This window comes from Peribacillus sp. NPDC097284 (assembly GCF_044761765.1).
Classification (GTDB): Bacteria; Bacillota; Bacilli; order Bacillales; family DSM-1321; genus Peribacillus.
This window is the reverse complement of the sequence record NZ_JBIWCZ010000007.1, coordinates 1-111,633: the sequence shown is the minus strand read 5'-3', so window position 1 is coordinate 111,633 and position 111,633 is coordinate 1. Positions and strand designations below refer to the sequence as shown.

Genomic DNA, 111,633 nt, shown 5'->3' with positions numbered 1-111,633 from the left:
CTAGGGCATTCGGCTTACCTTCTTCAATTAATTGATCGATCTTCGTGCTCCTCACTTTAACAATCGCAAACTCCGAAGCTACAAAAAATGCTGTTAAAGCAATTAAAATGGCAATAAGTACCAAGTTTATTATGTCCAAAAAGTCTCCCTTACATCGCCTATGAGACGAATAAGGAGTCCACCTCCTACATTTTTAAAATATACAAGTATATTTTTTTTGTCGTGCTAAATAGCTAAAACGTACTGGAGTCGTGCATGAAGGCTGCAAGTTTACACTCCGTTTTTAAATGAATAGAGTACTAGTATATGTGTATTAGCGATACGTAGACGGGAAATAGAAGAATTTTGCAAGGAAAATGCAAGCAAGATTATTTAATACCGTGCACTTTTTCGCCAGGCAAAGCAGCGTCCGTCCGTCACAACGAACGTTCTTTAATGTCCCATCCAATCACCTCAGTTTAATTGATTTAAATACTTTCATTATAGAAAGAGTTAGTCATCCAGTCAAATTGCCTAATACTCGCAAAATGGTGGAAATGGCTTGTAAAAGGTTCATTTGTTTCACTATTTGACGGTTTTTGACCAATTCCTTTCCTATAACCATTATATAATGGAATATTCAGAAAATTAAAGGTCTATGCCTATAAAAAATAAAAAAGGCCTTTTATTAATTTTTAGCTTCTCTGTACATAGGATATAGGATTGGGACAAGATTATCCATTATAAAGGATGTGGAAGTCATGATGATCATCGAAAAGATGGCAGCCATAATGGCCGGAAGTTTGCTTGTGGGCGTAGGAATTAATTTTTTTCTCATCCCTTATCACTTGTTGGATGGTGGCATGATTGGGATTGGTTTAATCATTCATTATTTTCTAGGGCTTCCAACTGGGTTAGGCGTTATTCTGAGCAGTATTCCCCTATATATATATGCTTGGTATTACGAAAAAAAACTATTCCTCAACAGTTTGCATGGCCTACTTTTCTCTTCGTTATGTATCGATATTTTTTCCGAGGCTGTCATCGATTGGAATCTTCCCATCTATATAAGTGCCATAATCGGAGGGGGATTAATCGGGCTGGGAATCGGGCTCATGCTCCGGTATGGTACATCAACAGGCGGGACCGACATGCTTGCACAGATCATTTCCAGGAAAAGCGGGCTTAATGCCGGCATGTTAATTTTCTTCATAGATGGATGTGTCCTCATTGTGGGCCTGAGCGTGGTGGACCTGACTGTGTTTTTCTATTCATTTTTGACCATCATCGCGGTGGCGATGCTGACTTCGGTAACCGTGATGCGGACCGCAACTTAATAGAATGTATATATTTCAGTTATCTGGGAAGGATGGTGTATAAAACGACCGTCTTATCGGTTAATTATGAAAAAGAAGGAAGTTTTCGATGAAGAAATTTTATTTGTCAGCCATATTATTGTTTGCGTTAGCAGGATGTCAGGAAACCGAAAAGCCAGAAGATAAAGAAGTGAGCAATGCCATACCTGAAACCATGGAGGCCACTATATCCGTTAAAGGGACATTAGTATCCGGAAAAGAGGTCATCCTTGAAACCACAGTGAAGGAAGGAAGCCAACTTGTAAATGAAGCTGGTGAGGTTCTTTTTGAAGTGAGGAAATCCGGGCAGGATAAACGGGAAATGTTAGATGCAAAGAATACGGGAAGCGGGACATATCAAGTGATGCACACCTTCAAGGAACAAGGGAAGTATCATGTAATTGCCCATGTAACAGCTAAAGATCAACATGTGATGCCGGAAAAAGAAGTGGTTATTACTGATAATGAAAGTGAAAACACCTCGGTACACCCAAGGTCGAATGTCTTGATCGAGTTTCATAACAATCCTGTGACGGCGGGGAACAGTTCCACCTTTGAAGCCAATGTGCATTTGGATGGGAAGCCTTTGACTGATGCAGATGTAAATTTTGAGGTGTGGAAAGAAGGCAGTGAAGAAAGTTATTTCACCAAGGCGAAAGAAGAGGGAAAAGGGACTTATCTAAATAAAGTGTCCTTTGACGAGGCGGGAACTTATAAGATTCAGGTGCATGTGGAAAAAGAAGAAGTGCATGAACATCAGTTACAAACGATACAGGTTAATTGATGAGAATATCTACCCTTTTTGGCGAGTATTTATCCAGATAGGTTTTAGCCTTACTTTTAATGGGAACGTAAAGGATAACGAATACAGCAGGAAGGGAGGGTAAGCATGAAAAATGAAATAATCAACAAGTACAAAAATCTCGGGGTCCATATTCAAAAAACGAAATCACGTCAGGAGATTTTCACGAATATTTCTCACACTGATTCATCCTTACTCACCTTAGAGTTCGCAACTGCTTTTTCAAACGATGTACAAAAACAGGAAATAAAAGAATATTAATCACAAGGAGACCGGGAAAGACAAGCTGGTCTTTTTTTTGTTATCTAAAATCATATCCCAATCTGACTGTTCCTTTTTTCAGGAAAATGAATAGAACGGATTTTTCCGCAATAGGATAGAAGGACAACCAAGTCAAAATTAGCGGAAAAGGGAGTCATTACATGATGTCAGAGCTGATAATGAAGATACTGAATTGGTTTGCGGAGATGGGATATATCGGTATTTTATTGGGGTTGATGGTGGAAATCATCCCCAGTGAGCTCGTACTTGGATACGGTGGCTATTTGATCGGAATGGGTAAGATGAACTTTTTGGGTGCCGTTATCGCAGGGGTGATGGGAGGTACGATTGCCCAATTATTCCTTTATTGGGCTGGTTATTATGGAGGACGGACATTCCTTTTAAAGTATGGAAAATATATATTCATTAAAGAAGCTCATATGATAATGGCCGAAGAATGGTTCCAACGGTATGGGGTGGGGGTGGTGTTCACAGCTCGCTTCATTCCTGTCGTACGACATGCCATTTCCATACCAGCTGGGATTGCCCGGATGTCCGCCTGGACATTCACTTTTTATACAGTGGCAGCCGTCATTCCTTGGACGATATTGTTCTTGTCATTGGGTCGGATTTTGGGGGAGAATTGGCAACAAATTAGAGAAATCACTGCACCTTATTTGATTCCTGTAGCAGGTTTTTCATTCGTCTTGATCATGTTGTATATCATTTGGAAGAAAAAGAGCCCGCCGCCAATCGTGACGGTCAAAAAGGTTGGGTCTGATAAAAGAATATAAAAAAATGGCCCCGGTAAGAATACGAGGGCCATTTTTCTTATTCTTAATCTTGTGGAAGGTTCTCCTCAAGTGTCAGCTGTTCTACTTTTTTTGTCACTTCAATAAAACGGATGGCGTGTTCATCCATCTCAATGACTTTGAAACAGAAACCATCTTTTTCCATGATGTCGCCAACTAGTACATCATAATTTTCCGTTAAGATCCAGCCACCGATTGTATCTACATCCTCTTCATCCAGGTGAATGCCAAGTAAGTCATTCACGTCTTTTACTAGAAGTTTGGAATCCAAGATATAGTGTCCATCCTTGATCTTACGAATGGAAGGAACTTCATCGATATCGAATTCATCACGAATTTCCCCGACGATTTCCTCAAGGATATCTTCAACGGTGACGAGACCGGAAGTACCACCATATTCATCCATCAAGATGGCCATGTGAATCCGCTCTTTTTGCATCTTTAGCAGTAATGTGTGAATGGGTATATTCTCCATGACCCGAATGATCGGGCGGGTATATTGTTCAATGGTTTTGGACTGGATATCCCGGTCCTTAATTAGGTCAGAAAAAACTTCTTTCAGATTGACCAAGCCAATCACATGATCCTTATCACCTTCGACAACGGGGTAACGCGTGTATTTTTCCGTTTTGGCAACATCGACGAAACCTTGTACGGTTTCATCTTTGGAAATGGTAAGGATTTCTGTTCTTGGAACCATGATTTCCTTGGCTACCCGGTCATCAAAATCAAATATATTGCTTACATATTTGAATTCAGATTGATTGATTTCCCCGCTTTTATAGCTGTCCGAAAGGATGAAACGCAATTCTTCCTCCGTGTGAGCAAGCTCGCTTTCCGAAGCGGATTTGAAGCCGAATAATCCAACGACAAACCGAGAGGAATGATTCAATAACCAGATGAACGGGAACGCGATCTTATGGAAAAGGATCAGAGGTTTGGCGATGGCCAAGGCCACCTCTTCCGCTTTTTGGATGGCAACCGTTTTAGGTGCGAGTTCACCTACGACGACATTCAAGAAGGTCATTAGGGAAAATGCAATGATAAAGGACAGAATACCTGCCACGTTGTTCGGAATATGTAATAGTTCGAATAAAGGTTCTATCAATTTATAGATTGTCGGTTGCCCAAGCCACCCAAGTCCAAGGGCGGTCACGGTAATGCCGAGCTGCGTTGCCGATAGGTACTCATCGAGATCTGATGTCACCTTTTTTGCAGCTAAGGCTTTCCTGTTTCCTTCTTCTATCAATTGGTCGATTCGCGAGCTTCGTACCCTAATGATTGAAAACTCGGAAGCAACAAAAAAGGCGGTTAAAGCGATTAAGATAATGACTAAGGCTAAACTAAATATGTCCAATAGTGAGGGATGTAATTAAACCGTTTACTTGCACCAAACGGGTGAATTATCCCAGTCACCTCCCAAAAACAAAAATGAATAAAATGTATAATGACTGTAAAAAAAGTAGATGGAATGATCTTGAAATGAATGTCTTCGAGCTTTTCTTTACGAATCTGTAGATTTATTCATCACGATTATACAAGTCACCTAATTATAGTATAAGGAACTATCAGGGAATCAGTCAAAAATTACACACTACTTCCCCGTGATTTGGTGACTTTTACTTATGATTTTGTTTTTACGCGTATGGAGAATGTAGTTAAGAAGTCCGTTGAATGACAAGTCAAGGTCCCTTGATGCTTGAGGATGATTTCCTTGCAAACGAATAGTCCCAACCCTGTGCCCCTTTTTTTCGTTGTGATGAAGGGTTCAAAGATGCTAGGAAGCACCTCGGAAGGTATCTTTGGACCGTTATTAGAAATATTCAAGGTTAGGAAACCTGATGCTACCGAACCGGAAATGTCTATGGATGGATTTGGCGTTTCCGTAACTACATCCAGGGCATTCAATATGATATTGAGTAACACTTGCCTGAATTCCTCCTTGGAGCCGGCCAACTGGGCTTCGCCCTCAATATTACAGGAGACGGAAGCATTTACTTCCAAGATGCTAGGGTATAGGAATTCAATCACTTCATCTACCAGGGGGGCGATTGGAAATATTTCAATTTGTGTAGTATCCGTTTCCCTCTTTGAAAGGTTAAGAAATTGTGTAATCCGATAATTAAGCTGATCCAATTCCTTTGAAATGATGTCCAGATACTTAATCTCTGGCTGTTCGGCTTGTAATAATTGAATGAAACCCATGATGGAAGTAAGGGGATTCCGGAACTCATGGACAAAACTTGATGTCATCTGGCCTAAAAGGGTCAAACGGTCTTTATGATTTGGATTGATCAGCTGATATTGCTCCGCAACCTGCTTCGTCTTTAAATCGGTATAACTGGATAAAGCGAAATAAATGAGTTTATCGAAGTACGCATTTATTTGGTGGATAACCGCAGATAGTTCTCCTTTGATGGCTTCGTAAGAGAGAAATTGATCAATGATGATCGATCTTCCGGTAGAGGTTATGGAAAAGAACATATCCATATTCAAATGCTGTTTAACCCGGCCGGCTGAAATCTTTTCCCCTAAATCCTTCAGCATATCATCTATGTTAGTATCTGTATTTTTCAGTTGTTTCATCAGTGAATTTAGAATTTTTTCTATTTCTTCTTCAAAATATTCTATATAGCCATCTGACAAATGCTTTAATCGCTCTTTCCATTCGGTAAGGATAGTAGTTTTATGAGAAGATAGGAAGTGAAGAGTCATTTCTCGATTCAATACCATTTTGCCCTCCATGTGTAGGAAAATGAATTTATCTTACTTAATTATGAATGAATTAGAATATAATTCCAAAATGTAATATATGGTTTTAATAATAACAGATTGAAAGCGTTCTTTAAATACTCATTCATGCGGTAAATGATCGGTAAAAGGGGAAAGGCTTTGTTTATATTAGGTAAACATTGTATTAATAGGGGGTTTACACATATAAAAAAGGCACCGTTCATTATTGACGGGTACCTTTTTTTTGAAATGTATAGGGTTCGATATGGACAATGACATGTTTGATGTCATGTTCCTTTAATAAGTTTTCTTCAACCTTCACTGTAATGTCATGACTTTGGATGACGGTCAAGAGCGGATTGACATGCACGGTTGTTTCAACCAGAATTTCATTCCCATGCATCCGAGCTTTAATTTCACTCATGTCTTTCACCCCATCCGTCAACAGGATGGTTTGACCTATTTGTTGGAGATGCTGTTCATCGAAACCGTCGGTCAAGGAAAGTGAAGCGTCGTGGAAAATATCCCAAGCCGTTTTGCAGATCATCAGACCTACCACTAAAGCCGCAACCGCATCCAACCAGTCTATGCCGATTGTGGTACCGATAATACCTACGAAAGCACCGATACTGACAAGAGCATCAGAACGGTTGTCCTGTGCGACAGCATGGATGGAGGCGCTGTTTATTTTTTTGCTTAAAGCCAAGTTGTAACGATAAACCCCGTACATGAAGATGGCGGAGAATAAAGCGACATAAGCTGTGAACATATTCGGTACAACTGTCGCATCCTGCGAAAAGAATGATTCGATGGCGCTGTATATGACCTGTAATCCGACGGTGATCATAATGAAGGCGGCAACCAGAGACGCTACGGTTTCAGCTCTCAGATGACCGTATGAATGATTATTATCAGGTGGTCGCCTTGATATTTTTAAGCCTATTAATACAGCGACAGAGGCAATGATATCGGTCGTGTTGTTTAAACCATCTGCCCAAAGTCCTTTCGAGTCTCCAAAGTAACCAAACGTTAATTTGAGGGCCGACAAGAATATGTATGCGGCTATACTGATATAGGCGCCCTTTTCAGCAGAAATTGAATGTTTATCCATGTCTTTTCCCCCTCGTGCAAAATAACCTTTATAAAGATATCAAATTGAACCCTAGTGAGTCTATAGAAAAATTGTCGTCTTTATCCATCTAACTTGGCATATGGCATGTGTATTGAGGCCATGTAAAGAAGTTGGCTGGATGAAAAAATATAACCAGTAATAGGGAAAAACGCTCGTGGATATAATCGTGTTATTTACTTGTCAATTAGAGAAACTAGTAGTATATTCTAACCGAGGAACAAAAATTAAATACTTCCACAAGGGGAGCCAAGATGGCTGAGAGTGAACGGTTGAGTTCAGACCCTATGAACCTGTTAGTTAGTACTAGCGTAGGGATGTGGTTTTGGATAGCAATACTGGGCATCCATTACCGCCCTGGTGTTGCTTTTTTGCATGCCGAAAAAGCGACACGGGACTCATGGGCACTTTTGCACGTGGAGAAGGGTGAGAGATGATGAAACATAAAACATTATTCATGACAGAGGTCGCGATTTTTTCTGCATTGGCATTACTGCTGGATATAGTCTCCGGTTTTGTCTTTGCAAGGATATGGCCACAGGGGGGATCGATTTCCATTGCCATGGTACCGATATTCTTAATGGCCTATCGTTGGGGAATCAAGGGCGGAATGGCCACCGGTTTACTATTGGGGCTTTTGCAGATTGCCACTGGTTTGGCATTTCTGGCAACGCCGCTTCAAGGATTTATCGAATATTTCCTTGCTTTTACCGCCGTGGGATTATCCGGGTTGTTCATGAATAAATTTGTGAATAACCGTAAAGGGGGAAAACGGTTAAGAGGGGATATATATGCGGTTTGTGGCATGTTTGTGGGGAGCTTCCTGAGGTTTCTTTGCCATTTTACAGCAGGTATCGTTTTCTTTGGGGAATATGCGCCAGACGGGCAACCAGTCGTCCTCTATTCCTTGATTTACAATGGGACATATATGCTGTTTAGTTTTATTTTATCAGCAATCGTGGTAATGGTGCTCTATTCGGCTGCTTCGAATGTCTTGTTGAAGAAAGCCATCTAAAGACAGACCTTTTAAAAGGGCCGGCTCGATTATGAGCCGGTCCTTTTCTCCATTATTTTGCAATAAATACCGAGCATGGTGCCTGCTTGGCTATGGAACTGCTGGTGCTTCCGAGGAAGAACTTTTCCAGGCCGCTTTTTGCACTGTTGCCGACGATGATTAAATCGGCGTTCGTCCGCTTTGCATAGTCACATATGCTATCCGTGGCATTTCCCTCTAAAATCTCGATATTTCCATTAACCTGGCATTCACTGAGCAACCTCATCATATTGCTTTCAGCCATCCTCACATTGTTTTCATGAACGGTGGGAGTATCGTTCATGTGCATTTGACTTTGTTGTTCTACTTCTGTTACGGGATGCGTTTGTGAAGGGTCGACATAAAATCCTGCTGCCGGTACGAACCCAGGAGCGGATGCACTCTCGAGGATACGGCTTTCACCTTTTGGATTCAGAACTTGAACAATGGTCAATTCAGCTTCCGGAAAGGCCTTTTTTAATGAAGCTCCATATTCCACGGCGCGGTTGCTCTCTTCATTTCCATCATAAGCGGCGACGATACGTTTTAATTGTTTCATCTAAGATCATCTCTCCCCATAATTTGTCATTATAGGTTATATACCCGTTTTTATTGGTTTCATGCCTTTTTCAGGTGTATATTGATTTATAAATGTGGGTAAAGGGTATGGAAAAAGAAAAGACTAGGCATGAAAGGGAGAAATATTGTAGGCACTTTGTATGGAAAAGGATAATGGGAAAAATGTTGTGGAATTTGTTTTCCCTTTTAGCCATTGCAAGAGTTTTCTTTCATAAAAAGGGCAAAATATTTTTAATGGAGCATGTCGCATCTGGGAAAATGGGGGTACAAATGAGAGCGTTATTGAAAATAGGTCTTATAATTATATCAATCATTGTCGTAGTGGGAGCCGGTTTGTTCATATATTTTAAACAAACTGTGGATATAAGCAATCTCCAGGATCAACTTCAGCAACCGACCAAGATTTATGACGAGGATGGGAACTTAGCCAGTACCGTCACGGCTAATAAATCGGAAGGCGTCGCGATAGAGGAGATCCCGGAACATCTCATTCAAGCGGTCGTATCCATTGAGGATCACCGTTTTTATGAACATCATGGCATAGATTATCAAGCGATCATGCGTGCGATGGTGAAAAATGTCAAGGCGAAAAGCGTTGTTGAAGGCGGGAGCACACTTACCCAACAACTTGTAAAAATCACCATGCTTGAATCAGATCGGACCTTGAAAAGAAAGATAGAAGAGTTTTTCATCGCTCAAGAATTGGAACGTACGTATACAAAGGATGAAATTTTAGAAATGTATGTGAATCAAGTTTATTTTGGACATGGAGCATGGGGACTCAAAAAGGCAGCGAACATATATTTTTCAAAAGATGTTTCTGAGTTAACCGTCGCCGAAGGGGCTTTGCTTGCTGGGGTCATTAACTTGCCTTCCAAGCTTGATCCGTACAAAAATCCAGAAGGGGCGGTTAAACGACGGGATTTGGTACTGTCTAGAATGACCGAACACGGATATTTGACCGAAGAGGAAGCGGCTTCTGCCAAAAAGGATGAAGTATCACTACAGTTAGGTGAAGATACAGATCCTTTAAAAGGGAAGTATCCTTATTATATAGACCATGTCCTATCTGAAGCCTCCACCATGTATGGATTGGAGCTCCAGCAATTACTCACTAGGGGCTATAGAATATATACCACATTAGATCAACCGATGCAGCAGGCTGCCGAATCAGTCTATAGCCAGGATGCCAATTTCCCTTCTGGGACAAGCAATGACATATTGGTGCAAAGTGGGACGGTCCTTCTTCATCCTAAAACAGGCGGCATTAAGGCACTTGTTGGGGGGAGGGGCGAGCATCAATTCATGGGATATAATCGGGCGACGCAACTGAAAAGATCTCCTGGTTCGTCGATTAAACCGCTCGCTGTTTATACACCGGCAATTGAAGAAGGATATGAAATGACCGACTCTTTAAAAGACGAGAAGATGGAGTTCGGGAATTATGAACCATCGAATTTGAGCGGCACTTATAAAGGGGAGGTCCCAATGTATGAAGCCGTGATGAATTCCTTGAATGTGCCAACCGTTTGGCTCCTGAATGAAATTGGAATCGACAAGGGGCTGGATGCGCTCAAACGGTTTGGGATTCCTTATGACAAAAAAAATGACCGAAATCTATCGATAGCCTTAGGCGGGATGGATAAAGGGGTGTCCCCACTCCAAATGGCAGGAGCTTATGCGGCGTTTGCAAATGAAGGAAAGCGAAACGAAGCGCATGCCATTATAAAAATAGAAGACACGGATGGGAAAGAAATAGCAGCCTGGAAGGAAAAGAAGACAAAGGTGGCTTCGAAGGATGTCGTCGATAAGATGAATGCGATGCTTCTTGGGACAGTTAACTATGGAACGGCTAAAAATGCCGCGGTCTCTGGCTATGAAATCGCAGGAAAGACAGGATCCACACAGGTCCCGATCGAAGGAATATCAGGTGTGAAGGATCAATGGTTCGTGGGATACACCCCTTCTTTAGTAGGAGCTGTATGGGCTGGCTACGATAAAACGGATAAAGAACATTATTTAACCACTAACAGCAGCCAGGGAAGTACACTCATCTTTCAAAAGATCATGGCTCAGGCCTTACAGAACGAAACGGCTGAATCATTTCATGCAGAAGACATCGGACCATTGATAGCGGAACAGCAGGAAAAGGAAGAAGAAGAGGAAAGGAAGCAATATTGGATTGATAAGGGGAATGAAATCAAGGAGGGGCTTGGTAAGTGGAAAACATGGGATTTTCCTTGGTGATGATTGGGGATATATCCATATTCCCAGTAAATGAAAAAAAGCTGTCATTATTGACAGCTTTTTTTCCCTCATTAAAAGATGAAATTTACAACTAAACCGATTACGACGATAGCCCCGATAATCATTAAAATGGTTCTCATATCTATACACCTCATTTATATGTAATTTTTTTTCGTATATTAAATCCCAACGGTTTGGTTGGAGTGAAATCCTATTTTTTCATCATTTTCTTTACAAATGGCCTGAACCTTTTCCAGCATTGCATGTACATTTTGTCCTTCTAGGATCACTTTCATATCCACACACTCTTGTAGAATGAGAACGAATGATACAAATGTTGAAAGTTTTGTGGCATCGACCATTTTATGATTGCAGATAAAGTAGATGTTTCCTTTGAATTCTTTTGTCACTTGGTATAAGTTCATGATTTGACGCATGGATAATCGTGTATTTGTTTTAATATCAGCAGAAATTACTTTGTTCATGGTTGTTTACTCCTTTAATTTTTATATAATTAAATGCTTGTGCCGTAATACTTATAAGATAGAAAAACTAAGTTAAGTTCTTTTGAATTCATGTAATTGGGTTATGGTGTATATTTACCCGCGTATATCGTTTTGAAACCTATTAGAATATTTAAACTTGGAGGGAGTTTGGCCCTATGCTGACACTGATAAAGAATGGTGAGGTTTATACGCCGGAATACATAGGTAAGAAAGACGTTTTGTTGGTCGGAAAACAAATTGGCTTCATTGAGGATAAAATCGACGTCCCTGCCAATTTCGTTGAAATGCAAGTGATTGACGCGAACGGTCGAATCATTGTACCAGGTTTTATCGATGCACATGTTCATATCATCGGTGGCGGCGGTGAAGGGGGATTCAAAACAAGAACGCCCGAAATTCAGTTGACCGATGCGACGCTAGCCGGTATCACGACATTAGTCGGGGTCATTGGCACGGATGGAACGACAAGGACGATGCCGGACTTGCTTGCTAAAGCGAGGGCCCTAGAAGAAGAAGGGATTAGTTGCTTCGTTCAAACAGGTTCGTACCAAGTCCCGGTGAAGACCCTAATGGACAAGATTGAAGATGATTTAATCTTAGTGGATAAAATCATTGGAGTTGGTGAAATTGCCATTGCCGATCACCGTTCTTCACAGCCAACCGTGGCAGAGCTTGCAAAACTTGCGTCGCAGGCCAGGAATGGAGGACTTTTGTCCGGGAAAGCCGGTATCGTTAATATACATGTCGGGGATAGCTTGGATCATGTACAGGTAATCGAGGAAGTCGTCAGGACGACGGAAATTCCGATTACACAGTTCTACCCTACACATATGAACCGGAACCCGCATTTGTTTGAGGCCGGGATACAATTTGCCAAAAAAGGCGGGTACATCGATTTCACGACAAGTACCATTCAAAAATTCCTGGATGAAGGGGAAGTAAAAGCAAGCACGGCAATAAGGAGAGCCCTCGACGAAGGTGTTGATATCCGCAACATCACGCTTACATCAGATGGACAGGCTAGCCTTCCGGAATTTGATGGCAACGGAAATATATCCGGACTGAGTATGGGGACCTGCATGTCGCTGTATGAATCGGTTGTCGATGCGATTATCGATGATGGAGTTTCGATAGAGGATTCCATCCGTGTGGTCACGGAAAATCCCGCGAATATTTTGAAGCTAACTAATAAAGGACGGGTGGAAACGGAAAGGGACGCAGATATACTGATTTTGAAAAAAGAGACCTTTGAAATAGATACCGTCATCGCAATGGGTCAGATTATGGTCAGTGAGGGCAAAGCGATGGTGAAGGGCACATTTGAAAAATAATTCATTGATTTCTCTTTCTTGAATTGGAATTTTTGGGTAAAATTAACCAGAAAGTCGGATGAAGGGGGATAGAAAGAGATCATAAAACTTTTTAATAATCGAAATTATACGAAATTATTTTTAGCGAACGTAACATCACAAATGGGCGGGACCATCGGCATGACTGCATTTATGTTTTATTTACTGGACCGCTTCACCAATCAGCCGATTTATGCGACGGTTACGGAATTAATGTATTCTTTGCCTACCCTTGCTGTTTTCTTACTGGTGGGGGTTTTTGCTGATAGATTGGACAGGCAAAAGATTGCTTTGTATTGTGATTGGATTTGCGCAGGGTTGTCTGTTTTATTCTTGCTTTCGTTAGAGCTACATCTTCTCATGGTATCGTTTGCTGTCATTTTTCTGAGAAGTGCCGTCAGGAATTTCTTTGTGCCAGCGGAGTCAGCGTTGATTCAAGGCATTTTGCCTAAAGAGGATTATACGATGGCGGCTGGTTTAAATCAGATGGTATCGAGTCTGTTCATGCTTTTCGGAAACGGAATCGGCATTTTTATCTATTGGTCAGTCGGCATCGAGGGAGCCATTATCTTCGATGTGATCGGATTTATAATCAGTGGTTTCTTGATCCGTTCCTGTCGGATTTCAAAAGAAGTCAGACAGCCGAATGGAGTTTACAATTTGAAGGAACTGAGTGTAACAGGCGTTTGGGCAGATTTTAAAATTGGCTGGCAATATATATGGCAGTATAAGCTATTGTTCACGTTAATCAGCGGTTTTCTAGTATTTGGGATTGTGAATGGTGGATTTTCCGTGATGCAGGTTTTTATCTTGAAGTACAAACTTGAACCTGTTGATTATGAAAAGTATGCCGTCATCTTTGGTGTCATTTTTGGGACAGGAGTATTGCTGGGAAGCATCTTAGCTTCGGTACTGGCCAAAAAAATGAAGCTTCATCATATGATGGTCGTAGGCTTGCTGATATCGGGAGTGGGCACGGTGGCCAGTGGCCTTGTCGAAACAACCCTGCAATATATGATTGGGTTAGCCATCGTGGCTCTATCGCTTCCCATACTTAATGTGTCCCTTGGCGGGTGGCTGCCAAGCCTCGTTGCTCCCGAAATGATGGGGAGGGTCCAAGGATGGATCAACCCCTTGGTGATGTTATCGCAATCAATCACGTTATTCTTGATAGCCGTTGGCTTCCCCACCTACATAGCAGTAGAAACGTTATATTGGGTAGTGGGAGGGTGTCTGATCTTCGTAGGCTTTCTATATATGGCCATCATACCGAAGTTCATCCATGAAAAGGCGCCCGAAGCTACTGTGATGATGAAGGATCAAGCGAAGTAATTAAGCAAGTAAGGAATGGAACAAGGAACTTCTTGTTCCATTTACCTTTTCTAAACGGTACAGGTTCAGCCTCAATCCGAGAAAATGTCTTGCTAACAATCAGGGTTTATATATAGAGCGCAAGGTTATGGGGGGGAGACCATGAAATCGAAGCTAAGCATCATACGAGGGAACTCTGGCAGTGGAAAAACAACGATAGCAAAGAGCCTTCAAAATCAGTTAGGAATAGGTACCCTATTGGTTTCTCAGGATACAGTTCGCCGGGACATGTTGAATGCTCATGATAGAGAAGGCAACCTTTCAATTGATTTGATCCGACAAATTACGGAATACGGAAAAGGAAAATGTGAATATGTCATTTTGGAAGGAATCTTACATAAAGATCTTTATGGTGATATGCTACATCACTTAATACGGTTCTATAACGAAAAGGTTTTAATTTGTTATTTTGATTTATCCTTTGAAGAAACCGTCAAACGTCACAACTCTCGTTCAAAAAAGATGGAGTTTGGAGAAGAGTCTTTACGTGCTTGGTGGAAGCTGAATGATTATCTAGGTATCAAAAATGAAATGATATGGACTAACGAAACGTCACAGGATGATGTATTGAATCAGGTTTTTGATCATTTAGAAGATTGATTGATATAACGAGAATGAGTATAAAAGCAGAGTGAATCCACTCTGCTTTAATATTTGTATAGAGAAGCGGTGTTTACCTTCTTACACTATATTCATCACATGTACGAATCCACTGCAAGTCCTAGAAATTGTAACTGAATGCAAACGTTATTTTAGTCCCATCATGGCCCCGAAGTATTGTTGTGCAGTGGAAAAACAAATGAAGGCTATTAATTCTGATATTTCTTCGTCGCTGAATACTTCCTTTAATACTACAAAAAAACGTTCTTCTGTTTTCTCGCGTTGCACTAAAAATACCTCTGCAAAGGCGATTGCGTAGCTTTCTTTTATATCGGCCGGTTCCATTGGAATGCCTTTGGCCTGACAGTACGCACAGCCATTTCCATAGGCTAGAATTCTTCTGACATTTTCCTTCAATTGCTTTGTAAGCACTCCATCAGCAGAAATGGTTTCTGAGAGGTCATTCCAATTATGCGCAATTCCTTCGTTATGAAACAATTGCTGAAATGGACTTGTTCCAAATTGTGAACTTTTAATTCTTGGCATCGATATCTCCCCTTTGAGATAATCATAATCTAGAAGAAATGAAAAATTAATCGCATATGAAAAGTAATAGGAACAAAAAAATACTAGATGAATGGAAAATAAGGAGAATAGTATTCATATGAAATTAGACGATAAAGACCGCAGCATTTTAGCCGTACTGAAGAATGATAGCAGGGTTTCCATGAGAGAATTGGCAAAGAAAGTGGAGATGTCAGCACCCGCCGTTACAGAACGTGTCCGGCAAATGGAGTCTTTTGGTATCATCAAGGGTTATGGAGCCGAGATTGATTATAAAAAAATGGGCTTTCCGATAGAATGCATGATTGAAGCGACGGTGAAAAATGGGGAATATGACCGATTCAGAAAGTTTATCTTGGGTCAAGAAAATGTGGAATTTTGCTATCGGATCGCGGGAAAGGCTTGTTTCATGATCAAAATTCGCTGTGAAAGCCTTCAAAGAGTGGAAGAATTCATTAATCTCGCCATTCCTTTTGCATCGACGGTGACGCATGTAATTCTTTCTGAAGTAGAGAGACTTTCTGAATGAAAAATTTTTTTACAAGTCAGTGAACGAATTCATTTCCTTAACCGTCATATAAGTAACAAGCTAAGGATCAGGGAGCAGGTGATGATAGATGGAAGAACTGGAGCTGATTAAAGCGGCGAAAAAGGGGGATGATCAGGCGTTAGCCTCACTATTTCAAAACACGTATCCTTTTCTGCTAAAATACTTGCTTAAATTGACTTATGATTTACAAACTTCAGAAGATGTAGCTCAGGAAACCTTTTCTAAGGCCATCGAGAATCTTTCAAGGTACAAAGGGACTTCCAAGTTTTCCACATGGCTGATTTCCATTGCGACTCGGGTTTACTTGGATCAGAAGCGGAAGGAGAAGCGGGAAGAGTCCTGGTTAAGGCAAGAGCAATCGGTCAGAAAGCTCAAATGGGAGACGCAGGCCAACAATCAAGCATGGGATGATGTAATGGAAGCATTGGGGAATGTAGAGGATGATCTGCGAATTCCAATCATCTTGAAGCATTATTACGGATTTTCTTACGAAGAGATTGCGAAAATCATCAAGATACCAGAAGGTACCGTGAAGTCACGTGTCCATATTGGATTAAAGAAGATTAGAAAGGAGTTGGTCAGTAACGATGAAAAAGAACCATCCGGTTTATCAAAACCACTCAGACAAGAGTGATCAAGAGACGGTTAGTCAAATCAAGAAAAGCTTGGAGGAATTTGACGATACGATTTCCATCGATGTCCCACAAGTATCTTTTTTTGAGCAAACCATTAAACGAAAGCGTCAAAAAGCCAGAAGGGAATGGCGGAAAGAAGTGCTTATGTTTCTAGTGACGGCTGCTCTCATTCTCTGCTTCTTGTTTCTATCTTTATTTCATCAACCTGAAGTATTTCTCACATTACAAGTGTTGAGCGTGATTTTCATCGGCATATATACGTTTTATGTAAAAAGGAAGGTGGAAAGCAGTCATGGATAGAATGCAGATGTATGTATTGATTATGTGTGGGCTTATCTTGTTGGCCCAAAGCATATATTTATTCACCGATGCAAAGAAGAATGGTTTCAATCATTGGTTATGGGGCATTCTTGGTTTGATTCAAGCACCGGTTCCGCTAATTTTTTATTTAATCGTAAAAAAAATAAGAAAACGGGAAGAGGATGAGCTCAATGATTATCGTGACTACTAATGAAGTGCCGGGTAAAGAAATAAAGGAACTGAAGGGACTCGTTAAAGGGAACTCGGTCCAATCAAAGCATATCGGGAAAGATATTATGGCGGGTTTGCGGACCATTGTCGGTGGGGAAATTTCTGAGTATACGGAAATGATGAAGGAAGCTAGGCAAAAGGCCATTGGCAGAATGGTGGATGAGGCGAAGGAAAAAGGAGCGAATGCCATCGTTGCGATGCGCCTTGAAACATCCGCTATCATGCAGAACGCTTGTGAAATCATTGCCTATGGAACTGCCGTATATGTTGAATGAAGGTTTTTGCAAGCAATTAGTCATAGGTATTTAAGCTTATTTCTTTTGTTCCTTCTATTCCTATCGTATAATTCTAGATAGAAATATAAGGGGGAATGAAGAGTGGGGATTTATGAATTTTCTGCAGAGCGAATCAATGGACAGGAAGTTTCTTTAGAGAAGTATAAAGGTGAGGTCCTTATCGTCGTCAATACGGCAAGTAAATGTGGGTTTACCCCGCAATACGAGGATTTACAAAAGCTTTATGACCGATATAAAGATAAAGGATTGAACATTCTTGGTTTTCCTTGTAACCAGTTTGGAGAACAGGAACCAGGCCAAAACCAAGAAGTGGAAACATTTTGTCAGTTGAATTACGGCGTGAATTTCCCACTATTCAGTAAAGTGGATGTCAGGGGAAGTCAGGCACATCCATTATTTCACTATTTAACAATGAATGCGCCATTTACCGGTCTTGTCGACAAGCCAGGCGGAAGAATGCTGCATGCAAAATTGCAAGCGGAGCATCCAGAGTTTTTGATAGATGATTCAATTAAGTGGAACTTCACGAAGTTCCTTATCGACCGCGAAGGAAATGTCGTGAAGCGTTTTGAATCGGTAGAAGCCCCATTTGATATGGAACAGGATATTGAAGCCCTTTTATAAAACCCTAATGGAAAAACGGCAGCGCTTGGATTCTTTCAGGCGTTTTTGTCGTTTTCACGTTAAAAATATCTGCATATGGAAATAAAGAGAAGGACGATGTGTTATCCTGCGTTTTATATGGAATAGACAATCGAGATTGAGGGTACTGGTAAAAGATAACTTTAGCGGAAAGAAGGGTGATGAACGTGGAAAATGAAAAGGCAAAACCCGAATTAGCTAATCAGGCGGTGGATGCCATTGAAAAAGTCGTGGGTACGTTTCCGGGTAATCGTCGAGCTCATGCGAGGGGGAATTACTATGAGGGCGTGTTTACCCCAAATGGTCAAGCCGCATTGTTAACTGACGCACCACATCTTCAGAATCAGGCAGTTAAGGCCACCATCCGATTCTCCAATAGTTCCCCGAACCCCAATCATACGGATGCCCATTCTCCCGTAAAAGGGATGGCTGTCAAGTTCCATTTGCCTGATGGGGAGGAAACAGATCTTATTGCCGTGACGATTCCTTTGTTCTTCGCGAAAAAACCAGAAGCGTTTGTTGAGATTCTTGAGTTTGTCAAATCGGCCAAAGATGGTTTCCCGAATTTGAAAGAACTCGCAACGATTGCGATGAAATACCCTGAAAGCAAAGCGGGTCTACAGATGATTAAAGAAATGCGTTCCCCTGCCAGTTATACAATGGCACGATACTTTTCCATACACGCCTATTATTTCGTGAATGAAAATGGGAAGCGCCAGGCCATCAAATATCAGTGGGAGCCGGATGCCGGGTTAAGTATGCTGGAAAAGGATGAATTGGCCAAGCTTCCACCAGATTTCTTGACTGGAGACATGGAGGAAAGGCTGAAACGAGGACCAGCCAGCTTTAATTTAAACATACAAATCGGTAAGGAAAATGCCCCGACTGATGATCCTACCGTCGTGTGGCCGGAAGATAGTCAAATCATTACGGTTGGGAAGTTATCCATCACAGGTAAATTGGACTCGCAGAATGAGGCAATCCGGTTCGATCCAACGAATGTGACGGATGGGATTGAGTGTTCGGAAGATCCCATCTTGAATTTCCGTCATAGCGCCTATGCCGTTTCTTATGACCGACGCACACATAACCAGTGATTGGGCAGGCGAATTTGTGAATGTCCATGAAAAAAAGAGAAAATGCCAAGAAGGGATTTTCTCTTTTTTCATGATGAAACTACATTCTCCCCGATCTAAAGATGGTATAGATCATCAATAAGAACATGAGGGTTGCGACGACAAACCCGATTTCGATGGCCGGTATATTCCAAAGGATGTTTGCTTGGCCGGCAATGGCAGAGCCGACGATTAGACCGACCATGATGATGCTAAAGGCCAACAGGATTATACTGAAGGACAGCCGATTCGAGATTTGATCAAGTTTATGTAAGAAAACCTGGAGTTCGGGGATGTTGATGTCCAACCGTAACTTTCCTTTTTTGATGATATCTGAAACGTCCCTTATATCCTTAGGAAGCTCGGAAATTGCTTCTGCGGATTCAATAAATTGATTCCATGTTTTCTTTGCCAGGTTCTTAGGATGGAAACGCTCTTTCAATAGCCTTTCACCAAAAGGTTCTGCGGCTTTCATGATACTGAAGTTCGGGTCCAATTCTTCGACGATGGCTTCCATGGTGAGCAAAGCCTTACCAAGCATCGTGAATTCGGGTGGAATCATGACCTTGTGTTCATTGGCCACGGAAAACAGATCATTGACTGCACCACCCAAGCTTATCTGGCTCAAGGGGATGTCATAATATTTATTCCGCAATTCATCAATATCATATCGTAACGAAGACATATCCGTTTCGTCCGTGAGAAGTCCCATATTGGAAAGGGTATTGATCAATCCAGTGGTGCTTCCTCGCTTTAGATTTATGACAAGGGAAGCAAACTGATACTTCATCTCTTCCTCAAGACGGCCGACCATACCGAAATCCATCAGAGACACTACATTCCCAGGTAAGATGACGATATTCCCTGGATGAGGGTCACCGTGATAAAAACCATCAATCAAAATCTGCTGAAGAATGGAATTGGCTAATCTATCCGCGATTATCCTGCGATCATATCCTTCTTCATCAAGCTGTTTGTAATGATTGATCTTGATGCCTTTGATGAAGTCCATCGTCAGGACCTTTTTGGTTGAATAATCCCAGTGGATCTTCGGTATCTTGATACCTTGATTGTCGATGAATTGCTTGGCTATCCTTTCTCCGTTCCGCCCTTCTGAATTATAATCGAGTTCAGCTCGCAGGGACTTAGCGAACTCATCAATCATTTTTCTGATTTGATATCGCCTTGCCCAAGGTATCCGGGCTTCCATAAGCCTGGTCAAATCATCGAGGATCTCCAAATCCGTTTCCACGTTTGGCAAAATGTCGGGTCGTTGGACCTTGATGGCGACCACTTCCTGTGAGTGAAGCCGAGCAACGTGGACCTGACCGATTGAAGCGGTCGCAAGAGGGGTTTCTTGAAATTCAAGAAAAAGGCTTTCCAACGAATCCCCCAATTCAGCTTCAATAATCTGGCGTGCTTTTTCAAAAGGGAAAGGTGTGACCTGATCCTGGAGCTTCTCTAGCTCGCGGACAATTTCTTCCGGTACAATGTCACGTCTGGTACTGGCAATCTGACCAAGCTTGATGAAAGTCGGGCCTAAACTTTGTAATATCTTATGTAGCCGTTCCCCGATCGACCGCAGGTTCAGGTTTTCTTCGGGTGCGACTTTCGATGTGGATTTTCCATCAGATAATCCCAATCGATAGATGAAATAACCCATGCCGTTTTTTAAAAAGGCATTCGTGATTTCCTGATACCGATGTGCATGTTTCAATCGCTTGCCAAACATTCATTTTCCTCCAGATCAAGGTTGTATGGATTGGTTTTTTTGTTCTAAAGCAGCTATCCGGCGCTCTAATGCCTGAACTTCTTCTCTTGTGGCCAAATTGAGGCCATTCAAAGCCTGGTTGACTTTCACTTTGACTGAATCATCGATTTGCTTTTGGGCCTGTTCTCCTTTTTCTACCCACTGTTTAATAAGGTCCTTTGATTCTTCTTTACTGATATCGCCTTTTTTTACCAGGGTATCCACCGTTTTCTCAATCTGCTCTTTCGTTGCTGCAGCAGCACCTATGCCTAAGGAAAATATGTTTTTTATTAAGTCCATGTTTACATTCCTCCAATATAAAGTTTTTTACACCTTAAACTCCAAGAGTAAACCATGCTTTTCTTCTATCATACATGAATCATGAACACTACTAAAATATTATGGGTCAGAGTATTCGAAATGATGGGAAGAATGTGGCTACAAGGTGAAAGGTGAACATGCACTAAAGATTTGTTAGAAACCGACTTGATACGGAGAACCATGCAATATGAAAGCCACTGACAAGATAAGTAGAATGAATGTCATTTTTTACGGTAGAGGTATTGCCATTCGGTTCCGAGCTCCCGGTTAAGCAGTCGTTCCATTTGTTCGAGTTCGTTTCTGCCAACAGGCTCATCGGCAGGTGTCCACTGAATGGTGTAAACAAAATAGTACTCTCTTATTTTTCTGAAGATGACGGGGGAGTTGGGGTATTGGTCAAAAATCGCTTTGATATTGTATCGTCTCATGTAGGACCATTTAACAAGCTGCATGTCGATTCCACCCTTTTCTGCTAGATGATATCTGTGGCCGAAAAGCCTGCCGGCCACAGACTGCATCAATTATTTATCGTTGAATAAGCCGAACAAGCCTTTTGCTATGCTTCCTTCATCGGATGACCCGCCATTTTGTGGCATCGCAGCAAACACACGGCTGGCCAGACGGCTGAACGGAAGGGATTGAATCCAGACGGTTCCAGGACCCTTCAATGTCGCAAAGAAAAGACCTTCTCCGCCGAATAGCGCAGTTTTTACACCTTTGACGAATTCGATGTTATAATCCACCCCGCTGGTCATGGCGACTAGACAGCCGGTATCCACACGGAGTACCTCACCTGGAGCCAATTCCTTTTGGTGGATCGTACCCCCTGCATGGACAAAAGTCATTCCGTCTCCTTCGAGTTTTTGCATGATGAACCCTTCACCACCGAAAAAGCCTGTCCCAATTTTCCTCTGAAATTCGATTCCAACCGATACACCTTTCGCTGCGGCTAAAAAAGCATCTTTTTGACAAATGATTTTTCCGCCGAGCTCACTCAAGTCCATAGGGATGATCTTACCTGGATAAGGGGAGGCGAAAGAAACATGCCTTTTTTCATGACTTTCATTGGTAAAGGTGGTCATGAATAAGCTTTCGCCCGTAAGCAGCCTTTTACCGGCACCAAAAAGTTTTCCCATCATCCCATCACTGCTAGATGACCCATCGCCAAAGATCGTTTCCATTTTGATTTGATCTTCCATCATCATTAAACTGCCTGCTTCGGCAATCACCGTTTCTTTGGGATCCAATTCGACCTCGACAAACTGCATGTCATCCCCGTGTAATTTGTAATCTATTTCATGATTATTCATTGTTTATCCTCCATTCTTATCTTATTTTCATTGTAAAAGAAATTCATCCAATCTTCCAATATTATTCAATGATTTGTTTTACGGAAAAAGAGGGGGCTGATTATCCAATAAGAGGGTGGGGCAGATGAAAGTAGAAAAATTGACAAAGAATGCACAAGTACCAATGTTTTTTAATGGTATGATTAAATGGAAAGTAAGTGAAAATATAGATATTGGAAATGGAACATCAACTTAATAAAAGGGGTGGTTGGATGTTAGTCAAGGATTATATGATCAAAGAGGTATATGTGGCTCGCCCGAATTTTACATTAAAGGAAATCATGGGGCTCTTTATAGAAAATAAGGTTGGTGGGGTTCCTGTGGTCGATGATCAGGATAAGCTTCTAGGGATGGTATCGGATGGAGATATTTTACGCTACCTGGCACCCGCGGAAGAATCCGTCAAGGGATATTACACGTACATCACGATTTTGCCTGGCGAAAACCTGGATGAAAAGGTCGCCTCTAAAATGAATGATAAAGTCTCGCAAATTATTAAGAATAAGAAAATCACGAAGTTATCCCCGGAAGATCCATTGTCTGATTTGATAAAGGTCATATCTAAACATCACTTCAAGAAAATCCCGGTGGTGGATGAACATAATAAGGTTGTCGGGATAATTAGCAGGGGAGATGCGCTACGGGCCCTTTATAAAGAGTTCGTCCAAAAGCTATAGTATTAAGTATGAAAATGAAATGGCCTGCTCGGATGAGCAGGCCATTTTTGTCGATTCACCCGATTTGGGTCACTCGGGATTTGAATCAACCGCCTTGTCTTTCTCTGTATCTCCTTTTAATCTTTTTTCCTTTAATTTGAAATAAGCATCCATCGCCCTTTCACCAATCCGCTTGTTGATATCATCTGCGGCGGAACCTTGGTAAACCCATGGTGCTACGACGGAAAACGCCACTTCTGGTTTATTGTGTGGGGCGTAGCCTACAAGCGTTAGATTGATAGTTGGTTCGGGTTCGCTATATTCATTTCTTCGAGGCCCGTCATAAAAGGCCTGGGCCGTCCCTGTTTTCGCAGCCGGGCGGTATGACTTGCCGGCAAAAGCACTATATGCCGTTCCACCAGGTTCCTGTGCAACCTGTCTAAAGCCTTCTTGGACACGTTGAATCCAAATTTCTTCCCCGCCCAGATCGTTTAAAACTTTCGGACTCACCGATTGAAATACAGATCCCAATTCCCCATGCTTATCGGAAGGGTTCCTGATTTCCTTAACAACATGAGGCTCAAGTCTTTGTCCACCATTAGCAATCGTCGATACGTACTGTGCCAATTGCATCGGTGTATAGGTATCATACTGTCCAATGGATAAATCGAGTAGCAATCCATCTGTCGAAGTATCGACCCCTTTAAATCCCGCCGATTCATTGGGAAGGTCGATGCCCGTACGAACGCCTAAACCAAATTGGGCATAATGGTTTCTTAGTGTGGTAAAGGACCCACTCTTAAGACCTAACTTTTGATGTGGACTATAATGACCCCCGCCAATCTTGATTGCCGTTAGGAACATATAAACGTTCGATGATTTTTTTAATGCAGTTACATCTGATAGATACCCCAAGTTGCTATATGACTTTTTGGGTTTAGCCCCAGCCAGATAAAGTGGCTGGTCATACAAGGTTGTCCCGGGAGAGATGACCCCTGTTTGAAAACCTGTGTAAACCGTCGCCCCTTTTACAGAGGAACCCATCGTATAAGATGTGGTAATTGTTCCAAGGGCAAAATCGTTAATCTCGGTCGCACCGGTTTTAGCGTTGTGCCCGTATTGTTTCCCGGACATTGCCAGGACTTCGCCAGTATTAGGATCCATTAAAACGACGAAGGCACGATCTAACAAATATGTATTACCCTTTGCTTTCGTTCTTCTTAACTCCGTTTCAATGATTTCGTCTACTATTTGCTGCAGCTCCATATCGATGGTCAGGACCAGGTCCTTTCCACTTTCTCCGTCAGTCACGGGAATCGTGTCAACCACTTCGCCTTTACTTAAGATGTTTTCCACTTTCGCCTTTTTCCCACGGAGGACATCTTCATATTGTTTCTCAATATAACTTTTTCCGACTCGATCATTCCGGGTATAGTCACGGGCTAGATAATAGTCTAGATTTTCGCTAGGAAGCCCTTCTTCGGAAGAGGACACTTTTCCGAGTACCGACCGCAACGTTTCATCATATTTATAGGTCCTATCCCAATCCGTCGTAACATCGACACCAGGAAGGTCGGATAAATGCTCACTGACCCTGGCGAATTCTTTTTTGGTCACGCCTTTATTCTTAACGATGGATGGGGTAAGTGCGTATCCACTATTAAACTCTCGAAAAATTGCGAGAACTTCCAATTCATCCTTGGTGAATTCTTTGATGTTTTCTTCGGTTATTCGCTCTAATTGAAGTTCATATAACTTTTTTTCTTTCCACTTATTTTCTTCGACTTTCTTCCGTTCCGCTTTTGTAATCAAAGCCTCCGCTTTTTTAGGATTTTTTAAGATCCAGAAATCCTTCCTATCCCGCTCCGTAATTTTTTTCGTATCCTTTTTTATCAAGGTAGCGAGGATTTCGGCTGTTTCTAGCATTTCTGCTGTCTTTGTATTTGGATATTTCGTATAGGTGATCGCATTAAGAGGATCATTATCGACGACTGGGTTCAAGTACCGATCGTACATTTTACCACGGGGAACGGGGCTGTTGACCACATCATTTTCGGTTCGATCCACCTCGCGTAAATAATTATCTCCATAAACAATTTGAACGATACCTAGCCTTATAACCAGGGCGGAAAATAATATGAATATGAAAAAGAACATAAAGTTCAGTCGGAAAGGAATTGGATTCTTTTTTTTCTTTTCTTTCTTCATTTAGGTCATTCCCTTCTTAATCAAAAGTAAAAAATTCCTAAATCTAATGATATATAAAAACAGCCTATATATCTATGGTTATTCCATAAAATTATTTAATTAGAAAAAATAGGTCAGAAGAATAAGAGAATAACCAGGAGAATTCGGGAGGACGAGAAGAAAGAAGCAGAGGATGAGGGGGAGTATGTACCCTTTTAGATGGGGGCTGGAACGCCGCCAAATTAACTGCGAATTTCCCTTCTTAAGGAATTATAAGGAATATACGGAATGCCAGCAATGCCTAATTGGCTTCTTTTCCCTTTGGTGTTAGCGAATAACTCATACGGTCGGATACGCTGATTACTTCATTGAAATATCCGCAAAGTTCAAGCCACTTTTCAGGATAAATCGTGATAAAACGTTCCATTGTTTCGATTGAATGCAGGACAAGGCAATCAATTCGCTTTACTTGTTTATTCTGCAGGTTAAAGAGAAGTACATGAGGGATGGTGTAATACGGATAGAGCTGATATGGGTTCAGTATGACCGGGGAAATATTCTTTTCTTCTATATACTTGTCCGTCATGATTTTTTGGATTGCAAAACTCTCACTCGGATGTAAGTCTCCTATGGCGTGATTCGGATTCATCAGTACAATGCCTCTCATTTGGTTTCTCCCCTTCTTTTTGGTACTCATTGTTTCCAAATGATGGGGGTTGTATTCGTAATGAGAGGCATGGATTCAAATGAAAGATTTCAGTTCATTGATGGTCTTTAAGTGTTGGACATTTTCTAACACCTTGCTTGTCAGGTCCACCTTTTGAACAAACGGCAAGTCTTGTAAATCATAAATGAAGGCTTCTTTCGTAAACCAATCAGTCCGGGGCAAAGGGAAAACCGGACGATCACTCCAGGCGGTGGGGAGGGTTGGGCTGTATACCTTCGATTCCACTCCGGAAATGGATGTAGAGGTATACACATCATCCCAATAGTCTGCCCGGGAAGCGGTGTGGGGATGATTGGTTGCGAATTGCTCGACACCTTGGAGGATCATGGGGTGCTGAAAGAGAAGCTGGTATAGGGTCTTGCCGGTCTTGATTCGTTGAAGGGGATCAGCAAATCGCGAAACGGTCAGGCCGGTTAATGAATAGCGCTTTTTCTGGTATGCATAAGGAAAGAGCACCGTCGTAAAGCCTAAAAGTTCCTGTAGCCGGAAATCGAGCCTCCGGAGGATTTCACCATGACGGGAGCGTTTCAATACGCGTTCTTCCATCATCCTTTGTTCATTGATAATGAGGGCGTTTGTTAAAAGTGGAGAATGGGGCTCATGGATAAAGGATTCCCATATGGGGGCCATGAAGTTGGAGATATGGAAGATCCGCAAATATTTCCTTAAGGGAATATTTTTTTGCTTGGCCTTTTCATATAAAAGGAGCTGTGGAAAGGCATCGGCAAAAATGGCCGAATTTGCCCGTTCTAGGAAAAGGAAGAATTTTTGCCGATCCTCGCTGTTGAGAAGATGGGTCATGGAAGAACTGGCCAAGTCCGTCATATGATAGCCACCGTTCCTAGAAACCATATGAGCTAAAAAAGACCAATGCACCTCGGGGTTTCGCTTGTAATAGGAAAGGTAAGCTTGAGTCCTGGTCACGTTATTCCGGTTCTGGGCCGCAGTCTCGGCCCGGATGTTTTTTATAAGGGAGGATTCTTCAGGAAAGAAAATGATGGATTCTTCCGCAGGCTGCTTAAGCTCGAGTTCCAATCTGGATTTCAATGCATCGAAATTCCCGGCATCCAAGACGGGTTGAATCTTTTGTGGAGCTCCACAAAACAGCTTCTGCACATATTGCGAGAACATACAATCACCACGAATGTTTTTCGGTTAGTATATGCAGAGCAGTCAAGAAAGGGGCGTTGCTCCTGCAGAGCCATCGTACTAGATCAACGGTTCTTTTTCTTCTTATTCAAATACATGATGATATAGTAGACGACCCAGAAAAGCCCAACTGGAATGAAAGCTAACGGACTGTATTTTTCGGGAACGACAAATGCAATGAAAATGGATAGTAATAAAAATGGAACAGCCAGTAGTATATAGCTTCTCCAATTCATAGAATGAACCTCCTTTAGGGTTACGTTATCCCTATAGGATAAATGATTATTCAACAATAATCTAGAAAAGTCACAATTGACAAAAATATACACCCGTAGTAATCTTTAAAAACAAGTTAATTATTTCCAATGTATCTTTGAAAGGAGGAGGACGTCATGACGAAATTCGATAAGCAAAAAGAAGCAATGATCGTATATTTTCATACGTCAGCCTGGCCCGAAACATTGTCTATATAAGTAATAGACTTATATGTTTCTTTGGATAGCATGTGCGCAGGTTGTGGATATTCGCGGCCTGCTTTTTGATGCGTTTTCTTACGCATATTGAAAGCTTCTGCTAAATGATGCGGGAGCTTTTCCTGTTTAGAGAGCATTGTGGGCAGGCCAGTATCCTTTCCGTATACACGTGTAAGAGGAGGAAGGTCAAGGGGGGCAAAGCTTTGGGATATCTGCTTCGAGCGGGAGAGCCAAATAGTGGCCAATCAACCTTGGTGGTGACTACATAAGGAGGAGGAATTCATGTTTGCGATATTCAAGAAGCTGAGCTGGTTCTTTAAAGAGCAGTGGCGGCGGTATACCTTGGCTATTATCTTTTTATGTTTGGTAAATGTAATGGAAGTCATCCCCCCACGGCTCATTGGGAATGCCATCGATGATATGAACAATGGCAATATGACCCAAGATGCCTTGGTGCGGTATGTTACTTATTTGCTTGTTCTTATGTGTGTCAGCTATTTATTTGGATACTTATGGAGTTACCTTTTATTTGGTGGCGGGAATTTGGTCGAAAGGAAGATCAGGTCTGGATTCATGGGGCATTTATTGAAGATGACACCGACCTTTTACGAGAAAAACCGTACTGGTGATCTGATGGCAAGGGCGACCAATGATTTAAAAGCCATCTCGCAAACGGCTGGTTTCGGAATATTGACACTGGTCGACTCGGTCGTCTTCACATTCATGGTCGTCATCATGATGGGCGTGACCGTCAGTTGGCAGCTGACGATCGCGGCTATACTGCCCCTACCCATCATGGCCCTCATGATGCAGATTTATGTGAAGAAAATTTATAAGCGATTTACGGATGCACAATCAGCATTTGGTGAGCTGAATGACAAAGTGTTGGAGTCCATTTCCGGCGTGCGTGTCATACGTGCATACGTCCAGGAAAGGGAAGATGAAAAGAGATTTGATGAGATGACGGAGAATGTTTATCGCAAAAACCTGGCAGTGGCAAAGATCGATGCCCTTTTCGATCCGACGATCACCATCATCATCGGCATTAGTTACTTAATCGGCCTTGGATACGGAGCGTACCTTGTTTTTCAACAAGCCATCACGCTTGGAGGCCTTGTATCATTCAACGTATACCTAGGCATGTTGATTTGGCCAATGATTGCCGTAGGCGAATTAATCAATGTCATGCAAAGGGGGAATGCATCTTTAGACCGTGTTCAAGATACCCTTTCCTATGAAGCCGATGTGAAAAATCCATTGAAGCCCGGGCAATCTTTGAACGGGGATGATATCGCGTTTCACCAAGTGAGTTTTACCTACCCTTCTTCAAAAGTGGTGAATCTGTCTGATATATCGGTTCAACTGGAACAAGGCCGCACTTTAGGGATTGTCGGTAAAACAGGAAGCGGGAAAACGACGTTCGTGAAGCAATTGCTGAGGGAATACCCACTGGGAAGCGGGGAAGTCGTATTTGCGGGAATGCCGATTGAACAGCTTGAACTCGGGGATGTCCGCGGCAAAATCGGGTATGTCCCACAGGATCACTTTTTATTTTCAAGGTCCGTGAAAGATAATATCCTCTTCGGAAAACTGGATGCCTCGGAAGAAGAGCTTGCAGAAGCAATCCGACTTGCAGATTTCGAGAAGGATGTAACGATGCTACCTAACCGGCTTGAAACGCTCGTCGGTGAAAAGGGGGTCGCTCTATCAGGAGGACAGAAACAGCGGATATCGATAGCAAGAGCCTTGATTAAAAATCCGGAAGTCCTGATTCTGGATGATTCCCTTTCAGCCGTGGATGCTAAAACGGAAACGACGATCATCAAAAATATCCAAAATGAACGGTCGGGGAAAACGACAATCATCACGACCCACCGCTTATCGGCCGTTCAACATGCGGACCATATCATCGTCCTCGACAATGGGACGATTATCGAAGAGGGAACACATGCAAGTTTACTCAAGCAAGAAGGCTGGTATAAGGAGCAATATGAGCGGCAACAAGTTAATGAAGGAACGGAGGTCGGGGCATGAAGGTTGTAAAAAAACTCGTTCAATATGCTTCCCTTTACAAAAAGATAATCATCGGAGCACTGATCATGCTGGCCCTTTCCGTTGCCGCCGATTTAAGCGGTCCATTCGTCGCTAAAAAAATCATCGATTCTCATATAATGGGAATCGAATCATCTTGGCATGAAACGGAAAAAGGGCAAGATGCCGTGGAATACGAAAATCACTGGTACAAAAGGGATGCCTATTTTTCAAAAGGGGAAGAGAAAGGGAAAGAGGTCCGGGTGCTACAGGTTGGTAGCCAATTCGTCTTCGTCGATAAAGCGGTCCCGGTGGATGGGCGCCGCAGTTTAGATGGAAATACATTAGTCATTGAAAAAGGCGGAAAAGAAACGAGGACGGCATTTGAACCCTTATCAACCCAGGAATTGATGGGGTTTTATCAACCGGAAATTCCAAGGATATTGGGACTCGTCGCTTTTTATTTCGGTCTAGTCCTCATTTCCTCCGTCTTTCAATACGGACAGAGCTTTTATTTACAGAAAGCCGCCAACCGGATTATCCAGCGGATGAGAAATGATATTTTCACCCACATTTCCCGTTTGCCAATCCGCTATTTTGACAATATGCCTGCTGGTAAGGTCGTTGCCAGGGTCACAAATGATACAGAGGCCATCCGCGAATTATATGTAACCGTCCTGGCCAATTTCTTTTCGAGTACGATCAACATCATCGGTGTACTCATTGCCTTATACATTTTGGATGCACGTGCGGGTCTCATGGGTCTCCTACTTGTTCCCATCATTATTATCTGGACGAAGGTATATCGTAAATTCGCCTCGAAATATAATCATATCATTCGGGAACGAGTCAGTGATATCAATGGGATGATCAATGAATCGATTTCAGGAATGAATATCATTCAAGCATTCGGACGTGAAAAGGAAACGAAACAGTCATTTGAAACCTTGAACCGAGATCATTACTTTTATCAAAACAAGATGCTTCATTTGAATTCCTTGACGGGGGGAAACTTGATTGGAGTCATCAAGGTTATCGCACTCATCGCATTTGTATGGTATTTTGGCGGGATGTCTCTTACAGCGACCTCAGCCGTTTCACTCGGGATGATGTATGCCATCGTCGACTTGATCAGCCGACTGCTTCATCCGTTACATGGAATCGTCAATCAGTTCGCGAACCTAGAACAGGCATTGGTTGCGGGGGAGAGGGCTTTCAGTCTGTTGGATGAGCCGGGCATTCAAGTCAGCGATCGAAACAATCCCAGATATAAAGGCAATGTGGCATTCGAACATGTATCGTTTGGCTATAAGGAAAATGAATATGTCTTAAAGGATATATCCTTTTCAGCTAGTCAGGGAGAAACGGTCGCATTGGTGGGCCATACTGGTTCAGGGAAAAGTTCCATCATGAATTTACTGTTCCGTTTTTATGACAGCAATGAGGGATCCATTAAGATTGATGGAAAGGATATTTTGGATATTCCCCATCAAACCTTAAGGGAACATATGGGAATCGTCCTTCAGGATCCTTACTTATTCACGGGAACGATTGCTTCCAATATCAGTCTAGGCCAGGAAAGGATCACAAGGGCCACCATAGAAAAAGCGTTAAAGGATGTTGGTGGAGATAAAGTGTTGCGGCATTTGCCATTAGGGCTTGATGAACCGGTGATTGAAAAAGGTGGGACATTGTCCTCGGGACAACGACAGCTGATTTCCTTTGCTCGCGCCCTGGCATTCGATCCGGCGATTTTGATCTTGGACGAAGCAACGGCGAGCATCGATACGGAAACAGAGGCCATCATCCAAGAAGGCATGGAAGTGTTGAAAAAAGGAAGAACGACTTTCATCATCGCGCATCGATTATCTACGATCAAGAATGCCGACCAGATTCTCGTATTGGATAAAGGGCGGATAGTGGAACAGGGGACACACGAAGGGTTGATGGAACAAAAGGGGAAATACTATCAAATGTATGAACTGCAGGCTGGACCTAATAAGGGGATGGCTGGATAGATTCATAATATGTAGGATGAGAAAGAAGAGGGGCATTTGCTCCTCTTCTTTCTCATTTGCTCATATAGATTACATTTCCTTGTAAACAAATTCTCGGTATTTTACAAACTCATTCTTCTTATCCTCGTTATTTAACCAATAGCTCAGTGCTCAATCCGATTATTTAGTAGAAACGGCCTGTCTTTCTGCACTTTTCTTAAGGGCTAAATCAAAGTCCCTGATCAAATCATCAGGATTTTCCAAACCGACGGACAAGCGAAGCAAGCTGTTCGTGATGCCGCGTTTTTCCCTTTCTTCTGCAGGCATGGCCGCATGGGACATTTTAGCCGGGTAAGATAGAATCGATTCGACGGCCCCGAGGCTTACAGCAAACACGGGTAACTCGACATGGTTTACGAACGAGCGGAAAATTTCTTCGCTTTCCAATTCGAATGATAGAACAGCTCCCGCTCCCCTGGCTTGATTTCCCTGGATGCCGTGTTGTGGGTGGTCGGAAAGACCAGGGTAATACACGTTTTTCACTAACGGTTGCTGTTTTAAATATTCCGCAATTCTTTCAGCACCTTTTTGAGAGTGCTCCATCCGGACGGATAGGGTTTTCAGACCTCTCATCACAAGCCAGGCATCCTGAACACCGAGCACCGCTCCAAAAGAGTTTTGGAGGGAACCAACTCTATCGGCAAGGTCCGGGTCTTTTACGACGGCAAGGCCTGCTACGACATCACTATGTCCAGACAAAAATTTCGTTGCACTGTGCAGGACAATATCGGCCCCGAGGTTTAACGGCTTTTGGAGGGCAGGCGTCAGGAATGTATTGTCTACAAAGCTTAATGCGCCAATGCTTTTGGCGATATCACATACCGCTTTAATATCGGTTACTTTAAGCAAGGGATTGGAAGGCGTTTCAATATAGATTGCTCGCGTATTTGGCTGGATGGCCGCTTTTACACTCTCAAGATCCGTCATATCCACGAAGGTATGTTCGATGTTAAAACGGGACAGCACGGTTGTTACCATTCGGAATGTGCCTCCGTATACATCTTCAGAGATGACGATATGGTCACCGGCAGAAAGCAGGAGGAAAGCCGTTGAAATGGCAGCCATCCCGGATGAAAAAGCGAATCCGCGCGTGCCTTCTTCCAGTTCCGCAATGATATCTTCCAGTGCTTCTCGCGTCGGATTCCCGCTCCGGCTGTAATCGTATTTGCCAAATTGATCAATGTCGGTTTGATGGAAGGTGGAAGCATGCTGGATCGGAACACTCACCCCACCTGTTGTTGGATCGAATTTATGTTGATTGTGTAGTAATTTGGTTTCAAAACTGAATTCTTGGTTTGTCATCGTATTGCCTCCTTTTTTACTTGAGCAAATGCCTGCTGCAGGTCTTCGATTAAATCTCCGCTGTCCTCGATGCCGACAGAGAATCGAAGGAGTCGATTGCAAACTCCATTTGCCGTTCTAACTTCAAGAGGCATATCGGCATGTGTCTGTGTCGCCGGATACGTGATGAAGCTTTCGACGCCACCAAGGCTTTCGGCAAATGAAATCAATGAAAGGGACTGTAGAAATGGGTTGACCACCGTTTCATCATTGACCCGGAATGAAATCATGCCGCCACGACCAGGATAGAGAACATCCGTTACACTTTCATGTTCCGTCAAATAATCAACGATAACCTTGGCGTTCTTTTCATGACGCTCCATTCTCAGTGCCAAGGTTTTCATCCCGCGCATCAACAGCCACGAATCAAATGGGCTCAATACCGCACCCATACCATTATGGTGGAAAGCAAGGGACTCACATAACTCGGCGCCTTTTGCCACAATCAAGCCGGCCAACACGTCATTATGGCCACCTAGATATTTCGTTGCACTGTGAATCACGATGTCAGCACCAAGTAAGAGGGGCTGTTGGATGATCGGCGTGTAAAAAGTATTGTCAACAATCAATAGTAAATTGTATTGTTTGGCAAGAGCGGCGACGGCTGGAATGTCCGTTTGCTGCATAAGAGGGTTTGTGGGAGTTTCAATAAAGATGGCCTTTGTTTGAGGGGTGATTGCTTTTTCAATATCCTCCAGGCAACATGTATTGACATATTCGCATTGTAGCCCCCATTTTTTAAAGCCATGCTCTAATAAACGATATGTACCGCCATATAAATCTTCGCTACTGATCCATGCATCCCCTGATTTGAATAAGGAAAGGATGGTGGCAATGGCAGCCATTCCCGAGCTACATGCATATCCTTGATCGCCATGTTCTAGTTTGGCGATCGATTGCTCCAATAGCTGGCGTGTAGGGTTTCCTGTTCGTGTATAGTCGAATCCTGTTGATTGACCAATTCCTTCGTGACGGAAAGCCGTCGAGAAGTAAACGGGCGGATTGACCGTTCCTGTCGCCGTTTCACTGCGGTTTCCAAGCTGAGCAAGATAGGTTTCTGTTTTGTACATAATTTTTCACTGCTCCTTTTAGTTAAATAAAATAAAAAAAGTCTTCTTTAAGAAGAAGACTTGAATAAGTAGGATAGAGTCATTCTTCTTATCTTCCAAGTTACACAAACTTGTGGAATTAGCACCTTTTCATTGGTTTGAAACAAATGAAGGTTGCTGAGGTGTCATAGGGCCATTCCCTCTACCTCTCTCGATAAGAGTTTTGATTATTCAATTTCTTTTGAATTTACTATAAATATAGGATTCTGTCAAGGACATTCCTAATAGACGGTTATTTGGGACTAGCTATTATGGAACATGTATCAGATTTATCATTATAAAATTACGAATTCAACAGAGTAATAGAACCGGATTCAGATTAAACGGACTTTTCTGAAGGAAAAGGTCATTTGTGTTCCGTTTTTTTTGCTTTACAATAATAATGTTTGTACAATATATAGGGGATCATATAAAACGTCATTATTCATTACATATACATATTGTTTCTCAGTGGATAGTGCGAATATAGGAGGAGAACACATGGAATTTAGAATCGAACGAGATACAATGGGGGAAGTAAAAGTTCCTGCTGATAAGTACTGGGGTGCACAAACGGAAAGAAGCCGTAATAACTTCAAAATCGGTTATGAAAAAATGCCGATTGAATTAGTCCATGCATTTGCTTACGTAAAACAAGCGGCAGCAAAAGTGAACTTTGAACTTGGCGATCTTTCAGAAGTGAAGAAGGATGCCATCGTTAAAATTTGTGGTGAAATCCTTGAAGGTACGCTTGACGAACATTTCCCACTTGTCGTCTGGCAAACTGGTAGCGGCACACAAAGTAATATGAACGTGAATGAAGTGGTCGCAAACAAAGGGAATAAATGGTTAGAGGAAAAAGGCGAAACTGAGATGCTTCACCCGAATGATGATGTTAACAAAGCGCAAAGCTCTAACGATACATTCCCGACAGCCATGCATATCGCAGCTTATATGGAAGTTGCCGAAAAATTGGTACCGGCCATTAAAGTGCTTCGTGACACATTCGAAGCCAAAGAAAAAGAATTCTGGGATGTCGTGAAAATTGGACGGACCCATCTTCAAGATGCGACACCACTAACTCTTGGCCAAGAAATCTCCGGTTGGAAAGCAATGCTTGATAAAGATTTGGCGATGATCGAAGAAAGTAGCCAAAAATTATTGAACCTTGCATTGGGCGGTACGGCTGTTGGGACTGGAATCAATACGAAAAAAGAATTCCCGGCACTTTCTGCTAAACAAATCGCAGCGGATACAGGACATTCATTTGTCACATCGGATAATAAGTTCCATGCTTTAACAAGCCATAACGAAATTGTTTATGCACACGGTGCTCTTAAAGCGTTGGCTGCTGATTTAATGAAGATTGCCAATGATGTTAGATGGCTGGCAAGTGGCCCAAGAAGCGGAATCGGTGAAATCGCCATTCCTGAAAATGAGCCAGGCAGCTCCATCATGCCAGGTAAAGTGAATCCGACCCAATGTGAAGCAATGACAATGATTGCGACACAAGTTGTCGGAAATGATGCTACAATCGGTTTTGCAGCAAGCCAAGGGAACTTTGAATTGAACGTTTTCAAACCGGTCATCATTTACAACTTCCTGCAAACCGTTAAATTATTGACAGATGGCATTCATTCCTTCAATGATAACTGTGCGGTAGGAATTACAGCGAATGAAGATAAGATAAAAGAAAATGTTGATCGTTCTCTTATGCTCGTAACGGCATTGAACCCACATATCGGGTATGAAAAAGCGGCTAAAATTGCGAAAACTGCATTCAAAGACAACTCCACTTTGAAAGAAGCGGCGTTGAAACTTGAATTCCTAACGGAAGATGAATTCAAAGCATGGGTTGACCCTGCTAACATGGTCAATAAATAATCAACAGGTAAGCATCCTTCCTCGCATGTAGGGAGGATGTTTTAATGTGTTAAAATGATGGAATAAACGAATACTTAAACTAGATAAATCGAACAGGAGGAATGGTCATGTCTTTATGTCCACTATGCAATGGTCTTAGAAAAATGCATTTAGAATGCCCTAAATGCAGTAGTGACCTTGAAGATCAAGGGAAATTGATGGATTATGCCGATGATTACAGTGCTTATATGGATATTGATACATTGAAAAAAAATGACGGTTTTCCCGAATCCCTTCAAAAGGGACAATGCCCGCATATTATGAAGTGCCCCAACTGCGGACACGATGAAGTGATTTTGGTACAGGAATAGAGTTCTTGAATAATAGGGTGAGATCTAAGAATAATTAATGATCGAGACTTTTTCATAAAAAAATGAGAAGTCTCTTTTTTATGTGGATCATTTTTTCATGAAAAGGAGGTTACCTAAACTTGGATTTGGAAATTCATAGTGGAAAAATAGAGGGATAGTGGGCTTGTCTCGCCGTATAATGTTATGGTAGTGAGTTATTCGTGGAGAATGGAAAGTAGGGTGGTATCCTTGGCAATGCTCTTATTGGTTATGATTTACTTGGCTTTCATAAGCCTGGGTCTTCCAGATTCCTTACTGGGTGCTGCCTGGCCGGTCATGCAGTCTGATTATGACCAGCCACTGGAGACTGCAGGCTTACTTTATATGATTGTTGCAGCAGGGACCATTTTCTCAAGCCTGGCTAGCGGCTGGCTAAATAAACGACTGGGGACGGGAAAGGTCACGTGTATAAGTGTGGCCCTGACAGCGGTGGCCTTATTTGGCATTGCCTATTCTCCCTCTCTGGCTTGGCTTATTATCTGTGCGATCCCTTTGGGACTGGGTGCAGGAGCTATCGACGCTGCGCTGAATAACTACGTGGCGTTGCATTATAAAGCCCATCATATGAACTGGCTTCATTGCTTTTGGGGAGTGGGGGCAAGCATAGGCCCAATCATGATGTCTTATAATATGGCTAATCAAGGCACATGGAGAGCTGGTTATGTAACCATTTCCTATATCCAGTTCACCCTAGCCCTTTTACTCGTGTTAACCCTCCCATTATGGAATCTAGTCTCTCAGAGGGTGCCAATCGATGAAGGTAGCACAGTGAATCCGGATTACTCGGAAGAACGGGTATCCAAGGAAAAGCCGCTAAAAATCAAAGGAGTCAAGTATGCGTTGTTCACGTTCTTTTTCTATTGCGGCGTTGAATCAACACTAGGACTGTGGGGAAGCAGCTATCTTGTGAATAGCAAGGGCATGTCAGCTGCTTTGGCCGCTCAAGGGGTCTCTTTTTTCTATACAGGTATTATGCTAGGACGGATTATAACAGGATTTATTCTTTTGAAGGTCACCAACCATCAGCTCATGATCCGATTAGGACAGATTGCAGCACTTATTGGGACGGTACTCCTTATCCTGCCCTTGCCGGTTACGATGTCGCTTGTCGGTTTTGTTATAGTCGGATTGGGCCTGGCCCCCATTTATCCTTGCATGATTCATGAGACCCCCGCCAGGTTCGGTAAAACCCATTCACCGTCCATCATAGGGTATCAAATGGCTGTGGCATACACGGGGACCACCCTTTTGCCGCCCTTTCTAGGGTTAATTGCTTCGTACACTACGCTTGATGTATTTCCGTACTTTGCTCTGGTTTATGTGATGGCCATGCTGTTCGGATCTGAAAAATTGAATGGAATGTTGAAGAAGCGTTGGGCTAATTAAGATCCCTACCTTGGATGGGAGGACTACCTCATGAATCGTTATGAAGTGATGAACGTGAATGCCATATTTTAAAGTCTTATTGCTTCGTGGTAGGCAGGCGATTAGACGCAGGATAATGAAGCTGAAAAAAGAAACGTGGAGCGGGTCGATAGAAGTGGATGAGGTAAGTTTTTGGAATAGAATAGTTCGGCGGATCGTCCATATATCGAGGAAAAGAGGAGTATAAAGGAGCATGTAATGTGAGTTTAGCGAGCTATATTGGGTGTAACGTGGAACTCCGTCTTAGTGAAGATGAAGAGCATAACGCCTTAATTCAGATTGGAGATTGTTTTTCAAGTAAGTACGACAAACAACATGTGAAAAAGTATCAATTCACGGCACAGTTTGTTTATGAAGTGTCATCCGACTGGGGAATTGAAATTTCAAAAGATATGAGTCCAAGCCAGTGTTTTGAATCAAAAAAGAAGCTTACAGCATTATGCGAAATGATGAATGACTATCTTGAAAAAGATCAGTATTTCGAATTGTATAGTTGCTGGGTAGGGGAGGAGAAAGAAAAACGAGTAGGTGAGTTAACGTTAAAAATGGATACATTGAATGTTGATTCGATTGAAATGCCTGAAAAGACATTGGTTCGATTTGAGAAATAAGTTGAGGGAAGCCTTGGTCGATAAGGCTTCCCCCATTTGTATGCAAATCAAAATCAAAAAGTATTACTTAAGCCATCTTCGTTTGCTGGTTGCCTTCCATTTCTGATTCTTCGTCAAAAATGCGTTGCTCGGACTCTTTATCGAAGAAATGGATTTTATTCATATCAAGGGCCAGGTCAATGGCATCACCAGCCTGGATGATATGTTTGGCATCCACCCGGGCAACAAAGTCCTGTCCGGCGAATGTCGAATAGAGCATGATTTCGGCACCCATTAGCTCGGCCACATCGACTTGAGCCGTGAATGTTGAAGTGGGCGATGCGGAAATGAACGTTTCTTCGTTATGAAAGTCCTCAGGCCGGATGCCAAGAATGATGTCTTTTCCGATATAGCCTTGATTACGAAGCGTATCCATTTTGAAAGGAGGCACCTCAAGTGTTTGCTCCCCAATTTGAATGAATCCATCCTGCAAGGTACCCGTAAAGAAGTTCATGGCAGGTGAGCCGATGAATCCGCCTACGAAAACATTTACAGGCTTTTCATAGACATCCTTCGGTGCGCCCACTTGCTGGATGATACCATCCTTCATGACTACAAGCCGTGTGGCCATGGTCATGGCTTCTGTTTGGTCATGGGTGACATAAATGGTTGTTGTGTTGATCCGTTTGTGCAGTTTCGCGATTTCTGCGCGCATTTGTACCCGAAGTTTTGCATCAAGGTTGGAAAGGGGCTCATCCATCAAGAAGACTTTGGCATCCCGGACAATGGCCCTTCCAAGTGCCACACGCTGGCGCTGCCCGCCAGAAAGGGCTTTAGGCTTCCGTTGTAAGAAGTCTTCAAGTCCAAGGATCTTGGCAGCATCATGGACGCGTTGCTTGATTTCCTTCTTCGGCGTTTTCCTTAGCTTCAGTCCAAAAGCCATATTGTCATAGACGGTCATATGAGGATATAAAGCGTAGTTCTGGAAAACCATCGCAATGTCCCGATCTTTTGGAGGCACGTCATTGACCCGCTTGCCATCTATAAAAAGATCCCCTTGGGAGATGTCCTCAAGGCCGGCAATCATCCTTAAAGTGGTCGACTTTCCACACCCCGAGGGTCCGACGAAAACAATGAATTCCTTATCGTCCACGCTAAGGTTGAAGTCTTTAACGGCTGTCACCTTATTATCATAAATCTTGAAGATATGATCCAATACTAACTCTGCCATGAACTATTCCTCCTCTTAAACTCCTAAATTCGTAATGATATTTATAGTCTACTCTATCAATGCTGAAATAAATATGGGCACACTGCACAAAAGGGATAATTATCCTTTTTTCTCATTTAAGAGAATGAGGAGGTAGGCAGCCAAAGCATGCGGGAAATTCCGTACATCCAGTCCTGTTTTTTCAGCGAATTTATCTATCCTGTATTGCAGGCTGTTCCGATGGATATAAAGTTGTTTAGCTGCCGATGAGGCGTTGGAATTACATTCGATATACGTTTTAACCGTTTTGATCAATTCATGATCCTGCCGCGTCTTGCCAAGCAATTCATTGATGTACCATCTTTTATCCATGTCAGTACAGGCATTCATGAGTGCGTAGGGGATAATATTGGGTAATTCCGTCACCTTAACATCGGATAGATGGAGCAAAGAAAGTGTGAAACATTTTCTCTCTTGTATCAGATGGTGATGAAGGTCCGCATCGACAGGGTGAAATCGACCGGCATAGACCCTGATCTTTACGTAAAAGTCACTCTCGAGTGTGGATGAGATGGCGAGAAAATCATGCGTCGATAAGGGTTCATCCATGTCTGATTCAATTAAGGTTCCCGCCGTTTCATTCTCCCAGACCAGGATGGAATCGGATGGTACGAATGAGAGAATCGCTTCCTCGAAATGATCGTGTGAAAAATCCCCATGGGCAAGGTTAAAGTAGGTGAACCGGACATTCTCCCAGTTCGTTAGGGGCTGGGAGGCACGCGGCCCAAATAAAAAATCATTCCAAGTAGTTTGGGTAGTGGAGGTGTTTGGACTTTGGAGTGATGGAGTGTCAAAGAGTAGCGTAAGCAAACGGATTTCCTCCGCCGATATGTCTGAGCGGGGAATGCCAATTGTATGGCCGAATGGATCTTCCAACCAGAAATATGCCGAGATGTCCTGTGCATCCTTTTTATCTGAAAGGGAGTTTGGGAATGTATGTTTAAGCTTATTAAGCATCATGTTCACCTTCTTTCCATTCCATTATATCCAAAAAGGGCAAAGCGGAAAAGAAAACAATGACTGCGTTCATAGGTATTGTTAATCAGTAAAGGCCTGCCCCAGACAGGAGCAGACCCATACTTGCTGTTTCCTTATTTCATCCAATCGGGTTTACCGAAGCCTTGGAACTTGTCATCAATCACCTTTTCGAATTCGGCACTTTCTACAACTGATTTGATATCTTTTGCAAATTGGGCGTCTTTATCCTTAGTGTTTACAGCCACGACATTGCGATACGTATCTGGCATGTTTTCTAATGCAAGAGCATCTTGAAGGTCCATTTTGGCGGCAATCGCAAAATTACCAGGAACGGCCGATAGGTCAACACTGTCCGTTGCACGAGGTAATTGTGCCGATTCCAGTGGTTCGAATTGAATGTTCTTCGGATTCTTTGTTACATCTTTCTCAGATATTCTTAATGGGTCAACATCCGGATCCACTTCAATCAGGCCCTCATCCAATAAAACTTTAAGTGCACGGGAGAGGTTGACTGGGTCATTGGGAACGGCGATGGTCGCACCATTTTTAATATCGGCCAATGATTTGTATTCCGTGGAGTAAATGCCCATCGGTGCCGTTGGAACAATAATAAGGTCAGAGAGCTCTAAGTCATGTTCCTTTGAAAAATTATCCATATACACTTTATGCTGAAAGAGGTTGGCATCGATCGAACCATTACCAAGTGATTTATTCGGCTGGATATAATCACTGAATTCGACGATGTCCACTTTGTAGCCAAGGTCTTCAAGTCCGGGTTGTATGGCCTCTATGACCATGTCGGCATAAGGGCCAGTCGTTGCCCCAATTTTTAATTCTTTTTTGTCCTCCGTTTTAGTTGTCGCATCGTCATTTCCGCAAGCTGACAACCCAAGGGCTAATGCACATATAGATAATAATGAAGTGATTTTTTTCATGAAAAATTCCTCCTTGTTTAATGTAGTGTCATCGTTAACATTATGAATCTTATCGTTTGTTTACATAGTGAGAGGCCTTATCGCCTATCATTTGGATGATTTGGACAAGACAGATCAGAACGACCACCGTTGTGATCATGATCGTGTTGTCATAACGGTAATAGCCGAAACGAATCGCGAGGTCACCGATTCCTCCTCCGCCGATTGTTCCTGCCATAGCCGAGAAGCCGATGAGTGATATCGTCGTTAATGTCACGCCTTGGATGATTCCAGGCCTTGCTTCAGGAAGAAGCACATCCTTGATGATCATCCATGGGGAAGCGCCCACTGCAATGGCGGCTTCGATCACTCCCTTATCTATTTCCCTCAATGCAGATTCTACGATCCTAGCGAAAAAAGGAATGGCGGAGACTGATAGGGAAACGGAAGCCGCTAGCGGTCCAATTGTTGACCCGGTAAGGAATTCGGTTAAAGGAAGCAAAGCGACTAAAAGAATGATAAACGGAATCGAGCGGACTAGATTAACCACGAAACCGAGGGATCGATTCAACGTGATATTTTCAAAGAACAAATTCCTGGTCGTCGTAAACAGCAACACTCCTAGAGGCAGTCCAATCAGGAGGGCAACCGCAAGGGAAATTCCGACCATATAAATCGTTTCCAGAAAGGCTTTATTAAGGTCAGGCAAAATATTGATGATGGAATCAAGCAGTGACATGCTTTAACACCTCCACAGATTGGGTCCGGCTTCTTATGTATTCAAGGGCTACTTGCACTTCTTCAAGCTCACCAATCAATTCGATGATCAAGATTCCTAGAGGAAGATCCTGGATATATTCAATTTTCCCGTGCAGGATATTCCCTCTGACAGAATAGTTTTGTAGAGTATCCGAGAGAATCGATTCACCAGCGGTTTGCCCTTCAAATTGTATTTTGATAATCGTTCCTTTGTTTTCCCTAATAAGGTGGGGAGGAAGTTCAAAATCCAACACGCTACTGATGAACTGCTTAGTCAGTTCTTGTTTGGGTTGTGAAAATATTTCATAAACAGGGCCATCTTCAATAATTCGTCCATCTTGCATGACGGAGACACGATGGCACAGTTCCTTGACCACTTCCATTTCATGGGTGATCAACACGATGGTGATGCCCAGTTCTTTATTGATCTTTTTCAACAACTGTAAGATCGACTTCGTAGTGGTTGGATCAAGGGCTGATGTCGCTTCATCACATAATAGGACGGTAGGGTCATTCGCTAAGGCCCGTGCAATGCCTACCCGCTGTTTTTGTCCGCCACTGAGTTGAGCCGGATAAACATCTTTTTTATCCCGAAGGCCAACGATATCCAAAAGTTCCAGAACGCGGTTAGTAATGACCTCCTTTGGTTGATGGGCGGCTTTCAAGGCGAAGGAGATATTGTCAAAAACCGTTTTGGAACTGACTAGGGAAAAATGCTGAAATATCATGCCGATTTTCTGGCGTTGTTTGCGAAGCTCCTGGCTTGATAAGGTTGTTAAGTCGACGCCATCGATGATGATGCTACCATTGGTCGGACGCTCAAGAAGATTCAGACAGCGAATCAATGAACTCTTTCCCGCGCCGCTATACCCGACAATCCCATAAACCTCTCCCGTTTGAATGGTTAAAGATACATTATCCACTCCGATAACTCGGGTATTCTTCGAGATATATTCCTTTCGAACTGAACGAATTTCAATCATGATGCTATCCTCCTTATACATAAAAAAGCTACCTCTATCATTCAGAAAGAGGCAGCGAAATTATATCCCGTCTTATCTTTCAGAATGGTATTTCATTCTGCAGGAAGGGGCACCATTCCCGATGTGGGGCGGTTGCCGGACGTCATAGGGCCTGGTCCCTCAGTCACTCTTGATAAGTTAATTACTATTTTAGTATTTTATTATTTTTTTAATATAATCTATATTATTTGTTAAATACAGTAATGTCAATTATTTTTTGAATTTTATCAAGATTATGAATCAAACGATCTACTTGCCCAGATTATAGTGGCCATTTGCTAAGTTACACGGAACGTCCCGGATCTTACATGGCCTGTCTGCGTAAGAATATGGACTTTGATCACTCCCATCATTAGAAAAAATATTATACTTGTAAAAAGTATGGAGAGATAATACATTTATTGTAAGTAAATTAGAAAATAAAGGATGATGAGTTTTTCCAAAAAAATGATTGGGGTGGAAAGTCATGCTGGAAATGAAAACGATAAACGATGTGGTTTGCGTAAAAGGGACACCGGAAGGAAACAAATCAGGCATGAGCGTGAATGTGTTCTTAACCGATGGCATGTTAGTTGATACGGGGGCAAAAATCTTGTTGAAGGAACTTACTCCATTCTTTGAAACCGCTGATTACGATATGGTTGCGCTGACGCATTATCATGAGGACCATACGGGTGGGGCCGCATGGATACAGGAACATAGGAACGTTCCCATCTATATTCATCCGATGTCCCTCGATATTTGTGCAAAGGATGCAGAATATCCCGATTATCGTAGAGTTTTTTGGGGAGATAGGGATGCCTTCAAGGCAGAACCATTAGGAGGGATCGTCCATTCACGCACTCAAACATGGGAGCCAATCTTTACGCCAGGGCATTCGAGGGACCATATGGTTTACCTGAACCATAGTAATGGTATGCTGTTTTCGGGTGACCTGTTTGTAACGCCGAAAACGAAGCTCGTTTTAAGGGAAGAATCTATCCCGGTCATCATGGAATCCATCAAGAAACTGCTTCAGTATGATTTTAAAGAGGTCTTTTGCTGCCATGCCGGATATGTCCCGAACGGAAAGGAAATGTTTGGAAGAAAGCTCAGTTACTTGGAAAATCTGCGCGGTGAAATTCTGCGTTTGCATGATCAAGGATTGGAAGTCCATGAAATTCAGCAAAACGTGTTGCCTAATCGGTATCCGCTTATCGAGATATCCGGTCATGAATGGGATTCGGAGCATATCATTACATCGATACTGAAAGAGAGTAGGGTGTATTCAGAGGACAGGAAGAAATGATGAATAGGAGGAAAGAGGATAGATAGGGCCCAAGAACAAGGCAGGAGCCTCATTGTAATCCTAGTGAAAATTTGATACAGTTAAACTGAAAAATAGTATTTCGTCTAGAAATGGGTGCAGATAAGAAAGTGTAGCTTATCTGCTTAAAAGGGAAGTCGGTTAGAATCCGACGCTGTCCCGCAACTGTAAATGAGAGCGATTCGAAGGAATGCCACTGTCTTTTTTGCAAGAAAAGATGGGAAGGTTCGAAAAGCGATGATCATGAGCCAGGAGACCTGCCCGTTTTTAGCACAACGCCAGAAACCTACGAGGATAGGGGGTGTTAAGTGCGAAAAATTAGCAAGAACATGCTTTCTTATTTTTGTAGAAAAATGGGGAATCATGGTCATTTTTGTTATGTTTCGTTTGCACTCTAACAACTTCTGAATGGGAAGTTGTTTTTTGTTTTTTACAAGTCCATATTGGACAACATTCAAAAAGAATCCTGCTAATTAGACAGGACAGCTATCATAGGGGGCCATATCATTGTTTGGTACAGTTGAGCATTTTACGGACTATTTAAAAGCGCAAATCATGCGTAACTTTTGTGTGGAAGAAATGATATCTTTAGATGATTGCCGAGCAAGCTTGATTGAGGAAATCCAGGTTCATGGCAAAAACGTAGAAGATAGGAAAGAATACGAAGCAAATCTTGAAAGAGCCTTTAGCCAAGTGAATCTAGAAATATTCGGCTATCAAGAAATCAAGTAAAGAGCCACCCATAAGGGAAGCCCTTGTTTTCAATCTTTATTGATGTTCGGTTCCGTTTCATCATGAAAGTCATGGGCTTCCTCAATGTTCAAGGTGTCCGCGGCTTCATAGACGTTTCCGCCAGCAAGTCCTTCATTGATGATACGGTCGATATCGAGATATACAGAATCCTTACCGTCATACTCGGTATCCTTCAGAAATGTAATCTTTTCTTTATCCAAATGAAATCCCTCCTTGGCTTTTTATTAGTGTTAGCCAAAGAGGGATTCTTTATTCTATTTAGTCGTACACGTGGTACACCATTAAATCATGAATCATGCCCTTGAGTTTTTCTTCCTCTGACTCTACAGGCGGATTGGTTAACCACTCAATGGACCCATCTTTATGATAGAGGGCTTGGACGGCCAATTTATTGAAGTAAAAGGAAATCTTCCAGCCAGGTAAATTCTTGTGCAACGGCTTCCATTGAAAATGCGTAATCATATGTATAACCTCCATATCGCTGTTTCTCATTTCATTATAATGGAAAAAGCAGGATGGAGGTTATTTTCTTATGTGATTCGGAAAAGTTAATTCAATGAACAGGTTTTTTAAATGTAGTAGGCGGCTCGCTTCAATTTCCTCTTCATCAAATTGCATGGGTTTTGAATTGACTTCATAAATGAATAGAGCACCGGATGTATCTTCCCCGATATCAATGGAGAATTCCCCAAGAAAGCCAAACTTCCTGGAGAGGATGATTCCACATCTTTGCGCAATGTTCGCCAACTTCCTGTTTAACGGCCTCGTTTGTAGCTGCTGATAGGGAAAAAGCTTTCCCCCCCTTGGTGTATGGGTTGTGATTTCCTGGGTTTGCGACATCCTCACGCCCTTGCCGGTCACTTTATAAAACCCATTTTCATAATGAACAAGAATACGGTAATCGTATCGGTGTCCATTCAGTTTCTTTGGAATGACCGCTCGTTGGGCTAGATACCCCCTCTTTTTGAGCGACGCCTTATTGGCTTCCCAAAACGCGGAGAAATCAGAATACAATTCCTGATGTTTCAGGCTATTGAATTGGAGGGTGCCATCAGGTTTTTCTAGCAGGGTGTAGATGCCCTTACCTTGGCTTCCTTTGCATGGTTTCAAATAAATATGTTTGTGGAAATGTAAGAAGTCCGCTAGTTGGGTAGGGTCGGATAGGTCTATGGTCGATGGAAGATGGCGGGCTAGAGATCCATCTTCCGTCAATGCTTCGTACATCAAGTACTTATCCAAAAAATGAGGGTTGAATAAAGTGATGCGATGTTCTTTAAAAAAGGAAAGGAGTTCTTGAAAACTTTCCGATGCTTCGAATCCCCTTTTGGGAATGCGATTATAAACGATATCGGGCAGTGGTAATTTTACCTCATTCCATGTGTTCGTTTGTGAAGAAAAGATGAAGCCTTTCATGTAGTTGGAAAGCAAGGATTCAACCGTGAATACATAGGCCAATATCCCATGATTCGATAAATATTGAGATAAATTCTGAAAAAGTGTCAAATTCCCCCCTATACCTGATTCCTTCTTTGGATCTAGAGAGGTCAAGATACCAACGACTAGCACCCGGTTTCCCGGAAATAAAGTAATCGGAAAAAGTGTCTGATCCTGGGTGTCCTGCTTAAAAGGGATTTCCTCATTCGCGGCTCCCGCATATAGCTGCATATCTTCCTCGTTATGGCTCCATCTCTCAGAGGGAACATCATAAAAAATGTTCATTTCTGTGTACCAATCGTTTGTGAAATCGTCTGTTCGGTAAGATAAATGGCATAATCAAGGCTGAGCTTCCTGGTTAAAAGTTCAAATTCCTTTAACTTTGGATGGGAAAAGATAGAACGGCCTGGTTTAGAATTAGCTTCGAACATCCATACTTGCCCTTTTTTATCCAATCCGAAATCGAAGCCGATTTCTCCTATGATGCCATCTAGGTGCTCCTCGATGCTTTCACTTAATATAAGAGCGGCTTCTGATAGCTTTTCCTCGATCCGTTTAGCTTCTTCGTCATCTCCGTATAGTTCGGCAACCGTCTTGATGACCCCGCCGCTTTTAATATGGGTCGTCACACTGCCAGCCCCGGAAACTTTTGCGGCGATGGCCGTCACTTGCCAAACCCCATTGCTGTCCTTGTTCGTATGGACCCTGAAATCCACTGGCCGCTTTGAAGAGCGGATTAACGGGATGCCTTGTTGAACGATCAGGTTCTCAAGCGGTCGATTATGAAATACATGTTTGAGGATGGATTCGAGTGTGGAGAACTTTTGTAATTTGTTTTCCTGTTCCTCATTTTTATACCGGCAATAGTAGACATTTTCATGCTTATCATACAGAATTTGATGAATGCCGAGGCCAAGGCTACCATGAATGGGTTTGATATAGACTTGGCGATAATGCGACAGAAGCGTCTCGACGACGGATAGAGATTGAAAAGGGTAGGTCTCCGGTAAAAATGGCAAAGCCCGATCATCCGCATTCAACCGTTCGTAAACATCCCATTTATTGAAGAAACCAGGATTGTACCAAGGAATCTTATATTCCTTTTGGAACTTTTGCTTCACTTCCTTTGGCCCCTCACGGTTTTCCGTCATTCGGTTGGGGAGCCGGTCATATACGACGTTGGGAAAAGGGAATTCGTTGATCTGCCAGTTTTCCTTCTCATATACATATCCTTTAATCGTTTCTTGATCCCAATTGATGACATTCTCACCGAAAACAAAGGGGATACAACCGGTTGTTTGACTGAGAGAAAGTAATTTCGAAAAAAAGCCGGAACGTTCCCCAAGCGGTTTATTGGAAATGCCTGTGAAGCCTGATGAGAAAATTCCAATGAGTGGGCCGATATGAAGGCTCTTCCCGTATATAAATAAATGAAGGGGAGTATCGATCTCGTTGAACATCAAAGAATCGGCAAGACTATTCGAGAGTACGATGGATTGCTTGATGGCTGGATTTGGCTTGACGGCTGCAGGGCAGGAATGCTGCCCAAAATAAATTAATTCGATATCCCCCAATTCCCCAAGGTCAGACGGATAAAAAAGGACGTGGCCGGGGATGTTGGCAATCTCTGCAGGGTATGTCTTTCGCATGGGTCATTCACCTGCTTTCAGAAGATGTTCGGATAAATATTGGCAATATTTGAACGGGGCTTGATAAATTTCTTTCATGGACTCTGGTTGGAGTGTTTGGATGATCTTTCTTCCGGGCTTGGAGTTAATGTCCAAAATCCAAATTTTCCCCGCCTTATCGATGCCTAAATCGATTCCAAGTTCGAATAGCCTTTGAAAAGCGCCTTCCGTCTCCACAGGGAGAGTCCGGAGGATATGCTGGATGGTTTGTTCGACGGTTACTGGGATGGAATCAGGATTCTTTTTCATGAAGGCTTCAAGCGATAAGGCTTCTCCGCCAGTCGTCAGATTGGAAGTGATATGATCTTGTTTCCCAAGACGAATGCCCCGCCCCCGTTCCAGCCACTGGTTTTTTTCGTTTTTCTGAAGCAAAATCCGTAAGTCGAATGGTTCGTTCTTCTGGTTGCTCAATTCTAAATAAGGTTGACATAGGTAACTATAGCGAGTTAATAAGTGCTGTAGCCATTTATTCAGTTGCGATTTTGATTCGAATTGGCGGTCATATTTCGTTCCTTTTTTGGTCATGGAGACGGTTGTGCCTTCCTTAGTTTTCGTCAGAAGGTAAATGCCAAGACCGCCTGATCCAAACTCGGGCTTAATGATGATTTTTTCCAGTCGTTCCATGTGCTCGATTATTTGCTCAGGTGTCGTGACCCGCTCCGTCTCTGGGAAAAAGGCTTGAAGCAGGGGATTGGTTTTCAATGTTTGGTAAACATCCCATTTGCCAGGGAGGCCAAGCCCAAGAAAATTCGAGTTTTCTTTTAACCAATTTATTTTCTCACGTATATCATTATGCTCACGGGAAATGCCATGAAAACAACGGTCATATACAAAATCAGGAAGGTCAAGTGAAGCAGGAAGCCAAACTTCTTTTTCCCCATCAAAGCGCTCGCCCTTGATTTTCTTCGAATCAACGTCCATATTTTCCGGTACGAACTTACAAACATTCATGCCAAGGGTTTTAGCCGTCTTGGCTAGCTCGGTGAAATAATGATTTTCTTGTGTATCTTTCGTGGACATTAGCCCTATTAACACGTGCCAGCAACTCCTTTTATGGATGGTCTTCACTCATTTATCGCATACATAAACTCAATAATCGACTTTACAGATGGCCGGAATGTTTCATAGGTACCTTGGAATTTTTTTGAGGGCTTCGAATTCACTTCTATGATCCAAGGATGCTTGTTACTATCAAGGGCTAAATCGATACCCAGCTCCCCAAATAATTCCAGATGGTTGTCATCAAGCGCAACTGCCGTCTTCTTAGCTAAACGGATAAGGCTTTGATATAAACGTTTGGCTTCTTGGTGATCCACGATCTCTTTTAAAAAGTCGAAACCGTTCTTCATGACACCACCTTGTGCGAGGTTGGAAACGATATTTCCCGAATCCCCGATTCGTGCAACCATGGAGGTGACCTTCCATTGATGCTGTCCGTTTTTATGAAGCAGGATGCGGAAATCCACTAATTTCTGATCGATCTCGAATAAGGAAATCCCCTTTTGAAGGATGTAAGCTTGATTCCGGCAAAACTTTTTCAAGGCCGAGAATAATTTCTCCTTCGTTTCGATAGTATGGATATTGTTTTCTGTTCCAGCATGCTCGATTACCCATCTGCCCGATGATTCGGTCAGCTTGCAGATATTCCGCCCCTGACTGCCTGTCGAGGGCTTTAGATAGCTTACTGGATGCTTATCTAAAAATGTCATGAAGGGTTCCTGTTCATTAAACATCACCGTCTCGGGTAAATGTGGAAGCAGGGTATAATCTGAGAGCAGAAGCTCATGCACATCATGCTTGGAAAGGAACCGCCCGTTGAACATGGGAATGGCAAGGGATTTCAATTCCGTTGAAAAGTTTTCGAATAGTGGTGTTCCTTCCACCTTCCGGGAGTGGATCCGATTGTAAAACACATCAGGAATGGGGAGCTCAAGGGTCTCCCACCCATTCGCCCCTGGCCAATATCCTGTAAGGATCCCGTCCGCAAGTGGCTGTGGTTTTGCCAAAAAGAAAGGAAAGCCTTTTTGATTACAATAGGCTATCATCTCCTGATAAAATGGTTCCATTTCACCGAATGTGCCGCTCTGCAAGGGCCCCTGGTTAATGAGGACGGCAAGGAAAGGCGCTATTTGCAACGTTCTCTCCTCTGCATGAAAGGAAACGGAGACCGGCCCCGAGAAGGGAGGCAGAGATAAGAATTGGTTCGTATCATGTGAGATCTTTATGGTGGATTCCGGTGAGGCGAATGTTTGGACAAGTACCGGGACAGAACGCCGTCCGGCAATGAGCGTAAGAGGTTCTCCATATTGAAGGTCCCATTCCTGAAATAGTTTTTCTTCGACAAACAACAGTGCCTTCTTTCTTGTAGCAGCTGAATTTACCGTAATAAAAACTTTTTGGTATTTCAAGGTCATAATAATTCCCCGTTTGCACTAAGTTTGATATCCTTTTATAATTAAATGATGGGCAAAAGTGGATATCACATTCTATGTTTTTCAAAGTAGAACGTGTCATATAGCCCCTATTTCAAGCAATAAAAGGAGAAAAACATCATGGATGAGTTGTGGGTAAAAATACTGTTTATGGTCGTTGTCGGTGCAGTCATAGGAGGGTTCACCAATTTATTGGCAATCCGCATGCTGTTCAGACCCTATAAGCCCATATTTATTTTTGGAAAGCAGGTGCCGTTGACACCGGGTTTAATTCCGAAGCGGCAGGATGAGTTAGCCAAGCAGTTAGGGAAATTGGTCGTCGAACATTTAATCACACCCGAGAGCATTCAAAGTAAGGTTATTAATGATGCCTCTATAAAGAATATGAAGATTTTCGTACAGTCAGAAGTGAAGAAGGCGTTGTCCACGGAAAAAAGTACGGCACAACTGTTGGACCAATTGGGGATGAAGAATTCTTCCCTGACAATGGAACAGCGTTTACAGACATTCGTCCTTGGTAAATACGAAACATGGGCAGCGGAAAACCGAGGAAAGAGTCTACAAGACATCATTCCTTTGAATATCCAGCAAAAAGCGGTGAAATCAATCCCGGACATTTCGAAATATATCGTAACGAAGGGGAAAGAATACTTCAACAGTGCCGATGGCAAGGGACGACTCGAAGAAATGCTTGATGATTTTTTCAAAGAGCGAGGAAAAATGATTAACTTGATTCAAATGTTTATCGGAAATGAAAAGTTGATCGATAAGATTCAGCCTGAGATCATTAAATTCTTTGATCAATCCCGGACGGTCGACTTATTATCGGTCATGATGGAAAAAGAGTTGAGAAACCTTGAAAAATGGGATATGGAGAAAGTGGAAGGATTAATTGGAAAAGACACGATCCGCACGCTGATTACAGAAAAAACGGGAGAATGGATTCCGGTCGCTTCCATCATGGAAAAACCGGTTCGTGAACTGACGGCTAGTTTTGCGGATACCATCGTCAACAAAGGTGTTCCGATTTTTGTTGAAAAAGCCGCGGACTATTTAATTGTCCATTTCCAGCCACTCTTCCAACGACTGCATTTGGATGATATCGTGGAGGAACAGGTATCTTCCTTTTCCGTTTCACGCTTGGAGCAAATGGTTGTCTCCATCACTAAGAAGGAATTATCGATGATCACATATCTAGGTGCCCTGCTTGGTGGAATCATCGGTCTATTCCAAGGATTTGTGACCGTTTTATTAGGATGACGTGTAATTAGTAAAGGGATTTGTTATAGTGGGAAAGGTGTAGGAATACAATGATTACCGGGAGGGGAAAATTTTATGAGTAACGTGTATGATGCAGCATATGAAATGGAAAAAGCGATTCGATCAAGCAATGAATATGCAGACTTGCAACGGTTATATGATTTAGTCAATTCAGACCCAGCTACGAAAGGGATGTTCGAAAACTTCCGTAACTTGCAGATGACATTGCAACAAAAGCAAATGATGGGGCAGGAAATTGATCCCGAAGAAGTGGCACAAGCTCAAAAAACTGTGCAACTTGTTCAACAGAACCCAACGATTTCTCAATTGATGGAAGCGGAACAACGGATGAGCATGGTCATTGCCGACCTTAACAAAATCATCATGAAGCCACTAGAAGATTTATACGGCCCAGCTGAACAGCAATAATACCAAAAAAAACTCCTTTGCCTTATGGCGAAGGAGTTTTTTTGAAAAAGAAAGACAAACTGATCCTGTTCTACTCTACAAATTTTAGTCATAAATTTGAAAGAGGATATTACAGATGGGGGAGATCTACATGGTATATCGTCTATTAGCGGTTAACATTGATGGAACATTGCTTCAGTCCAATGGCCGTTTAAATAAATCGACCAAAGAGGCCATTGAGTATGTTCACGATAAGGGTGTCCATGTTGCACTTGTAACGTCAAGAAACTACCATTCTGCAAAAAAAGTGGCCAAAGCCCTAAAAATAAATCCAATGATTGTTGCCCAACACGGAGCTTTTGTCGGTGCATCCATTGAGAAACCCATCATGGTAAAAAGAATGTCGGAAGAATTGACCGTGGAACTCGTGCAAATGCTGGAGAAGACCAATTCCCAAATAATGCTCCATCATGAAAAGTACTCCCTTGGCAATCGAGTTAATCTCCCGGAAAACTTACTCGGTAAAACGGTCATGTATACGAATGACCAAAACATTTATGCCCAAAACTATGTGGATGACATAAGCGAAGAGCTTATGGATCATCCTATGTCCCCGACAAAAGTTGATATCATATTTACTGAGCAGAAAGATCAAGTGGAAATGCACAAACTGGTAAAAGACATGTTTCCGGAAGTTGAAGTGACTACAAATCCTGGGCACAGGCTGACAATCGTCCCGAGAGGTGTTTCAAAATGGAGTGGCGTTTTGTATTTAGCGGATCATTTAGGCGTGAAGCGGACCGAAATCGTATCGATTGGGGACGGACTGGATGATATAGAGATGATCGCGGGATCAGGTTTGGGTGTTGCCATGGGAAATGCGGACCCTGAAGTCAAAAAAGCTGCCAAATGGGTCACCCGCTCGAACGATGATGACGGGATTGCCTATATGTTGAAAGAGTTCTTCCGCAAGCAGCACCCGATTGGATTCTTACAGAAGATGAATATGCTCAAGTGAAAGATGCTGCTCCCTTCCATTGAAGGGTTCTTTTTTTTGTTGATCAGGTTTATCTTTCCAATAAATAATTTCGTTCATTATCCATAAACTAAGTAAATCCCTAAGGAAAGGAAGAATGTAATGGACGTTATTAATGCAAAAGAAGTACAAGTTGGCGATGAGGTGTTTGTCATTTATAATAATCCGCACGTTCCCTCAGTTTCAAACGTAAGGGCTGCAGAAATTGTGCAGCATCCGAAAGATCCTAATGCAGTCGCTTTATTCCTGAACGATACCTTTCATACGATTGAAGATGATGATGCATTATTTTCATCAGAAGCGGCTGCGGAACAAGCCTATAGTAATTTCATTAATGATCAATTGACATGAGAAAAGTAAGAAGCCCCCGCTTAGGATAGCGGGGGCTTCTGTTTATGTCATTTTGCAGCGTGAATCACGCGTAGCATCGCATGAATTTGGCCCATATGGTAAGTTTCATGGAAGAGGGCAAGGTTCACCATTTCCCCATATGTTTCGAACCCTTTGAATGGTTCTTCGAGTTTTTCGGCCAAACGCTCTTCAGGAATGGCAAGAAGACGATCAAGCTGTTCTTTAAATTGCTCAATTAATACTTCAACAGAAGGGACTTCATCCGTCCAATCAGCAGGACTGGTTCCTTGAGCAAAGAATTCAGCGTAATTGGCGGGCAAGTTACCTGCTGTAGGATGGTCAAGCAAGAACTTTTCCGTTACAAATAATGTATGGCCAAGATGCCAGTGAATATTATTATTAAATCCTTCGGGTTGAATATCTGTCAGTTCAGGGGTAATCCGGTCGATGACCCTCTCGAAGAACTTACCTCTAATTAGGGAAAAACGTTTTTGTAATGGGTTCATGTTAGTAGCTCCTTCTAGTTGTCGCAATAAAAACGTCCACCGCCAACGACAATGGTACGCTTGTCAGCTTGTAATGAGATTTCAGTCTTTCTAATGATAATCTATTTATGAATTAAATCAAGTGATGCATTAGCGTGCTTTTCTTATTTCTGATAAAAGGTGGGGCGCCGCGTTTTGTTATCGTGCATCAATATAAATGAAAATATCCCTATCAAGGCTCGGACGAAGCCTTGATAGGGATAGGTTGAATAGCTATGAATGAACGATTAAGTAAGTACAACTTGTTTTTTGTTTTCTTGTTTCTCACCTAAATCGTTAAAATCATAAGCATATTCTATATAAATTTGATGCCAAATCATAAATACAATGATGGTCCATAACTTCCTGCTATTATCCTTTTTGCCAGCGACATGTTCCTGCATCAAGTCAAAAATCGCTTTTTTATTTAAAAGATAATCTGTGGGGCTAGTACGAATCAAATTGTTTGCCCAATCATACATTTCATCCTTTAACCAATGGCGGATAGGCACAGGGAAGCCTAATTTCTTCCGATTTAATACATGGTCAGGGACGATCCCCTCGGCTGCTTTACGAAGTATATATTTAGTCGTATTGTTTTTGATCTTTTGCTCTGAATGAATCTTTGTCGCGACATTAAACACTTCTTTATCCAAGAAAGGAACGCGTAGTTCAAGAGAGTGAGCCATCGTCATTTTGTCGGCCTTCAACAGAATGTCTCCTTGCAGCCAAGTAAGAATATCTAAATGCTGCATTTTCGTAACGGCATCATATGATCTGGATTGATTGTAAATGGGATCAGTCACGGTCGTATAGCCCAAGTTTGGTTTATATTCCGAAAGCAATGATTTCTTTTCACGTTCTTCAAATATTTTTGCATTACCGATGTACCTCTCTTGCAAAGGGGTGACACCACGTTCAATGAAGTTTTTCCCCTTCACTCCATCCGGTAAAATCCTACTCATCACTTTTAACAGGTGTTTGATCGGATTCGGGATATGGTTGAACATTTTCAATGATTGAGGTTCCCTATAGATATTATAACCACCGAAAAGCTCGTCCGCCCCTTCACCGGATAATACCACTTTTACATGTTTTCTGGCTTCACGAGCCACGAAATATAAAGGGACGGCCGCTGGGTCTGCCAGTGGGTCATCCATGTGCCAAATGATTTTAGGGAGTTCAGCAAGATATTCCTCAGGCGAAATGATATAGCTGATATTCTCTAGATTAAGGGCGTGGGCTGTTTCTTTCGCCACGTCGACTTCACTGAATCCATCCCGTTCAAAACCGACAGAGAACGTTTTTAGTTTGGGGTTGACCTCCTTGGCAAGGGAAACGATGATCGAAGAATCAATGCCTCCGGATAGGAACGATCCCACCGGTACATCACTTCGCATATGCACATTCACCGAATCTATTAAAACATCACGAATTTCCTTGGAAAGTTGTGTTTCGGATAGGTCCATCGGTTTGAAAGTCGGTGCCCAATATCGGCTGATATTCATCTTGCCACCTGGCTTTTTCGTGAAGCAATGGCCTGGCGCTAGTTTTTTAATTTGGCTTGTCATCGTATCGGGTTCAGGTACATATTGAAAGCTAAGATAGTGCTGTAAGGAGTCGGAATCTATCTTTCCTTCCATCGCTAGAAGAATACTCTTCTTTTCTGAAGCAAAATAAGTTAATTCTTCTTGTTCTGAGTAAAAGAAGGGCTTGATGCCAAACTGATCTCTGGCACCGAATATCGATTGCTCCACTTTATCCCAGATGACAAAAGCAAACATGCCTCTTAATTTGCTCACCATACGTTCCTTTTGGTCACTGAACAGGGCAATGATGACTTCTGTGTCCGATTCGGTAGTAAATTCATAACCTTTTTGGATTAGTTCTTCGCGTAATTCTATATAGTTATAGATTTCACCATTGAAGATGATCCAATACCGATCATTTTCATAAGAAAGGGGCTGGTGTCCACTTTCGATTCCTATGATACTGAGTCGTCTGAAACCAAAATTGACATACGCATCATTATAATAACCTTCATCATCCGGACCTCTATGTGTAATAAGCGTATTCATTTTATTTATTTGATCTTTCATGTCTATATTCATTTGATTGGGTTTTTGATGCATACAACCAACAAATCCACACATTTTGGGGGTCACCTACCTACTTAATAGTATTAATCTCTGATTCTCGTTTTTTTTTAGGAATGATCCATGACTGACAGTAGTTCATCTACATTACATTCGAGGGAAGAGGAGATTGAAGAAAATTGAAAATCCATACATTTTTATCCTGATATTAAATATTATTACAAACAATCTCATCATTATAATGGAAGAAATTACATTTTTCAACCGTTTCACCATTTTTTATACATCACATGCTGAATAAATTTTGTTTTGGTGTCTAGATTTGGATTCTTTTGTCTGGAATATGAAGGAAACGTAACGAGGAGTAAGTTTCCTACATGACGCGTGCTTGTGGTTTCTATAATAGAAAGGGTTAAAATAGAACGGCTTCTTATCGTAAAAATCGACATGGGCATGGGGAAAATAATTGTGAATGGGATGGTCGGAGGGACTCGATCCATCGATTGGCTTTGATGACCATAACATAAAAAAGCCAGGCACCCGGATTTTCTGGAAAATCGGTGTGCCTGGCTTTTGAGTTATCAGTTAGAAGCTTGAACGAGAAGCTTCATCGCATGAATTTGTCCGATATGATTCGTTTCGTGTAAGACGACAAAGCTAATGAAGTCCTCCACTGTTTCCATCCCCTTGAATGGATTTTCCACTTTATCAGCATATTTTTCTTCTGGAATCGCAAGAAGGCGATCGAGTTGCTCCTCTAACTGTAGCTTCAGTGTATCAGTGGATGGGACATCCTCTGGCCAGTCAGCTGGCTTTGAACCATATCCGAATAGTTGTCCATAGTTGTCAGGTAGGTTACTGCCATTTGGAGGGTCCAATAAGAATTTTTCCGCTGCACTCAATACATGACCAAGGTGCCAATGGATCGTATTGTTGAATCCTGAAGGCTGGACATCCATAAACTCTGGCGATAATCCCTTGATTTCACTTAGTAAACTGCTCCGGGTGACTTTTAACTGGTTTTTTATGTAATTCAATTTATATTCCTCCACATCTTGTTAGAAAATTTCTTCTAAATAAAAGTATAACAAGGTTATGGATATTCACCAAGTTTGAGTGAAAGGGTTTTTACGTTTTTCATTTTTCTTCTTGAAATTGTCAGAAAATTATTTATAATGAGAATATGTTATAAAATCTTACATTTCTGTGTTATATATGTGGGTTGACTCGTTTGTAAATCAGTTCTTTTAGAATGATAGAAGGAGAGAAGTCATGCGTTTAACGGCAAGGGAACAGGAGAAATTAATGGTCGTGGTTGCAGCGGATTTAGCTAGAAGAAGAAAAGAGAGAGGAGTGAAATTGAATTATCCGGAGTCCATTGCCTTGATCACGTATGAAATCATGGAAGGGGCACGGGATGGACGCTCTGTTGCGGAGCTTATGCAATTTGGCCGGATGATTCTATCCAGTGAGGATGTAATGGGGGGGATCCCGGAGATGATCCACGATATTCAAGTGGAAGCGACGTTTCCGGATGGAACAAAGCTTGTGACGGTCCATAATCCAATTCAGTAAGGAGGCTGGGGCATGATACCAGGTGAATATATCTTGAAAAGAGATTCGATTGTGTGCAATGAAGGGAAGCTTGCGACAGGCATTTCTGTCATCAATCGGGGAGATCGACCGATTCAGATTGGCTCCCATTTTCATTTTTATGAAGTGAACAACGGGTTGGAATTTACTCGTGAAGAAGCCTATGGGAAACGGTTGAACATTCCTGCGGGAACGGCGGTCCGCTTTGAACCAGGCGATGAAAAGGAAGTGGAGCTGATTCCTTTTGGCGGCAAAAGGGAAGTGTACGGATTAAGCAATCGAACGAACGGACCGCTTGATGTGGAGGGTGAAGGATGAGTCATGAAATGTCACGGAGGCAATATGCCGACATGTTCGGTCCGACGACCGGGGATTTAGTCAGACTGGCAGATACAGAGCTTTTCATAGAAATAGAAAAAGATTTCACTAGATATGGAGATGAAGTGAAGTTCGGCGGGGGGAAGGTCATACGTGATGGGATGGGACAGCATCCAACAGCTGAAAGGGAAGGGGTCATGGACCTTGTCTTCACGAATGCAATCATCGTCGATTATACGGGCATCTATAAAGCGGATATCGGGGTGAAGGATGGGCAGATTGCGGCAATCGGTAAAGCAGGAAATCCCCTATTGATGGATGGGGTGACCATGACGATTGGTGCGGCGACTGAAATCATCGCTGCCGAAGGAAAGATCGTGACCGCGGGAGGCATTGACGCACATATTCATTTCATTGCACCCCAGCAAATAGAGACGGCATTATCGAGTGGGATCACGACGATGATTGGCGGAGGAACAGGACCGGCAACCGGAACGAATGCCACGACGTGTACACCCGGAGCCTGGAATATCCATAAAATGCTTGAGGCGGCTGAACATTTCCCCATGAATTTCGGTTTTTTGGGAAAAGGCAATGCCTCGGCAAAAGAACCACTCATCGAGCAGGTCAAGGCAGGGGCCATCGGGCTGAAATTGCATGAAGATTGGGGGACCACGGCAGCGGCCATCGATACAAGCTTGTCCGTAGCGGATGAATATGATGTCCAGGTAGCCATCCATTCCGATACCCTTAATGAAGGCGGCTTTGTCGAGGATACGATTGAAGCCATCAAGGGCCGTGTGATTCATACCTATCATACCGAGGGAGCGGGTGGCGGACATGCACCGGACATTATTAAGGCCGCGAGTTATCCGAATATTTTGCCTTCTTCCACGAACCCGACGCGCCCGTATACCATCAATACGCTGGAAGAGCATTTAGACATGTTGATGGTATGCCATCATTTGGATCCCTCCGTACCGGAGGATATCGCCTTTGCCGATTCCCGGATAAGGAAGGAAACGATAGCTGCTGAAGACATTCTCCATGATTTAGGCGTCTTCAGCATGATCAGCTCGGATTCTCAGGCAATGGGCCGGGTGGGAGAAGTCATCCTGCGGACATGGCAGACGGCGGATAAAATGAAAAAACAACGGGGAAAGATGATGGAGGAGAAAGGAGATGGCGATAATTTCCGTGTGAAGCGATATGTCGCCAAGTATACGATTAATCCAGCCATCACCCATGGAATCTCCGATGTTGTCGGATCATTGGAAGAAGGGAAATTTGCAGATTTGGTGGTGTGGGACCCGGCCTTTTTTGGAGTGAAACCGGATATGATCGTAAAAGGGGGCATGATTGCGCACAGCATCATGGGAGACCCCAATGCCTCCATTCCGACCCCACAACCGGTTTTGTATCGTCCGATGTTTGCGAGTTTTGGGCAAGCCGTTTCTGGTACATCCATCACCTTTCTATCCAAAGCTGCTTATGAAGCGGGAATTCATAAGGAAATTGGGTTGAAGAAAATTGTGAAAACCGTCTCGAATATCCGGAATCTTACAAAGAAAGACATGAAGTTAAACGGGGAAACACCCGTCATCGAAGTGGATCCACAAACATATGAAGTGACGGTCGACGGTGATTTAATTACGTGTGAGCCGGCAGAAGACCTGCCAATGGCACAGCGATACTTTTTATTCTGAGGTGAATAGCATGATTGTCGAAAAGGTGATAGGAAACGTTGAGTCCATTCAAAATAAACCGAAACATACGGAACGGGTTTTTCTAGAAAGCGATGCTTTAAGAAAAAGAATTCAACGTGTGAAAACGGATCATGGCAATGAGATTGGAATAAGGCTCAAGGAAAACAAAGATTTAATGGATGGCGACATTTTGTATATGGATGAAAAGAATATGATCGTGGTTCAGACGATCGATGATGATATCTTAACCATCGCGCCTACATCCGTCGGGCAGATGGGCAATATCGCACATCAATTGGGGAATCGCCATTTGCCGGCACAATTTGAGGGGGATGAAATGCTGGTTCAATATGATTATCTGGTTGAAGAGCTGCTTGCAGAGCAAGGCATTCCCTTTCGCCGTGAGAAAAGAAAGGTAAAGCAGGCATTCCGTCATATCGGACATTCTCATGAATGAACGGTTGTTTCCGCTCATCCAGCTTTGTGATTCGAATTTTCCGTCCGGTTCGTTTTCCCACTCCTTTGGGATGGAGACCTATATACAGGAAGAGAAGATTCATGATGCGCACTCTTTTGAAGAATTTTTAAAGGTATATATTTTGAAGTCCTTATCTTATACCGATGGCCTGGGGTGCCGTATCGCATATGCACTCATTCTGGATCAAGATGAGGAAGGGATTTGGGATTTGGATGAAAAGCTATTTGCGAGCTGTTCTGCCAAAGAATCAAGGGAAGCTTCAAGAAGGATTGGGCAGCAGATGGCAAAGCTTTGTATGACACTGTACCCATCCGATATGTTGTCAATCTATCTAATCAAAATCAAAGAAAAGAAATGTTACGGTCATCCGGCAATCGTCTTTGCACTTGTCTGTACGGAGCTTGGCATTTCCGTGGACATGGCCATCACATCTTGCCTGTATGCGGCCGTTTCTTCCCTTATTCAAAATGCAGTCAGAGGAATCCCGTTAGGACAGACCGCTGGACAATCATTGTTGTTATGGACACATGGCATCATACAATCAGCGGTGGTGGTAATTAAGGAAATGACAGAGGATGAGCTTGGGAGGACATTACCGGGTTTGGAAATCTCCCAAATGAGGCATGAGCAATTGCATGTAAGGCTATTTATGAGTTGAATAGAAAAGAGGTGACAGGTTTGCTCCTAGAAGGGACAAACCGATTATGATGAAGCAGGTTGTGAAAATTGGTGTAGGTGGCCCGGTTGGTGCCGGGAAAACGATGCTCGTCGAAAAGTTGACAAGGGCAATGGCAAATGATTTCAGCATGGCCGTCGTCACGAATGATATTTATACGAAGGAAGACGCTCTTTTTCTCATGAAAAACGGTGTGTTGCCTGAAAATCGGATCATCGGGGTGGAAACGGGAGGCTGTCCGCATACGGCGATTCGGGAAGATGCTTCGATGAACTTCGCGGCGATTGATGAATTGGAGGACCTTCATCCTGATCTTGATTTAATTTTCGTTGAAAGCGGCGGTGATAATTTAGCAGCCACATTTAGTCCGGAGCTCGTTGATTTTTCGATTTATATCATAGATGTGGCCCAAGGGGAGAAAATCCCGCGAAAAGGCGGACAGGGGATGATCAAATCGGATTTGTTCATCATTAATAAAACGGATTTGGCCCCTTACGTTGGAGCTAGTCTTGAAGTGATGGAACGAGATACATTGGCAACACGCGGAAATAAGCCCTTCTTTTTTACGAATTTAAAAGATGAAAAAGGATTAGAGGATGTGGTGAACTGGATTAAATCCGAGGCCTTTTTCATAGGGTTAGAGCAATGAATTGGACCGGTAGCATCCGCTTGACGTCAGTACTGAAAAAGGGGCGGACGATTGTGAAGGACAGTTATCATGAGGGTGCTTTCAAACTGTCCCGTCCTGTTTTTCTGGATGAAACTTCACCCACCTACTTTCTCATTCATGTCGGGGGTGGTTATGTCGGGGGTGATTGCTACCAACAGCATTTCTGTTTAGAAGAAGGGGCACATTTGACGTTGACGACCCAGTCTGCGACAAAGGTATATAAGACTACGGGAGAACCGGCAAGGCAGGAGACTGAAATGGTATTAAGGAAGGGAAGCTTCCTCACCTATGTTCAGGACCCCTTGATTGCATATGAAGGTGCACGATATATACAAGATACGAACATACATATGGATAAAGGGTCAGGGCTACTACTCACGGATATCTTCACCCCGGGATGGTCCAAGAGCGGCAAGGATTTTACATACGATTGGATTCGTTCGAAAATGAATGTGTTTTATGATCGGAAAAGGCTGATTATGGATCATGTATTATTGCAACCATCCGATCAGATGGAATCCATTTTGTTATTGGAAGGATACAGCCATTTTGGTTCATTATTGTTCATACATGATGGGCTAAGTGAGGACATGATAACGCAATTAGAAGAATCGCTATCTGATTTCGGGCAAAAGGCAAGAATCGGTTTTTCGAGATTGCCTATACGAGGACTGATGGTAAGGGTATTAGCGAATCAAACTCAGTTAATCGAGAAAATATTCGCCGTTTCCGAGAATCTTTTACGGAGCCTTGCATTGCAGAAAGATGTTGTGTTTTATCGTAAATACTAACTTATTAATAGACGGGATTGAGTGGTATGGAAATGAGTTTATTGCTAGTTTTAGGAATCGGATTTTTATTAGGCATCAAGCATGCTCTTGAACCGGATCACGTGATCGCTGTTTCGACCATTGCCAGCCGAAGCAAGAAAATCTGGAGGTCGTCGCTCGCCGGGGTGTTTTGGGGAATTGGTCATACACTGACACTCCTGGTTTTCGGTGTCGTCCTGATCCTGTTGAAAGATGAGATACCGGAAGCTTGGGCAATGTCACTCGAGTTTCTTGTGGGAATCATGTTGGTGTATCTAGGAATGACCACGATTTTTTCCTGGAAGAATGCTCATGAACATGACCATTTTGAAAGAAATACCTACCTGAAATCGATGTTCATTGGGGTCGTCCATGGACTTGCCGGAAGTGCCGCGATGGTCCTTCTTACGATGAGCACGATAGACTTTGTCTGGCAGGGAGCTTTATATATCATTGTTTTTGGGGTGGGGACCTGTTTAGGCATGCTCTTGTTTACGGCCATATTGAGCATTCCGTTTGTGACTAGCGCTTCCTCAAAAAAAATGAATCGCTCTCTCGTTCGGTTGACGGGTGTGGTCAGTACGATTTTCGGAATTTATTATATGTATAACCTTGGTGTGAATGAACAGCTATTTACGATTTGGTTTGGTTGATTCACTCAAATATTCGAGTCGGAAACTTTCAGGCAATCAGCTTGGAGGTTTTTCCTCTTTCAGCTTGAACAATCCTATTATTTTCCATGGGTGAACGAGTATAATGAATATATGGGAAAGTAGTTTGCTCTATAGGGGGTGGTGGTAATGAAGTGGAGATTAATGTTATTTGCACTATGCCTAGTATCATTAACATTTGCTTCGGGTTGTTCTGATAGGGAAGAACGTATTTCAATCCAAAAACGAATAGGAAAAGATACATATAGATTTGAAGCCTATAAAGAAAACATAAACATAAAAAAGACTGTAAAGCCAAAAGAAATTTTGGAAAATGTGACGTGGAAGGAAAATCCCATGGAGAAAGATGACCGGAAAGCAGATTTCATCTTCTACTTTAATGATCGCAACTTTGGGGATGAAATCCCTGTTTACTTTGTGTGGTTGAATTCCGGTGAACATGCGCTGGAAGTTACGAAAGACGATCAAAACAAGTATGTGCAATTAAACGAAGAAGACTCTGCTGTCATCTTGGACTTACTACAATAACCGATTCTTATAAGAAATGGGGGAGAAAAACATGAAAAGTAATCATCCGGTTTTACATTTTCCCAAGACGGGCGTTGAGAAAATGATGGATATCGTTTCACTTCTCTTCATCGTAATCAACCTGGTTTATTTAATCAGTGTATGGAACACATTACCCGCCGAAGTCCCGATTCACTTTAATGGAAAAGGAGAAGTGGATGGATGGGGAGGAAGAGCGTTGATTTGGCTCCTTCCTACCATCAGCCTTTTTTTATGGGTTGGCTTGACGTTGTTGGAGAGGGTCCCGCACCTTTTTAATTACCCAATCGAAATAACCGAAAAAAATGCTGCATTTCAATATAGAAATGCTCGAATGATGAGTTTGTTTTTGAAGGTGGAGATCATCCTCTTTTTCCTGTATACGAGTTGGGAATCGGTTCATGTGGCTATGGGGAAGGAAGAAGGCCTCGGAACATTAGCTCTGTCCATTTTCCTGATCTTGCTTTTAGGTTCCGTCGCTTTCTTTGTAACCCGGTCGGTCCGTAACGCAAAATAAACCGGGTCTGCCGTGATGAAGACCCGGTTTAAACACCCCGTTTTTAACGGAGTTCAGTGACCTTGTTTTTTGAACGTAAAAGTGGCATCGTACAGCAGCGGAAAGAGCCACCGGATTTGATGATTTCACTTATATCGACTTCAATTACTTCATATCCCCGTTCTCGAAGCTGCTTATTGACCTTTTTATTGCAAGGAAGACTGAACAATTTCTTATTTCCGATGGAAAGAACATTCGTGCCCATTGTGAATTGTTCATCTCCGTTCACTTCGATCAGATCGTAACGTGAACCTAAAAAGTCTAGTTCCTTCTTGGTAAGGGCATCAGGGAAAACGAGAGCCTCGGTCGGTGAAAGAATATTGAATATGCAGTCCAAGTGGAGATACTTTTCAACGAAAGGAACCGGTATGACCTCGTATTCGGGTAATAGGCCTTGTAGTTCCTTAATGGCCTTCTCATTGGTTCTATCGCTAATTCCTATATATACCGTTTTTCCATCAAGAATAACATCACCACCCTCAATATTCCCTTTACTTACATTGAAATAACGGATTTCATTTAATTCAAGCCACAGTTTCAATAATAGTTCTTCTCCTGAACGTATCGCATTTGCCATTTCGGCAACATAAACAGTATTACCTATGGTAAAGCCGATATCCCTTGTGAAGACCTGTTCTGGATATGTAGATTGGGGTGGTAGTTTTATGACGTCTACTCCTTCATTCCTAAGTGCCGTCACAAAATTTGCATGCTGTTTCATCGCTAGTATCCTATCTATGTTTTCCTCTTTAAATTCTTTTTGAGTTTCATTGATGACTTCGCGTATTTCCATATACCTTGGTTCACAGACGATTACCTGAGAAAGGATAGAGTATTCACTTGTACAGGAAGCATCGAGTTCCTCATTAAGATTGTTAGCCATGGATTAACTCCTCTACATATCATTTATCTATACTTTACCTCTATTTTCTATAAAAAAAACAAAATAGAAGTCGATTTATAAAATAAAATGTAAAATCCTGATCAATTGAAAAAGGATTATTTTTGATGTGGTCGAATATATAAATGGAAGCGTTTTCTATATAAGGAGGAGATTGTTATGATGGACACTCCATTGATTATGACGCAAATCATTGAGAGAGCTGAAAAGTATTTTCCGAAAAAAGAAGTGGTCTCCCGTACGGACGGCGGAGTCCATACATTTACGTATGCAGAAACTGCCCAGCGGACAAGAAGGCTCACAAGCGTCTTCGAAAAAATGGGCATCAAGACCGGTGACAAAATTGGAACACTGGCATGGAATCATCACCGACATCTGGAAGCTTACTTTGCCATCCCTTGTCATGGAGCGGTCCTCCATACAATCAATATGCGTCTATCTCCTCAGCATATTTCTTATATCGTCAATAGTGCGGAAGATCGCCTTTTACTTATAGATCCAGATGTGATTCCATTACTGGAAATGATCAAGGATGAGCTGACTACGGTTGAGGGATACATCATCATGACCGATGAAGAGGTGCTTCCTGAGACTACTTTATCACCCGTCTATCATTATGAAACATTATTGGCTGAAGGAAATCCAGCACAGCCATTCATTAAGGATTTGGATGAAAACGCTCCAGCAGGTTTGTGTTACACATCGGCCACAACAGGGAACCCAAAAGGAGTCCTTTATTCACATAGAGGGATTTTATTGCACGCGATTGCATTGGGCCTGGCTGATTCGACGGCAATAAGCGAGCGGGATGTAGCGCTTCCGGTCGTGCCGATGTTTCATGTAAATGCGTGGGGCATGCCATTTGCAAGTGTTTGGTTCGGAACGAAGATGGTCTTGCCGGGACCGAACTTCACACCGAAAATTTTGGCGGAGCTCATTGAAACCCAGAAGGTCACAATTGCGGCCGGCGTTCCGACAATCTGGCTTGGGCTGTTGAAGGAGCTTGAGACGGGAAATCATGACACAAGTAGTATGCGCACCATTTTATGCGGTGGGTCGGCTGCCCCGAAAAGCATGATCAGGACATTCGAGCAAAAATACAATATCCCATTCCTTCATGCCTATGGAATGACTGAAACAAGCCCGCTTGTATTCGTTGCGAAACCAAAGAGCTACCAGGATGACCTGCCTGAGGAAGAACTTTATGACCTGAAGGCCAAACAGGGACTTGTCGCGCCCATGATTGAAATTAAAGTCGTAGGCCAAGATGGTGAAGTGAAGCCCGATGGAAAAGAGATGGGTGAGTTACTTATAAGAGGACCTTGGATTGCCGATGAGTATTTTAAGGATGAACGATCAGAGGAAACCTTTAAAGATGGCTGGCTCTATACCGGTGATGTCGTCACAATCGATGACGAAGGGTTTGTCAAAATTGTCGATCGGACGAAGGACTTAATCAAAAGTGGAGGCGAATGGATTTCCTCGGTTGATATAGAAAACACCTTAATGGCCCATGAAGGGGTTTTCGAAGCAGCTGTCGTTGCCATGCCGCACGAAAAATGGCAGGAACGGCCAGTCGCCTGTGTCGTTTTAAAAGACGGGTACAAAGACCAAGTGACGCAGGAAGACATCCTTGAATTTTTAAAACCACAGTTTGCGAAATGGTGGCTACCGGATGAAATCATTTTTATGGATGAAATCCCAAAAACGGGTGTAGGAAAGTTCTTGAAAAGGGCGCTTCGTGAACAGCTTAAGGATACATACCTGCAAAGTTGAACGCTAAGAGAACCATGGATAGGAAAAAAATGAAGGAATGAAAAAGAGGAGGAAAATTAGTGAATATTGAATCGACTTCATCTACAGGTACTGTTTTAGTTACATGCACGGAGAGAACGGCGACGGTCACTTTGAATCGCCCGGAGTCCATGAATGCAATAAATCCAGCCATGCTAAACGACTTTATTTATGCCCTTAAGGAAGTGGACGAGAATGAAGATATTGACGTCGTCATTTTAAAAGGGAATGGAAAGGCATTCTCTTCAGGTGGAGATATCAAGATGATGCTTGGATCCGATGAGGAAAATGGTTTTGATAGCCTCATGGATGGAATAAGTGAATTGGTTACAACCTTATATTTCATGCCTAAATTGACCATCAGTGAGATCCACGGTGCAGTGGCAGGTCTTGGCTTAAGCATTGCCCTTGCAACGGATTACCTCATTGCGGACTCACAAAGCAAGGTGGCCATGAACTTTATTGGTATCGGACTGATCCCAGATGGCGGAGGACACTTCTTCCTTGAACGCCGTCTTGGTGAAGTGGGGGCGAAGGAATTGATTTGGGAAGGAAAAGTCCTTACCGCCCATGAGGCAAAAGAAAAAGGCCTCATTCATGAAGTGGTGGAAGGGTCCTTGGAACAGGCGGTCGAGAAAAAAGTGCAGATCTGGCTGAAAAGTCCGGTACAGGCGATGATTAAAACGAAAAAGATCCTCAGTGAAAAAAATCGTCCCTTGTTAATAAAAATGCTTGAAATTGAAAAAGCGGCCCAAATGAAAATGCGTCAAACAGAAGATCATAAAGAGGGAATCCGTGCTTTTGTCGAGAAAAGGAAACCCGTTTTTATCGGGAAATGAAATCAGAGAGACCGTCAGGATGACGGTCTCTCTATTTTTATCCCATTCTTAGATTATCCAAAATATAAAAAAGCGCTTCCATTCTTCAACCGTTTAACGATGAAAGAGTAATAGTGCCCCTGCAGGTGATGTGCAGCGGTGCGTTTGATCTTGATAATTTTTTTCATTCAGGATTTTTTGACCGATTTCTTTTGCCTGTTGATCAGTTTCAGCGGTGAATGCTTCGTCTAAAAGCTTTTCCCCTGTCGGTTCAAAAACGGTTAATTTATATACTTTACTCATGTTAAAACTCCCCTTTTCTCATCAATGACCGTTCAATCATTTTTCTGTATAGCATATAACCTGTTAATGAAAATTTTATCATTTTATGTCATTTTTGACTATTATTATATAAGGACGTGGAATCTTTCCCGAGAAGGCAAGTAAATGTACCAATTTATGTGAATATCTTGGGTAACTAAATTAATCCTATAGAATATGAAGTATTTCCTTTACTAAACAAAAATTTATAAATGATATAATAATGAAGAAGTAAGTAAATGATGAATGTGAATGAGTTGAAAGGGGATTTTTAAGAAATGACTGTAAGAATCGTAAATAATGTTACTGAATTGATTGGGGATACACCAGTCGTAAAACTTAATCGTTTAACCGCGGAAGGCGATGCGGATGTATATGTCAAACTGGAATATTTCAATCCAAGCCGAAGTGTAAAAGACCGGGCAGCCTTTAATTTGATCCGTCAGGCTGAGCTGGACGGGCTAATCCAACCTGGGGCAACGATCATCGAGCCGACTTCAGGGAATACGGGGATTGGTCTTGCCATGAATGCTGCTGCCAAAGGCTACCGCGCGATCATGGTCATGCCGGATAATATGTCAAAAGAGAGAATCAATATACTGAAAGCCTATGGAGCGGAAGTGGTCCTTACTCCAGCGGCAGACCGGATGCCAGGTGCGATTCGAAAAGCGGAGGAGCTAGCCGCAGAGATTCCTAATAGCTTTATCCCACAGCAATTTGAAAACAAGGCTAATCCAGATATTCACCGGGTTACGACTGCAGTCGAGATATTGGACCAAATGGATCGGAATCTCGATGTGTTTATCGCAACTGCTGGTACAGGTGGAACAATTACAGGAACAGGTGAAGCTTTGAAAGAAGCGCTGCCTGAGCTAAAGGTTGTTGTCGTCGAGCCTCAAGGCTCACCTGTTCTTTCAGGAGGGAAGCCAGGTCCTCATAAGCTTGTCGGAACAAGCCCAGGTTTTGTTCCAAGCATTTTAAATACGGATGTCTTCGATGAAATCCTTCAAGCAACGGATGAAAATGCCATATCGACAATGAAGGACATGGCTGCGAAGGAAGGTATTTTAATTGGGCCTTCAGGTGGGGCCGCTGTCTGGGGTGCCCTTCAGGAAGCACGCCGCCTTGGAAAAGGAAAACGCGTACTGTGTATTGCACCGGATAATGGCGAGCGATATTTAAGCATGGATATCTTCAAATAAAAACAAAGACCGAATGCAGTGCATCTAAAAAGTGCCTGCGATTCGGTCTTTTTAATTATAAAATGGTCTATACTGTTTTCACCTAAACTAACTGGAATCATTCCTGTCATTAATATGGGAAAGTATGTTCTGGATATGATAAAATAAAAGTAAATAAATGTTAGGGGACGAGGTGGTTATGGTGAGTGCCGTTACGTTCATTCATGCGGCAGATCTTCATTTGGACAGCCCTTTTTCAGGATTGAGGGATTTGCCGGCATCCATATTAAAAGACATCAGGGAAAGTCCATTTAATTCTTTTCAAAGAATTGTGAAGAATGCGATCTGTCGTCATGTCGACTTCATGGTGATATCAGGTGATTTGTTTGATGGGGAAAATCGGAATCTTCGGACACAGGTCCGTTTTCGGAGTGAAATGGAAAGACTTCAGCAACATGGGATTCCGGTTTTCATCGTTCATGGGAACCATGATCACCTTAATGGCTCTTGGATTAAGGTGGACTTTCCTGAAAATGTGCATATTTTTTCAGACGAAATGGAAGTCAAGCGGTTTGAAAAGATGGACGGAACAACAGTCCATTTATATGGCTTCAGTTATCCACGGAGGCATGTAACGGAACGAATGATAGAATCGTATGAAAAATCAGAAGCTGCCGATTATCATATCGGCCTTCTTCACGGGAATTTAGAAGGAAATTCGGATCATGGAAACTATGCTCCCTTTTCATTGAATGAGCTTACTGAAAAGGACTTTGATTATTGGGCATTAGGTCATATACATAAGCGCCAGGTCGTTTCAGAATATCCACTTGTCATCTATCCGGGAAATATACAAGGGAGGAATCGGAAGGAGTCGGGTGTAAAGGGCTGTGTGTTGGTCGAAATGGACGGAGAAGAAAAAAGGCACTCCTTTATCGAAACATCCGAGCTGATATGGGAAAGTGTACTCTTTAAGGTCCCGGCAACCGCTGGCTTTGATGATCTTTATAAGCAGTGCAAGGAGATGATCGGGCAAAAACGTTCGGATGATAAGGGTTATCTCATAGACATCCAGCTGGATGTCGAGGATCCTTTTGTCTTCTCACGTGAATTACTAGAAGATTTAACCCGGCTTTTACAGGAAGAGGAAGAGCAGGAGCAATCATTCGTGTGGGTACATAAGATCACCCTTCAGCCATCTTCCTTACGTAAAGCGGGAAAAAGGCTGACACCTTTTACAAATGAAATATCCAAATTGACTGCTGATTTTGCCGATATAGAAAAGGTCCTAGCGCCACTTTATAAACAGGCTGCATCAAGGAGATTTCTCGATGCCTTGAGTCAGGAAGAGGAGCAAGAGCTCATGAATGAGGCTGAAAGATGGCTGTTGCAGGTATTTGAATCATAATGGTCAATTGAAGGAGGAAACCGATTTGAAAATTAAAGACCTCCATGTTTATGGCTATGGGAAACTGGAAAACCAGAGGTTCTTAGAAATGGGGCAGCTGCAGGTCTTCTTTGGGGAGAATGAGTCAGGTAAATCCACAATCATGTCATTCATACACAGTCTTTTATTTGGTTTTCCGACAAAGGTTCAAAATGTTCGGCGATATGAGCCTAAACTTCATGCCAAGTATGGCGGGAGACTCACGCTTATTACAAAAAAAGATGGTGAAGTCATCATTGAACGGGTGAAGGGGAAGGCAACGGGAGATGTGAAAATCACATTCCAGGATGGGAGAACCGGAGGCGAAGAAGAGCTCAATGAAATTCTTCATGGCATGGATAAAAACTATTATCAGTCCATCTTTTCTTTTGACCTTCAGGGGTTACAAGGCTTGTCTTCCCTTAGTGAAGGGGACATGAGTAAATATTTACTTTCGGCAGGCCTGATAGGAAATGATCGGTTGCTGGAGGCGGAAACGAAGCTACAGAAGGAGATGGATTTCCGGTTCAAACCTTCCGGGCAGAAACCACTATTAAACGTGAAAATAAAAGAGCTTAAGGAATTGGAGAAACAAGTCAAAGCTGCCGAAGTGGAACAACAGTCTTATACTGTTTTGTGCCAAGATGAAATAGAGCTGAATAGTCAACTGGCCAGCTGTCTGGAACAAATCCAAGAGATGGAGAGAAAACTTGTTGAATCGAGTTCTTTTTTACGAATTAAGCCATTATTCGAGGAACGCCGGGAAATTGAAGCAAGATTGAATGACATCGGGGACATGAATTTTCCTTCGGATGGTTTGAGGCGGTTAGAGCAGCTGCAAGCCGTTGAAGTTCCATTAAATGCTCAACTGGCGGCCTTGAATGAGAAGGTGCGGCAAATCGAAAGGGACCTTATGCAAAATGAAAGTGGTTCGTTCCTTAGGGAGCATAAAGAAAAGGTCGAATTTGCCATCGAACAAGGGGCGCTGCTGGATAAGCTAGAGCTGGATATAAGGAAAGTAGAACATGAAATTCAGGCTGAAGCAAAAAAAATCGAAAGGATTAAGCAGGATTTATTTTGGGATGCTGCTGATCAAGATATCAGTAAGCTTGATACCAGTACGTTCATGAAAGAAAAAATAAAGAGAGCGGAAAGGGAAAAGCATCATTTGCACCAAAATGAAAATCTGCTTGATGAAAAATACAGTCGGCAAAAAGTGGGCCTGGACACGACGGAAGCACGGATGAAGGAATTAAAGGCAAAACTTATGCCTTCGGAAAAAAGAAACGAGTTGGAAGCCATCGTCAACAAACGACAGGATTCCAACTTTGACGAAGTGAAAAGGCAATTTCTTGATGAGCAAATTTCAGAGCTGGAGGACCAATTAGACTCCCGGAAGAAGCGACAGGATCATCGTAAGCGCTTCCACTTACTAACTGGCGGGTTGATTGTCCTCATATGTGTGATTGCGATAGGAAGCTTCGTCAAAGGCCAGAGCCTAGGCGGCTTTATTTTACTGAGTGCAGCCATTGTATTGGCTGTTTCTCGGTTCCTTTCCAAAGGTGACGATAGTCTGGTTGGACAGTCTGCGCAACTTGAGCAAGCGAAAAGGAAACGAGCAGCGTTGGATCGGGTCGATAAGTCTCACGGAGACATGAGTGCAGAGGCGATGGAGCGGCTCATCAACCAAGATGATGACCTTCAAAAACAGCTGGACCATGAAATGTTTAAATATAAAGAACGGGAGGATGCCTTCGAATCCACCATCCAGAAATATGCCGCATGGGAGGAGAGAAAGGCACAGGTACAAGAAGCCGTGAATGCCATCATGACTTCTTGGGGCTTCCCGCATCCAGGTTCGGACGTCAATCTGGAGTCTACCTTTGACGAGTTGGTGAAGTGGAAGGAAGCAGTTGAAAGAAAGAATGAATATATCGAGACCCATCGCTTATTAAAAGCCGATTTCCATAGTATATCGGATGCATTATTTGATTACGCCTTACAGATAGGCAAAGAACCATCCACATGGAGGGAAGCCATCCTAACGTTGAAAAAGGAAGTCCAGCTCCTGGCGGAACAAACAGCCAAGTTGGTGCAATGGAAGCAGGTACTCAGAGATTTAATGAGTGAAAAAGAAAGCCTGATGCTGGAAAAAGACTATCTTGAAAAGGAGAAGGCCCAGCTATTTACGAAAGCTGAGGTGGATAGTGAAGAAGCATATCGTGAAAAAGCCATTTTGGCCGATGAAAGAATCATGTTGCAAAAGCAATGGGAGTTACTCAACATTCAATTGGAGCAAGCGGATATGCCACCGGAACGAATCCAAACATTTTCCGAACAAGGAATCAGCGTGTATTCGGTTGAAAACTTGGAACAAAGACGGAAGGATCTAGTAAAGGAAAAAACAGTTTTACTGGAAAACCAAGCTGATACCCGATATAAGATCAAACAGTTGGAGGCAAATGGCGTTTATGAGGAGTTGCTGCATCGTTTCCATGAAGCAAAAACCGCTTTTAACGAGGAAGCAAAGGAATGGGCAAAATTGGCATTGGCTAAAGGCTTATTAAATAAAACCCTACACCGATATAAAAGGGAAAGGCTTCCAAAGGTCATCGCGGAAGCGGAGCAACATTTAGTTTTTTTAACGAATGGTCGCTACCAAAGAATCATCCTGGAGCCAAAAGGTGAAGGGTTACGTGTAGAGCGGAGCGATGGCTTGAATTTCGAGGCCGAGGAAGTCAGCCGGGGAACGGCTGAACAGATTTATGTGTCCTTAAGGCTAGCACTTGCCGATCATACTTTTGCGGAAGATCCTTTTCCCCTTATCATCGATGACAGTTTTGTTAATTTTGATGCGAAGAGGACAAAACGGATGCTTGAGCTTTTGAATAAGGTATCCCAAAGGCGTCAAGTTTTATTTTTTACGTGTCATGAGCATAATTTGCACCATTTCGAGGGAAATGACGTGATTCATCTGTCAAAGCAAGTTTTGACTCCAAAATGATCATATTTTACCCTCCCCGACATAAAATGAAAAAAACTATAATAAAGAGAGTGAACGAATTTGGACATGCACGATTTTTTGAAACGATATGATGCTTCGCTACAGTTACTCATCGAGGATGAATTTCCTGACAGACGGTGTATTGGCGGAAAGTATTCGGTTTCGAATCATACCATCACGTTATATAAAAAAGATATCGAAATCCAAGTGAAACGTTTACTCGGTTCCCTCGAAAGGCTTGAGGAATATGTATGGATCATCTTTGCCCATGAGATGGGCCATGCATTGGACCCGGACCTTTCCATGTTGAGCATGGAATTAGTTGGTCCGAGTAAACGGGAAACGCTCTATCAAATAGAACTCAATGCCTGGAACATTGCAGGTGAATTGATTCCGTTTATCGATCAAGGCTTATTTAGTAGAGTTAGGGATGAGTCGCTGAGCTATTGTACAAAAGACGTACTTGTTGGTTGAAAACCCTTCGGAATTGGAGGGTTTTTTATTTTTTTCGCGATTTTACTAGTAAATAAATAAAGTATGGAGCACCGATGCTTGCAGTGAATACACCTGCAGGAATTTCAAGTGGTGAAAAGAAGGTGCGACCAAACAAATCAGCTAGCATAACTAGAATACCGCCTAAGAGGGCCGATACGGGAAGCAATGCTCCATATGAGGAACCGACAAGCCTTCTTGCCATATGAGGGGCCATTAAACCTACAAAGGATATCCCTCCGGAGAAAGCAACTGAGCCTCCAATGAGAGCGGTACTGATCGTCAACAAAGTAAACCGTTGTTTTTGTACACTTCCGCCAAGACCTGTCGCAACGTCATCTCCGAGTTCCTGGATATTAATATTCCGGGCATAAATAATGACAATGAGTATAAATAAGGAAATCCATGGAGCTAAAATCGATACATTTTCCCAAGTGCTAGCAGAAACACTCCCGGTAATCCAAATGTTCACCTGGGTCGCATGATAGATGGGTCCTAACGTAATCATTAACGTCGTAAGAGATTTCATCAGTGTCGCAATCCCGATTCCAATCAGAACGAGCCTGATGGGTGATACACCTTTTTTCCAAGATAAAAAATAAACGAGGTAGGCTGTCAAGGTTGCCCCGAGAAAAGCTGCGATAGGCATCCATTTAATGCTGACGGTCAAAGAATGGGAGGCATCACTGAAAATTGCTAAAAAACATACAACAGCAACAGATGCACCCCCGGTAATTCCGATAATATCGGGAGAGGCAAGCGGATTCCGTATAATTCCCTGTAATATTCCACCAGCAACAGCAAGTCCCATGCCCACCAATAAAGCGATTAGACTTCTGGGCATACGAAAAGACTGGATAATGAGTCTGTCTCTATCACTTCCCCCACCAAAAATCACCTGTAGAACACGTAAAGGGTTGATTTTCAGTTCACCCAAGCCGATGCTGATAATGAAAACTGCTACGGTAAGGACTAACAGCGCTATAAATACGAATATAGAATGATAGTTTAATAAAAAGGACACTCTATTGTTAAAATAACGGACGCTTTTATATTTCTTCATTTACCATTGAACCCCTTTCTAGCGATGTAAATGAAAAATGGGGTCCCAATAATAGCCGTCATGATTCCGACTGGAACTTCCCTTGGCATCATTATGTATCTGGAAGCTATATCTGAAGCAAGGAGCAATATAGCACCGAGGAGAGCAGCAAAAGGAACCGCCCACCGATGATCAGTTCCAACTAGATAACGCGTTAGATGGGGAATGACAATCCCTATGAAACCAATGGGTCCGGCAATGGCAACTGAACCGCCTGCAAGCAGAATCACAACTAGGCCCATCACTAGTTTTAGAAGGATAGTTTTTAAACCGAGTCCCTTTGCAACATCTTCCCCCATCGAAAAGACGTTCATTTTTCCTGATAACAGCTGGGCTAGTATCCATCCAACTACTAAATAAGGCAAAACAGCCGTCAGATTCTCCAGTTTTCTTCCTGAAACGGATCCCGCCAACCAAAATAATACTTGTTCCAAAGCTGTCTCATTGGAAACTAGTAGTCCCTGCGTCAATGAAGCGAAAAGTGCGGCCGTGGCTGCACCTGCCAGTGTTAGCTTCATGGGGGTTAGTCCTTCCCCACCAGCCGATCCAATCGCATACACGCCAATGGCAGCTATGGCCGCCCCTAAAAAGGCAATCCAAGTAAAGGCTTGAAGATTATTTATTCCTATGAAGGTAACAGCTAGAACGATTGCCATGCTTGCTCCGGCATTCACTCCGAGTATATCGGGTGAGGCAAGCGGATTCTTTGTCAGCGTCTGCATCAAAACCCCAGAGACAGCTAGACTTGCACCCACTGCCGCTGCAATGAAAGCACGGGGCAATCTCACGCTTTGAATAATCATATGCTCATTGGAATAATCGAAATGAGTGAAGGACTCTAAGGTCATTTTCCATGTAGTGCTTGTATATCCATATACCAGGCTAAAACATAAAAAAAGAAGCAATAATAGAATGGCAGCCCATAATCCGGTCCACCTATGGACTTTATTTTTCAACAGCATATTAGTAACCTTTCAGAAAATAGTATTTAAGAAAATTTATCCAAATCTATTTTAATTTCAATTGCATGAAATTGTCAATGATTCTGAAAATCATTATCAATTAGTATTGACAGGAAAATAAAAACTAATTATGATAGATTTGCTAGTGAGAATAGTTATCAATCACTAAGTATCGCTTATTTTTGGAGGACTTTTGGATGAAACGCTCTAAATTACTTTTTGGAATTTTTTCATTATTCGCTATTCTGTTGCTCGCGGCGTGTGGCAGTGATAAAGAAACTGCAGGAAATGAAAAAGACGATAAGACAAAAGAAGATACAAGCTATACTGTTAAACATGCTATGGGTACAGCTGAAATGAAAAGTACACCAAAAAAAGTCGTCATTCTAACTAATGAAGGAACGGAAGCGTTACTTGCTTTAGGCGTCAAGCCTGTGGGGGCGGTTCAATCTTGGTTAGGGAATCCATGGTACGAGCATATTACAGCTGATATGGAAGGAGTAGAAGTGGTAGGTACAGAATCCGAAGTAAACTTAGAGAAAATTGCGGAACTGGCACCTGACTTAATCATCGGCAACAAAATCCGTCAAGAGGCTCAATATGATAAACTTAACGCCATCGCTCCAACTGTATTCGCAGAGAATTTAACGGGAGATTGGAAAGAAAACTTCAAATTATATTCAAAGGCTTTAAACCTTGAGGAAAAAGGAAATGAAGTTCTTGGTGAATTCGATACCCAGGTTGAAGAATTAAAAGGTAAATTAGGAGATAAAGTGAATCAAGAAGTTTCTGTTGTGCGTTTCTTGGCCGGGACTTCACGTCTTTACTATACAGATTCCTTCTCGGGAGTCATCCTTGACCAACTAGGGTTTAAACGTGTTGAAGGGCAAGAAAAGCTATTCACTGAAGATAATAAGCTAGCGATAGAAGTCGGTAAAGAAGTCATTCCTTCAATGAATGCTGATATACTCTTCCATTTCACCTATGCACCTGAAGGCGATAAGGAGGCTGTGAAAACAGCTGAAGAATGGACGAATGATCCATTATGGAAAAAATTAAATGTTGTGAAAGAGGGCAATGCCCATGAAGTGAGCGATGCCATCTGGAATACAGCAGGCGGCGTTCTTGCTGCACACAAAGTATTAGATGACATTGAAAAGATGTTAGTGAAGTAATCATTCACTCAATAAGATAAAAAGACCTGAGCCAAAAAGATAGGCTTAGGTCTTTTTTTGAATTGACATTGAGAATCATTTTCATTAAACTAGGATTATTAGACTAATAAGGGGAGTAGTATAATGCGTCCAGCTATTAGCACCCAGTCTTTAGCGCTCGGCTATGGTGATAAATTAATTATAAATGAAATGAATATCGAAATTCCTCATGGAAAGATTACAGTGTTCATCGGAGCTAATGGATGTGGGAAGTCAACGCTACTTCGTTCAGTAGCCCGTCTATTAAAGCCCCATTCCGGTTCCGTATTGCTTGAAGGAAAGGCCATTTCTTCAATGGCATCGAAGGACATAGCAAGAAAGATGGCTATTCTGCCACAAGCGCCTCAAGCTCCTGAAGGACTGACAGTTTATCAACTTGTCAAGCAAGGAAGATATCCCTATCAGAGCTGGTTGAAGCAGTGGAGCTCTCTCGATGAGGAAAAAGTCCAAAAGGCGATTGAATCTACGAATCTTACAGGTTTGAAGGATCAGGTTGTTGATGAATTATCCGGCGGTCAGAAGCAAAGGGCATGGATAGCGATGACCCTGGCTCAAGATACCGATATCATTTTATTGGATGAGCCGACGACCTATCTTGATATGGCCCATCAGATTGATATTCTGGATTTATTATTCGAATTGAATGATTCTGAAAAAAGGACAATTGTCATGGTGCTCCATGATTTGAATTTAGCTTGCCGTTATGCAGATAATCTGGTCTCCCTTAAAGATGGGAAGATATTTACCCAAGGACGTCCAGAAGATATCATCACTCCTGAGATGGTTTATCAAGTGTTCGGGATGAAGTGTCAAATTGCAAGGGATCCGATTTTTGGAAGCCCGATATGTATCCCGTTTGGAAAGGGCCGTTATGCTAAAAAATCGGCGGAGGTATTGGCCCATGCATGAGGTGTCACCTTCAATCGAAGAAGAGCTGCAAACGTATCGGATTTCCTTTAAAGAGGAGATAAACAATCCAAGAAACGTGGAGGATATCGAAGAATTGATTGGTTATGCAATAATCCGCTCTGGAGCAGATACTCCTAGGGTTGCCGCTTCCATGTGGTTCAGGCGTTATGCATTTTTTATTACGGCACAATTGTACATGATCAGTAAGCATCGGCTTGTTTGGAATGGTTCGCTTTCTGATTTGGCCATTCTGGATGATCCTGCAGATGTGCAATGGTTTCCAAAATTCTGGCTGAAAGAAAATAGTTGGAGCGATGTTCCGGAGAAGGAAAGCCAACAAGCATTACATACTGTATTAAATAAATTTGGCGCTGATGTCATTGTCCCACTTTCTAAATCTACTAAAGTATCAAGACTTATACTTTGGGAAAATATATGGGGGTATACGGTCTGGATGTATTCAGAGTTGTTGAAGCAATGTGATATCAAAGAAAGAGTGGAAGCCGATATCGAAAATCTGCTGGATGATGAAATCTGGCTGGGGATGGAAAAGCGGTCACCATTCAAACGCTTCATCGGGGAAAAGACGGTACCTGAATCCATGAATTCTTATAAGCGTGTGACATGCTGTTTATATTATCAAATCGAAGGTCAAATGAAATGCCCTTATTGTCCCAATAGTAACTGTTGAATGATTTGTCTAGGAACCAGGCTGTAAGTAAAGCCTGGTTTTCTTATGTGCACTTTAATAGAAACTAAACGCACTAACCAAATTGGTATGTTATAATGTTGATATTTAATTGAACGGAGGCAGTCGCATGAACAATGGGATCATTCATTATGGAATTGGTGAAGTAGTAGATATATATATGTACATCAAAACGAGTACAAAGGCGGTTGCGAGTAATGGCAAGCCATTTTTGACGCTGATTTTGTCTGATAAAACGGGTGAAATCGAGGCTAAACTCTGGGATGTATCAGAGGCTGATGAAAAAACGTACAGTGCCGAGGCTACGGTGAAGGTACAAGGAGAGGTTCAGAATTATCGCGGTCGGAGTCAATTGAAGATTCGTCATCTTAGACTGACTACGGATGCTGATGGCGTCACAAAAGGCGATTTGATTCAAACAGCACCTCTAAGTCAAGAAGAAATGATGGAGACAATCACCCAATTCATCTTTGAAATGAGAAATCCGAATATCCAAAGAGTGACTAGGCATCTGGTCAAGAAGTATCAGGAAGAACTCTTAACGTTCCCTGCTGCCACTAAGAACCATCATGAGTACATGTCGGGCCTTGCTTACCATGTCGTGTCCATGCTGGGGCTTGCAAAGGCCATTTCAGGCTTATATCCATCCCTTGATAAGGACCTTCTATATGCCGGGGTCATTTTACATGATTTAGGTAAAGTCCATGAGTTATCGGGTCCTGTGTCAACTGTTTATACGGTTGAAGGGAACCTGCTTGGCCATATCACGATCATGGTGAATGAAGTGGGCAAAGCTGCAGAAGAACTTGGGATTGATACCGAAGAAATAATGATTTTGAAACATTTAGTTTTGAGTCATCATGGAAAAGCGGAATGGGGAAGTCCGAAACCGCCTATGGTGAGGGAAGCGGAAGTCCTTCATTATATAGATAACATGGATGCCAAAATCAATATGATGGATCGGGCCCTTGAAAAAGTGAAACCAGGGGAATTCACCGAAAGAGTCTTTGCACTGGATAATCGTTCATTCTATAAACCAACCTTTAAATAATGAATATGCTTCTTTCCTAACCGGGAAAGAAGCATATTTTTTTATCTCCTGCATATGCTCTAGTAAAACGATGGGGGATCTTGAAAGGAGAATGGACATGCCAATATGGATCTGGTTCGTGTTTATTGGAATCATTGTCAGTGCCGTTATGTCAATATGGACAGCGAGGAAAGAACGCATGATAGACGAAGCGTGGATTGAAAAGGAAGGGCAGAAATATATAGACCGTATGATAGAGGAAAGAGAGAAACGAAAAGAGGCCTAAGATAATAGTAAAAAGCGACAGGGGGTGGTCCCTGTCGCTTTTTAGTGGTGTCTATTATTTTTCTGTAGCAGTTTCGGATGTGATGGAATCTTTCAATTCTTTATCCTTGACCTTCACGTCTGCTTTTTTAATTTCAGAATCTAAAATATTTTGAACTTTAGTTTGGTCAATTTTAGCCACTTTTAGTTTATATTCAAGATCCTTTTTCATATCTTTATACGATTCTTTTTCTTTCTTATCCTGCAATTGGATGATATGGTAGCCAAATTCAGATTTTACTGGCTTGGAGATTTCGTCTTTTTTCAGCTTAGCTGCAGCTGTTTCGAATTCCGGAACCATTTCACCTGTACTGAACCAACCAAGATCTCCACCCTTTGCAGCCGTTCCTGTATCAGTGGAATATTCTTTCGCAAGTGCGGCGAAGTCTCCACCCTTGTCCAATTTAGCTTTGACTTCTTCAGCCGTTTTCTTGTCTTTCACAAGAATATGTCTGGCTTTAAGGTCTGGTTTGTAGTTTTCGTAAGCTTCTTTCACTTCCGCTTCCTTCACGTTAATGTCCGCGATGGCCGCTTTTTCTTGAAGCATGCCGATTCTAAGTGCACGCTTAAGATCTGCTTCACTATTATATCCAGATGAAGCTAAAGCCGAGTCGAAGTTTTCACCCATTTGATCTTTAAGCTCTTTTACTTTAGCTTTAACTTCTTTATCCGTTACCGTGTATTTATCTGAAAGAACCTTTTCGTATACCATTTCCTGAAGGACTTGGTCACCGTATCTGTCTTTCATCACATTGTAAAACTCTTCTTTTGATATATCTCCAGCTTTTGATTCCACTACTGCTTCTTTGTCGCTGTTGCATGCTGTAAGTCCGATCAGTCCAGCAGCTACGGCAACCGATAATGCCCACTTCTTCATTTAGTAACAACTCCTAATTTTTAAGTTTCTTTTTTTTTGTAATTATTCGATTATCCACAAAACTAACTATAACATATTTTGGCTGTTTTACAAAAAATAATATATTGATGTACCTTTAAGAATTTCAAAAAAACTGGGTGTATGCCCACCCATATCCTGAATCCCTACATATGATAAATCGAAGACAACAATGGAGGTAGTTTTATGGGTAATCGATATGGCAGTGGGTTTGCTTTATTGGTTGTTTTATTCGTCTTATTAATGATTGCTGCGGTCGCATATTGTTAGCCGAACACAACATTAATATGAAAAGTGCCCACTCCTTTTGGAATGGAGATGAATAGGATAGGGTAGCCGCTCATGAAATTTACACATGGTGAATAAACCTGATGAAATGTATTTTTTTTACGGGTTATAAGAGTGTGCATGAAAGTAATCTTAATCTGGAATGGGAAGGAGGAAGATCAATGTCTGGAGGAGTTGGTGGGGGCTTTGCCCTAATAGTCGTTCTTTTCATCCTATTAGTAATCATTGGCGCATCCTGGTTATAAGAAAAGACAAAAAAGACGAAGCCGTGTGCTTCGCCTTTTTCTTTATGTGGATAGAAGCGTTGGAATACCACATTAATGCAGGTATGTAATGATTATTATCAGTATATACGCAAGGGCTTCCCTTTACACATATAAAACTTCAATATAGGAGGATAATAACAAAATAGTGATCAACACATTAATGGTCCTGAATACTTTAGGTTGCTTTTCTTCAGAGATTTCCTTTTGAATACATAAAGAGTTTGTCATTCTATTAATATTATAAAGAATCACAATAGCAAAAATAATAAACCAGAACGAGATCAAAAAATCCCTCCTTGCATAACATCATGTATAAATACGATACCAAATATTAATGAAAAAAGATACCTAAAAATCTTGGTAGCGTCGGAAGGAGGCAATATTCATTTTTGGACTAGGATATCGTATCCTTCTCCGTGCTCCTCAATGAAGGATCGCCCGGGTGATCCTATCAGGTTCTTGACATAAATGAAATCCGACACGCACAAACCTGTATGCAAAGATAGTAAAATGGTGAAATAATGGGTGTAGTGTGGGAAAGCCACGGCGCAACCGATAAAAATAAAGGACATGATGAAAAAGGGTAGAACCAAGGTGATAAGATAGAGATTTTTCCGAATCGGATGATGCACGTATACTTTGCATGTAAGTACGAGATGCCACCTGAGGGACCATGATGTTTTTACCTTTTTACATATTAATCTCATAGGTAAGTAGTGTAATAATTTGTGAACAGGATATAATAAGAGCAATAAGCTAAAAAATCCCATCGTTTGATCGTCATACAAAATGACATGGGGTGAAAATACGCTTAATAATGTATATATTAAAACAAATGACATCATTATAGTGAAAACTGTAAATAGGAGTAGACGGCAACTCCCATACTGTTTTGAAAGGTCAATTGTTTTCCATGAATTCATGTTGAAATCAGCCTCCATAGACCCTTAAATTTACTTACATACATTACGATGAATGAATGGAAAAAGCAATAGGTTTTATGGATTTTGTTTTTAGATAAAAAAGGATGGAGTTTCCAGGCTCAGGATTGGTGGGGCATTTCGTGGAGTAACGAAAATTAACTGAAAATATAATAATGGATTTTGTATGCATATGCTAAATAATGATTGATTGGGGACTATAGAATGAGAAGTGTAAATGAGGAAATCGAAATACTCCGTTTTCACCAGCGACTGCTACTAAAGTTAATTCATAATCCACAGGCAAAATTGGATTATCTTTTCGTGGAAAAAAATTTCACGAAGAGGGAAGCCGAAGAATTACATGCCTTATGTGATGTATTGAGCAAACGCTTTGAAATAGAAAAAGCGGAAGGGTACATGAATTTTCGACCGCTTTTTAGTCAACTGGAGAAAAATTTGAATCCCAAAACAACTATAAAAGAATGCATTGAGGCTTGCCTCTCACAAGGTATATATGTATCGTTCATGAAGGAAATGGCTAAAATGTGAGATTAAACGGCCTCAGTTTCTTTCTCTATCTTTTTTTTTGTAATTTTGCCTTCCACGTCAGTAAAGTCCCGATCGATGTTAGCAAAGGATTTTTCGAATATTTCCATGAAATCTTCCCCATAGATATTACGGATGACAGCCATCATCTCAATCATTTCGGGGAACTTACCGTAAAGTTCACGAAGGGGCATCGCTCCGGAGAAAGCGGAGTTATTACTTGGTTCATAAGTCTCCATTAAATCAAGTATGACTTTTTCTCCCTCATCGGTGATTTCGATATACGTGTTTCTTTTATCATTCTCTTTTTTTGAGAACGTCAAGAATCCACGTTCTTCCAATTTCTTAGAAAAGTTAAAGGCAGTAGAAACATGCATGACCCCAAACTTGGCCACATCGGAAATGGAAGAGCCATTAAGATGATAGGCAATCCATAGAATGTGGTGCTCATTAATGTTTAAATCATGAGGCTTAATCCATTGTTGCCAGTCTTTTTCAATTGATTTCCATAAAGCTTTACTTAATTGAGCGATTCGCTGACTGAATATCATTGCTTCTTTCATAGAATAATTTTTATTCTGCATCTTATGGGCTCACCTACTTATCAGATTCTGTATATATTATTATGACAATAAAATAAAAATTAATAAAGAGAATATTAGCAAAATTTTTAGAAAATTTAATAATCGCCAATGAATTCTCCATTTTTCCCTAAAATACGATGTATTTTTATGGTAAAAATGGAGATTCGACAATGTGCTTCCTTTTGCCTTCAGTTTTTAGAAGAGGGTATGGTTGTTTCCAATTCTCTTAAAGATTCCTCTATTTCTTGAACATTCCTCAATAACTCCGTTTTATTCGGTTCGATGTCCTGCTTCCAGTTCTCTATGACGACTTGTACATCCGAAATGAAAGTTTTCACCGTTTCTTTGCTAATTTGAGTCGCTTCCATCGTGTCCTCTTTAATATTCAGCAATTTAACCTTCAACTCTTCAATCGTTGTTTTAATTTCATCGGAATTTGTTTTAATGCGACTCCGTAGGTCTTTCCCTGAAGTTGGTGTAGAAAGTAATGTGGCTGCACCCGCTACAACTGTTCCGGTAATAAAGCCGATCAATAATGATTTTGCCTTCATTTAGAATCACCTCATTTTATAATTATTCATTTCGCTTAACATGGCCTAAATCCCTGCTAGGAAAAACATCAATTGGAAATTATGTTATATAGGGATATAAATGCTATTGATAACAAAATACCATAATTTTCTTCCTTATGGAAGAGGATCTACCATTTTATCTTTATATCACAAAAATATTTTTTTAAACTTCTTTCTTTCAATAATGATAGGGAAACCAAGCGTGAAGACTCTGGAAGTTTACATATAAAGGGAAGTTCAGCATATAGATAATAAAAAAACATGCTGTCGGCTTTATTGATGGCATTGGTGGGTTTACAATGAAAATGATATTTTTATTAGGTCTACTATGCCTGTGCGGGATGGGGTATTTTTTAGCAAGAGCAAAACATCCAGGGAGTTACCCCCCTAAGAGGGTGCTTCAGTCCAATGCAGTCATGCTGGGGGTCCCAGGTGCCTTTCTGCTTTTGGTCTGGTTATTATGGGTGCTTGTTCATTAAGCGCCCGAGTGGTTTTAGGATGAGTTGGCGAGATCTAGTGGGTGTTGGTTCGAATCCAGATAGGAGTGTAAAAAAAAGCACCGGGCATCCGGTGCTTTTTAAAGTATGTTAATCCTGCTGATTAAGCATGAACGGGTATCTTTGTTTTTTTTACAATGCCATTCACAATTGGATAAATAACGATGATTGCCACTGTGTTAAGCAGTACGGCAGGAAGTACGACAGCTCCGAATAGTGCAACGAAAGGTCCTGGCAAGGAAACGATGTAATAAGCCGAACCAAGGAAGACAGCACCAGATATGATGGTTCCTAAGGCAGTCAGGATACTCACGCTGATAACGGAAGTTGAAAACTTCCTAATCCCGATGAATAAAAGGTAAAACAAAAAGGCTGTGACCAACTTATCGATGATATTGGGGATTTGTCCTCCAGGGAATGTCGTTGTCATGGCAGAAATGGCTCCAGCAGCCAGGGCGACGATGAATACATTCTTTTTCTCGGGAAACAGTACAATCGCCAAAAACATCATCAGCAACATCATGTCAGGCTTCATTCCTAAGAAGAATCCAGGAATGATAAAATGGAGGGCTGCTCCAATCCCAATTAATAGGGACATCGACACAAGGGTTTTCGTTTTCATTTACTCATCTCTCCTATTCTCATCTCAACTAAATTTCTTCAACAATGCACTATTGCTTGTTGCAAGAAGTTTTAAATATTATATCATAGGACCTAGCCTTTTAGAAGTCAAAATTACCTACATATCAAAGGGCTTGAGTTTCTTTTGCGCTGTAAGATTCTTGGAACTTTTTCATGAACGCAGCAAGTTCCAGACAATGGGAAAGTGGAACGGCATTATAAATGGATGCCCTGCAACCTCCGATGGAGCGATGTCCGTTAAGGCCTACGAATCCAGCTTCTTTTACCTCCTTAAGGAACTGCTTTTCAGCTTCTTCTGTTGGAAGTGTGAACGTTACATTCATATGTGAACGGCTATCAGAAAGGGCGTGTCCTTTATAGAAGCCATTGCTGTTATCAATGGTATCGTAGATGGCTTTAGCCTTTTCTTCATTGATTTGTGCGAGTTTTTCTACACCGCCTTGTTCTTTTGCCCAATCCAATACAAGGGATAATAAGTATATGGCCAATGTTGGTGGTGTGTTGTATAAAGAGTTATTTTTTGAATGAATAGAATAATTAAGCATGGAAGGAATCTTGTCATTATCAGTTATTAAGTCTTTACGGATAATTACGACCGTGATTCCTGATGGTCCCAAGTTTTTTTGTGCTCCCGCATAAATGATGCCGAACTTACTAACATCAATTTTTCTGCTAAGGATATCGCTCGACATATCTGCCACGAGTGGGACGCTTCCTGTTTCAGGGAATTCCTTCCACTGCGTGCCGTAGATGGTATTGTTGCTTGTAATGTGCAAATAGGCAGCATCTTCATTGATTTCGATATTAGTAACTTTGGGAATGAACGTATATGTATCATCTTTAGAAGAGGCAACGACCGCTGTTTCCCCAACTTTCTTCGCTTCCTTTAAAGCCTTTTCCGACCAAGAACCAGTCAGGACGTAATCTGCACGTTTCCCATCTTTCAATATGTTCATGGGAATCATGGAAAATTGGAGGCTGGCTCCACCCTGTAAAAGCAAGACTTCGTAATTGTCCGGAATTTCCATGATTTCTTTCAGCGTGTGGATCGCGTGATTGTGAATTTTTTCGAATTCTGCGCTTCTATGACTTAATTCCATGACAGACATGCCAGAATCCTCGATATTCAACCATTCATTTTGAGCTCTTTGTAAAACTTCCAATGGAAGGGCAGCAGGCCCCGCGTTAAAATTACGTGCACGTTTCAATGTGTGTTCCTCCTATACAGTAATGTGTGAAAGTATGTAAGACTATATATATCCTAACAGAAAACGAATTTAAATAGGAGGAAAATTTAGAATTTTTAGTGTGGGAAATCGTTATGTAAAAACATGTAAAAAATAGGCCCCTAAAGGAATCAGGGACCTATTTGGTCTTGGTATTTCCCGATATAAACAAAAAAGGGAAATGTTATTTAATGTGTTGGGAAATGGAATCGGCAATTCCTTTTAAAGCTTCGGGAGTATACTCGCTTGTATGGGTTTTCCAAACGGCACCGAATCCATCATGCTCACCATGGCGTGGAATCAAGTGCATATGGAAATGGAAGACGGATTGTCCGGCGGCTTCACCGTTGTTGTTTAGGATATTCAATCCTACAGGCTGAAATTCCTGTTTCATGGCTCGGGCAATTTCCGGTACGACTTCAAACAGATTCTTGGCGATCTCAGGCGTTAATTCATAAATGTTTTCCTTATGTACTTTCGGAATCACCAGTGTATGTCCTTTTGTTACTTGGCTGATATCAAGAAAGGCAAGTACATGTTCATTTTCATATACTTTCGTACTTGGAATCTCTCCATTGATGATCTTGCAGAAAATGCAATCGCTCATATAAAACACTCCATTCACTATTTTGGTTAATCGTACCATAGCATGATTCCCCAGGAAAAGAAAAAACATAAAAACAGGATGCAACGAAAACGTTGCACCCTGCCTGTTTGAAAAAGGGGAAGTGGGCTTCAATTATATATTCGCATTAGCATCTAAATTCTCTGCGACAAACACCTCATCTACAATAGAGTAAAATTTTGGTCATCTGATTAGAGATTCTGCATTCAAAGCAACCATCTCCTATATCTTTAAAGTTTTTTAACTTCCAAAGTATATTCGATAATGAATGAATGATTTTTCAGCTTTTACGTGCAAGAGAACCATCTCCTTGCTCGAAACGATTTTAATAATGAAGCTTCTGGTATTGTTCAGTTATACGTCTTTGACTGACACCTCATTTACAATTTTGAATGTGAATAAATTGTAATGGAACTTCTGGGTATTTCAGTGTTATACGTCTTTAACTGACACCTCATTTACAATATGATGTGAATCACTTGCAATGACTAGCCCCTTCTTCCTTAATTATGATGGCCCAGAAGTAAGAAAAATATAATTGGTTATTTTAGGAAATTTTAAATTGGGTGCACTCGACTATATAAAAACAGGAGAATTTGGTAAAATGGTAAAAAGAACGTTTATATAGAAAGGATCGTTTATATGTCCTTATTGGAAATTAAGCAACTAGTTGGGGGATACACGAAATTACCCGTACTGAAAGGAATAAGTTTCGATATTCAGCCTAATGAGCTTGTTGGGTTAATCGGACTCAACGGTGCTGGGAAAAGTACGACGATAAAACACATTATTGGACTCATGGAGCCTAAAGGTGGAAGTGTCTCGATTCATGGAAAAACACTTGCCCAAGATCCTGATACATATCGGAAACAATTTACATATATTCCGGAAACGCCTATTTTATATGATGAATTGACACTTGAGGAACATTTGAAACTAACGGCCATGGCTCATGGTCTGGAAGAATCCGAGTATAAAGAGAGAATGACCGGTCTCTTGAAGGAATTCCGCATGGAGAAAAGGCTTAAATGGTTTCCGGCCCATTTTTCTAAGGGCATGAAACAGAAAGTCATGATTATGTGCGCCTTTTTAATACAACCATCATTATATATCATCGATGAGCCATTTGTTGGACTGGATCCACTAGGCATTCAGTCTTTGCTTGATTTGATGAGGAAAATGAAGGAGAGTGGGGCAGGTATATTGATGTCGACGCATATCCTGGCTACTGCGGAACGTTATTGCGATTCTTTCATCATCCTGCACAACGGAGAAATACGGGCAAAAGGTAATTTGGAGCAGCTTCGCGAACAATTCTCCATGCCTGGAGCCACGCTTGACGATTTATACATCCAGTTAACGAAGGAAGAGAACGGTCATGAATAGTCAAGGTCTCTGGAAGGAACGGTATATTCTCTACATCCAGGAAATGCAAAAATACCTTCGTTACATTTTTAACGGCCATCTCGTTTTCGTGATGGTGTTGGTTTTAGGCGGTTTGGCTTATTATTACAGTGACTGGGTGAAAACACTGGATGGTGATTTTCCGGCTGAACTGATCATGGCCTTTGTGTTGGGCATCCTTGTAACTAGAAGTCCCATCAATACATTCTTAAAAGAACCGGATACCGTGTTTTTACTGCCGCTTGAAACGAAGATGAAAAGCTACTTCAAAAATTCTCTGATGGTCAGTTGGGTCATGCAAGGATTTTTGCTATTAATCATGTTAATCGTATTCGTACCATTGTATGCAAAAGTTACGGGTGCAAGCGGTAAGCAGCTAGGGTTCATACTCGTTGTGTTACTCGTATTGAAGTATCTGAATTTGTCCATGCGCTGGCATGTGCTGAAGTACCAGGATGTATCAGTGAGCCACTGGGATTCGATCCTCCGCCTGGTACTTAATGGCGTCATACTTTACTTTGTATGTTCCAGAGCCCATATCCTATATGTACTGGTCACCTTCGTATTGCTGTTTGGCCTATATCTGTATTACCGCAGTGCCACCAAAAGCCTTGTTTTGAAGTGGGAACGTTTGGTGGAACTTGAAAACAAACGGATGACATCCTTTTACAGAATCGCGAATATGTTCACGGACGTTCCTCACTTGAAAGGGAAGGTAGCACGCAGGAAGTGGATGGACTGGCTTTTAGCCCTCATCCCATACGGTGAAAAATCCACCTACAATTACCTGTATGCCCGCACATTGCTTAGATCGAATGATTATGTAGGTCTATGCTTACGGTTAACGGTAATAGGCGCCGTCATTCTGATGGTGTTTACAAACATCTGGGCGCACTTAATCGTCACTTTCCTATTCCTATTCATGACAGCCCTTCAGCTTTTACCAGTTTGGAAGGTGCATGAATGGAAAGTCTGGGTATCCTTATATCCATTGCCCGCAAAAATGAGGGAAGCCGCAGTCATTAAACTTATATCCTATTTCCTTTTATTTGAGGCTGTACTGTTTTCCCTCATCCTTTTAATAAAAGGAGAATGGGTTTCCACTTTAGCCGTATTGGTTCTAGGGATCATCTTCATTCTGGGATTCAAAAAGTACGCCACCAAAAAAATCAAGAACTTTTAAACGCGAAGCTGATTTTTCTTTTGAAAAGTCAGCTTCATTTTTTTTGTGAAATGAAAGCTAAAACTTATATGGATGGTATATACATGAAATATGGAGGTGGGAAATATGGATGCATACGAGCAAAAGGCGCTATCTGAACTCGCCTCATGGATAAAGAAAGTCAATAAGAAGTCAGGCAAGTTTGAGAGGGTTTCCAAACAGGTTCAACTCAAAGTGAACAGTTATATTCCGTCAAGGGTTCATAAAGTGATTTCCGAGAGCATTAGAAGCATGGTGGGGGCTGTGTTGTCAGGATCTAAGTATATATCCAAAGAAAAAAACGTCATGCTGTTATCTTTGCAACAAAAGGAAGAGTGGGTAAAAGAAAAGGTCACGAGCCATCGAAGAACGGCGGTCATTGAAGGGGTGGGGACGGGTGCTGCAGGCCTATTGGTTGGGATGGTCGATTTCCCCCTGCTGTTAAGCATAAAAATGAAGCTGTTATTCGAGATTTCCCGCCTATATGGATTCGACCCAAACGAATATGAAGAACGCTTGTTCATCCTTCATGTCTTCCAAATGGCTTTTTCAAGCGAGAAAAAGAAAATGGAGACTTTAAGGGTCATTCAGGAATGGAATAGGGGAAATCACCCGGAAATCAATTGGCAGGATTTTCAGCAAGAATATCGCGATTATATTGATGTGGTCAAAATGTTCCAGCTTGTTCCGGGGTTTGGCGCGGCCGTCGGTGCCTATGCAAACCACCATTTACTTGAACAGCTTGGGGAGACGGCGATCAATTGTTATCGGATTCGTCTTTTATCCAGTAAAGAATGATTAGAGTACCCGTCGGTTTCTATTTAAAACTTCGTTTCACTTTTATGAACAGACATGAATATAGTTATTTTTCATACTATATATTGAGGTGAAAACATGCCAAGAGTAACTTACCGAAGTTCGGATGTAGATTTAATGGCAAGGATGATGAGGGCAGAGGCCGAAGGTGAAGGGCTCCAGGGGATGTTATATGTCGGGAATGTCATTGTGAATCGTGCTGTAGCAGATTGTTTGGACTTTAAAAATGTTAGAACAATCCCTGAAGTCGTCTATCAGGTTCAAGGAGGGAATTATTCTTTCGAAGCGGTTCAAAAAGGAAATGTATTTTATCAAAGATCGAGAGAGGCTGAAAGAAGATTAGCAAAAAGGAATTTGGAAAGTTGGAGAGAACACCCAGCGAAATATGCTCTTTGGTACTTTAATCCATATGCTGCGTGCCCTCCAACATGGTATGACCAGCCTTTCACCGGCCAATTTAAAAATCACTGTTTTTATGAACCAAAACCTGGAACATGTGAAAGTGTTTATATGGGATAGTTTTTGGATGTTCCGTCCATGTTACAGTTTTTTAAAGAACACCCTTGTAGGTGCTTCATTTCGTGCAAAAGGGAACCCCTGGAATTAATGGGGTTCCCTTTTGCTGTTCCCGGTAAGTCAATGCCTATCCTTTATTCATAATGGTGTCTTGTTCTTGGTGGGGTTGTTTTTTCTTATGATAAGTGATTGCCGCGTTACCTAATGTTTTGGCAGCTATAAGCATGGCCCGTTCATCAAAGTCGAATAGGGGATGATGGTGTGGATAAGTAGGGTCTTTTCGTGGTTGGGCACCAGTAAAGAAGAATGTTCCTTTAACATTCTGTAAATAATAAGAAAAGTCTTCACCTGTCATATTTGGCTCAACTTCCTCTAGGAATTGGACTTCTTTGATTGAGCTGGTGCAATCGATAAGGAACCTGGTCTCCTCTTCATGGGTGACGACCGCTGGATAGCCTTGATGGAATTGGTAGTCATAGGTGCAATCGGCAGAAAGGCAAATCCCTTTAACGACCCTTTCTATTTCTTCACGAATGAAAGAACGGACACCTTCTTTGAAAGTTCGGACTGTCCCAACTATCTTTGCTTTGTCTGCAATGACGTTAAAGGCATTATCCGCGACGAAGGAACCGATGGTGATGACGGCTGAATCCAATGGGTTAATGCGACGACTGACGATTTGCTGTAAAGCGACCACGAGCTGGGAGGCAGTCACGATGGCATCCCGTGTATTATGAGGTTGTGCACCATGTCCTCCTTGACCTTGTACCAGGATTTCAAAACGGTCGGCTGCCGCCATTAGCGGACCATATGCGTATTGAATGGTTCCTGTCGGGGCCGTTGCCCATAAATGAGTGCCAAAAATCACGTCCACCCCATTTAAACAGCCTGCTTCGATCATTGGTTTAGCCCCGCCTGGAGCATATTCCTCTGCATGCTGATGGATAAAGACATATTCACCTTCCAATTCATCCCTCAGTGCATAAAGGGTCTTTGCAAGAACCAGAAGAGTCGCGGTATGGCCATCATGTCCACAGGCATGCATGACGCCAGGAACGGTGGACTTATAAGGAACTTCCTTTTCATCCTGAATGGGAAGTCCGTCAAAATCGGCTCGCAATGCAACGGTCTTACCGGGTTTACTACCATAGATCTTTGCCACTACTCCGTTTCCCCCGACGTTGGTTCGAACATCTATCCCTAGTTTCCGATAAAACTCGGCGATAAAGGCAGCTGTTTTGGTTTCATGAAAGGAGAGCTCAGGATATTGGTGAAGGTATCGTCGGATCGATACCATCTCCCCGTAGGACTCCTCGAGAAGAACATCTAATTGTTCAATCATCACAAAACTCCTAATCATTGGATTATTTGTAAATAGTATATCATAATTGGAGGGAGTAAAAGGGGAATCGGTCATACATAAAGGAGCATTTATCATGATTAAATATTCGAAGCTTGCTGCCATACTAATATGCTTGTTCATTTTCATTATGATCATGAACGAAGTAGAAAAAGGAGTCATATTACCCTTTGACAGTACTATTTCGAGAATCTTTACAGGGGTGGAAACTACATATTGGTTTCCTTTTTTAAAAACAATCACATATCTCGGTTCATCCATTTTTATAGGTTGTGGCAGTCTTGTTCTCGTTCTATATTTATGGTTTGGAAAGAAGGATTACACGGCGATGGCAGTCGTCTCGATAGGAGTGGCTGGAGGCGACCTCTTAAAGAGATTGATAAAGAAATGGATCCAAAGAGATCGTCCTGAATATAGCTTGGTGGAAGCTCCGGGTTTCAGTTTTCCAAGCGGGCATTCCATGGTAGGGATGATCTTTTATTGTATGGTTGCTTATTTCACCATTAAAGCAATAAAGTCCAAATCACTGAAATGGGTAGCCGGCATTGGATTTCTTTTACTAATCCTTCTCATCGGAATGAGCAGGATTGCCCTTAGAGTCCATTTTCCTACCGATGTCTTGGCTGGCTTTGCCCTCGGTGTGGCGTATAGCGTAGGTTGTCTATCCATATATCATGGGTTGAAGAGGAAAGAGGTTAGGGGAAATGATGGGCCTTGAAAGCAGGGTCAAGGATGATTCGTCCGTTTTTTGCCAGTTTTAAAAAAGAAAAGGCCGATACCCAAAAATGGGTGGCCTTTTCATGTATGGTTGATGCCTATTCATCGGAATCCTTCACTAAAGTGTATTGGGTCAGATAGGCTTCGCCTGAGAACATTTTCTGGCTTGAATTGGTTACCGGGGAATTGGATCCATTATTATGGAAGGCTTGCTTGAAGGAGCTTGAGTTCTTCCAACTTAAAAAATTCGTTTGTTTTTCCCAAATGGTCAAGATGACGTATGTTTCGGAATGGATCGGCCTTAGGATACGAAGGGCGACAAGGCCAGGTTCCTTTTCAATGAAACCAGAAATATTTTTAAAGCGATGCTCGAATACAGGACGGCCCTCTTCGCTGACAGGGATATTGTTCATGACGACATACCCGCTTTCAGGAAGTTCGCCCGTGCCACCCACGACTTCGTATTTACGTGGCGAGGCAAAAATGGTTTTACTTGTTGTCTCATGTAAGAGAACGGTAGTTTCCGCATTTTGCATGAGCAATATTTTTTCAGCTGGATGCTTATCTTTTTTTATTTTCATGAAATTGAATGTGCCTGATGTGATGTATATATTCATATTTTCCCCTCCGGTAGTTAATAGTATTCTCTATACCCATTTTACCCAACAGGTAATGTTTTTACCATGTTCCTTCAACTGGTTTTGTCACTTCGTTTGCTCAGGTTTTTATCGAAAAAGGTCGAATTTCTGACAAATACTTAGGTTGGCTATACTTCTATATTAGAAAAAGCTATAGTTTAAGGAGATTCAATTTGAAATTCAACTACCATCTGATATTCTATGTAAGTGATACATAAAAAAAGGAACGTTGAGTGTGTGAAAGGTGGATATTAATGAGTATGGATATTAAGAATGATACATTTTTAAAAGCTGCTAGAGGAGAGAAAACGGATCATGTGCCAGTTTGGTATATGCGTCAGGCAGGTCGTTCACAGCCGGAATACCGTAAATTGAAGGAAAAGTATTCTCTTTTTGAAATTACACATCAGCCGGAATTATGCGCTTTTGTAACAAGATTGCCTGTTGAACAATATGATGTGGACGCAGCGATTTTATATAAAGATATTATGACACCGCTACCAGCATTGGGCGTGGATGTTGAAATCAAGTCAGGAATTGGTCCAGTCATTTCCAATCCGATACGATCATTGAAAGATGTTGAAAAATTAGGGGAATTGACTCCGGAAGAAGATATTCCTTATGTATTGGATACGATTAAATTATTGACGAACGAACAATTGACTGTCCCATTGATAGGGTTTTCTGGTGCACCGTTTACGATCGCTTCATATATGATTGAGGGCGGCCCATCGAAAAACTATAATAAGACGAAAGCATTCATGTATTCCGAGCCAAAAGCATGGTTTGCGTTAATGGACAAGTTAGCGGAAATGATCATTGTCTATGTGAAGGCACAGATTAAAGCTGGCGTTAAAGCCGTGCAAATCTTCGACTCATGGGTAGGTGCTTTAAATGTCGAGGATTATAGGGTGTTCATCAAACCTATCATGAATCGTATATTCACTTCGTTACGTGAGGAAAATGTACCGCTAATCATGTTCGGTGTCGGGGCAAGCCACTTGGCATTGGAATGGAATGACCTTCCTATCGATGTAGTAGGACTGGATTGGAGATTACCTATTTCACGAGCAAGGGAAATGGGCATTCAGAAAACGGTTCAGGGGAACCTGGATCCTGCCATTTTATTATCATCATGGGATATCATAGAGGAACGGGCTAAAGAAATCCTTGATCAAGGCATGCAACAGGATGGCTATATCTTCAATTTGGGACATGGAGTATTTCCTGATGTGAACCCGGAAACATTAAAGAAGTTGACCGCTTTTATACATGAATATTCATCAAGCATGAAAAAAGGCTGAGCGAATCATTTGAAACGTAATGGCTGAAAGATGCAAAATAGATTGATCGAAATTTTCTAAAGAGGTGTAATTTCATGACAACGAAAAAAATGGGCCTTTTAGTCATGGCTTATGGAACTCCGTACACAGAAGAAGATATTGAAAGATACTATACGCATATCCGTCACGGAAGAAGACCGAGTGATGAATTAATGGATGATCTTAAAGGGAGATATAAAGCAATTGGAGGTTTGTCCCCCCTTGCAAAGATTACAGCAGGACAAGCTGAAGCACTTGAAAAACAATTGAACTCCATCCAGGACGACATTGAATTCAAGGCTTATTTAGGCCTTAAGCATATCGAACCATTCGTCGAGGATGCGGTTAAACAAATGCATGATGACGGCATCACGGAGGCTGTCAGTATCGTATTGGCACCCCATTTTTCAACTTTCAGTGTGAAGTCCTACAATGGACGGGCACAGGATGAAGCGGCCAAATATGGCATGAGCATTCAATCCGTTGAAAGCTGGTACGATGAGCCGAAATTCATCCAGTATTGGGTCGATCAATTAAAAGGCGTAATCGGGAAAATGACTTCAGAAGAACGTGATAATTATGCGTTGATCGTTTCGGCACACAGTCTTCCGGAAAAGATTCTACAATTGGGGGACCCATATCCGAAGCAGCTTGAAGAAACGGCAAAATTGATTGCCGAGGGTGCAGGTGTCTCCAATTATGCGGTAGGTTGGCAAAGTGCTGGACAGACGCCAGAACCTTGGCTTGGCCCTGACGTTCAAGATCTTACAAGAGACCTTTATCATGAAAAAGGATTTAAGGCTTTCATTTACATTCCTGTAGGATTTGTAGCGGAGCATCTTGAAGTCCTATACGATAATGATTATGAGTGTAAAGTGGTTACTGAGGAAATCGGGGCTGGATATTACCGTCCGGATATGCCAAATGTAAAACCGGCATTTATCGATGCCTTGGCTACCATTGTTTTAAATAAGCTGGATGAGAAATAATTATTTTTAAAAAGAGGGCGATGAATGGTGGATCAGCCTATAAAAACGATTGCCATAATCGGCGGAGGGATAACCGGACTTGCTTCAGCTTATTATCTTCAAAAAAGGTTGAAGCAGGAAGGTCTTCCTCATGAAGTGCTTTTAATAGAAGCTGACCCTCGCTTGGGCGGGAAAATAAAGACCACCGTAAAGGATGGCTTTATCATCGAAAGAGGACCAGAATCATTTCCAGCCCAGAATTCACATGTAGTCCGCCTAGCGAGAGAAGTAGGTATGGAGGAACAGCTTGTAAGCATGAAGGATGGCGGTCTTTCCGTGTTAGTACGGGAAACGCTCTATCCTTTACCAAAGGGTACTTTAATAGGAATTCCGATGCAACTTGCTCCCTTTTTAAGGACCCAATCCATCAGTCTTTTCGGAAAGTTGAGAGCTGTGGCTGATTTAATCCTGCCTCGTTCTAAAGAAAAGAAGGATCAGTCGTTTGGCGGTTTCATCAGAAGGCGACTGGGTGATGAGGTATTTGAGAACCTAACAGAACCGGTGTTATCGAACATTGTTGCGGGGGATCTGGACGGAATCAGTCTAATTTCCACGTTTCCTGATTTCTACGAAACCCAGCAAAAACATCGTAGTCTCATCATGGGCTTGAAGAAAAATACCGCTTCCAAGGAACATTCCACGACAAGAAGTGACCAGCAAACGTTTAAGGCAGGGATGGAGTCGTTCATTCAGGCAATAGAAGGAAAACTGGCCCCTGAAACTTTCCTTAAGGGCGTAAGGGTAAGGGAAATTGACAAAGTGAACGATGAATACGTCATTCAATTGAATAATAATTCTACGGTTCATGCCGCCTCAGTCATTGTGGCAACGCCCCATCAGGCTAGCTATAACATGTTTGCGAATTACCCCTACTTTGATATGCTAAGGGAAATGTCAGCCATCAGTGTGGCTACAATCTCTTTGGCATTCGATGAAGACGCATTTAATGTGGAATTAGTGGGTAGCGGTTTTGTGGTGTCCCGAAACAGTGATTATACAGTTACTTGCTGTTCATACACTCATAAGAAGTGGCCACATATGACACCGGCCGGAAAAATTCTACTTCGCTGTTACATCGGACGCTCCGGTGACGAAACGGTGGTAGACTTATCAGATGAAGAAATCATAAGGATTGTATTGGATGATCTGAACAAAACGATGTCGATAACCAAGGAACCTGACTTTGCATTGATCAGTCGATGGAAAAAGACCATGCCGCAGTATACGGTCGGTCATAAAGAAAAGGTTGAACAGTTAAAGAAAAGCATCAGAACTGAACTACCTGGTGTCTTTCTTGCCGGCAGTTCTTATGATGGTTTCAGTTTGCCAGACTGCATCGGTCAATCCGAGAAAGTGGTGAAGGAGGTCTTTGACTTCATTCAACAAGTCGATGCCACTCCCATAAAAACAGTGTCTGTCCATTGATGGGTAGTCACTGTTTTATTGATAAACGGGAAGGCCAGTGAATCATATATTGGTAAATCGATTGAATTACAAGAGATGTTTTGGTAAGATATAATAGAACTTATTGACCGTTTCTTTATTTTGGTCAGATTTGGGGTGAGGAATGTCTGTTGATCGTAAAAAATTGATTTTAGAAGCTGCTACTAAATCCTTTTCTCTCTTTGGATACAAGGCAACGACGATGGATCAAGTAGCTAAAATTGCCAATGTAGGTAAAGGTACGATCTATACCTTTTATAAGAATAAAGAAGAGCTGTTCAAAGAAATTGTCCAACGGATGATAGAGGAAATGAAGTATGAAGCTGAACAATCCTTCGATCAAGAATTACCCTTCTTCGAGAATCTGCATAGAGCTGTGTATCGTATTCTGGAATTCAGGCAGGAACATCAATTATCCTTGAAACTTCTTCAGGAAGAAAGGGAAATTGGGACGCCGGCTGTTCAGGATATGGTGAATGAAATGGAAGAAGCCATAGTGTCGTATATTAAAGAAAAACTAATAGCGGCGATTAAAAAGGGTTACATTCAGGACTGTGACCCGGAGATAACCGCTTTCCTCATGTTAAAAATGTATCTTGCCCTCATTTTTGATTGGGAACGGTATCATGAACCATTAGGGAAAGAAGAAATTGCCGAGTTATTCAAAGTATATTTATTCAAAGGGTTATCAGTTACTTGATAATTCTTTTTTTTGTCTTTTGACCTTCATACCTGTGTTCATCTGTTGTAAAAGAACAGATAAAAAGACGATTCCAAAAAAGGAATCGTCTTTTTATCTGGGGATAGGTCAGTTGGTGTAACCCTATATGGATCATCCTACTGGATGGTAAAACACTTAAACTCTCATTCTCCAGTAAGGCAATGGTCACATTGGTTTCCGTAACATTCGTGCTGTTCTTCAATTTTCTTTCCACAATCCACACACTGCTTTGGAGGTAAGTTTCTAAAGAACTCTACGCTACTTTGAATCATGAACATCATCTCCTGAATTTTTTTATTAATCTGATTTCTATAGATTTATTGTATTATAACAGTACGATAATGTCAATGAATGTTTTATAACATATGTGAAAAAGATGAAATGAGGGGGAGAATAGTTTATATTTATGGGGAAGTCATGAGAGAATAAAGGAGTGCCAAAGATGAAAATCACCGTAATTGGCTGCTGGGGCGGCTACCCAGCTAAAAATGAGGCAAGTTCCGGCTATTTGCTTGAATATGAAGATTTTCGCATTCTGCTCGATTGTGGAAGCGGTGTTTTATCGCAGCTACAAAATCACATGAAACCCGAAGAACTTGATGCGGTCGTGCTATCACATTATCACCCAGACCATGTAGCGGATATTGGCGTCTTGCAGCATGCGGCACTAATACAGCAAATCTTGGGCAGTGAAAAAAGGACCATTCCTATATATGGCCATGATTTGGATACTACGGAATTCGAAAAGTTAACATATAAGGATATTACAAATGGAGTGGCCTATTCCACTGATGAACCTTTAACGATTGGACCGTGCACTTTTACTTTTATGAAGACGAAACATCCTGTGCCATGCTTTGCCATGAGAATCGAAGCTGAAGATCATGCCCTTGTTTATACGGGGGATAGTGCCTATATGGATGAATTGGCTGAATTTGCGAAGGACGCCAATGTTTTATTGTGTGAAAGTAATTTTTACAGCAACATGGACGGCACAAAGGCTGGTCATATGACGGCAAGGGAAGCGGGAATGCTCGCCGATAAGGCCGACGCCCAACTTTTGTTGTTGACCCACCTCCCACATTATGGAGACCTCAACCAACTCAAAAAAGAGGCTTCCGAGGTTTTTAAACGGGAAATTGCTATAGCCAAAAGCAATCTTGAATTTCAATTATAAAAATATTTGAACGAACAAATGGATGAAGAACGCCGACAAGGGGGAGCTACGTTGCTTTTTATTGATAATAAAGGTATCACAGATCCACAGATTAATTTAGCTATTGAAGAATATGCGCTCAAACACTTGAATATTGATGAAACTTTTCTTTTATTCTACATAAACCGTCCGTCCATCATTATCGGGAGGAACCAAAATACGATAGAGGAAATCAATTCGGATTATGTTGAAGAAAACGGGATTACCGTTGTCCGCCGACTTTCAGGGGGAGGGGCTGTTTATCATGATTTGGGGAATCTTAATTTCAGCTTCATCACGAAAGATGATGGGGACAGCTTTCATAATTTCAAAAAATTCACTGAGCCGGTCGTTCAGACGCTCGAAAAATTGGGAATACATGCTGAACTAAGCGGACGTAATGATATCCTCGCCGAAGGAAAGAAAATTTCCGGTAATGCGATGTTTTCAACGAAAGGTAGGATGTTCAGTCACGGTACCTTGCTGTTTAATTCGGAAATGGACCACATCGTTTCGGCCTTGAAGGTGAAGAAAGATAAAATTGAGTCCAAGGGCATTAAATCGATTAGGAGCCGGGTTGGAAATATTGCCGACTTTCTTAAAGAACCGATGTCAGTGGAAGAATTCCGTTCTTTCCTTTTGAAGAATATTTTTGAAGATAGTGAAGTCATTCCGGAGTACGTTCTAACAGAGGACGACTGGAAAAGAATCCACGAGATCTCAAAAGAAAGATATCAAAACTGGGAATGGAACTACGGGAAGTCCCCTAAATTCAATGTGCAGAATTCTCATAGATTCCCCGTTGGATCGGTGGATATCCGTCTAGAAGTGAGCAAGGGAATCATTAGGAACTGCAAAATTTATGGTGACTTTTTCGGAGTGGGGGAAGTTACGGATATCGAGCAAAAACTGATCGGCGTCCGGTATGAAAAGGAATCGATTAATCGTATTTTAGATGAAATTGATGTCCACCATTATTTTGGCAATGTAACAAAAGAAGAAATTTTAGCACTCATCTTTTAATGATTACAAAAGCTGTCCTCGTAAATGGGGACGGCTTTTGTGTCTATTTATGACAATAATTGCTTAAAAATGGATAAAATTGTTGATGTTGGTTCTTTCTTTTACTATAATAAAAATGTATTTAGTTTGCGTTAAAAATGAATGACTGCTCATTCATGCTATGTACACAGGGGGAGGGAGAACGATGAATTTATCTGAACAGCTTCATCAAACAGCTTTAATAAAGGCTGATAAGCCAGCTTATTACTTTATGGATCAATCCACTTCATATAGAGAACTGGATGCGGCCGTATCAAAGTTTGCAGACGAACTACATAAGCTTGGTGTCTCAAAAGGTGATAATATTGCCTTGCTTCTCGGCAATTCTCCACATTTCATTATTTCGATGTATGGCGCACTACGAACAGGGGCCACTGTCATACCTGTTAATCCAATCTATTCGCCAGATGAAATCGGGTATATATTGAATAACGGTGATGTCAAGGTAGTGGTGGCTTTAGACAAGCTTTCACCATTACTGGAGAAGTTGAATCCGATTCTTTCAAGTGTTGAGAATTACGTCATTTGTGAAACGCAACCAGATAATGGCGAGATGAGTAAACTTAGCATTTACCCTAAAATGAAATCGTTTACACAGATGATAGCATCAGGGGATGTCCAGTTCAAAGGACCCGATTTAGATCCGGAAGACACAGCCATTATTCTATACACGTCGGGGACTACTGGAAAACCAAAAGGAGCCATACTATCCCATAAGAACATCTACTCGAATGCACACGATACGGGTGAGTACTTAAACATTACGGAAGATGACCGTGTGGTGACAACGTTGCCCATGTTTCATGTATTCAGCCTGACTGTCGTCGTGAATGCCCCATTATTAAGCGGGGGCACACTGTTAATCGTTCCACAATTCAGTCCAAAGGAAATTTTCAGGCTAATCAAAAAATATGAGGCGACGGTCTTTGCTGGTGTTCCTACCATGTATAATTTCCTGCTTCAATATCCTGATGGTACGGCTGAAGAACTTGAATCATTACGTTTTTGCATTTCGGGAGGCTCGGCTTTGCCTGTATCCCTTCTTGAATCCTTCGAGAAAAAATTCAATGTGAATATCTCAGAAGGGTATGGTTTATCCGAAGCTTCTCCCGTAACCTGCTTCAACCCCTTGGATCGCCCAAGGAAAGCAGGCTCGATTGGAACCAATATAGTCAATGTCGAAAATAAAGTCGTGAATGAATTAGGAGAAGAAGTAGGGGTCAATGAAGTTGGCGAGTTAATTGTCAGAGGGCCGAACGTAATGAAGGGGTATTATAAAATGCCTGAAGAATCGGCTGCCGTTTTAAAAGATGGCTGGCTTTATACCGGAGACTTAGCCCGTATGGATGAAGAAGGCTACTTTTTCATTGTGGACCGTAAAAAGGAACTGATCATAACCGGTGGATATAATGTTTACCCGCGTGAAGTAGAAGAGGTTCTGTATGCCCATCCCGAAGTCGTGGAAGCGGCAGCGATAGGCGTTCCTGATCCGAACCTGGGCGAAGTCGTCCAATGCTTTGTAGTGAAGAAAAATGACGCGTTGACCGAGGAAGAATTACTTGCTTATTGTTTAGAGCATTTAGCCAAGTATAAAGTTCCGGCCAAAATCGAGTTTATAGACGAGCTCCCGAAAAATACGACAGGCAAGATCTTGCGTCGTAGCTTAAAAACCCATGTAACCCAAGTATGAATGATACCTAATTAGATAGGAGACAATGGCCTTATGTGCTATTGTCTTCTTTTTTTGTACAGCCGATTTGACTAGTAAAAGCATAAATTATATGAAATGAGCCTTTATCTTGCTTATTTTTTTCAAAAGAGATATTATGGTTATTAAAAATTTCCCTAGATGAAAGGAGAAGAGGAAGAATGAGAGATGTAAAACTTTTAGATATTTTCACCCACCCCATTGCTCAAAAATACCTGAACCGTTCAGGAATGGCCCATGCGATAGCCGTATCCTATCATGCATTTCATATGGCAAAAGAATACAATGTAGATCCTGATATCGCCGCAAAGGCCGGACTTCTGCATGATATGGGCCACTTCACATGGTACAGCAATGGAAAATGGGACTATGACCTGTATAAACAGAACGACATCCATCCAATCAAAGGGGCTGAGAGAGCCCATAAGTTGTTAATCCGGCTTGGAGAAAACCCGATTAAAGCCAAGACCATTTCCCTCGCGATCCTATTTCACACCGATTCATTTTTACCTTCAAATGATATAACTCGAACGCCACTTCAGCAGGTCGTCAAATGGGCTGATGAGAAAGATGAAGAAGAAGGCGGAAAACACCATTACCGAAAAATTGATTTCCTGCGTGCAAAAGAAAGCATCATTAAATTAGACACACTCATTGATGAAGAGGAAAGGAAAAAGCTATCATCCTAAGTATCGACGGATGATAGCTTTTTCTATTACAGAATGTAAGTTTATGATGAATTCAAGTGTTCGAAGTCATGGGCATTTTCATCTTCGGGTCTTATTCGACTTCCTTCATAATGGCTTGATATACCTCATCTTTACCAAAATCATATTCCCCCATGCCGAAAACTTCAACAACACGATTATCAGCATCTAGTAAATAAGTGGCCGTACTATGAACGAATTCCCCGGTCCCCGAATCCCGAAATAGAAAATCGAATTGATCCGTGAGTTTTTTCGTATCCTCGGGTGTACCCCGTAAGAACTCCCACCCTTCCGTTTTGTTCATTTCAAACGCTTGGGCATATGATTTCATTTTATCTATGGTATCCATTTCCGGATTAAACGTAACGGTCAAAAACTCCACTTCCTTCCCAAAAATATCCTGCTTCACAAGTTCATCCCGAATTTTTTGCATTTGATAGGTGGTGTTTGGGCATAAATCTGGACAATCAAGGTATATGAATTCTAATAGGCGAACTTTGGGCTTTAAATTGGAGAAGCTGTATGTACCCCCGTCATGGGTATTCATCGTAATTTCTTCGGGAAACGCCATTTTTGCCTGGCGGTACTCTGTAAAATAGTAGATGCCCGATCCAATTCCAATGACCAATAATGTAGTGAAAATAATATAAATCTTTTTCATCGTATCTTCCACCTCAAGTCTGATATTCTATCTTCACTATACAGGATGAAATTCCTATAGAAGGAATGAAATTGGGTGTAATCATGAACATTTATGGACAATTATTTATCAAAGGGATTGGAAATACGGTTCTAACCTGTCCATTTTGGATTAAACTATAAAAAAGGCACGATTGTTTTAAAGGAGGGGCTTCATGGTAAGGAAATGGGCTGGAAGAGCAATTCTTATATATATCCTTTTTGTGGCCGTTATGTTTTGGTATATATTCTATGGTGCAGATACGGCAATCCCTCAGGCATTGCGCGGTACGGCGGCCGATCCTGCAGAATTTCTAAGCGCCAGGGAGCTTCAACTTAGTGAGGAGTATTCCGGGCTGCGAAACTTCATCTTTTTTGTTGCGACTCCCTATGAATGGCTAATGTATTTTTTCATACTTTTATTTGGACTTTCAAGGGGTTTTGAAAAATCGGCTACCACGATTTCTAAACGAAAAGGAATTCAAACGACCATATATCTATTTTGGCTCTCATTGATTTCCTATGTAGCGTTGTTTCCAATCAGCTTCATGGGCTATCAGATGAGTAGACGGTATCATATAAGCACTCAGAGTTTTTCTTCATGGATGAAAGACGATATCATCGATTTTTGGGTAAATTTCGGTACGATGTTCATCATCGTTTCCGTGCTATATTGGCTGATGAAAAAAAGTGCAAAGAAATGGTGGCTTTATGCCTGGTTACTATCCATTCCCTTTACCTTATTTCTCATGTTTGTCCAACCAGTATTAATCGACCCTTTGTATAATGATTTTTATCCACTGAAAAATAAAGAGTTGGAAACTGAAATCTTAGCACTTGCAAAGCGAGCAGATATTCCCGCAGAACATGTATACGAAGTGAATATGGCAGAAAAAACAAATGCTCTCAACGCCTATGTAACGGGAATAGGTTCGAACTCCAGGATCGTTCTTTGGGATACCACATTAAACAGGCTGGACGAAGATGAAATCTTGTTCATTATGGCACATGAAATGGCTCATTATGTGGAGAAGCATATTTATATCGGGATAGCAGGATATATCGGCATGACATTGGTGGGTCTATGGCTGACAGCAAAAATCATGAACTACGTCATAAGGCGATGGGGCCATTTACTTAAGGTACGATCCGTTGATCGAATCGCTTCATTGCCTCTTTTTCTCTTGATTATCTCTGTACTGCTGTTTGTTTCCAGCCCGCTATCGAACTATGTATCCCGTTACCAGGAAACGAGAGCGGACCGGTATGCGATTGAAATGACAGAAGACCATGAGGCTGCCATCACTTCATTCCAGGAACTTACGAGGTCAGGGCTTAGCCAGGTGAACCCTCCGCTCCTGGTAAAATGGCTTCGTTATTCACATCCCACGATGCTTGAAAGAATATCTACGATAGAAAATGAGGAAACAACGGGTGATTGAAAGCTAGCTTAACAGGCTGGCTTTTTTTCTTGCCTAACTTCAGGAAAAAGGAAAATTCTGAGTTTATTTTCAGAAAAAACTATCATTTTATAAATTTACCGTTCTCTACTATAATAAATGAAAATTCCCAGTGCGTTTTTAAGGAGACCAGCTATGTATAATATAATTTTAATCACGTTAGGATCAGTGCTTGTTGCCTTAGCCTATAATTTATTCTTGATTCCCCATTTAATTTTGAGCAGCGGACTCAGTGGAATTGCGATCATGTTAGGAATCATCACCCCAATCAATACAGGGGTATTGAATTTTATATTGAACCTTCCGCTACTCATTGTGGGCTATTTAAAGTTGGGGAGACGTTTTATCACTTATACGATATTATCAGTTGTCGTGATATCGGTGAGTTTGTATGTTATACCGATTCATGGCGTTTCGACGGAGCCGATATTATCTTCTTTGTTCGGGGGAGTCATTTCGGGCGTTGGCATCGGCATTATTTTTCGTGCTTCAGGGTCATCGGGAGGATTTGATATCATTGCCATGCTCCTGGCTAAGAAGAGGGACTTCCCGCTTGGGACATTGCTATCAGGGATGAATGCGGTTGTGGTGATTGCTTCTGGATTCAAGTTTGGATGGGATGCGGCATTATACACATTGATTTCGATTTACGCGGCAGGCAAAGTGATCGATACGATCCATTCCAATCATATTAAATTGACGTTAATGATCGTCACAAAAAAAGGTGATGAGATGAAGGATCGGCTACTTACTAATTTATACCGTGGCATTACGGTCATGGACGGGCAAGGTGCCTATTCGGGTGAGCAGAGCAAAGTGATGATGACGGTCATTACACGCTATCAGTTAACCGATGTGAAGGCGATGATCAAAGAAGTGGATCCGGATGCCTTCGTTAATATCACGGAAACGACTGAAGTCATGGGAATGTTTCATAAAGAATGATAAACGGATAAAAGCCCCCCATATAAGGGAGGCTTTTTTGACTTTATATTTCACATGGCTGCTTAATTTCCAAATTGTTTCAATAGAGTATTCATTTCATTACTCAGTTTTAGGAATAGAGGTTTGTCTTTAGTATCTAGAGCATGATCGATTTCTTTTGCCAGGATATTTTTTTTAGTAGTGAGAATGGATTCCATTATAATCATATCGATTAACATTTCCTGAACGGCAGCATCATTTTTAACTTCACTCATGGATAAAGACTTCACTGACTCTGAATATGATTTATCATTTTTCAAAGTAACCACCCCTGACCCTTTTTATTAGTATATGGATTTGAGGATGTAAAATCAACAGAAAATTTAAAATAATTAGAAAAAATATAAATGTGTCGTTAAAATGACGAGGTAACATGGCTACTCAAAGAATTCTTAATTTTTTGTGAACTTAAATGTAACCTGTATTATTTATGCTATTATAGTGGAGAATTTAACGCGTTTTCGGATAAATCTTTCATGTGGAAGTCATCATGCTAAGTTGATATTCCATAAAAATAAATGAGGTAGAGGTGGATGTAATTTGAAGGAAAGCACTCAGGGATTAATCGAGGAATATGAGATCACCCCGTATACACTTATGGTCATGCCCATTAATTATGGAAGTAAAATTTACTCCCGGATCATTGAATTGGAAGATGAGTTCATTTCCCCATTCAAGCCTTTGGATATAATTAAGAAAAGCTGTGAGTACTTTGGCTCTAGCTATGGTGGAAGGAAAGATGGTACAAAACAACTCATAAATATCACCCATAAGGCACCAATAGCAATCGATCCAACCAGTTCCATTTTCTTCTTTCCGACTACATCTCCCTTGCGCCCCCAATGCACCTGGTTAGCACATGAACATGTAGTCTCCTTTGTCCGACTCAATTCCAAGCAGACCACCGTCACATTCAGGAACAGGAAAACATTCGACATAGATGTATCAAGCAGTTCATTTGAAAATCAGCTGCACCGGACCTCCTTTTTGAAATCCAAATTGATTCAAAGGATTGAGGAAACGAAAAGGAAATCCTTTTACTTATTTACCGAAACGGATGGTCTTAAAGCTTCCGAAATGACATCGAAATATCCATTGCTGAAATAATCAGTGTGTTTTGGAAAAGGCGTTGTTTCTCTAGTGGAGGCAATGTCTTTATTTAGGTTATTTTCAAAGGGGAGGAGTACCTCCTTCGATTCATGATAAAGAATAGGGGGTGAAAAAATATTTACTAAAGGGGGAATCTTTGGTAATATTTAGCCTTAGAATAAGGATGGAGTGTTACAGCAATGTTTAACAGAATGTACGGAAAAGTCGAATCGCTAGAAAGTTTAGTAAATATGGTACCTATAATTAAAGCTGCTGTGCCTTCTGATTTGTCGATTGCCATATGTGATTTAGAGAAATTCATTGCTTATTTTCCAGGTGAAAGTATAAATATGCATATCCAAAAAGGGCAGTCGTTAAATCCAGAAGAACCCCTCGCCGTGGCATTGAGTGAGGATAAACCATTAAGGGCTGATGTACCAGCTGATTTTTATGGTTTCGAGTTTACTGGAACGGCCGTGCCCCTACATGATAAAAATAATCAAGTCATCGGTGGCATAGCTATCCAGTTACGCAGGCAAAGTGAATTAAGAACGATTGCGGATCAAATTTCTGTATCGCTGAGCCAGGCCAATGAGCGGATTACGGATATTGCAAAGGGATCCTATACCTTAGCGGATGTTTCCAACCAACTTCTTACATCTTCCGAAAAAGCCGAAGAGGACGTTAAAAATACGGATGAGATCTTGTCAATGATTAAAAGGGTGGCGACCCAAACCAATTTATTGGGATTAAATGCCGCCATAGAGGCCGCGCGAGCTGGTGAAAAAGGCAAAGGGTTTGAAGTGGTGGCTAAGGAAATCAGGAAGTTTTCTAAAGAAACTGTCGCATCCACGGAATTGATTCGTGAAAAACTCGTGCAAATCCAAGAAGTGACCAAACTGATGGGGACCTCGATTAATCGAATCGCTTCCGTGGGTCAAGAGCAGGCTGCTTCCATTCAGGAAATTTCAACTTTTGTAGAAGAAATCAAAAAGATGTCTGATGAGCTCAATCAATTTACCGATAAGTTATAAGAAGAAGTCAACAGCTTTTGTTGGCTTTTTATTTGTTCACCGAAAAAAGCAGGGGTGTTAAATTTTTTCAGGTTTATGCACCCTTTCAAAAAAGTAATAACACAGAAGCTCTTCCGTTTTATTACGAAGGCGGGGATTGAAATAGTTATGATGCTCTTCATACCCTTTATATAAAAAGCAATACATCGTGAATGATTCGTCGCCGTTTAATTTGCTTACCTTGATATTCCCCTTGCGCAAATAGCGACGAACCTCGACGAGATCCTCCTGGACTGACTTTAGAGCACGCTCAATAAGTTTTGAATAGGGCCTTTTTAATTTAAACGGACTTGATTCGATGACCTTGAGATCCCGGTTTAAGATTGTAATCACCATGGGAAGGTAGATGGCTTTTTCAATCATATTTCGGTCAGCCTCTGGAATACGGGTCATCATGACCGCCCCTTTCTAATTAACGTTCTCTTATTTTATGTATGTCGGATAATTTATAGAACGTATGTTCTTTTTAATATCCTAACTTAAGTGGATTTGATATGCAAGCGCTTTTGTCAATCACGTGAAATTTTCGTTAATAAGATTATGATTTCCTGAGTTAGGGAAAGTATGATGATAGATGGGTAATTATTCTTGCAATTTAAGAGGAAAGTGTTATATCTAAATTAGAACGGTTTTATTATGTGATGCTGCTTGATAGAAAGCAAGCCAAGGGAGATTGTCATGAATTTGGATACTATATTTGAGTGGATTAATCTTGAACATATATCAGGGCTTATTCAGCAATATCGTTCATTCGGCCCGATTCCAGGAATTTTGTTGCCGATGTTAGAAGCGTTTTTGCCTTTTTTACCTTTATTTGTGTTTGTGGTGGCCAATGCTACAGCTTTTGGCCTATGGTGGGGATTTTTATTTTCTTGGATTGGGGCGGTAGGTGGTGCGTTTCTGGTCTTTTTTGTTTTTAGACGATACGGACAGATGAGGTTCTTCCGTTTTCTTCAGAAACATAAACAGGTGCAAAGATTGATGAACTGGGTGGAAAGCCATGGTTTCAGTCCATTGTTTCTCTTGCTTTGTTTCCCCTTCACGCCATCTGCGCTCGTTAATATCGTTGCAGGGCTCTCGAAGGTTAGCACGTTACAATATGCGCTGGCGGTAATCGGCGGAAAGGCAGTGATGATCTTTACGATCAGTTTCGTCGGATACGATATTGTATCATTGATTCAAAAACCATTACGTACCGTGATTGTCGGAATCATCATTTTCATCCTTTGGGTTGTCGGAAAAAGATTGGAAGTAAGGCTAAATAAAAGCATGAAAAAAGAAGAAGGGAAATAACTTAGAATATACAACTAGTAGGGGTTGGGGAATCTGAGAAAATCAAAAAAGCATTCAGTATCCGACTGGATAAAATCAGGCATGATAGCCTTTATCATTTACATCTTGATCCGTACCTTTTTTTTTTCAAGCTATGCCGTAGAAGGGGAGTCCATGCAACCTACACTGGGTGAAGGCGATAAACTCATTGTAAATAAAGTGAAATACCAAATCAGCGATATCAATCGATTTGATGTTATAGTTTTCCATGAGCATGTCGGGGAGAATTATGTAAAACGGGTAATAGGTGTTCAAGGAGACGATATTCGTTATAAGGATGATTGGCTTTACATAAACGGTAAGAAAGTGCCTGAGCCTTACCTTGATCATTTAAAGGTAGGATATCCGGGCCAGGATTTTACGGGTGATTTTACATTGAAAGAATTGACGGGCAAATCCATAGTTCCAAAAATAACGCTAAACATCAAATCCACTTAAAAATTTCCAGTTGTTAAAATAAATTCCATTATCAGAGTCAATAGCTTTCCTAACATATCCACGAATCATATTTGCCCCATCATTCCTGTTATAGAGGCAATAATGATTATAACAAATGGTGTCATTCCTTTATTCAGATTAACCGAAAGCCCAAGTACATTTTCCGAAGTGAACTAAACTGGATCATTTAATAAGGATAGCCTAGGGTTTTCTTTTCTACAAAAAGGGCTGCCTCCAAAAGTCAATTTCAATGACTTTTGGGACAGCCCCAACATCTCATGATGTGACCCCTAAAAGTTAGAGTTTTATATTGAATACATACGGAACCAGATACAAGATGATATAGTCGCGAACAATTAAGTATGATGGAATATATTGATCGATTCACAGGTGAAGAGATACAGAAAAAGAAAAGGAAGTGAGTGGAAGGCCTTTAAGGTCTGGCCAATAAAAGTAGTACATTTGGCGAACCAATCAGGGGCCCTTTAGGGCTTGGTCAGTAATAAAGGCTTTGAGCCGCAGAGAAAACCACCCGTTATCACGGGTGGTCGTTATTTCTATTAATAAGAATACAAAAAAACCGTCTTTTCTTGTAAATGAAAGTTACCACACAAACATTTCGAAAGGACGGTTCCTTATGAGCAATCCAAAGATTACTACAGAAAATTATAACATGGAACAAACTATACTACCACTCACCATTCAAGAGGAAACTACCGTTCCTCAAAAA

Annotated in this window: 122 protein-coding genes, 1 pseudogene and 4 riboswitches (1 of these 127 only partly in view); of the genes and pseudogenes, 74 read left to right on the top strand and 49 right to left on the bottom strand. The window is 41.8% G+C overall.

Going from position 1 to position 111,633, the window contains the following annotated elements; translation table 11 throughout:
• Positions 1–139, bottom strand: partial view of a hemolysin family protein gene (locus tag ACIQXU_RS14335; RefSeq protein ID WP_402867628.1) — the 5' end (the start) only. Its footprint begins 1,214 nt before the window's first position; 139 of the gene's 1,353 nt are visible here — the first part of the coding sequence; its start codon is at positions 137–139; the stop codon falls past the left edge of the window.
• 601 nt (positions 140–740) lie between these two features.
• On the opposite strand from ACIQXU_RS14335, the gene ACIQXU_RS14330 reads away from it, so the two are divergent.
• From ACIQXU_RS14330 to uptA, 4 genes are all read left to right on the top strand, one after another.
• Complete coding sequence (locus ACIQXU_RS14330) at positions 741–1,316, top strand: YitT family protein (protein ID WP_402867629.1); 576 nt, start codon at positions 741–743, stop codon at positions 1,314–1,316.
• A gap of 88 nt (positions 1,317–1,404) precedes the next feature.
• Entirely contained in the window at positions 1,405–2,118 is a 714-nt protein-coding gene (locus tag ACIQXU_RS14325) for a FixH family protein (protein WP_402990268.1), read from the top strand.
• A 105-nt stretch (positions 2,119–2,223) separates the two neighbouring features.
• Complete coding sequence (locus ACIQXU_RS14320; protein ID WP_402867631.1) at positions 2,224–2,397, top strand: Lmo0850 family protein; 174 nt, start codon at positions 2,224–2,226, stop codon at positions 2,395–2,397.
• A gap of 164 nt (positions 2,398–2,561) precedes the next feature.
• On the top strand, positions 2,562–3,191 hold the full coding sequence (gene uptA, locus ACIQXU_RS14315; RefSeq protein WP_402955538.1) for an undecaprenyl phosphate transporter UptA: 630 nt from the start codon (positions 2,562–2,564) through the stop codon (positions 3,189–3,191).
• Between the two features lie 43 nt (positions 3,192–3,234).
• Here the strand turns inward: uptA and ACIQXU_RS14310 are convergent, their stop codons facing one another.
• From ACIQXU_RS14310 to ACIQXU_RS14300, 3 genes are all read right to left on the bottom strand, one after another.
• Positions 3,235–4,566, bottom strand: coding sequence for a hemolysin family protein (locus tag ACIQXU_RS14310; protein WP_402867633.1), 1,332 nt, complete (start codon positions 4,564–4,566; stop codon positions 3,235–3,237).
• Between the two features lie 266 nt (positions 4,567–4,832).
• The gene (locus tag ACIQXU_RS14305; RefSeq protein ID WP_402867634.1) at positions 4,833–5,942 is read right to left on the bottom strand and encodes a histidine kinase N-terminal domain-containing protein; all 1,110 of its coding nucleotides are present in this window, start codon (positions 5,940–5,942) and stop codon (positions 4,833–4,835) included.
• Positions 5,943–6,165: 223 nt separating this feature from the next.
• Positions 6,166–7,053, bottom strand: a complete 888-nt coding sequence (locus ACIQXU_RS14300) for a cation diffusion facilitator family transporter (protein WP_402990265.1) — start codon at positions 7,051–7,053, stop codon at positions 6,166–6,168.
• A gap of 250 nt (positions 7,054–7,303) precedes the next feature.
• Positions 7,304–7,406, top strand: a riboswitch (TPP riboswitch).
• A gap of 98 nt (positions 7,407–7,504) precedes the next feature.
• Here ACIQXU_RS14300 and thiT point away from each other — a divergent pair.
• Positions 7,505–8,086: an energy-coupled thiamine transporter ThiT gene (gene thiT, locus ACIQXU_RS14295; protein ID WP_402867636.1), complete on the top strand. Its 582-nt coding sequence runs from the start codon at positions 7,505–7,507 to the stop codon at positions 8,084–8,086.
• A gap of 52 nt (positions 8,087–8,138) precedes the next feature.
• On the opposite strand, the gene ACIQXU_RS14290 is transcribed toward thiT, so the two are convergent.
• Positions 8,139–8,663, bottom strand: coding sequence for a universal stress protein (locus tag ACIQXU_RS14290; protein WP_402990262.1), 525 nt, complete (start codon positions 8,661–8,663; stop codon positions 8,139–8,141).
• A 290-nt stretch (positions 8,664–8,953) separates the two neighbouring features.
• Here ACIQXU_RS14290 and ACIQXU_RS14285 point away from each other — a divergent pair, with 290 nt between their 5' ends.
• Positions 8,954–10,930 carry a transglycosylase domain-containing protein gene (locus tag ACIQXU_RS14285; protein ID WP_402990259.1) on the top strand — a complete coding sequence of 659 codons (1,977 nt, stop codon included), beginning with the start codon at positions 8,954–8,956 and terminating at the stop codon, positions 10,928–10,930.
• A gap of 179 nt (positions 10,931–11,109) precedes the next feature.
• Here the strand turns inward: ACIQXU_RS14285 and ACIQXU_RS14280 are convergent, their stop codons facing one another.
• Positions 11,110–11,415, bottom strand: coding sequence for a hypothetical protein (locus tag ACIQXU_RS14280; RefSeq protein WP_402867639.1), 306 nt, complete (start codon positions 11,413–11,415; stop codon positions 11,110–11,112).
• A gap of 176 nt (positions 11,416–11,591) precedes the next feature.
• Between ACIQXU_RS14280 and iadA the strand changes: the two genes are divergently transcribed.
• The 3 genes from iadA to ACIQXU_RS14265 all read left to right on the top strand — a co-directional run bounded on the left by iadA (position 11,592) and on the right by ACIQXU_RS14265 (position 14,756).
• Positions 11,592–12,767 (top strand): beta-aspartyl-peptidase, encoded by a 1,176-nt coding sequence (gene iadA / locus ACIQXU_RS14275; protein WP_402990256.1) that lies wholly within the window; start codon positions 11,592–11,594, stop codon positions 12,765–12,767.
• Between the two features lie 78 nt (positions 12,768–12,845).
• A complete protein-coding gene (locus ACIQXU_RS14270; protein WP_402990365.1) occupies positions 12,846–14,117 on the top strand; it encodes an MFS transporter in 1,272 nt (423 codons plus the stop codon).
• 141 nt (positions 14,118–14,258) lie between these two features.
• Positions 14,259–14,756, top strand: a complete 498-nt coding sequence (locus ACIQXU_RS14265; RefSeq protein ID WP_402990253.1) for a kinase — start codon at positions 14,259–14,261, stop codon at positions 14,754–14,756.
• 147 nt (positions 14,757–14,903) lie between these two features.
• On the opposite strand, the gene ACIQXU_RS14260 is transcribed toward ACIQXU_RS14265, so the two are convergent.
• Entirely contained in the window at positions 14,904–15,302 is a 399-nt protein-coding gene (locus tag ACIQXU_RS14260) for a carboxymuconolactone decarboxylase family protein (protein WP_402955568.1), read from the bottom strand.
• Positions 15,303–15,420: 118 nt separating this feature from the next.
• Here ACIQXU_RS14260 and ACIQXU_RS14255 point away from each other — a divergent pair, with 118 nt between their 5' ends.
• The 7 genes from ACIQXU_RS14255 (at position 15,421) to ACIQXU_RS14225 (ending at position 19,071) form a co-directional block, all read left to right on the top strand.
• A complete protein-coding gene (locus tag ACIQXU_RS14255; protein ID WP_402990250.1) occupies positions 15,421–15,849 on the top strand; it encodes an Lrp/AsnC family transcriptional regulator in 429 nt (142 codons plus the stop codon).
• Between the two features lie 88 nt (positions 15,850–15,937).
• Positions 15,938–16,504 (top strand): RNA polymerase sigma factor SigY, encoded by a 567-nt coding sequence (gene sigY / locus ACIQXU_RS14250; RefSeq protein ID WP_402955575.1) that lies wholly within the window; start codon positions 15,938–15,940, stop codon positions 16,502–16,504.
• Positions 16,458–16,805, top strand: coding sequence for a YxlC family protein (locus tag ACIQXU_RS14245; RefSeq protein ID WP_402955578.1), 348 nt, complete (start codon positions 16,458–16,460; stop codon positions 16,803–16,805). The genes sigY and ACIQXU_RS14245 overlap by 47 nt, the downstream gene beginning before the upstream one ends.
• Positions 16,798–17,016, top strand: a complete 219-nt coding sequence (locus tag ACIQXU_RS14240) for a sigma-Y antisigma factor component (RefSeq protein WP_402955581.1) — start codon at positions 16,798–16,800, stop codon at positions 17,014–17,016. The genes ACIQXU_RS14245 and ACIQXU_RS14240 overlap by 8 nt, the downstream gene beginning before the upstream one ends.
• Complete coding sequence (locus tag ACIQXU_RS14235; RefSeq protein WP_402867647.1) at positions 16,997–17,311, top strand: YbjQ family protein; 315 nt, start codon at positions 16,997–16,999, stop codon at positions 17,309–17,311. Before ACIQXU_RS14240 ends, ACIQXU_RS14235 begins: the two co-directional genes overlap by 20 nt.
• Positions 17,312–17,413: 102 nt before the next feature.
• A complete protein-coding gene (locus ACIQXU_RS14230) occupies positions 17,414–17,956 on the top strand; it encodes a glutathione peroxidase (protein WP_402955584.1) in 543 nt (180 codons plus the stop codon).
• 185 nt (positions 17,957–18,141) lie between these two features.
• Complete coding sequence (locus tag ACIQXU_RS14225) at positions 18,142–19,071, top strand: catalase family peroxidase (protein ID WP_402867649.1); 930 nt, start codon at positions 18,142–18,144, stop codon at positions 19,069–19,071.
• A 79-nt stretch (positions 19,072–19,150) separates the two neighbouring features.
• On the opposite strand, the gene ACIQXU_RS14220 is transcribed toward ACIQXU_RS14225, so the two are convergent.
• The 4 genes from ACIQXU_RS14220 to ACIQXU_RS14205 all read right to left on the bottom strand — a co-directional run bounded on the left by ACIQXU_RS14220 (position 19,151) and on the right by ACIQXU_RS14205 (position 22,470).
• Positions 19,151–20,821 carry an ABC1 kinase family protein gene (locus ACIQXU_RS14220; protein WP_402867650.1) on the bottom strand — a complete coding sequence of 557 codons (1,671 nt, stop codon included), beginning with the start codon at positions 20,819–20,821 and terminating at the stop codon, positions 19,151–19,153.
• A 15-nt stretch (positions 20,822–20,836) separates the two neighbouring features.
• A complete protein-coding gene (locus ACIQXU_RS14215; protein ID WP_402955593.1) occupies positions 20,837–21,139 on the bottom strand; it encodes a phasin family protein in 303 nt (100 codons plus the stop codon).
• A 242-nt stretch (positions 21,140–21,381) separates the two neighbouring features.
• Positions 21,382–21,678, bottom strand: coding sequence for a hypothetical protein (locus ACIQXU_RS14210; protein WP_402867652.1), 297 nt, complete (start codon positions 21,676–21,678; stop codon positions 21,382–21,384).
• A 3-nt stretch (positions 21,679–21,681) separates the two neighbouring features.
• Positions 21,682–22,470 carry a TIGR00266 family protein gene (locus tag ACIQXU_RS14205; RefSeq protein WP_402990245.1) on the bottom strand — a complete coding sequence of 263 codons (789 nt, stop codon included), beginning with the start codon at positions 22,468–22,470 and terminating at the stop codon, positions 21,682–21,684.
• Between the two features lie 251 nt (positions 22,471–22,721).
• On the opposite strand from ACIQXU_RS14205, the gene ACIQXU_RS14200 reads away from it, so the two are divergent.
• Positions 22,722–23,186, top strand: coding sequence for a CBS domain-containing protein (locus tag ACIQXU_RS14200; RefSeq protein WP_402955599.1), 465 nt, complete (start codon positions 22,722–22,724; stop codon positions 23,184–23,186).
• 69 nt (positions 23,187–23,255) lie between these two features.
• On the opposite strand, the gene ACIQXU_RS14195 is transcribed toward ACIQXU_RS14200, so the two are convergent.
• The 4 genes from ACIQXU_RS14195 to ACIQXU_RS14180 form a co-directional block, all read right to left on the bottom strand.
• Positions 23,256–25,373 carry a peptidoglycan D,D-transpeptidase FtsI family protein gene (locus ACIQXU_RS14195; RefSeq protein ID WP_402990240.1) on the bottom strand — a complete coding sequence of 706 codons (2,118 nt, stop codon included), beginning with the start codon at positions 25,371–25,373 and terminating at the stop codon, positions 23,256–23,258.
• A gap of 280 nt (positions 25,374–25,653) precedes the next feature.
• Positions 25,654–26,019: a hypothetical protein gene (locus ACIQXU_RS14190; RefSeq protein WP_402990237.1), complete on the bottom strand. Its 366-nt coding sequence runs from the start codon at positions 26,017–26,019 to the stop codon at positions 25,654–25,656.
• Between the two features lie 75 nt (positions 26,020–26,094).
• Complete coding sequence (locus tag ACIQXU_RS14185; protein WP_402990235.1) at positions 26,095–27,210, bottom strand: DUF2515 family protein; 1,116 nt, start codon at positions 27,208–27,210, stop codon at positions 26,095–26,097.
• 83 nt (positions 27,211–27,293) lie between these two features.
• Positions 27,294–27,464, bottom strand: a complete 171-nt coding sequence (locus ACIQXU_RS14180; RefSeq protein ID WP_402867658.1) for a hypothetical protein — start codon at positions 27,462–27,464, stop codon at positions 27,294–27,296.
• 519 nt (positions 27,465–27,983) lie between these two features.
• On the opposite strand from ACIQXU_RS14180, the gene ACIQXU_RS14175 reads away from it, so the two are divergent.
• The gene (locus tag ACIQXU_RS14175) at positions 27,984–29,735 is read left to right on the top strand and encodes an ABC transporter ATP-binding protein (protein WP_402990232.1); all 1,752 of its coding nucleotides are present in this window, start codon (positions 27,984–27,986) and stop codon (positions 29,733–29,735) included.
• Positions 29,732–31,750 carry an ABC transporter ATP-binding protein gene (locus tag ACIQXU_RS14170; protein WP_402990229.1) on the top strand — a complete coding sequence of 673 codons (2,019 nt, stop codon included), beginning with the start codon at positions 29,732–29,734 and terminating at the stop codon, positions 31,748–31,750. The genes ACIQXU_RS14175 and ACIQXU_RS14170 overlap by 4 nt, the downstream gene beginning before the upstream one ends.
• Before the next feature lie 159 nt (positions 31,751–31,909).
• On the opposite strand, the gene metC is transcribed toward ACIQXU_RS14170, so the two are convergent.
• Positions 31,910–33,091, bottom strand: a complete 1,182-nt coding sequence (metC, locus tag ACIQXU_RS14165; RefSeq protein WP_402990226.1) for a cystathionine beta-lyase — start codon at positions 33,089–33,091, stop codon at positions 31,910–31,912.
• Positions 33,088–34,200 (bottom strand): methionine biosynthesis PLP-dependent protein, encoded by a 1,113-nt coding sequence (locus tag ACIQXU_RS14160; RefSeq protein WP_402990223.1) that lies wholly within the window; start codon positions 34,198–34,200, stop codon positions 33,088–33,090. The genes metC and ACIQXU_RS14160 overlap by 4 nt, the downstream gene beginning before the upstream one ends.
• Positions 34,201–34,285: 85 nt before the next feature.
• Positions 34,286–34,400, bottom strand: a riboswitch (SAM riboswitch).
• A 319-nt stretch (positions 34,401–34,719) separates the two neighbouring features.
• Between ACIQXU_RS14160 and fumC the strand changes: the two genes are divergently transcribed.
• From fumC to ACIQXU_RS14140, 4 genes are all read left to right on the top strand, one after another.
• Complete coding sequence (gene fumC / locus ACIQXU_RS14155) at positions 34,720–36,102, top strand: class II fumarate hydratase (protein WP_402990220.1); 1,383 nt, start codon at positions 34,720–34,722, stop codon at positions 36,100–36,102.
• A gap of 107 nt (positions 36,103–36,209) precedes the next feature.
• Positions 36,210–36,452, top strand: a complete 243-nt coding sequence (locus ACIQXU_RS14150; RefSeq protein ID WP_402867664.1) for a hypothetical protein — start codon at positions 36,210–36,212, stop codon at positions 36,450–36,452.
• Between the two features lie 228 nt (positions 36,453–36,680).
• Positions 36,681–37,877 (top strand): MFS transporter, encoded by a 1,197-nt coding sequence (locus ACIQXU_RS14145; protein WP_402990217.1) that lies wholly within the window; start codon positions 36,681–36,683, stop codon positions 37,875–37,877.
• Between the two features lie 239 nt (positions 37,878–38,116).
• Positions 38,117–38,527: a hypothetical protein gene (locus ACIQXU_RS14140; RefSeq protein ID WP_402990214.1), complete on the top strand. Its 411-nt coding sequence runs from the start codon at positions 38,117–38,119 to the stop codon at positions 38,525–38,527.
• A gap of 67 nt (positions 38,528–38,594) precedes the next feature.
• Here ACIQXU_RS14140 and ACIQXU_RS14135 read toward each other — a convergent pair whose 3' ends face one another.
• From ACIQXU_RS14135 to ACIQXU_RS14115, 5 genes are all read right to left on the bottom strand, one after another.
• Complete coding sequence (locus ACIQXU_RS14135; protein WP_402990213.1) at positions 38,595–39,737, bottom strand: ABC transporter ATP-binding protein; 1,143 nt, start codon at positions 39,735–39,737, stop codon at positions 38,595–38,597.
• Between the two features lie 99 nt (positions 39,738–39,836).
• A complete protein-coding gene (locus ACIQXU_RS14130; protein WP_402990210.1) occupies positions 39,837–40,733 on the bottom strand; it encodes a PucR family transcriptional regulator in 897 nt (298 codons plus the stop codon).
• A 134-nt stretch (positions 40,734–40,867) separates the two neighbouring features.
• Positions 40,868–41,689, bottom strand: a complete 822-nt coding sequence (locus tag ACIQXU_RS14125; protein WP_402990207.1) for a MetQ/NlpA family ABC transporter substrate-binding protein — start codon at positions 41,687–41,689, stop codon at positions 40,868–40,870.
• Positions 41,690–41,738: 49 nt separating this feature from the next.
• A complete protein-coding gene (locus ACIQXU_RS14120) occupies positions 41,739–42,407 on the bottom strand; it encodes a methionine ABC transporter permease (protein WP_402990204.1) in 669 nt (222 codons plus the stop codon).
• Entirely contained in the window at positions 42,394–43,410 is a 1,017-nt protein-coding gene (locus tag ACIQXU_RS14115; protein WP_402990201.1) for a methionine ABC transporter ATP-binding protein, read from the bottom strand. The genes ACIQXU_RS14120 and ACIQXU_RS14115 overlap by 14 nt, the downstream gene beginning before the upstream one ends.
• A 69-nt stretch (positions 43,411–43,479) precedes the next feature.
• Positions 43,480–43,589, bottom strand: a riboswitch (SAM riboswitch).
• Between the two features lie 326 nt (positions 43,590–43,915).
• Here ACIQXU_RS14115 and ACIQXU_RS14110 point away from each other — a divergent pair.
• Positions 43,916–44,737: an MBL fold metallo-hydrolase gene (locus ACIQXU_RS14110; protein ID WP_402990199.1), complete on the top strand. Its 822-nt coding sequence runs from the start codon at positions 43,916–43,918 to the stop codon at positions 44,735–44,737.
• Positions 44,738–44,832: 95 nt separating this feature from the next.
• Positions 44,833–45,034, top strand: a riboswitch (cobalamin riboswitch).
• Between the two features lie 228 nt (positions 45,035–45,262).
• A complete protein-coding gene (locus ACIQXU_RS14105) occupies positions 45,263–45,487 on the top strand; it encodes a hypothetical protein (protein ID WP_402867673.1) in 225 nt (74 codons plus the stop codon).
• Positions 45,488–45,516: 29 nt separating this feature from the next.
• On the opposite strand, the gene ACIQXU_RS14100 is transcribed toward ACIQXU_RS14105, so the two are convergent.
• From ACIQXU_RS14100 to ACIQXU_RS14075, 6 genes are read right to left on the bottom strand one after another with little or no spacing between them, the layout of a single operon-like run.
• Entirely contained in the window at positions 45,517–45,708 is a 192-nt protein-coding gene (locus ACIQXU_RS14100) for a hypothetical protein (protein WP_402867674.1), read from the bottom strand.
• 58 nt (positions 45,709–45,766) lie between these two features.
• Positions 45,767–45,970: a YheE family protein gene (locus ACIQXU_RS14095; protein WP_402867675.1), complete on the bottom strand. Its 204-nt coding sequence runs from the start codon at positions 45,968–45,970 to the stop codon at positions 45,767–45,769.
• A 60-nt stretch (positions 45,971–46,030) separates the two neighbouring features.
• Positions 46,031–47,173, bottom strand: a complete 1,143-nt coding sequence (locus ACIQXU_RS14090) for a YheC/YheD family endospore coat-associated protein (protein ID WP_402990196.1) — start codon at positions 47,171–47,173, stop codon at positions 46,031–46,033.
• 50 nt (positions 47,174–47,223) lie between these two features.
• Positions 47,224–48,591: a YheC/YheD family endospore coat-associated protein gene (locus ACIQXU_RS14085; protein WP_402867677.1), complete on the bottom strand. Its 1,368-nt coding sequence runs from the start codon at positions 48,589–48,591 to the stop codon at positions 47,224–47,226.
• Positions 48,592–48,594: 3 nt separating this feature from the next.
• Positions 48,595–49,665, bottom strand: coding sequence for a YheC/YheD family endospore coat-associated protein (locus ACIQXU_RS14080; RefSeq protein ID WP_402990193.1), 1,071 nt, complete (start codon positions 49,663–49,665; stop codon positions 48,595–48,597).
• A gap of 29 nt (positions 49,666–49,694) precedes the next feature.
• On the bottom strand, positions 49,695–51,044 hold the full coding sequence (locus ACIQXU_RS14075) for a YheC/YheD family endospore coat-associated protein (RefSeq protein ID WP_402990190.1): 1,350 nt from the start codon (positions 51,042–51,044) through the stop codon (positions 49,695–49,697).
• 138 nt (positions 51,045–51,182) lie between these two features.
• On the opposite strand from ACIQXU_RS14075, the gene ACIQXU_RS14070 reads away from it, so the two are divergent.
• The 4 genes from ACIQXU_RS14070 (at position 51,183) to ACIQXU_RS14055 (ending at position 54,117) form a co-directional block, all read left to right on the top strand.
• Entirely contained in the window at positions 51,183–52,322 is a 1,140-nt protein-coding gene (locus tag ACIQXU_RS14070; protein WP_402867680.1) for a DUF445 domain-containing protein, read from the top strand.
• A gap of 75 nt (positions 52,323–52,397) precedes the next feature.
• The gene (locus ACIQXU_RS14065; RefSeq protein WP_402867681.1) at positions 52,398–52,751 is read left to right on the top strand and encodes a YlbF/YmcA family competence regulator; all 354 of its coding nucleotides are present in this window, start codon (positions 52,398–52,400) and stop codon (positions 52,749–52,751) included.
• A gap of 130 nt (positions 52,752–52,881) precedes the next feature.
• On the top strand, positions 52,882–53,748 hold the full coding sequence (locus tag ACIQXU_RS14060; RefSeq protein ID WP_402867682.1) for a Cof-type HAD-IIB family hydrolase: 867 nt from the start codon (positions 52,882–52,884) through the stop codon (positions 53,746–53,748).
• 120 nt (positions 53,749–53,868) lie between these two features.
• Positions 53,869–54,117 (top strand): transcriptional regulator SplA domain-containing protein, encoded by a 249-nt coding sequence (locus tag ACIQXU_RS14055; RefSeq protein WP_402867683.1) that lies wholly within the window; start codon positions 53,869–53,871, stop codon positions 54,115–54,117.
• Between the two features lie 47 nt (positions 54,118–54,164).
• Here ACIQXU_RS14055 and ACIQXU_RS14050 read toward each other — a convergent pair whose 3' ends face one another.
• The 3 genes from ACIQXU_RS14050 to ACIQXU_RS14040 all read right to left on the bottom strand — a co-directional run bounded on the left by ACIQXU_RS14050 (position 54,165) and on the right by ACIQXU_RS14040 (position 57,774).
• Positions 54,165–54,623 (bottom strand): DinB family protein, encoded by a 459-nt coding sequence (locus tag ACIQXU_RS14050; protein ID WP_402867684.1) that lies wholly within the window; start codon positions 54,621–54,623, stop codon positions 54,165–54,167.
• Positions 54,624–54,889: 266 nt separating this feature from the next.
• Positions 54,890–56,794: an asparagine synthase (glutamine-hydrolyzing) gene (gene asnB, locus ACIQXU_RS14045; protein WP_402990187.1), complete on the bottom strand. Its 1,905-nt coding sequence runs from the start codon at positions 56,792–56,794 to the stop codon at positions 54,890–54,892.
• A gap of 524 nt (positions 56,795–57,318) precedes the next feature.
• Complete coding sequence (locus tag ACIQXU_RS14040) at positions 57,319–57,774, bottom strand: DinB family protein (RefSeq protein ID WP_402990185.1); 456 nt, start codon at positions 57,772–57,774, stop codon at positions 57,319–57,321.
• Positions 57,775–58,009: 235 nt separating this feature from the next.
• Here ACIQXU_RS14040 and ACIQXU_RS14035 point away from each other — a divergent pair, with 235 nt between their 5' ends.
• From ACIQXU_RS14035 to ACIQXU_RS13990, 10 genes are all read left to right on the top strand, one after another.
• Entirely contained in the window at positions 58,010–58,312 is a 303-nt protein-coding gene (locus ACIQXU_RS14035) for an urease subunit gamma (RefSeq protein ID WP_402990182.1), read from the top strand.
• A gap of 12 nt (positions 58,313–58,324) precedes the next feature.
• Entirely contained in the window at positions 58,325–58,648 is a 324-nt protein-coding gene (locus ACIQXU_RS14030; protein WP_402867688.1) for an urease subunit beta, read from the top strand.
• A complete protein-coding gene (ureC, locus tag ACIQXU_RS14025; RefSeq protein WP_402990178.1) occupies positions 58,645–60,354 on the top strand; it encodes an urease subunit alpha in 1,710 nt (569 codons plus the stop codon). The genes ACIQXU_RS14030 and ureC overlap by 4 nt, the downstream gene beginning before the upstream one ends.
• A 10-nt stretch (positions 60,355–60,364) precedes the next feature.
• A complete protein-coding gene (gene ureE, locus ACIQXU_RS14020) occupies positions 60,365–60,811 on the top strand; it encodes an urease accessory protein UreE (protein WP_402990175.1) in 447 nt (148 codons plus the stop codon).
• The gene (locus ACIQXU_RS14015) at positions 60,804–61,490 is read left to right on the top strand and encodes an urease accessory protein UreF (RefSeq protein ID WP_402990172.1); all 687 of its coding nucleotides are present in this window, start codon (positions 60,804–60,806) and stop codon (positions 61,488–61,490) included. Before ureE ends, ACIQXU_RS14015 begins: the two co-directional genes overlap by 8 nt.
• Positions 61,491–61,539: 49 nt before the next feature.
• Positions 61,540–62,157, top strand: a complete 618-nt coding sequence (ureG, locus tag ACIQXU_RS14010; RefSeq protein WP_402867692.1) for an urease accessory protein UreG — start codon at positions 61,540–61,542, stop codon at positions 62,155–62,157.
• Positions 62,154–62,969 carry an urease accessory protein UreD gene (locus tag ACIQXU_RS14005; RefSeq protein ID WP_402990169.1) on the top strand — a complete coding sequence of 272 codons (816 nt, stop codon included), beginning with the start codon at positions 62,154–62,156 and terminating at the stop codon, positions 62,967–62,969. Before ureG ends, ACIQXU_RS14005 begins: the two co-directional genes overlap by 4 nt.
• Before the next feature lie 26 nt (positions 62,970–62,995).
• Complete coding sequence (locus ACIQXU_RS14000) at positions 62,996–63,640, top strand: HoxN/HupN/NixA family nickel/cobalt transporter (RefSeq protein ID WP_402990166.1); 645 nt, start codon at positions 62,996–62,998, stop codon at positions 63,638–63,640.
• A 147-nt stretch (positions 63,641–63,787) separates the two neighbouring features.
• Complete coding sequence (locus tag ACIQXU_RS13995; RefSeq protein ID WP_402990165.1) at positions 63,788–64,186, top strand: hypothetical protein; 399 nt, start codon at positions 63,788–63,790, stop codon at positions 64,184–64,186.
• 31 nt (positions 64,187–64,217) lie between these two features.
• Positions 64,218–64,721, top strand: coding sequence for a DUF1648 domain-containing protein (locus ACIQXU_RS13990; RefSeq protein WP_402990162.1), 504 nt, complete (start codon positions 64,218–64,220; stop codon positions 64,719–64,721).
• Between the two features lie 43 nt (positions 64,722–64,764).
• On the opposite strand, the gene ACIQXU_RS13985 is transcribed toward ACIQXU_RS13990, so the two are convergent.
• A complete protein-coding gene (locus ACIQXU_RS13985) occupies positions 64,765–65,643 on the bottom strand; it encodes a dimethylarginine dimethylaminohydrolase family protein (protein WP_402990159.1) in 879 nt (292 codons plus the stop codon).
• A gap of 177 nt (positions 65,644–65,820) precedes the next feature.
• Here ACIQXU_RS13985 and ACIQXU_RS13980 point away from each other — a divergent pair, with 177 nt between their 5' ends.
• Together ACIQXU_RS13980 and ACIQXU_RS13975 are read left to right on the top strand one after the other, a co-directional pair.
• Entirely contained in the window at positions 65,821–67,437 is a 1,617-nt protein-coding gene (locus tag ACIQXU_RS13980; protein ID WP_402990156.1) for a long-chain fatty acid--CoA ligase, read from the top strand.
• Between the two features lie 65 nt (positions 67,438–67,502).
• Positions 67,503–68,294, top strand: a complete 792-nt coding sequence (locus tag ACIQXU_RS13975) for an enoyl-CoA hydratase (protein WP_402990362.1) — start codon at positions 67,503–67,505, stop codon at positions 68,292–68,294.
• A 93-nt stretch (positions 68,295–68,387) separates the two neighbouring features.
• Here ACIQXU_RS13975 and ACIQXU_RS13970 read toward each other — a convergent pair whose 3' ends face one another.
• Positions 68,388–68,576, bottom strand: coding sequence for a YhzD family protein (locus ACIQXU_RS13970; protein ID WP_402867699.1), 189 nt, complete (start codon positions 68,574–68,576; stop codon positions 68,388–68,390).
• 296 nt (positions 68,577–68,872) lie between these two features.
• On the opposite strand from ACIQXU_RS13970, the gene cysK reads away from it, so the two are divergent.
• The 4 genes from cysK to ACIQXU_RS13950 all read left to right on the top strand — a co-directional run bounded on the left by cysK (position 68,873) and on the right by ACIQXU_RS13950 (position 74,679).
• Entirely contained in the window at positions 68,873–69,796 is a 924-nt protein-coding gene (cysK, locus tag ACIQXU_RS13965; protein WP_402955726.1) for a cysteine synthase A, read from the top strand.
• Between the two features lie 178 nt (positions 69,797–69,974).
• On the top strand, positions 69,975–71,183 hold the full coding sequence (locus ACIQXU_RS13960; RefSeq protein WP_402990359.1) for a metallophosphoesterase family protein: 1,209 nt from the start codon (positions 69,975–69,977) through the stop codon (positions 71,181–71,183).
• Between the two features lie 25 nt (positions 71,184–71,208).
• Positions 71,209–74,205 (top strand): ATP-binding protein, encoded by a 2,997-nt coding sequence (locus ACIQXU_RS13955; RefSeq protein WP_402990154.1) that lies wholly within the window; start codon positions 71,209–71,211, stop codon positions 74,203–74,205.
• Between the two features lie 66 nt (positions 74,206–74,271).
• Complete coding sequence (locus tag ACIQXU_RS13950; protein WP_402990356.1) at positions 74,272–74,679, top strand: hypothetical protein; 408 nt, start codon at positions 74,272–74,274, stop codon at positions 74,677–74,679.
• A 25-nt stretch (positions 74,680–74,704) separates the two neighbouring features.
• On the opposite strand, the gene ACIQXU_RS13945 is transcribed toward ACIQXU_RS13950, so the two are convergent.
• Together ACIQXU_RS13945 and ACIQXU_RS13940 are read right to left on the bottom strand one after the other, a co-directional pair.
• Positions 74,705–75,760: a FecCD family ABC transporter permease gene (locus ACIQXU_RS13945; protein ID WP_402990150.1), complete on the bottom strand. Its 1,056-nt coding sequence runs from the start codon at positions 75,758–75,760 to the stop codon at positions 74,705–74,707.
• A complete protein-coding gene (locus tag ACIQXU_RS13940; protein ID WP_402990146.1) occupies positions 75,757–76,761 on the bottom strand; it encodes a FecCD family ABC transporter permease in 1,005 nt (334 codons plus the stop codon). Before ACIQXU_RS13940 ends, ACIQXU_RS13945 begins: the two co-directional genes overlap by 4 nt.
• A gap of 197 nt (positions 76,762–76,958) precedes the next feature.
• Here ACIQXU_RS13940 and ACIQXU_RS13935 point away from each other — a divergent pair, with 197 nt between their 5' ends.
• From ACIQXU_RS13935 to ACIQXU_RS13915, 5 genes are all read left to right on the top strand, one after another.
• Positions 76,959–77,936, top strand: a complete 978-nt coding sequence (locus tag ACIQXU_RS13935; protein WP_402990143.1) for an ABC transporter substrate-binding protein — start codon at positions 76,959–76,961, stop codon at positions 77,934–77,936.
• A gap of 123 nt (positions 77,937–78,059) precedes the next feature.
• On the top strand, positions 78,060–78,884 hold the full coding sequence (locus tag ACIQXU_RS13930; RefSeq protein ID WP_402990141.1) for an ABC transporter ATP-binding protein: 825 nt from the start codon (positions 78,060–78,062) through the stop codon (positions 78,882–78,884).
• A complete protein-coding gene (locus ACIQXU_RS13925; RefSeq protein ID WP_402990138.1) occupies positions 78,877–79,575 on the top strand; it encodes a (2Fe-2S)-binding protein in 699 nt (232 codons plus the stop codon). Before ACIQXU_RS13930 ends, ACIQXU_RS13925 begins: the two co-directional genes overlap by 8 nt.
• A 127-nt stretch (positions 79,576–79,702) precedes the next feature.
• Complete coding sequence (yhaM, locus tag ACIQXU_RS13920) at positions 79,703–80,644, top strand: 3'-5' exoribonuclease YhaM (RefSeq protein WP_402867705.1); 942 nt, start codon at positions 79,703–79,705, stop codon at positions 80,642–80,644.
• 97 nt (positions 80,645–80,741) lie between these two features.
• The gene (locus ACIQXU_RS13915; protein ID WP_402867706.1) at positions 80,742–80,909 is read left to right on the top strand and encodes a sporulation YhaL family protein; all 168 of its coding nucleotides are present in this window, start codon (positions 80,742–80,744) and stop codon (positions 80,907–80,909) included.
• Positions 80,910–80,963: 54 nt separating this feature from the next.
• On the opposite strand, the gene ACIQXU_RS13910 is transcribed toward ACIQXU_RS13915, so the two are convergent.
• Entirely contained in the window at positions 80,964–81,824 is an 861-nt protein-coding gene (locus tag ACIQXU_RS13910) for a peptidylprolyl isomerase (protein WP_402867707.1), read from the bottom strand.
• Between the two features lie 204 nt (positions 81,825–82,028).
• Between ACIQXU_RS13910 and ACIQXU_RS13905 the strand changes: the two genes are divergently transcribed.
• A complete protein-coding gene (locus ACIQXU_RS13905) occupies positions 82,029–82,112 on the top strand; it encodes a YjcZ family sporulation protein (protein WP_402868524.1) in 84 nt (27 codons plus the stop codon).
• Positions 82,113–82,291: 179 nt separating this feature from the next.
• On the top strand, positions 82,292–82,375 hold the full coding sequence (locus ACIQXU_RS13900) for a YjcZ family sporulation protein (RefSeq protein ID WP_402868526.1): 84 nt from the start codon (positions 82,292–82,294) through the stop codon (positions 82,373–82,375).
• A gap of 123 nt (positions 82,376–82,498) precedes the next feature.
• Here the strand turns inward: ACIQXU_RS13900 and ACIQXU_RS13895 are convergent, their stop codons facing one another.
• Complete coding sequence (locus tag ACIQXU_RS13895) at positions 82,499–82,681, bottom strand: hypothetical protein (protein ID WP_402867708.1); 183 nt, start codon at positions 82,679–82,681, stop codon at positions 82,499–82,501.
• A gap of 98 nt (positions 82,682–82,779) precedes the next feature.
• A complete protein-coding gene (locus tag ACIQXU_RS13890) occupies positions 82,780–83,166 on the bottom strand; it encodes a DUF3267 domain-containing protein (RefSeq protein ID WP_402990353.1) in 387 nt (128 codons plus the stop codon).
• A gap of 375 nt (positions 83,167–83,541) precedes the next feature.
• On the opposite strand from ACIQXU_RS13890, the gene ACIQXU_RS13885 reads away from it, so the two are divergent.
• Positions 83,542–83,868 (top strand): DUF1878 family protein, encoded by a 327-nt coding sequence (locus ACIQXU_RS13885; protein WP_402867710.1) that lies wholly within the window; start codon positions 83,542–83,544, stop codon positions 83,866–83,868.
• A 2-nt stretch (positions 83,869–83,870) separates the two neighbouring features.
• Here ACIQXU_RS13885 and ACIQXU_RS13880 read toward each other — a convergent pair whose 3' ends face one another.
• Both ACIQXU_RS13880 and ACIQXU_RS13875 read right to left on the bottom strand, forming a co-directional pair.
• Positions 83,871–84,449 carry an HTH-type transcriptional regulator Hpr gene (locus ACIQXU_RS13880; protein ID WP_402867711.1) on the bottom strand — a complete coding sequence of 193 codons (579 nt, stop codon included), beginning with the start codon at positions 84,447–84,449 and terminating at the stop codon, positions 83,871–83,873.
• Positions 84,450–84,637: 188 nt separating this feature from the next.
• Positions 84,638–85,000 (bottom strand): YtxH domain-containing protein, encoded by a 363-nt coding sequence (locus ACIQXU_RS13875; protein WP_402867712.1) that lies wholly within the window; start codon positions 84,998–85,000, stop codon positions 84,638–84,640.
• A 320-nt stretch (positions 85,001–85,320) separates the two neighbouring features.
• Between ACIQXU_RS13875 and yhzF the strand changes: the two genes are divergently transcribed.
• The gene (gene yhzF / locus ACIQXU_RS20960) at positions 85,321–85,500 is read left to right on the top strand and encodes a membrane protein YhzF (RefSeq protein WP_402955735.1); all 180 of its coding nucleotides are present in this window, start codon (positions 85,321–85,323) and stop codon (positions 85,498–85,500) included.
• A 121-nt stretch (positions 85,501–85,621) separates the two neighbouring features.
• Here the strand turns inward: yhzF and ACIQXU_RS13870 are convergent, their stop codons facing one another.
• The 3 genes from ACIQXU_RS13870 to ACIQXU_RS13860 all read right to left on the bottom strand — a co-directional run bounded on the left by ACIQXU_RS13870 (position 85,622) and on the right by ACIQXU_RS13860 (position 87,993).
• Complete coding sequence (locus tag ACIQXU_RS13870) at positions 85,622–86,140, bottom strand: tryptophan transporter (RefSeq protein WP_402867713.1); 519 nt, start codon at positions 86,138–86,140, stop codon at positions 85,622–85,624.
• Between the two features lie 124 nt (positions 86,141–86,264).
• Positions 86,265–87,368 carry a 3-phosphoserine/phosphohydroxythreonine transaminase gene (gene serC / locus ACIQXU_RS13865; protein ID WP_402990135.1) on the bottom strand — a complete coding sequence of 368 codons (1,104 nt, stop codon included), beginning with the start codon at positions 87,366–87,368 and terminating at the stop codon, positions 86,265–86,267.
• 202 nt (positions 87,369–87,570) lie between these two features.
• Positions 87,571–87,993: an HIT family protein gene (locus ACIQXU_RS13860; RefSeq protein ID WP_402990132.1), complete on the bottom strand. Its 423-nt coding sequence runs from the start codon at positions 87,991–87,993 to the stop codon at positions 87,571–87,573.
• 660 nt (positions 87,994–88,653) lie between these two features.
• Here ACIQXU_RS13860 and ACIQXU_RS13855 point away from each other — a divergent pair.
• The 4 genes from ACIQXU_RS13855 to ACIQXU_RS13840 all read left to right on the top strand — a co-directional run bounded on the left by ACIQXU_RS13855 (position 88,654) and on the right by ACIQXU_RS13840 (position 91,951).
• Positions 88,654–89,397 carry an ABC transporter ATP-binding protein gene (locus ACIQXU_RS13855; RefSeq protein ID WP_402990130.1) on the top strand — a complete coding sequence of 248 codons (744 nt, stop codon included), beginning with the start codon at positions 88,654–88,656 and terminating at the stop codon, positions 89,395–89,397.
• Positions 89,390–90,598, top strand: a complete 1,209-nt coding sequence (locus ACIQXU_RS13850) for an ABC transporter permease (protein WP_402990127.1) — start codon at positions 89,390–89,392, stop codon at positions 90,596–90,598. Before ACIQXU_RS13855 ends, ACIQXU_RS13850 begins: the two co-directional genes overlap by 8 nt.
• Positions 90,599–90,703: 105 nt before the next feature.
• Positions 90,704–91,414, top strand: a complete 711-nt coding sequence (locus tag ACIQXU_RS13845) for an EcsC family protein (RefSeq protein ID WP_402955769.1) — start codon at positions 90,704–90,706, stop codon at positions 91,412–91,414.
• Between the two features lie 96 nt (positions 91,415–91,510).
• Entirely contained in the window at positions 91,511–91,951 is a 441-nt protein-coding gene (locus tag ACIQXU_RS13840) for a cell wall hydrolase (protein ID WP_402867719.1), read from the top strand.
• Positions 91,952–92,075: 124 nt separating this feature from the next.
• On the opposite strand, the gene ACIQXU_RS13835 is transcribed toward ACIQXU_RS13840, so the two are convergent.
• A complete protein-coding gene (locus ACIQXU_RS13835; RefSeq protein WP_402955772.1) occupies positions 92,076–93,290 on the bottom strand; it encodes a M20 family metallopeptidase in 1,215 nt (404 codons plus the stop codon).
• A 94-nt stretch (positions 93,291–93,384) separates the two neighbouring features.
• Here ACIQXU_RS13835 and ACIQXU_RS13830 point away from each other — a divergent pair, with 94 nt between their 5' ends.
• Positions 93,385–94,026, top strand: a complete 642-nt coding sequence (locus ACIQXU_RS13830) for a phosphatase PAP2 family protein (protein ID WP_402955775.1) — start codon at positions 93,385–93,387, stop codon at positions 94,024–94,026.
• A 97-nt stretch (positions 94,027–94,123) separates the two neighbouring features.
• On the opposite strand, the gene ACIQXU_RS13825 is transcribed toward ACIQXU_RS13830, so the two are convergent.
• Entirely contained in the window at positions 94,124–94,642 is a 519-nt protein-coding gene (locus tag ACIQXU_RS13825) for an antibiotic biosynthesis monooxygenase family protein (RefSeq protein WP_402955778.1), read from the bottom strand.
• A 275-nt stretch (positions 94,643–94,917) separates the two neighbouring features.
• Between ACIQXU_RS13825 and hemE the strand changes: the two genes are divergently transcribed.
• The 4 genes from hemE to ACIQXU_RS13805 all read left to right on the top strand — a co-directional run bounded on the left by hemE (position 94,918) and on the right by ACIQXU_RS13805 (position 99,156).
• Positions 94,918–95,967 carry a uroporphyrinogen decarboxylase gene (hemE, locus tag ACIQXU_RS13820; RefSeq protein WP_402990123.1) on the top strand — a complete coding sequence of 350 codons (1,050 nt, stop codon included), beginning with the start codon at positions 94,918–94,920 and terminating at the stop codon, positions 95,965–95,967.
• A 74-nt stretch (positions 95,968–96,041) separates the two neighbouring features.
• Entirely contained in the window at positions 96,042–96,974 is a 933-nt protein-coding gene (hemH, locus tag ACIQXU_RS13815) for a ferrochelatase (RefSeq protein ID WP_402955781.1), read from the top strand.
• A 24-nt stretch (positions 96,975–96,998) separates the two neighbouring features.
• A complete protein-coding gene (gene hemY / locus ACIQXU_RS13810; protein ID WP_402990120.1) occupies positions 96,999–98,438 on the top strand; it encodes a protoporphyrinogen oxidase in 1,440 nt (479 codons plus the stop codon).
• A gap of 142 nt (positions 98,439–98,580) precedes the next feature.
• Positions 98,581–99,156, top strand: coding sequence for a TetR/AcrR family transcriptional regulator (locus ACIQXU_RS13805; protein ID WP_402955787.1), 576 nt, complete (start codon positions 98,581–98,583; stop codon positions 99,154–99,156).
• Between the two features lie 164 nt (positions 99,157–99,320).
• Here the strand turns inward: ACIQXU_RS13805 and yhfH are convergent, their stop codons facing one another.
• Positions 99,321–99,449, bottom strand: coding sequence for a protein YhfH (yhfH, locus tag ACIQXU_RS13800; protein ID WP_402867726.1), 129 nt, complete (start codon positions 99,447–99,449; stop codon positions 99,321–99,323).
• Between the two features lie 170 nt (positions 99,450–99,619).
• Here yhfH and ACIQXU_RS13795 point away from each other — a divergent pair, with 170 nt between their 5' ends.
• From ACIQXU_RS13795 to ACIQXU_RS13780, 4 genes are all read left to right on the top strand, one after another.
• Positions 99,620–100,354 (top strand): MBL fold metallo-hydrolase, encoded by a 735-nt coding sequence (locus tag ACIQXU_RS13795; RefSeq protein WP_402867727.1) that lies wholly within the window; start codon positions 99,620–99,622, stop codon positions 100,352–100,354.
• Positions 100,355–100,405: 51 nt separating this feature from the next.
• Complete coding sequence (lplA, locus tag ACIQXU_RS13790; protein WP_402868530.1) at positions 100,406–101,395, top strand: lipoate--protein ligase; 990 nt, start codon at positions 100,406–100,408, stop codon at positions 101,393–101,395.
• Between the two features lie 184 nt (positions 101,396–101,579).
• Positions 101,580–103,124: a fatty acid--CoA ligase family protein gene (locus tag ACIQXU_RS13785; RefSeq protein ID WP_402990117.1), complete on the top strand. Its 1,545-nt coding sequence runs from the start codon at positions 101,580–101,582 to the stop codon at positions 103,122–103,124.
• A 179-nt stretch (positions 103,125–103,303) separates the two neighbouring features.
• Entirely contained in the window at positions 103,304–103,831 is a 528-nt protein-coding gene (locus ACIQXU_RS13780) for an HD domain-containing protein (RefSeq protein ID WP_402867729.1), read from the top strand.
• 91 nt (positions 103,832–103,922) lie between these two features.
• Here the strand turns inward: ACIQXU_RS13780 and ACIQXU_RS13775 are convergent, their stop codons facing one another.
• A complete protein-coding gene (locus ACIQXU_RS13775; RefSeq protein WP_402990114.1) occupies positions 103,923–104,510 on the bottom strand; it encodes an SCO family protein in 588 nt (195 codons plus the stop codon).
• Positions 104,511–104,703: 193 nt separating this feature from the next.
• Between ACIQXU_RS13775 and ACIQXU_RS13770 the strand changes: the two genes are divergently transcribed.
• Entirely contained in the window at positions 104,704–105,969 is a 1,266-nt protein-coding gene (locus ACIQXU_RS13770; protein ID WP_402990111.1) for a M48 family metallopeptidase, read from the top strand.
• A gap of 153 nt (positions 105,970–106,122) precedes the next feature.
• Positions 106,123–106,932, top strand: coding sequence for a YitT family protein (locus ACIQXU_RS13765; RefSeq protein ID WP_402867732.1), 810 nt, complete (start codon positions 106,123–106,125; stop codon positions 106,930–106,932).
• 62 nt (positions 106,933–106,994) lie between these two features.
• On the opposite strand, the gene ACIQXU_RS13760 is transcribed toward ACIQXU_RS13765, so the two are convergent.
• Complete coding sequence (locus ACIQXU_RS13760) at positions 106,995–107,231, bottom strand: IDEAL domain-containing protein (protein WP_402990109.1); 237 nt, start codon at positions 107,229–107,231, stop codon at positions 106,995–106,997.
• Between the two features lie 280 nt (positions 107,232–107,511).
• Between ACIQXU_RS13760 and ACIQXU_RS13755 the strand changes: the two genes are divergently transcribed.
• A complete protein-coding gene (locus tag ACIQXU_RS13755) occupies positions 107,512–108,078 on the top strand; it encodes a competence protein ComK (protein ID WP_402990106.1) in 567 nt (188 codons plus the stop codon).
• A gap of 182 nt (positions 108,079–108,260) precedes the next feature.
• Complete coding sequence (locus tag ACIQXU_RS13750; RefSeq protein ID WP_402990103.1) at positions 108,261–109,094, top strand: methyl-accepting chemotaxis protein; 834 nt, start codon at positions 108,261–108,263, stop codon at positions 109,092–109,094.
• Positions 109,095–109,151: 57 nt separating this feature from the next.
• Here ACIQXU_RS13750 and ACIQXU_RS13745 read toward each other — a convergent pair whose 3' ends face one another.
• Positions 109,152–109,526: a YhjD family protein gene (locus ACIQXU_RS13745; RefSeq protein ID WP_402990100.1), complete on the bottom strand. Its 375-nt coding sequence runs from the start codon at positions 109,524–109,526 to the stop codon at positions 109,152–109,154.
• A 285-nt stretch (positions 109,527–109,811) separates the two neighbouring features.
• Between ACIQXU_RS13745 and ACIQXU_RS13740 the strand changes: the two genes are divergently transcribed.
• From ACIQXU_RS13740 to ACIQXU_RS13730, 3 genes and pseudogenes are all read left to right on the top strand, one after another.
• Complete coding sequence (locus ACIQXU_RS13740; RefSeq protein WP_402990097.1) at positions 109,812–110,426, top strand: TVP38/TMEM64 family protein; 615 nt, start codon at positions 109,812–109,814, stop codon at positions 110,424–110,426.
• Positions 110,427–110,450: 24 nt separating this feature from the next.
• Positions 110,451–110,903, top strand: a complete 453-nt coding sequence (gene lepB, locus ACIQXU_RS13735; protein ID WP_402990094.1) for a signal peptidase I — start codon at positions 110,451–110,453, stop codon at positions 110,901–110,903.
• A gap of 315 nt (positions 110,904–111,218) precedes the next feature.
• Positions 111,219–111,325, top strand: a pseudogene (locus tag ACIQXU_RS13730) (IS200/IS605 family transposase); the annotation flags it as partial.
• Between the last annotated feature and the right edge of the window lie 308 nt (positions 111,326–111,633).

What these genes read in the sequence shown, in the direction of transcription:
- ACIQXU_RS14330 (WP_402867629.1), top strand. Translation starts at nt 741, where the DNA reads ATGATGATCATCGAAAAGATGGCAGCCATAATGGCCGGAAGTTTGCTT.
- ACIQXU_RS14325 (WP_402990268.1), top strand. Translation starts at nt 1,405, where the DNA reads ATGAAGAAATTTTATTTGTCAGCCATATTATTGTTTGCGTTAGCAGGA.
- ACIQXU_RS14320 (WP_402867631.1), top strand. Translation starts at nt 2,224, where the DNA reads ATGAAAAATGAAATAATCAACAAGTACAAAAATCTCGGGGTCCATATT.
- uptA (WP_402955538.1), top strand. Translation starts at nt 2,562, where the DNA reads ATGTCAGAGCTGATAATGAAGATACTGAATTGGTTTGCGGAGATGGGA.
- ACIQXU_RS14305 (WP_402867634.1), bottom strand. Translation starts at nt 5,942, where the DNA reads ATGGTATTGAATCGAGAAATGACTCTTCACTTCCTATCTTCTCATAAA.
- ACIQXU_RS14300 (WP_402990265.1), bottom strand. Translation starts at nt 7,053, where the DNA reads ATGGATAAACATTCAATTTCTGCTGAAAAGGGCGCCTATATCAGTATA.
- thiT (WP_402867636.1), top strand. Translation starts at nt 7,505, where the DNA reads ATGATGAAACATAAAACATTATTCATGACAGAGGTCGCGATTTTTTCT.
- ACIQXU_RS14290 (WP_402990262.1), bottom strand. Translation starts at nt 8,663, where the DNA reads ATGAAACAATTAAAACGTATCGTCGCCGCTTATGATGGAAATGAAGAG.
- ACIQXU_RS14285 (WP_402990259.1), top strand. Translation starts at nt 8,954, where the DNA reads ATGAGAGCGTTATTGAAAATAGGTCTTATAATTATATCAATCATTGTC.
- ACIQXU_RS14280 (WP_402867639.1), bottom strand. Translation starts at nt 11,415, where the DNA reads ATGAACAAAGTAATTTCTGCTGATATTAAAACAAATACACGATTATCC.
- iadA (WP_402990256.1), top strand. Translation starts at nt 11,592, where the DNA reads ATGCTGACACTGATAAAGAATGGTGAGGTTTATACGCCGGAATACATA.
- ACIQXU_RS14265 (WP_402990253.1), top strand. Translation starts at nt 14,259, where the DNA reads ATGAAATCGAAGCTAAGCATCATACGAGGGAACTCTGGCAGTGGAAAA.
- ACIQXU_RS14260 (WP_402955568.1), bottom strand. Translation starts at nt 15,302, where the DNA reads ATGCCAAGAATTAAAAGTTCACAATTTGGAACAAGTCCATTTCAGCAA.
- ACIQXU_RS14255 (WP_402990250.1), top strand. Translation starts at nt 15,421, where the DNA reads ATGAAATTAGACGATAAAGACCGCAGCATTTTAGCCGTACTGAAGAAT.
- sigY (WP_402955575.1), top strand. Translation starts at nt 15,938, where the DNA reads ATGGAAGAACTGGAGCTGATTAAAGCGGCGAAAAAGGGGGATGATCAG.
- ACIQXU_RS14245 (WP_402955578.1), top strand. Translation starts at nt 16,458, where the DNA reads ATGAAAAAGAACCATCCGGTTTATCAAAACCACTCAGACAAGAGTGAT.
- ACIQXU_RS14240 (WP_402955581.1), top strand. Translation starts at nt 16,798, where the DNA reads ATGGATAGAATGCAGATGTATGTATTGATTATGTGTGGGCTTATCTTG.
- ACIQXU_RS14235 (WP_402867647.1), top strand. Translation starts at nt 16,997, where the DNA reads ATGATTATCGTGACTACTAATGAAGTGCCGGGTAAAGAAATAAAGGAA.
- ACIQXU_RS14220 (WP_402867650.1), bottom strand. Translation starts at nt 20,821, where the DNA reads ATGTTTGGCAAGCGATTGAAACATGCACATCGGTATCAGGAAATCACG.
- ACIQXU_RS14215 (WP_402955593.1), bottom strand. Translation starts at nt 21,139, where the DNA reads ATGGACTTAATAAAAAACATATTTTCCTTAGGCATAGGTGCTGCTGCA.
- ACIQXU_RS14210 (WP_402867652.1), bottom strand. Translation starts at nt 21,678, where the DNA reads ATGCAGTCTGTGGCCGGCAGGCTTTTCGGCCACAGATATCATCTAGCA.
- ACIQXU_RS14205 (WP_402990245.1), bottom strand. Translation starts at nt 22,470, where the DNA reads ATGAATAATCATGAAATAGATTACAAATTACACGGGGATGACATGCAG.
- ACIQXU_RS14200 (WP_402955599.1), top strand. Translation starts at nt 22,722, where the DNA reads ATGTTAGTCAAGGATTATATGATCAAAGAGGTATATGTGGCTCGCCCG.
- ACIQXU_RS14195 (WP_402990240.1), bottom strand. Translation starts at nt 25,373, where the DNA reads ATGAAGAAAGAAAAGAAAAAAAAGAATCCAATTCCTTTCCGACTGAAC.
- ACIQXU_RS14190 (WP_402990237.1), bottom strand. Translation starts at nt 26,019, where the DNA reads ATGAGAGGCATTGTACTGATGAATCCGAATCACGCCATAGGAGACTTA.
- ACIQXU_RS14185 (WP_402990235.1), bottom strand. Translation starts at nt 27,210, where the DNA reads ATGTTCTCGCAATATGTGCAGAAGCTGTTTTGTGGAGCTCCACAAAAG.
- ACIQXU_RS14180 (WP_402867658.1), bottom strand. Translation starts at nt 27,464, where the DNA reads ATGAATTGGAGAAGCTATATACTACTGGCTGTTCCATTTTTATTACTA.
- ACIQXU_RS14175 (WP_402990232.1), top strand. Translation starts at nt 27,984, where the DNA reads ATGTTTGCGATATTCAAGAAGCTGAGCTGGTTCTTTAAAGAGCAGTGG.
- ACIQXU_RS14170 (WP_402990229.1), top strand. Translation starts at nt 29,732, where the DNA reads ATGAAGGTTGTAAAAAAACTCGTTCAATATGCTTCCCTTTACAAAAAG.
- metC (WP_402990226.1), bottom strand. Translation starts at nt 33,091, where the DNA reads ATGACAAACCAAGAATTCAGTTTTGAAACCAAATTACTACACAATCAA.
- ACIQXU_RS14160 (WP_402990223.1), bottom strand. Translation starts at nt 34,200, where the DNA reads ATGTACAAAACAGAAACCTATCTTGCTCAGCTTGGAAACCGCAGTGAA.
- fumC (WP_402990220.1), top strand. Translation starts at nt 34,720, where the DNA reads ATGGAATTTAGAATCGAACGAGATACAATGGGGGAAGTAAAAGTTCCT.
- ACIQXU_RS14150 (WP_402867664.1), top strand. Translation starts at nt 36,210, where the DNA reads ATGTCTTTATGTCCACTATGCAATGGTCTTAGAAAAATGCATTTAGAA.
- ACIQXU_RS14135 (WP_402990213.1), bottom strand. Translation starts at nt 39,737, where the DNA reads ATGGCAGAGTTAGTATTGGATCATATCTTCAAGATTTATGATAATAAG.
- ACIQXU_RS14130 (WP_402990210.1), bottom strand. Translation starts at nt 40,733, where the DNA reads ATGCTTAATAAGCTTAAACATACATTCCCAAACTCCCTTTCAGATAAA.
- ACIQXU_RS14125 (WP_402990207.1), bottom strand. Translation starts at nt 41,689, where the DNA reads ATGAAAAAAATCACTTCATTATTATCTATATGTGCATTAGCCCTTGGG.
- ACIQXU_RS14120 (WP_402990204.1), bottom strand. Translation starts at nt 42,407, where the DNA reads ATGTCACTGCTTGATTCCATCATCAATATTTTGCCTGACCTTAATAAA.
- ACIQXU_RS14115 (WP_402990201.1), bottom strand. Translation starts at nt 43,410, where the DNA reads ATGATTGAAATTCGTTCAGTTCGAAAGGAATATATCTCGAAGAATACC.
- ACIQXU_RS14110 (WP_402990199.1), top strand. Translation starts at nt 43,916, where the DNA reads ATGCTGGAAATGAAAACGATAAACGATGTGGTTTGCGTAAAAGGGACA.
- ACIQXU_RS14095 (WP_402867675.1), bottom strand. Translation starts at nt 45,970, where the DNA reads ATGATTACGCATTTTCAATGGAAGCCGTTGCACAAGAATTTACCTGGC.
- ACIQXU_RS14090 (WP_402990196.1), bottom strand. Translation starts at nt 47,173, where the DNA reads ATGCAGCTATATGCGGGAGCCGCGAATGAGGAAATCCCTTTTAAGCAG.
- ACIQXU_RS14085 (WP_402867677.1), bottom strand. Translation starts at nt 48,591, where the DNA reads ATGCGAAAGACATACCCTGCAGAGATTGCCAACATCCCCGGCCACGTC.
- ACIQXU_RS14075 (WP_402990190.1), bottom strand. Translation starts at nt 51,044, where the DNA reads ATGACCTTGAAATACCAAAAAGTTTTTATTACGGTAAATTCAGCTGCT.
- ACIQXU_RS14070 (WP_402867680.1), top strand. Translation starts at nt 51,183, where the DNA reads ATGGATGAGTTGTGGGTAAAAATACTGTTTATGGTCGTTGTCGGTGCA.
- ACIQXU_RS14065 (WP_402867681.1), top strand. Translation starts at nt 52,398, where the DNA reads ATGAGTAACGTGTATGATGCAGCATATGAAATGGAAAAAGCGATTCGA.
- ACIQXU_RS14060 (WP_402867682.1), top strand. Translation starts at nt 52,882, where the DNA reads ATGGTATATCGTCTATTAGCGGTTAACATTGATGGAACATTGCTTCAG.
- ACIQXU_RS14055 (WP_402867683.1), top strand. Translation starts at nt 53,869, where the DNA reads ATGGACGTTATTAATGCAAAAGAAGTACAAGTTGGCGATGAGGTGTTT.
- ACIQXU_RS14050 (WP_402867684.1), bottom strand. Translation starts at nt 54,623, where the DNA reads ATGAACCCATTACAAAAACGTTTTTCCCTAATTAGAGGTAAGTTCTTC.
- asnB (WP_402990187.1), bottom strand. Translation starts at nt 56,794, where the DNA reads ATGTGTGGATTTGTTGGTTGTATGCATCAAAAACCCAATCAAATGAAT.
- ACIQXU_RS14035 (WP_402990182.1), top strand. Translation starts at nt 58,010, where the DNA reads ATGCGTTTAACGGCAAGGGAACAGGAGAAATTAATGGTCGTGGTTGCA.
- ACIQXU_RS14030 (WP_402867688.1), top strand. Translation starts at nt 58,325, where the DNA reads ATGATACCAGGTGAATATATCTTGAAAAGAGATTCGATTGTGTGCAAT.
- ureC (WP_402990178.1), top strand. Translation starts at nt 58,645, where the DNA reads ATGAGTCATGAAATGTCACGGAGGCAATATGCCGACATGTTCGGTCCG.
- ureE (WP_402990175.1), top strand. Translation starts at nt 60,365, where the DNA reads ATGATTGTCGAAAAGGTGATAGGAAACGTTGAGTCCATTCAAAATAAA.
- ACIQXU_RS14015 (WP_402990172.1), top strand. Translation starts at nt 60,804, where the DNA reads ATGAATGAACGGTTGTTTCCGCTCATCCAGCTTTGTGATTCGAATTTT.
- ureG (WP_402867692.1), top strand. Translation starts at nt 61,540, where the DNA reads ATGAAGCAGGTTGTGAAAATTGGTGTAGGTGGCCCGGTTGGTGCCGGG.
- ACIQXU_RS14005 (WP_402990169.1), top strand. Translation starts at nt 62,154, where the DNA reads ATGAATTGGACCGGTAGCATCCGCTTGACGTCAGTACTGAAAAAGGGG.
- ACIQXU_RS14000 (WP_402990166.1), top strand. Translation starts at nt 62,996, where the DNA reads ATGGAAATGAGTTTATTGCTAGTTTTAGGAATCGGATTTTTATTAGGC.
- ACIQXU_RS13995 (WP_402990165.1), top strand. Translation starts at nt 63,788, where the DNA reads ATGAAGTGGAGATTAATGTTATTTGCACTATGCCTAGTATCATTAACA.
- ACIQXU_RS13990 (WP_402990162.1), top strand. Translation starts at nt 64,218, where the DNA reads ATGAAAAGTAATCATCCGGTTTTACATTTTCCCAAGACGGGCGTTGAG.
- ACIQXU_RS13985 (WP_402990159.1), bottom strand. Translation starts at nt 65,643, where the DNA reads ATGGCTAACAATCTTAATGAGGAACTCGATGCTTCCTGTACAAGTGAA.
- ACIQXU_RS13980 (WP_402990156.1), top strand. Translation starts at nt 65,821, where the DNA reads ATGATGGACACTCCATTGATTATGACGCAAATCATTGAGAGAGCTGAA.
- ACIQXU_RS13970 (WP_402867699.1), bottom strand. Translation starts at nt 68,576, where the DNA reads ATGAGTAAAGTATATAAATTAACCGTTTTTGAACCGACAGGGGAAAAG.
- cysK (WP_402955726.1), top strand. Translation starts at nt 68,873, where the DNA reads ATGACTGTAAGAATCGTAAATAATGTTACTGAATTGATTGGGGATACA.
- ACIQXU_RS13960 (WP_402990359.1), top strand. Translation starts at nt 69,975, where the DNA reads ATGGTGAGTGCCGTTACGTTCATTCATGCGGCAGATCTTCATTTGGAC.
- ACIQXU_RS13950 (WP_402990356.1), top strand. Translation starts at nt 74,272, where the DNA reads ATGCACGATTTTTTGAAACGATATGATGCTTCGCTACAGTTACTCATC.
- ACIQXU_RS13945 (WP_402990150.1), bottom strand. Translation starts at nt 75,760, where the DNA reads ATGAAGAAATATAAAAGCGTCCGTTATTTTAACAATAGAGTGTCCTTT.
- ACIQXU_RS13940 (WP_402990146.1), bottom strand. Translation starts at nt 76,761, where the DNA reads ATGCTGTTGAAAAATAAAGTCCATAGGTGGACCGGATTATGGGCTGCC.
- ACIQXU_RS13935 (WP_402990143.1), top strand. Translation starts at nt 76,959, where the DNA reads ATGAAACGCTCTAAATTACTTTTTGGAATTTTTTCATTATTCGCTATT.
- ACIQXU_RS13930 (WP_402990141.1), top strand. Translation starts at nt 78,060, where the DNA reads ATGCGTCCAGCTATTAGCACCCAGTCTTTAGCGCTCGGCTATGGTGAT.
- ACIQXU_RS13925 (WP_402990138.1), top strand. Translation starts at nt 78,877, where the DNA reads ATGCATGAGGTGTCACCTTCAATCGAAGAAGAGCTGCAAACGTATCGG.
- yhaM (WP_402867705.1), top strand. Translation starts at nt 79,703, where the DNA reads ATGAACAATGGGATCATTCATTATGGAATTGGTGAAGTAGTAGATATA.
- ACIQXU_RS13915 (WP_402867706.1), top strand. Translation starts at nt 80,742, where the DNA reads ATGCCAATATGGATCTGGTTCGTGTTTATTGGAATCATTGTCAGTGCC.
- ACIQXU_RS13910 (WP_402867707.1), bottom strand. Translation starts at nt 81,824, where the DNA reads ATGAAGAAGTGGGCATTATCGGTTGCCGTAGCTGCTGGACTGATCGGA.
- ACIQXU_RS13905 (WP_402868524.1), top strand. Translation starts at nt 82,029, where the DNA reads ATGGGTAATCGATATGGCAGTGGGTTTGCTTTATTGGTTGTTTTATTC.
- ACIQXU_RS13900 (WP_402868526.1), top strand. Translation starts at nt 82,292, where the DNA reads ATGTCTGGAGGAGTTGGTGGGGGCTTTGCCCTAATAGTCGTTCTTTTC.
- ACIQXU_RS13890 (WP_402990353.1), bottom strand. Translation starts at nt 83,166, where the DNA reads ATGGGATTTTTTAGCTTATTGCTCTTATTATATCCTGTTCACAAATTA.
- ACIQXU_RS13885 (WP_402867710.1), top strand. Translation starts at nt 83,542, where the DNA reads ATGAGAAGTGTAAATGAGGAAATCGAAATACTCCGTTTTCACCAGCGA.
- ACIQXU_RS13880 (WP_402867711.1), bottom strand. Translation starts at nt 84,449, where the DNA reads ATGCAGAATAAAAATTATTCTATGAAAGAAGCAATGATATTCAGTCAG.
- ACIQXU_RS13875 (WP_402867712.1), bottom strand. Translation starts at nt 85,000, where the DNA reads ATGAAGGCAAAATCATTATTGATCGGCTTTATTACCGGAACAGTTGTA.
- yhzF (WP_402955735.1), top strand. Translation starts at nt 85,321, where the DNA reads ATGAAAATGATATTTTTATTAGGTCTACTATGCCTGTGCGGGATGGGG.
- ACIQXU_RS13870 (WP_402867713.1), bottom strand. Translation starts at nt 86,140, where the DNA reads ATGAAAACGAAAACCCTTGTGTCGATGTCCCTATTAATTGGGATTGGA.
- ACIQXU_RS13860 (WP_402990132.1), bottom strand. Translation starts at nt 87,993, where the DNA reads ATGAGCGATTGCATTTTCTGCAAGATCATCAATGGAGAGATTCCAAGT.
- ACIQXU_RS13855 (WP_402990130.1), top strand. Translation starts at nt 88,654, where the DNA reads ATGTCCTTATTGGAAATTAAGCAACTAGTTGGGGGATACACGAAATTA.
- ACIQXU_RS13850 (WP_402990127.1), top strand. Translation starts at nt 89,390, where the DNA reads ATGAATAGTCAAGGTCTCTGGAAGGAACGGTATATTCTCTACATCCAG.
- ACIQXU_RS13845 (WP_402955769.1), top strand. Translation starts at nt 90,704, where the DNA reads ATGGATGCATACGAGCAAAAGGCGCTATCTGAACTCGCCTCATGGATA.
- ACIQXU_RS13840 (WP_402867719.1), top strand. Translation starts at nt 91,511, where the DNA reads ATGCCAAGAGTAACTTACCGAAGTTCGGATGTAGATTTAATGGCAAGG.
- ACIQXU_RS13835 (WP_402955772.1), bottom strand. Translation starts at nt 93,290, where the DNA reads ATGATTGAACAATTAGATGTTCTTCTCGAGGAGTCCTACGGGGAGATG.
- ACIQXU_RS13830 (WP_402955775.1), top strand. Translation starts at nt 93,385, where the DNA reads ATGATTAAATATTCGAAGCTTGCTGCCATACTAATATGCTTGTTCATT.
- ACIQXU_RS13825 (WP_402955778.1), bottom strand. Translation starts at nt 94,642, where the DNA reads ATGAATATATACATCACATCAGGCACATTCAATTTCATGAAAATAAAA.
- hemE (WP_402990123.1), top strand. Translation starts at nt 94,918, where the DNA reads ATGAGTATGGATATTAAGAATGATACATTTTTAAAAGCTGCTAGAGGA.
- hemH (WP_402955781.1), top strand. Translation starts at nt 96,042, where the DNA reads ATGACAACGAAAAAAATGGGCCTTTTAGTCATGGCTTATGGAACTCCG.
- hemY (WP_402990120.1), top strand. Translation starts at nt 96,999, where the DNA reads ATGGTGGATCAGCCTATAAAAACGATTGCCATAATCGGCGGAGGGATA.
- ACIQXU_RS13805 (WP_402955787.1), top strand. Translation starts at nt 98,581, where the DNA reads ATGTCTGTTGATCGTAAAAAATTGATTTTAGAAGCTGCTACTAAATCC.
- yhfH (WP_402867726.1), bottom strand. Translation starts at nt 99,449, where the DNA reads ATGATTCAAAGTAGCGTAGAGTTCTTTAGAAACTTACCTCCAAAGCAG.
- ACIQXU_RS13795 (WP_402867727.1), top strand. Translation starts at nt 99,620, where the DNA reads ATGAAAATCACCGTAATTGGCTGCTGGGGCGGCTACCCAGCTAAAAAT.
- ACIQXU_RS13785 (WP_402990117.1), top strand. Translation starts at nt 101,580, where the DNA reads ATGAATTTATCTGAACAGCTTCATCAAACAGCTTTAATAAAGGCTGAT.
- ACIQXU_RS13780 (WP_402867729.1), top strand. Translation starts at nt 103,304, where the DNA reads ATGAGAGATGTAAAACTTTTAGATATTTTCACCCACCCCATTGCTCAA.
- ACIQXU_RS13775 (WP_402990114.1), bottom strand. Translation starts at nt 104,510, where the DNA reads ATGAAAAAGATTTATATTATTTTCACTACATTATTGGTCATTGGAATT.
- ACIQXU_RS13770 (WP_402990111.1), top strand. Translation starts at nt 104,704, where the DNA reads ATGGTAAGGAAATGGGCTGGAAGAGCAATTCTTATATATATCCTTTTT.
- ACIQXU_RS13765 (WP_402867732.1), top strand. Translation starts at nt 106,123, where the DNA reads ATGTATAATATAATTTTAATCACGTTAGGATCAGTGCTTGTTGCCTTA.
- ACIQXU_RS13750 (WP_402990103.1), top strand. Translation starts at nt 108,261, where the DNA reads ATGTTTAACAGAATGTACGGAAAAGTCGAATCGCTAGAAAGTTTAGTA.
- ACIQXU_RS13745 (WP_402990100.1), bottom strand. Translation starts at nt 109,526, where the DNA reads ATGACCCGTATTCCAGAGGCTGACCGAAATATGATTGAAAAAGCCATC.
- ACIQXU_RS13740 (WP_402990097.1), top strand. Translation starts at nt 109,812, where the DNA reads ATGAATTTGGATACTATATTTGAGTGGATTAATCTTGAACATATATCA.